101 protein-coding genes and 3 pseudogenes (2 of these 104 cut by a window edge) are annotated in these 112,566 nt (G+C 71.9%); 57 read left to right on the top strand and 47 right to left on the bottom strand.

The genetic code is table 11. The annotated features are described in order from the left end of the window. A protein-coding gene (locus tag ACFZDJ_RS09175) for an ATP-binding protein (RefSeq protein ID WP_391057316.1) crosses the window boundary here: on the top strand, positions 1-78 show its final stretch. 516 nt of this gene lie to the left of the window's left edge; the window shows 78 of its 594 coding nt (coding positions 517-594); its start codon lies beyond the left edge, outside the window; it ends in the stop codon at positions 76-78. 24 nt (positions 79-102) lie between these two features. Here ACFZDJ_RS09175 and ACFZDJ_RS09170 read toward each other — a convergent pair whose 3' ends face one another. Continuing rightward, complete coding sequence (locus tag ACFZDJ_RS09170; protein WP_390932980.1) at positions 103-666, bottom strand: ABATE domain-containing protein; 564 nt, start codon at positions 664-666, stop codon at positions 103-105. A gap of 131 nt (positions 667-797) precedes the next feature. On the opposite strand from ACFZDJ_RS09170, the gene ACFZDJ_RS09165 reads away from it, so the two are divergent. From ACFZDJ_RS09165 to ACFZDJ_RS09155, 3 genes are all read left to right on the top strand, one after another. After that, positions 798-983: a hypothetical protein gene (locus tag ACFZDJ_RS09165; RefSeq protein ID WP_384908653.1), complete on the top strand. Its 186-nt coding sequence runs from the start codon at positions 798-800 to the stop codon at positions 981-983. Between the two features lie 193 nt (positions 984-1,176). Next, positions 1,177-1,728 carry a hypothetical protein gene (locus ACFZDJ_RS09160; protein WP_391057313.1) on the top strand — a complete coding sequence of 184 codons (552 nt, stop codon included), beginning with the start codon at positions 1,177-1,179 and terminating at the stop codon, positions 1,726-1,728. Positions 1,729-1,963: 235 nt separating this feature from the next. Continuing rightward, positions 1,964-3,058, top strand: coding sequence for a glycosyl hydrolase family 18 protein (locus ACFZDJ_RS09155; RefSeq protein ID WP_391057311.1), 1,095 nt, complete (start codon positions 1,964-1,966; stop codon positions 3,056-3,058). Between the two features lie 119 nt (positions 3,059-3,177). Here ACFZDJ_RS09155 and ACFZDJ_RS09150 read toward each other — a convergent pair whose 3' ends face one another. Next, on the bottom strand, positions 3,178-3,537 hold the full coding sequence (locus ACFZDJ_RS09150) for a hypothetical protein (RefSeq protein WP_390932977.1): 360 nt from the start codon (positions 3,535-3,537) through the stop codon (positions 3,178-3,180). A 104-nt stretch (positions 3,538-3,641) separates the two neighbouring features. Between ACFZDJ_RS09150 and ACFZDJ_RS09145 the strand changes: the two genes are divergently transcribed. Both ACFZDJ_RS09145 and ACFZDJ_RS09140 read left to right on the top strand, forming a co-directional pair. Continuing rightward, entirely contained in the window at positions 3,642-4,109 is a 468-nt protein-coding gene (locus tag ACFZDJ_RS09145; RefSeq protein ID WP_391057309.1) for a DUF5990 family protein, read from the top strand. Positions 4,110-4,183: 74 nt separating this feature from the next. After that, on the top strand, positions 4,184-5,710 hold the full coding sequence (locus ACFZDJ_RS09140) for an LCP family protein (protein WP_391057307.1): 1,527 nt from the start codon (positions 4,184-4,186) through the stop codon (positions 5,708-5,710). Here ACFZDJ_RS09140 and ACFZDJ_RS09135 read toward each other — a convergent pair. The 6 genes from ACFZDJ_RS09135 to ACFZDJ_RS09110 all read right to left on the bottom strand — a co-directional run bounded on the left by ACFZDJ_RS09135 (position 5,701) and on the right by ACFZDJ_RS09110 (position 12,245). Continuing rightward, the gene (locus ACFZDJ_RS09135; RefSeq protein WP_391057304.1) at positions 5,701-5,937 is read right to left on the bottom strand and encodes a hypothetical protein; all 237 of its coding nucleotides are present in this window, start codon (positions 5,935-5,937) and stop codon (positions 5,701-5,703) included. The two genes, ACFZDJ_RS09140 and ACFZDJ_RS09135, sit on opposite strands and share 10 nt — an antisense overlap. Before the next feature lie 147 nt (positions 5,938-6,084). Beyond that, a complete protein-coding gene (mgtA, locus tag ACFZDJ_RS09130; RefSeq protein ID WP_391057302.1) occupies positions 6,085-8,769 on the bottom strand; it encodes a magnesium-translocating P-type ATPase in 2,685 nt (894 codons plus the stop codon). Beyond that, positions 8,762-9,124 carry an ArsR/SmtB family transcription factor gene (locus ACFZDJ_RS09125; RefSeq protein ID WP_384908640.1) on the bottom strand — a complete coding sequence of 121 codons (363 nt, stop codon included), beginning with the start codon at positions 9,122-9,124 and terminating at the stop codon, positions 8,762-8,764. Before ACFZDJ_RS09125 ends, mgtA begins: the two co-directional genes overlap by 8 nt. A 56-nt stretch (positions 9,125-9,180) precedes the next feature. Beyond that, on the bottom strand, positions 9,181-9,747 hold the full coding sequence (locus ACFZDJ_RS09120) for a hypothetical protein (protein ID WP_391057300.1): 567 nt from the start codon (positions 9,745-9,747) through the stop codon (positions 9,181-9,183). Between the two features lie 32 nt (positions 9,748-9,779). Then, a complete protein-coding gene (locus ACFZDJ_RS09115; protein ID WP_391057297.1) occupies positions 9,780-10,421 on the bottom strand; it encodes a hypothetical protein in 642 nt (213 codons plus the stop codon). A gap of 72 nt (positions 10,422-10,493) precedes the next feature. Then, entirely contained in the window at positions 10,494-12,245 is a 1,752-nt protein-coding gene (locus ACFZDJ_RS09110; RefSeq protein ID WP_391057294.1) for an LCP family protein, read from the bottom strand. A gap of 280 nt (positions 12,246-12,525) precedes the next feature. Between ACFZDJ_RS09110 and ACFZDJ_RS09105 the strand changes: the two genes are divergently transcribed. Together ACFZDJ_RS09105 and ACFZDJ_RS09100 are read left to right on the top strand one after the other, a co-directional pair. Continuing rightward, on the top strand, positions 12,526-13,590 hold the full coding sequence (locus ACFZDJ_RS09105) for a permease (RefSeq protein ID WP_391057291.1): 1,065 nt from the start codon (positions 12,526-12,528) through the stop codon (positions 13,588-13,590). Beyond that, a complete protein-coding gene (locus ACFZDJ_RS09100; protein ID WP_391057288.1) occupies positions 13,587-14,354 on the top strand; it encodes a TIGR03943 family putative permease subunit in 768 nt (255 codons plus the stop codon). Before ACFZDJ_RS09105 ends, ACFZDJ_RS09100 begins: the two co-directional genes overlap by 4 nt. Positions 14,355-14,367: 13 nt before the next feature. Here ACFZDJ_RS09100 and ACFZDJ_RS09095 read toward each other — a convergent pair whose 3' ends face one another. From ACFZDJ_RS09095 to ACFZDJ_RS09085, 3 genes are all read right to left on the bottom strand, one after another. After that, positions 14,368-15,024, bottom strand: coding sequence for a response regulator transcription factor (locus tag ACFZDJ_RS09095; RefSeq protein WP_099942444.1), 657 nt, complete (start codon positions 15,022-15,024; stop codon positions 14,368-14,370). Continuing rightward, complete coding sequence (locus ACFZDJ_RS09090; RefSeq protein WP_390932968.1) at positions 15,021-16,346, bottom strand: histidine kinase; 1,326 nt, start codon at positions 16,344-16,346, stop codon at positions 15,021-15,023. Before ACFZDJ_RS09090 ends, ACFZDJ_RS09095 begins: the two co-directional genes overlap by 4 nt. A 127-nt stretch (positions 16,347-16,473) precedes the next feature. Continuing rightward, complete coding sequence (locus tag ACFZDJ_RS09085) at positions 16,474-18,699, bottom strand: MMPL family transporter (RefSeq protein WP_391057285.1); 2,226 nt, start codon at positions 18,697-18,699, stop codon at positions 16,474-16,476. 264 nt (positions 18,700-18,963) lie between these two features. Between ACFZDJ_RS09085 and ACFZDJ_RS09080 the strand changes: the two genes are divergently transcribed. Further along, complete coding sequence (locus ACFZDJ_RS09080) at positions 18,964-19,983, top strand: NAD-dependent epimerase/dehydratase family protein (RefSeq protein ID WP_391057282.1); 1,020 nt, start codon at positions 18,964-18,966, stop codon at positions 19,981-19,983. A gap of 43 nt (positions 19,984-20,026) precedes the next feature. On the opposite strand, the gene ACFZDJ_RS09075 is transcribed toward ACFZDJ_RS09080, so the two are convergent. Further along, positions 20,027-21,157 carry an ATP-binding protein gene (locus ACFZDJ_RS09075; protein ID WP_391057850.1) on the bottom strand — a complete coding sequence of 377 codons (1,131 nt, stop codon included), beginning with the start codon at positions 21,155-21,157 and terminating at the stop codon, positions 20,027-20,029. Positions 21,158-21,231: 74 nt separating this feature from the next. Then, positions 21,232-22,002: a response regulator transcription factor gene (locus ACFZDJ_RS09070; protein WP_101399360.1), complete on the bottom strand. Its 771-nt coding sequence runs from the start codon at positions 22,000-22,002 to the stop codon at positions 21,232-21,234. A gap of 103 nt (positions 22,003-22,105) precedes the next feature. On the opposite strand from ACFZDJ_RS09070, the gene ACFZDJ_RS09065 reads away from it, so the two are divergent. From ACFZDJ_RS09065 to ACFZDJ_RS09055, 3 genes are read left to right on the top strand one after another with little or no spacing between them, the layout of a single operon-like run. Continuing rightward, on the top strand, positions 22,106-22,927 hold the full coding sequence (locus ACFZDJ_RS09065) for a glycosyltransferase (RefSeq protein WP_390932965.1): 822 nt from the start codon (positions 22,106-22,108) through the stop codon (positions 22,925-22,927). Next, positions 22,924-23,544 carry a DUF2064 domain-containing protein gene (locus tag ACFZDJ_RS09060; RefSeq protein ID WP_390932964.1) on the top strand — a complete coding sequence of 207 codons (621 nt, stop codon included), beginning with the start codon at positions 22,924-22,926 and terminating at the stop codon, positions 23,542-23,544. The genes ACFZDJ_RS09065 and ACFZDJ_RS09060 overlap by 4 nt, the downstream gene beginning before the upstream one ends. Beyond that, complete coding sequence (locus ACFZDJ_RS09055; RefSeq protein ID WP_391057279.1) at positions 23,541-24,383, top strand: methyltransferase domain-containing protein; 843 nt, start codon at positions 23,541-23,543, stop codon at positions 24,381-24,383. The genes ACFZDJ_RS09060 and ACFZDJ_RS09055 overlap by 4 nt, the downstream gene beginning before the upstream one ends. Before the next feature lie 382 nt (positions 24,384-24,765). Here the strand turns inward: ACFZDJ_RS09055 and ACFZDJ_RS09050 are convergent, their stop codons facing one another. Beyond that, entirely contained in the window at positions 24,766-26,004 is a 1,239-nt protein-coding gene (locus ACFZDJ_RS09050; protein WP_391057276.1) for a molybdopterin-dependent oxidoreductase, read from the bottom strand. A gap of 113 nt (positions 26,005-26,117) precedes the next feature. Here ACFZDJ_RS09050 and ACFZDJ_RS09045 point away from each other — a divergent pair, with 113 nt between their 5' ends. Together ACFZDJ_RS09045 and ACFZDJ_RS09040 are read left to right on the top strand one after the other, a co-directional pair. Then, positions 26,118-27,557: a hypothetical protein gene (locus tag ACFZDJ_RS09045; protein WP_391057273.1), complete on the top strand. Its 1,440-nt coding sequence runs from the start codon at positions 26,118-26,120 to the stop codon at positions 27,555-27,557. A gap of 195 nt (positions 27,558-27,752) precedes the next feature. Continuing rightward, on the top strand, positions 27,753-28,172 hold the full coding sequence (locus ACFZDJ_RS09040) for a hypothetical protein (protein ID WP_391057270.1): 420 nt from the start codon (positions 27,753-27,755) through the stop codon (positions 28,170-28,172). A gap of 25 nt (positions 28,173-28,197) precedes the next feature. On the opposite strand, the gene ACFZDJ_RS09035 is transcribed toward ACFZDJ_RS09040, so the two are convergent. Further along, entirely contained in the window at positions 28,198-28,989 is a 792-nt protein-coding gene (locus tag ACFZDJ_RS09035; RefSeq protein WP_391057264.1) for a L,D-transpeptidase family protein, read from the bottom strand. Positions 28,990-29,390: 401 nt separating this feature from the next. Here ACFZDJ_RS09035 and ACFZDJ_RS09030 point away from each other — a divergent pair, with 401 nt between their 5' ends. Then, on the top strand, positions 29,391-30,281 hold the full coding sequence (locus ACFZDJ_RS09030) for a Cof-type HAD-IIB family hydrolase (protein WP_390932954.1): 891 nt from the start codon (positions 29,391-29,393) through the stop codon (positions 30,279-30,281). A 10-nt stretch (positions 30,282-30,291) separates the two neighbouring features. Here ACFZDJ_RS09030 and ACFZDJ_RS09025 read toward each other — a convergent pair whose 3' ends face one another. Beyond that, entirely contained in the window at positions 30,292-30,585 is a 294-nt protein-coding gene (locus ACFZDJ_RS09025; RefSeq protein ID WP_390932952.1) for a hypothetical protein, read from the bottom strand. Positions 30,586-30,687: 102 nt separating this feature from the next. Between ACFZDJ_RS09025 and ACFZDJ_RS09020 the strand changes: the two genes are divergently transcribed. Both ACFZDJ_RS09020 and ACFZDJ_RS09015 read left to right on the top strand, forming a co-directional pair. Beyond that, positions 30,688-31,260, top strand: a complete 573-nt coding sequence (locus ACFZDJ_RS09020) for a SigE family RNA polymerase sigma factor (protein WP_391057261.1) — start codon at positions 30,688-30,690, stop codon at positions 31,258-31,260. Next, a complete protein-coding gene (locus tag ACFZDJ_RS09015) occupies positions 31,257-31,763 on the top strand; it encodes a hypothetical protein (protein ID WP_391057259.1) in 507 nt (168 codons plus the stop codon). The genes ACFZDJ_RS09020 and ACFZDJ_RS09015 overlap by 4 nt, the downstream gene beginning before the upstream one ends. Positions 31,764-31,835: 72 nt before the next feature. Here ACFZDJ_RS09015 and ACFZDJ_RS09010 read toward each other — a convergent pair. Next, positions 31,836-32,831 (bottom strand): annotated as a pseudogene (locus tag ACFZDJ_RS09010) (cation:dicarboxylate symporter family transporter); the annotation flags it as partial. Positions 32,832-33,033: 202 nt separating this feature from the next. Between ACFZDJ_RS09010 and ACFZDJ_RS09005 the strand changes: the two are divergent. Then, on the top strand, positions 33,034-33,570 hold the full coding sequence (locus ACFZDJ_RS09005) for a universal stress protein (protein WP_390932946.1): 537 nt from the start codon (positions 33,034-33,036) through the stop codon (positions 33,568-33,570). Positions 33,571-33,584: 14 nt separating this feature from the next. On the opposite strand, the gene ACFZDJ_RS09000 is transcribed toward ACFZDJ_RS09005, so the two are convergent. Then, positions 33,585-35,120 carry a protein kinase gene (locus tag ACFZDJ_RS09000; protein ID WP_391057256.1) on the bottom strand — a complete coding sequence of 512 codons (1,536 nt, stop codon included), beginning with the start codon at positions 35,118-35,120 and terminating at the stop codon, positions 33,585-33,587. A 107-nt stretch (positions 35,121-35,227) separates the two neighbouring features. Further along, positions 35,228-36,610 (bottom strand): hypothetical protein, encoded by a 1,383-nt coding sequence (locus ACFZDJ_RS08995; protein WP_391057847.1) that lies wholly within the window; start codon positions 36,608-36,610, stop codon positions 35,228-35,230. A 115-nt stretch (positions 36,611-36,725) separates the two neighbouring features. Here ACFZDJ_RS08995 and ACFZDJ_RS08990 point away from each other — a divergent pair, with 115 nt between their 5' ends. From ACFZDJ_RS08990 to ACFZDJ_RS08970, 5 genes are all read left to right on the top strand, one after another. After that, on the top strand, positions 36,726-38,918 hold the full coding sequence (locus tag ACFZDJ_RS08990; protein WP_391057254.1) for a hypothetical protein: 2,193 nt from the start codon (positions 36,726-36,728) through the stop codon (positions 38,916-38,918). Further along, a complete protein-coding gene (locus ACFZDJ_RS08985; RefSeq protein WP_391057251.1) occupies positions 38,915-41,353 on the top strand; it encodes a WD40 repeat domain-containing protein in 2,439 nt (812 codons plus the stop codon). Before ACFZDJ_RS08990 ends, ACFZDJ_RS08985 begins: the two co-directional genes overlap by 4 nt. A 359-nt stretch (positions 41,354-41,712) precedes the next feature. Continuing rightward, on the top strand, positions 41,713-42,420 hold the full coding sequence (locus tag ACFZDJ_RS08980; protein WP_390932938.1) for an RES domain-containing protein: 708 nt from the start codon (positions 41,713-41,715) through the stop codon (positions 42,418-42,420). Between the two features lie 357 nt (positions 42,421-42,777). Beyond that, complete coding sequence (locus tag ACFZDJ_RS08975; RefSeq protein ID WP_390932936.1) at positions 42,778-43,197, top strand: XRE family transcriptional regulator; 420 nt, start codon at positions 42,778-42,780, stop codon at positions 43,195-43,197. Positions 43,198-43,252: 55 nt separating this feature from the next. Continuing rightward, positions 43,253-43,648 carry a helix-turn-helix transcriptional regulator gene (locus ACFZDJ_RS08970; RefSeq protein ID WP_101399329.1) on the top strand — a complete coding sequence of 132 codons (396 nt, stop codon included), beginning with the start codon at positions 43,253-43,255 and terminating at the stop codon, positions 43,646-43,648. A 75-nt stretch (positions 43,649-43,723) separates the two neighbouring features. On the opposite strand, the gene ACFZDJ_RS08965 is transcribed toward ACFZDJ_RS08970, so the two are convergent. From ACFZDJ_RS08965 to ACFZDJ_RS08955, 3 genes are all read right to left on the bottom strand, one after another. After that, a complete protein-coding gene (locus tag ACFZDJ_RS08965; protein WP_391057248.1) occupies positions 43,724-44,893 on the bottom strand; it encodes an NAD-dependent formate dehydrogenase in 1,170 nt (389 codons plus the stop codon). A gap of 133 nt (positions 44,894-45,026) precedes the next feature. Then, a complete protein-coding gene (locus ACFZDJ_RS08960; protein WP_391057245.1) occupies positions 45,027-45,959 on the bottom strand; it encodes a LysR substrate-binding domain-containing protein in 933 nt (310 codons plus the stop codon). A 63-nt stretch (positions 45,960-46,022) separates the two neighbouring features. Then, a complete protein-coding gene (locus ACFZDJ_RS08955; protein ID WP_391057243.1) occupies positions 46,023-46,499 on the bottom strand; it encodes a molybdopterin-dependent oxidoreductase in 477 nt (158 codons plus the stop codon). 175 nt (positions 46,500-46,674) lie between these two features. Between ACFZDJ_RS08955 and modA the strand changes: the two genes are divergently transcribed. The 3 genes from modA to ACFZDJ_RS08940 are packed head-to-tail and all read left to right on the top strand — an operon-like array spanning position 46,675 to position 49,456. After that, a complete protein-coding gene (modA, locus tag ACFZDJ_RS08950; protein WP_391057240.1) occupies positions 46,675-47,511 on the top strand; it encodes a molybdate ABC transporter substrate-binding protein in 837 nt (278 codons plus the stop codon). Beyond that, the gene (gene modB, locus ACFZDJ_RS08945; protein ID WP_391057238.1) at positions 47,508-48,374 is read left to right on the top strand and encodes a molybdate ABC transporter permease subunit; all 867 of its coding nucleotides are present in this window, start codon (positions 47,508-47,510) and stop codon (positions 48,372-48,374) included. Before modA ends, modB begins: the two co-directional genes overlap by 4 nt. Then, the gene (locus ACFZDJ_RS08940) at positions 48,371-49,456 is read left to right on the top strand and encodes an ATP-binding cassette domain-containing protein (protein WP_391057235.1); all 1,086 of its coding nucleotides are present in this window, start codon (positions 48,371-48,373) and stop codon (positions 49,454-49,456) included. Before modB ends, ACFZDJ_RS08940 begins: the two co-directional genes overlap by 4 nt. 73 nt (positions 49,457-49,529) lie before the next feature. Here the strand turns inward: ACFZDJ_RS08940 and ACFZDJ_RS08935 are convergent, their stop codons facing one another. After that, the gene (locus ACFZDJ_RS08935) at positions 49,530-50,540 is read right to left on the bottom strand and encodes an FkbM family methyltransferase (RefSeq protein ID WP_075031697.1); all 1,011 of its coding nucleotides are present in this window, start codon (positions 50,538-50,540) and stop codon (positions 49,530-49,532) included. A 69-nt stretch (positions 50,541-50,609) separates the two neighbouring features. Here ACFZDJ_RS08935 and ACFZDJ_RS08930 point away from each other — a divergent pair, with 69 nt between their 5' ends. From ACFZDJ_RS08930 to ACFZDJ_RS08920, 3 genes are all read left to right on the top strand, one after another. Continuing rightward, positions 50,610-51,071, top strand: a complete 462-nt coding sequence (locus ACFZDJ_RS08930) for a cupin domain-containing protein (RefSeq protein ID WP_384908575.1) — start codon at positions 50,610-50,612, stop codon at positions 51,069-51,071. A gap of 200 nt (positions 51,072-51,271) precedes the next feature. Further along, positions 51,272-51,694 carry an ATP-binding protein gene (locus ACFZDJ_RS08925; RefSeq protein ID WP_391057232.1) on the top strand — a complete coding sequence of 141 codons (423 nt, stop codon included), beginning with the start codon at positions 51,272-51,274 and terminating at the stop codon, positions 51,692-51,694. Positions 51,695-51,846: 152 nt separating this feature from the next. Beyond that, on the top strand, positions 51,847-52,722 hold the full coding sequence (locus ACFZDJ_RS08920; protein ID WP_391057230.1) for a hypothetical protein: 876 nt from the start codon (positions 51,847-51,849) through the stop codon (positions 52,720-52,722). A 35-nt stretch (positions 52,723-52,757) separates the two neighbouring features. On the opposite strand, the gene ACFZDJ_RS08915 is transcribed toward ACFZDJ_RS08920, so the two are convergent. Then, positions 52,758-53,036, bottom strand: coding sequence for an SCO5918 family protein (locus ACFZDJ_RS08915; protein WP_168493771.1), 279 nt, complete (start codon positions 53,034-53,036; stop codon positions 52,758-52,760). A 245-nt stretch (positions 53,037-53,281) separates the two neighbouring features. After that, a complete protein-coding gene (locus ACFZDJ_RS08910) occupies positions 53,282-53,485 on the bottom strand; it encodes a cold-shock protein (RefSeq protein WP_010986199.1) in 204 nt (67 codons plus the stop codon). A gap of 433 nt (positions 53,486-53,918) precedes the next feature. Between ACFZDJ_RS08910 and ACFZDJ_RS08905 the strand changes: the two genes are divergently transcribed. After that, entirely contained in the window at positions 53,919-54,908 is a 990-nt protein-coding gene (locus ACFZDJ_RS08905) for a hypothetical protein (protein ID WP_391057227.1), read from the top strand. A 31-nt stretch (positions 54,909-54,939) separates the two neighbouring features. On the opposite strand, the pseudogene ACFZDJ_RS08900 reads toward ACFZDJ_RS08905, so the two are convergent. From ACFZDJ_RS08900 to ACFZDJ_RS08890, 3 genes and pseudogenes are all read right to left on the bottom strand, one after another. Further along, positions 54,940-55,044: pseudogene (locus tag ACFZDJ_RS08900) on the bottom strand (ribosomal protein L7/L12); the annotation flags it as partial. A gap of 30 nt (positions 55,045-55,074) precedes the next feature. After that, complete coding sequence (locus tag ACFZDJ_RS08895) at positions 55,075-55,854, bottom strand: L,D-transpeptidase (protein ID WP_391057224.1); 780 nt, start codon at positions 55,852-55,854, stop codon at positions 55,075-55,077. Continuing rightward, on the bottom strand, positions 55,844-56,455 hold the full coding sequence (locus ACFZDJ_RS08890) for a SigE family RNA polymerase sigma factor (protein WP_390932915.1): 612 nt from the start codon (positions 56,453-56,455) through the stop codon (positions 55,844-55,846). The genes ACFZDJ_RS08895 and ACFZDJ_RS08890 overlap by 11 nt, the downstream gene beginning before the upstream one ends. A gap of 134 nt (positions 56,456-56,589) precedes the next feature. On the opposite strand from ACFZDJ_RS08890, the gene ACFZDJ_RS08885 reads away from it, so the two are divergent. From ACFZDJ_RS08885 to ACFZDJ_RS08855, 7 genes are all read left to right on the top strand, one after another. Further along, positions 56,590-57,528: an Ig-like domain-containing protein gene (locus ACFZDJ_RS08885; protein ID WP_391057221.1), complete on the top strand. Its 939-nt coding sequence runs from the start codon at positions 56,590-56,592 to the stop codon at positions 57,526-57,528. 89 nt (positions 57,529-57,617) lie between these two features. Further along, positions 57,618-58,256 carry a SigE family RNA polymerase sigma factor gene (locus ACFZDJ_RS08880; RefSeq protein ID WP_391057218.1) on the top strand — a complete coding sequence of 213 codons (639 nt, stop codon included), beginning with the start codon at positions 57,618-57,620 and terminating at the stop codon, positions 58,254-58,256. After that, positions 58,253-58,954 (top strand): hypothetical protein, encoded by a 702-nt coding sequence (locus ACFZDJ_RS08875; protein ID WP_391057215.1) that lies wholly within the window; start codon positions 58,253-58,255, stop codon positions 58,952-58,954. Before ACFZDJ_RS08880 ends, ACFZDJ_RS08875 begins: the two co-directional genes overlap by 4 nt. Positions 58,955-59,082: 128 nt before the next feature. Next, positions 59,083-60,822 (top strand): transglycosylase domain-containing protein, encoded by a 1,740-nt coding sequence (locus ACFZDJ_RS08870; protein WP_391057844.1) that lies wholly within the window; start codon positions 59,083-59,085, stop codon positions 60,820-60,822. After that, positions 60,819-61,040, top strand: a complete 222-nt coding sequence (locus tag ACFZDJ_RS08865) for a hypothetical protein (protein WP_384908560.1) — start codon at positions 60,819-60,821, stop codon at positions 61,038-61,040. Before ACFZDJ_RS08870 ends, ACFZDJ_RS08865 begins: the two co-directional genes overlap by 4 nt. Positions 61,041-61,131: 91 nt before the next feature. After that, positions 61,132-62,970: an alkyl sulfatase dimerization domain-containing protein gene (locus ACFZDJ_RS08860; RefSeq protein ID WP_390932907.1), complete on the top strand. Its 1,839-nt coding sequence runs from the start codon at positions 61,132-61,134 to the stop codon at positions 62,968-62,970. A gap of 128 nt (positions 62,971-63,098) precedes the next feature. Beyond that, positions 63,099-63,623 carry a GNAT family N-acetyltransferase gene (locus ACFZDJ_RS08855; protein WP_391057842.1) on the top strand — a complete coding sequence of 175 codons (525 nt, stop codon included), beginning with the start codon at positions 63,099-63,101 and terminating at the stop codon, positions 63,621-63,623. Between the two features lie 136 nt (positions 63,624-63,759). Here ACFZDJ_RS08855 and ACFZDJ_RS08850 read toward each other — a convergent pair whose 3' ends face one another. Beyond that, the gene (locus ACFZDJ_RS08850; RefSeq protein WP_384908556.1) at positions 63,760-65,103 is read right to left on the bottom strand and encodes a helix-turn-helix domain-containing protein; all 1,344 of its coding nucleotides are present in this window, start codon (positions 65,101-65,103) and stop codon (positions 63,760-63,762) included. Between the two features lie 152 nt (positions 65,104-65,255). On the opposite strand from ACFZDJ_RS08850, the gene ACFZDJ_RS08845 reads away from it, so the two are divergent. Continuing rightward, entirely contained in the window at positions 65,256-65,417 is a 162-nt protein-coding gene (locus ACFZDJ_RS08845) for a hypothetical protein (protein ID WP_168493755.1), read from the top strand. 55 nt (positions 65,418-65,472) lie between these two features. Further along, on the top strand, positions 65,473-66,726 hold the full coding sequence (locus ACFZDJ_RS08840; RefSeq protein ID WP_390932904.1) for an amidohydrolase: 1,254 nt from the start codon (positions 65,473-65,475) through the stop codon (positions 66,724-66,726). On the opposite strand, the gene ACFZDJ_RS08835 is transcribed toward ACFZDJ_RS08840, so the two are convergent. Genes ACFZDJ_RS08835 through ACFZDJ_RS08825 form a run of 3 tightly spaced genes read right to left on the bottom strand, consistent with a single transcriptional unit; the run spans position 66,704 to position 71,194 of the window. Further along, positions 66,704-68,155, bottom strand: a complete 1,452-nt coding sequence (locus ACFZDJ_RS08835) for an extracellular solute-binding protein (RefSeq protein ID WP_391057212.1) — start codon at positions 68,153-68,155, stop codon at positions 66,704-66,706. The two genes, ACFZDJ_RS08840 and ACFZDJ_RS08835, sit on opposite strands and share 23 nt — an antisense overlap. Beyond that, positions 68,155-70,824, bottom strand: coding sequence for a caspase family protein (locus ACFZDJ_RS08830; protein WP_391057209.1), 2,670 nt, complete (start codon positions 70,822-70,824; stop codon positions 68,155-68,157). The genes ACFZDJ_RS08835 and ACFZDJ_RS08830 overlap by 1 nt, the downstream gene beginning before the upstream one ends. Positions 70,825-70,828: 4 nt before the next feature. Then, positions 70,829-71,194: a hypothetical protein gene (locus ACFZDJ_RS08825; RefSeq protein WP_384908548.1), complete on the bottom strand. Its 366-nt coding sequence runs from the start codon at positions 71,192-71,194 to the stop codon at positions 70,829-70,831. Between the two features lie 263 nt (positions 71,195-71,457). On the opposite strand from ACFZDJ_RS08825, the gene ACFZDJ_RS08820 reads away from it, so the two are divergent. The 3 genes from ACFZDJ_RS08820 to ACFZDJ_RS08810 all read left to right on the top strand — a co-directional run bounded on the left by ACFZDJ_RS08820 (position 71,458) and on the right by ACFZDJ_RS08810 (position 75,622). Next, positions 71,458-73,440 carry an Ig-like domain repeat protein gene (locus ACFZDJ_RS08820; protein ID WP_391057206.1) on the top strand — a complete coding sequence of 661 codons (1,983 nt, stop codon included), beginning with the start codon at positions 71,458-71,460 and terminating at the stop codon, positions 73,438-73,440. A 197-nt stretch (positions 73,441-73,637) separates the two neighbouring features. Next, positions 73,638-74,339 carry a response regulator gene (locus ACFZDJ_RS08815; RefSeq protein WP_390932895.1) on the top strand — a complete coding sequence of 234 codons (702 nt, stop codon included), beginning with the start codon at positions 73,638-73,640 and terminating at the stop codon, positions 74,337-74,339. Beyond that, complete coding sequence (locus tag ACFZDJ_RS08810) at positions 74,327-75,622, top strand: ATP-binding protein (RefSeq protein ID WP_391057204.1); 1,296 nt, start codon at positions 74,327-74,329, stop codon at positions 75,620-75,622. Before ACFZDJ_RS08815 ends, ACFZDJ_RS08810 begins: the two co-directional genes overlap by 13 nt. A gap of 9 nt (positions 75,623-75,631) precedes the next feature. Here ACFZDJ_RS08810 and ACFZDJ_RS08805 read toward each other — a convergent pair whose 3' ends face one another. The 3 genes from ACFZDJ_RS08805 to ACFZDJ_RS08795 all read right to left on the bottom strand — a co-directional run bounded on the left by ACFZDJ_RS08805 (position 75,632) and on the right by ACFZDJ_RS08795 (position 78,690). Continuing rightward, positions 75,632-76,699 (bottom strand): hypothetical protein, encoded by a 1,068-nt coding sequence (locus ACFZDJ_RS08805; protein WP_391057201.1) that lies wholly within the window; start codon positions 76,697-76,699, stop codon positions 75,632-75,634. Between the two features lie 87 nt (positions 76,700-76,786). Then, positions 76,787-77,941 carry a SpoIIE family protein phosphatase gene (locus ACFZDJ_RS08800; protein WP_390933096.1) on the bottom strand — a complete coding sequence of 385 codons (1,155 nt, stop codon included), beginning with the start codon at positions 77,939-77,941 and terminating at the stop codon, positions 76,787-76,789. Positions 77,942-78,054: 113 nt separating this feature from the next. Further along, positions 78,055-78,690, bottom strand: coding sequence for an NAD(P)-dependent oxidoreductase (locus ACFZDJ_RS08795; protein WP_168509735.1), 636 nt, complete (start codon positions 78,688-78,690; stop codon positions 78,055-78,057). A 103-nt stretch (positions 78,691-78,793) separates the two neighbouring features. Between ACFZDJ_RS08795 and ACFZDJ_RS08790 the strand changes: the two genes are divergently transcribed. Together ACFZDJ_RS08790 and ACFZDJ_RS08785 are read left to right on the top strand one after the other, a co-directional pair. Then, entirely contained in the window at positions 78,794-79,303 is a 510-nt protein-coding gene (locus ACFZDJ_RS08790; protein WP_382180416.1) for a hypothetical protein, read from the top strand. A 241-nt stretch (positions 79,304-79,544) separates the two neighbouring features. Beyond that, positions 79,545-80,444, top strand: a complete 900-nt coding sequence (locus ACFZDJ_RS08785; RefSeq protein WP_390932886.1) for a hypothetical protein — start codon at positions 79,545-79,547, stop codon at positions 80,442-80,444. Here ACFZDJ_RS08785 and ACFZDJ_RS08780 read toward each other — a convergent pair. Further along, a complete protein-coding gene (locus ACFZDJ_RS08780; protein ID WP_168509733.1) occupies positions 80,359-81,702 on the bottom strand; it encodes a PLP-dependent aminotransferase family protein in 1,344 nt (447 codons plus the stop codon). The genes ACFZDJ_RS08785 and ACFZDJ_RS08780 overlap by 86 nt on opposite strands. Positions 81,703-81,873: 171 nt before the next feature. Between ACFZDJ_RS08780 and ACFZDJ_RS08775 the strand changes: the two genes are divergently transcribed. The 3 genes from ACFZDJ_RS08775 (at position 81,874) to ACFZDJ_RS08765 (ending at position 85,720) form a co-directional block, all read left to right on the top strand. Then, positions 81,874-82,659 carry an alpha/beta fold hydrolase gene (locus ACFZDJ_RS08775; protein ID WP_385386023.1) on the top strand — a complete coding sequence of 262 codons (786 nt, stop codon included), beginning with the start codon at positions 81,874-81,876 and terminating at the stop codon, positions 82,657-82,659. A gap of 71 nt (positions 82,660-82,730) precedes the next feature. After that, positions 82,731-83,738, top strand: coding sequence for an endonuclease/exonuclease/phosphatase family protein (locus ACFZDJ_RS08770; RefSeq protein ID WP_391057198.1), 1,008 nt, complete (start codon positions 82,731-82,733; stop codon positions 83,736-83,738). A 38-nt stretch (positions 83,739-83,776) separates the two neighbouring features. After that, complete coding sequence (locus ACFZDJ_RS08765; RefSeq protein WP_390932881.1) at positions 83,777-85,720, top strand: FUSC family protein; 1,944 nt, start codon at positions 83,777-83,779, stop codon at positions 85,718-85,720. A gap of 132 nt (positions 85,721-85,852) precedes the next feature. On the opposite strand, the gene snpA is transcribed toward ACFZDJ_RS08765, so the two are convergent. Beyond that, on the bottom strand, positions 85,853-86,533 hold the full coding sequence (snpA, locus tag ACFZDJ_RS08760) for a snapalysin (RefSeq protein WP_391057195.1): 681 nt from the start codon (positions 86,531-86,533) through the stop codon (positions 85,853-85,855). A gap of 199 nt (positions 86,534-86,732) precedes the next feature. Here snpA and ACFZDJ_RS08755 point away from each other — a divergent pair, with 199 nt between their 5' ends. After that, positions 86,733-87,674 carry a LysR substrate-binding domain-containing protein gene (locus tag ACFZDJ_RS08755; RefSeq protein WP_390932877.1) on the top strand — a complete coding sequence of 314 codons (942 nt, stop codon included), beginning with the start codon at positions 86,733-86,735 and terminating at the stop codon, positions 87,672-87,674. Positions 87,675-87,710: 36 nt separating this feature from the next. Here ACFZDJ_RS08755 and ACFZDJ_RS08750 read toward each other — a convergent pair whose 3' ends face one another. Further along, positions 87,711-89,804, bottom strand: coding sequence for an alkaline phosphatase PhoX (locus ACFZDJ_RS08750; RefSeq protein WP_391057192.1), 2,094 nt, complete (start codon positions 89,802-89,804; stop codon positions 87,711-87,713). A gap of 242 nt (positions 89,805-90,046) precedes the next feature. Here ACFZDJ_RS08750 and ACFZDJ_RS08745 point away from each other — a divergent pair, with 242 nt between their 5' ends. The 3 genes from ACFZDJ_RS08745 to ACFZDJ_RS08735 all read left to right on the top strand — a co-directional run bounded on the left by ACFZDJ_RS08745 (position 90,047) and on the right by ACFZDJ_RS08735 (position 94,341). Next, positions 90,047-91,807, top strand: coding sequence for a VWA domain-containing protein (locus ACFZDJ_RS08745; RefSeq protein ID WP_391057189.1), 1,761 nt, complete (start codon positions 90,047-90,049; stop codon positions 91,805-91,807). 190 nt (positions 91,808-91,997) lie between these two features. Next, complete coding sequence (gene metG, locus ACFZDJ_RS08740) at positions 91,998-93,722, top strand: methionine--tRNA ligase (RefSeq protein ID WP_101399289.1); 1,725 nt, start codon at positions 91,998-92,000, stop codon at positions 93,720-93,722. A 142-nt stretch (positions 93,723-93,864) separates the two neighbouring features. Further along, a complete protein-coding gene (locus ACFZDJ_RS08735) occupies positions 93,865-94,341 on the top strand; it encodes a hypothetical protein (protein ID WP_391057184.1) in 477 nt (158 codons plus the stop codon). Positions 94,342-94,407: 66 nt separating this feature from the next. Here ACFZDJ_RS08735 and ACFZDJ_RS08730 read toward each other — a convergent pair whose 3' ends face one another. Then, positions 94,408-95,754 carry a polysaccharide lyase family 1 protein gene (locus ACFZDJ_RS08730; protein ID WP_391057181.1) on the bottom strand — a complete coding sequence of 449 codons (1,347 nt, stop codon included), beginning with the start codon at positions 95,752-95,754 and terminating at the stop codon, positions 94,408-94,410. Positions 95,755-96,022: 268 nt separating this feature from the next. On the opposite strand from ACFZDJ_RS08730, the gene ACFZDJ_RS08725 reads away from it, so the two are divergent. Next, complete coding sequence (locus tag ACFZDJ_RS08725; protein ID WP_391057178.1) at positions 96,023-96,583, top strand: hypothetical protein; 561 nt, start codon at positions 96,023-96,025, stop codon at positions 96,581-96,583. A gap of 3 nt (positions 96,584-96,586) precedes the next feature. Here the strand turns inward: ACFZDJ_RS08725 and ACFZDJ_RS08720 are convergent, their stop codons facing one another. Together ACFZDJ_RS08720 and ACFZDJ_RS08715 are read right to left on the bottom strand one after the other, a co-directional pair. Next, the gene (locus tag ACFZDJ_RS08720) at positions 96,587-97,267 is read right to left on the bottom strand and encodes a hypothetical protein (RefSeq protein WP_391057175.1); all 681 of its coding nucleotides are present in this window, start codon (positions 97,265-97,267) and stop codon (positions 96,587-96,589) included. A gap of 134 nt (positions 97,268-97,401) precedes the next feature. After that, positions 97,402-98,235: a helix-turn-helix domain-containing protein gene (locus ACFZDJ_RS08715; RefSeq protein WP_390932860.1), complete on the bottom strand. Its 834-nt coding sequence runs from the start codon at positions 98,233-98,235 to the stop codon at positions 97,402-97,404. A gap of 169 nt (positions 98,236-98,404) precedes the next feature. On the opposite strand from ACFZDJ_RS08715, the gene ACFZDJ_RS08710 reads away from it, so the two are divergent. Next, a complete protein-coding gene (locus ACFZDJ_RS08710) occupies positions 98,405-99,130 on the top strand; it encodes an alpha/beta fold hydrolase (protein ID WP_391057172.1) in 726 nt (241 codons plus the stop codon). Positions 99,131-99,211: 81 nt separating this feature from the next. Here ACFZDJ_RS08710 and ACFZDJ_RS08705 read toward each other — a convergent pair whose 3' ends face one another. Beyond that, the gene (locus ACFZDJ_RS08705) at positions 99,212-100,144 is read right to left on the bottom strand and encodes an intradiol ring-cleavage dioxygenase (protein ID WP_391057169.1); all 933 of its coding nucleotides are present in this window, start codon (positions 100,142-100,144) and stop codon (positions 99,212-99,214) included. 172 nt (positions 100,145-100,316) lie between these two features. Further along, positions 100,317-102,080 carry an aspartate--tRNA ligase gene (gene aspS, locus ACFZDJ_RS08700; RefSeq protein ID WP_390932854.1) on the bottom strand — a complete coding sequence of 588 codons (1,764 nt, stop codon included), beginning with the start codon at positions 102,078-102,080 and terminating at the stop codon, positions 100,317-100,319. A gap of 173 nt (positions 102,081-102,253) precedes the next feature. Between aspS and ACFZDJ_RS08695 the strand changes: the two genes are divergently transcribed. Beyond that, the gene (locus ACFZDJ_RS08695; protein ID WP_391057166.1) at positions 102,254-104,575 is read left to right on the top strand and encodes a SpoIIE family protein phosphatase; all 2,322 of its coding nucleotides are present in this window, start codon (positions 102,254-102,256) and stop codon (positions 104,573-104,575) included. On the opposite strand, the pseudogene ACFZDJ_RS08690 reads toward ACFZDJ_RS08695, so the two are convergent. The 3 genes and pseudogenes from ACFZDJ_RS08690 to ACFZDJ_RS08680 all read right to left on the bottom strand — a co-directional run. Continuing rightward, positions 104,539-105,591 (bottom strand): annotated as a pseudogene (locus ACFZDJ_RS08690) (AI-2E family transporter); the annotation flags it as partial. The gene ACFZDJ_RS08695 and the pseudogene ACFZDJ_RS08690 overlap by 37 nt on opposite strands. Positions 105,592-105,737: 146 nt before the next feature. Next, on the bottom strand, positions 105,738-106,709 hold the full coding sequence (locus tag ACFZDJ_RS08685) for a pirin family protein (RefSeq protein WP_390932848.1): 972 nt from the start codon (positions 106,707-106,709) through the stop codon (positions 105,738-105,740). A gap of 117 nt (positions 106,710-106,826) precedes the next feature. Then, entirely contained in the window at positions 106,827-107,291 is a 465-nt protein-coding gene (locus ACFZDJ_RS08680; protein ID WP_054234175.1) for an SseB family protein, read from the bottom strand. A gap of 143 nt (positions 107,292-107,434) precedes the next feature. On the opposite strand from ACFZDJ_RS08680, the gene ACFZDJ_RS08675 reads away from it, so the two are divergent. The 3 genes from ACFZDJ_RS08675 (at position 107,435) to ACFZDJ_RS08665 (ending at position 111,295) form a co-directional block, all read left to right on the top strand. Then, positions 107,435-109,261 (top strand): acyl-CoA dehydrogenase, encoded by a 1,827-nt coding sequence (locus ACFZDJ_RS08675; protein ID WP_168493702.1) that lies wholly within the window; start codon positions 107,435-107,437, stop codon positions 109,259-109,261. 351 nt (positions 109,262-109,612) lie between these two features. Continuing rightward, a complete protein-coding gene (locus ACFZDJ_RS08670; protein ID WP_390932845.1) occupies positions 109,613-110,983 on the top strand; it encodes a M18 family aminopeptidase in 1,371 nt (456 codons plus the stop codon). Between the two features lie 78 nt (positions 110,984-111,061). Beyond that, positions 111,062-111,295 carry a hypothetical protein gene (locus tag ACFZDJ_RS08665; RefSeq protein WP_095853611.1) on the top strand — a complete coding sequence of 78 codons (234 nt, stop codon included), beginning with the start codon at positions 111,062-111,064 and terminating at the stop codon, positions 111,293-111,295. Positions 111,296-111,350: 55 nt separating this feature from the next. Here the strand turns inward: ACFZDJ_RS08665 and ACFZDJ_RS08660 are convergent, their stop codons facing one another. Further along, a protein-coding gene (locus ACFZDJ_RS08660) for a thioredoxin-like domain-containing protein (protein ID WP_390932843.1) crosses the window boundary here: on the bottom strand, positions 111,351-112,566 show its 3' portion. Its footprint extends 626 nt past the window's final position; the window shows 1,216 of its 1,842 coding nt (coding positions 627-1,842); the start codon falls outside the window, past its right edge; its stop codon occupies positions 111,351-111,353.

The raw sequence follows: 112,566 nt of genomic DNA, 5'->3' as shown, positions 1-112,566 counted from the left end.
ACGGCCACCGGCAAGACCATGTGGTTCCAACTGCCGGCGAACGCATCCTCGCCGCAGGAGTCACCCGCCTGCGACTGAGCCGGTGCGCGCGCCGACCGTCGATCAGGCGGTCGCGACCGCCCGCGTCTCCCTCTTACGGGCACGGTAGGCCGCGGCCTTGATCCTGTTGCCGCAGGACTCCATGCCGCACCACTGCCGGCGCATGCCTCGCGAGCGGTCGACATAGACGCGGGTGCACTCCGGGTTGCCGCACTCCTTGAGCAGCGGCACATCCGGTCCGGCCAGCAGTTCGACGGCGAGCCGCGCCACGGTCGACAGCGCTTCCTCCGGGGTCGCCGCCGTCCACCGGCCCGCCGGGGTGAGCTGGGGTGTCGCCGCGGGCTTCCGGGCCGCGGCGTTCAGCACGGCCAGGGCCTCGTCGTCGTAGGCGTCGCCCAGCCGGCGGGCGGTGACCAGCGCGTAGACGGCCTCCCGCACCGCCGTCGCCCGCCCGACGTCGGAGTCCTGGCTCCCGGCGACGGAGTCGACGACTCCGGACTCCAGGTACCAGGCGTCGAGGCGGTCCGGCGAGGCGAGCATCTCGAACCGTAGCGAGCGGCGGGCGCGGAGTGTCGCGGCGAAGTCGAGTGCCGGGTTCCCGCAGACGAAGACGTGATCCAGATCCACATCACCATCTTGACAGGTGATGCGCGAGGCCGGAACATCTGGACACCATCACCAGTTGAACAGGTGACTGGTCGATGTCACCGACTGCGGTGCTCACACCGAAGTGCTCATACCGAAGCGAGGTACGCGAGATGACACAGGCGGAGCGGACGGAGAAGGCCCCCGACGCCGCGGAGGCGGCACGCCGGGCGCGGTTCGGCGCGCTGCCGGAGCGCATTCGGGTCGAGGACACGGTCGAGGAGCGGCCCGCCACGGTGCCCGACCCCGCGCGGGACGCGTACAGCGCGGACGACTGGCTCGTCCGCAACTGCCTGTGAACAGAAAGGAGTCCGGGATGACGACGAGAACACCACAGGTCCTCAGAGCCCTCACAGCGATCGTGGGGGTGCTCGTGATCGGCTTCGGCTGTTTCACACAGGTCTTCTGACAGCGCAAGGTTCCCCGTGCTCCCCCGGGCGCCGCGTGGCCGGTGATCCGTTACGCTGACCGCCGCTGACCTCGGGGGGAGACATGTTCGGCAAGAGGCTGCTGGTGGCCGGAGCGACCGCGGTTCTCATAGCCGGGCTGGGCGCGTGCGGCGGCGGTGGCGGGGGCGGCTCGCGCGGCGTGGACCCGGGAGCCGTGACCGACGTCGGCCAGAGCGGTGGGGGCACCGTCCAGAAGGCCCCGCCGAGCCCGGACACCATCTCCGGGCTCAGGGACTCGGTCCGCCACCTCGCCGCGAAGACCACCAGGGCCACCCGCCCGCACCTGGCCAGGAAGTGCACGTCCGCCACCAGGCAGGTCAGGCACACCCAGCGCACGGGCACGGGCACGCACCGGACGACCCGCACCTGGTACACCACGGAGCGGTACCAGAGCTGCAAGAAGGTCCGCAGCGGCACCGAGACGTACACACGAACCGTTCGGCCGCAGCGGTGGTGCGTGAGCCTGGACAACGTCGACGGCGACACCGCCAGGGACGACGTCTGGTACCAGGTCACCCCGGCCACCTACGGCAAAGCCCGCCACGCGGACGAGCACGCCCGCATGGAGTTCACGCCGACCCGCACCGGCTGCTGAACCACCCTCACCGCGCGACTCTCCCGGGGAACAGCCCGGTTCCGAGAGCGGCTGCGCCATGTTTTGAACAGTTAACTGTAAAGAACCTTGACAGACAATTGGTCTAGTCCAACCATGGTCCCTGTTCGCCCTTGGTCATGGAGAGCTCTCCGGCGTGTACCGACCGGTGGACATCGCACGAACCTTTCCGGATTCCCGCTGTCCCACCTGCTCTTCCTTCACCATGGGAGCCTCAATGAGACGATCTGGGCCACTTCGCGCGCTGCTGTCCGGCGCCACCGCGACCGCTCTCGCAGCCGGGCTGGTCGCGCTCGGCGGAGGCGGGGCGCTCGCCGCGGAGCGGGCGCCCGCGCATGTCGCGCGGCACATGCCCGCGCATGTGGCGGCGCCGTACTTCGAGGCCTGGACGGGCGAGAGCCCCGCCGCGCTCGCCGCCGAGTCGGGCAACAAGTACCTCACGATGGCCTTTCTCCAGACGGCCGCGGCGGGCTCGTGCACCGCGTACTGGAACGGCGCGGCCACCCAGCCGATCGCCAAGGCGACCTTCGGCGGGGACATCGCCACGATCCAGGCGCGCGGCGGCAACGTCATCCCGTCCTTCGGCGGCTACAGCGCCGACACCACCAACACCGAACTGGCCGACAGCTGCACCGATGTCGACGCCATCGCCTCGGTCTACGAAAGCCTCGTCAAGACCTACGGCGTCACCCGGATCGACCTCGACATCGAGGCCGACTCCATCAACAACACCGCCGGGATCGACCGCCGCAACAAGGCCATCACCAAGGTGGAGCGCTGGGCCGAACGGACCGGCCGCAGCGTGCAGTTCTCCTACACGCTGCCGACCACCGCCACCGGCCTCGCGCCCAACGGCGTGGCGCTGCTGAAGAACGCCGTCGACAACGGCGCGCGCGTGGACGTCGTCAACATCATGACGTTCGACTACTGGGACGGCGCCACCCACGACATGGCGGCCGACACCAAGACCGCCGCCTCCGGGCTGCACGGCCAACTCGCCGCGCTCTACCCGAAGAAGAGCCCGGCGAAGCTCTGGCACATGATCGGCGTCACCGAGATGCCCGGCATCGACGACTTCGGCCCGGAGGAGACCTTCACCACGCAGGACGCGGTGAAGGTGGAGAACTGGGCGGTCGCCAAGGGCATCGACACGCTCTCCTTCTGGGCGCTCCAGCGCGACAACGGCGGTTGCGTGGGCACGGCCGGCGCCAACTCCTGTTCCGGCATCGCCCAGGACACCTGGTCCTTCAGCCACATCTTCGAGCCGTTCACGCGCGGCATCGGCGTCGGCGTCGGCGTCGGCATCGGCTAGGGGCCCGTCCTCCATGGCGTCACGCGCCGCGCGAAACCCCCAGGTCGGGGACCTGGGGGTACGTCGATTCGCGGCCACTGGGCTGACGGTGCGCCAGAACCGCGCAGCGCGCGGAGACCTCAGTGATTGATCTTTGCGCAGGTGAGCGTCGTCTTCCCGTGGGCCGTCCTGACGACGAACTTGCTTCCGCTCAGACCGTCGACGTCGAACCTTCCCGTGTGGTCCGTCGAGACGGTGCCCGTGCTGGAGCCCGAGAAGGTCACCTTGGCGCCACCGGGGAATCCCACACCCCACAGGTGGTACTTGCCGTTCGACTCTCTTTCGACGTTGCAGGTCGCGCGGGGCGCGGCGCCGGGCGTGGTGGCGGGCGCCGCGTGGGCGGCGACCACATCGGCCGCACAGGACACCGGTGGGGAGGCCTCGCTCCGCCACGCCGTGCGCGCATCACCCCATCTGGGCAGTACGCCCCGCTCGTTCACCGGGGCGCCCCGTGAGACGCGAGGCCGTTTTTCATCGTATTGTCCCCTTTGTCGCATGGCAGCTCGTGGAGAACCGTCGCCGCAATGGCGGGATGATGGTCGGCATGCTCATCCGTATCGACGCCGTCGACCTGCCCGGCCGCACCTGTCCGGCCCCCGCCGGCAGCGGCGCGCCGACGTACGACAACATCCACGTGGCCGTACAACGCCGGGACCGTCCGGCCGAACTCCTCGAACCGCAGCCCGGTGACGCCGCGTTCGCGACCTGGACGCTGGAGTGCACCGCGCTCGCCTCACCGGCCGGCACGGACGTCAAAGGGCCCTACGTGCAGGACCGTCTGGGCCGCCGGTTCGTCTACCTGTCATGGGGCACGGTCGACGAGTCGGGCGTCTTCAGCATGTTCCGGCGCGCCAAGCTCATGCTCGACGTCATCCCCGCCGAGGTGCTCGCCGCCGCCGCGCGTGAGGGCCTGCTGGTCGGACGCCTCGGCCTGACCGACGCGCACGGCAACCCCCTGTGCGCGCGGGTCGAACCTCCGCACATCACATGGACCGCCGAGCCCGCCTCGTAGCCACCCAGCGCCCGCCACTATTGCCACATTGCGCAACTTTACAACCATCGGGCGGCGCCGAGCGTCCCCTACGTATGAGTCGGACGGATGAGAGTTCACGTGTGACGACCAGCGACCAGGCACGGCGGCCGCGCCGCAGAAGGAGCCCCCTGCGGATCGCCCTCGTCGTGGCCCTGACCGTGCTCCTGCTCGGCACGGCCGGACTCGGCTGGATCTATCTGAAGCTGAACGGCAACATCGACACCTTCGGCGCCGACGGCCTCTCCAAGGACCGGCCGGCCGGTTCGACGAAGGGCGAGAACGTCCTCGTCATCGGCTCGGACGCGCGCACGGACGGAAACAGCGCGCTGGGCGGTGGCGACAAGGGCGACATCGGCCGCTCCGACACGGCGTTCCTGTTGCACGTCTACGCCGACCACCGGCACGCCGTCGCCGTCTCGATCCCCCGCGACACACTGGTCACCCTCCCCCCGTGCAAGCTCCCGGACGGGACGTGGACCAGGACACGGCCGAACACGATGTTCAACGAGGCGTACTCCGTGGGGCAGACGGCCAAGGGCAATCCGGCCTGCACCCAGAACACGGTCGAGAAGCTGACCGGCCTGCGCGTCGACCACACCGTCGTCATCGACTTCAAGGGCTTCGCGGCCCTGACGCGGGTCGTCGGCGGGGTGAAGGCGTGCCTCCCGCAGGACGTGTACGAGAAGGATCTCAACCCCCACCGCGCCACCCGGGGCGGGCTGCTCTTCAGAAAGGGTGAGCAGAACCTCTCCGGGCAGCGGGCGCTGGACTACGTCCGTATCCGGCACGGCATCGGCGACGGCTCCGACATCGGCCGCATCAAACGCCAGCAGGCCTTCGTGGCCAGCCTGGTGAAGAAGGTGAAGAGCGACGGGCTCACCCCGACCCGACTGCTGCCGCTCGCCGACGCCGCGACGAAGTCGCTGACCGTCGACCCGGGTCTGGGAACGGCGAAGCGGTTGATCGGGTTCGCGATGTCGCTGAAGAACATCGATCTCCACGACACGAAGTTCGCCACCATCCCGTGGCGTTACCAGGGGGAGCGGGTCGCGATCGTCCAGCCGGACGCCGATCAGCTGTGGGCCGCGCTCAAGGCCGACCGCACCCTCGACGGCACCGACGCCGGCGAAAAGAAGGGCGAGCGGGGCGGGCGGACCGCCACGGCCACCGCGCCCGGTACCGCCGCGGAGGTCTCGGGGGACGGTATCGACGTCGCCGTCTACAACGGCACCACCACGCGCGGCCTGGCCTCGCGCGCCGCGACGGCCCTCACCGAGCACGGCTTCACCGTCACCCGTACCGCGAACGCGGTCGACCGGGACCGCGCCGGCACGGTGATCGAGTACGGCGCGGGCCTGCGGACCCGGGCCCAGACGGTCGCCCGGCTCTTTCCGGGCGCCGAGCTGAAGTCCGTGCCGGGCGCGGGCGTCGACGTGGTCCTGGGCCGGGCCTACGTCACCACGGGCAGCACGTCGGCCCCGGCCTCACCCACGTCCACGCCCACCGCCCTGCCCACTTCGGTGGCGCGTGACGCGCGCTCCGCCGACGACGACGTGTGCTCCAACCTGTCCTACGGATAGACCGCGTCTGCCGGAGGCGAAGTGGTCCCAGGCGGCGTGGTCCCAGGCGGCGTGGTGGCCGACGAAGCGGTGGCGGACAAAGAGGTGGCGGGCGAAGGAGTGGCACGCGGAGGGGGGTCGTGCGAAGGGGTGGCCTGCGGGGTGTTGGCCGCCCGCACGATGACGTAGAGGGCCAGGGCGAGGACCAGCAGAGTGAGCCACCGCCACCGCGTCCAGGATGCGGCCATGTCCCGCCTTCTCCCTTCCGCCCGTTCACCGGTGCGCCGAGGCGAATCGCTGGAGGGAAGAGTAAGCCCGCGTCACCCTCCGTCGTGGATGCGCTCGCCGCGCGGACCTTGATCACTGTGCGAGATCCCGTGGTCGTACACGTACGCCTACGCGTATGCGCACTCGTCTTCGCCCTGGTCCTCGGAGCGACGGCGTTCGTAGCGTGACCGCGTGGCCACCAGTCCCACCGCGTACAGGCCGAGGACGGCGGCGAGCAGCAGGTAGTACAGGGCGGGCAGCGCGGTCATGCCCAGCGGCGGGCCGAGCGGGGAGAGCGGCAGCGCGAGGCCGACGGCAGTGAGGGCGGCCGCGCCCCAGCCGACGGGACCCGGTTTCCGCCGGCCCTCGACGCCCCGGCGGCCGAGCCGCAGCAGGAGCATCACCAGGGCCTGGGTGAGCAGGTTCTCGGTGAACCAGCCGGAGTGGAACACGGACTCGTCGTTCGCCGTCCCGGGCCCGTGCACGGCGAGTGCGAGAACGCCGAAGGTCGCGAGGTCGGCGACGGCGTTCAGCAGGCCGAAGCCGGTGATGAAGCCCAGCAGATCGCGCGAGCGCAGCACGGTGGGGCGCTTCAGGGTGCCCGGCGCGGGGCGGTCGTAGGCGAAGGCGAGCTGGGCCGCGTCGAAGCACATGTTCTGCACGAGGACCTGTGTCGGCAGCATCGGCAGGAAGGGCAGCAGGATGCCCGCCGCGAGCATCGCGATCACGTTGCCGAGGTTGGAGGAGAGGGTGACCCGCAGATAGGTTCCGATGTTGCCGCTGGAGTAGCGGCCCGCGGTGATCGCGTGGGAGATCGCGGTGAGGTCCTTGTCGGCCAGCACCACGTCGGCGCTCTCCCGGGCCAGGTCCGTGGCGTCGCGCGGGCAGATGCCGACGTCCGCGGCGTGCAGTGCGGGCAGGTCGTTGACACCGTCGCCGAGGTAGCCGGTGGCGTGTCCGCGGGCGCGCAGGGCGACGGTGATACGCGCCTTGTGCTCGGGCGTGCAGCGGGCGAAGACGGTGGTGCGACGGGCGAGCTCGCCGAGTTCGGTGTCCGTGAGACCGTCGAGGTCGGCGGCGGTGCGTACCTCCCCGGGGTCGAGGCCCAGGTCGCGACAGGCGCGGGCGGCCGTGCCCGGGTGGTCCCCGGTCAGCACCCGTACGGCGACGCCCCGGTCGGCGAGCACCCGCAGTGCGTCGGCCGCGCTGGGCACCAGCGCGTCCCGCAGCGTGACGAACCCCTCGAAGGTGAGGCCGCGTTCGTCGGCCGGGGTGTAGTCGCGGTGGCGGGCGGGGCGGACGGCGGTGGCGACCGCCAGGACGCGCAGCCCGTCGTCCGTCAGCTCGTGGGCGCGGGCGAGCAGCCGTGCACGGGTCTCCGGCTCCAGCGCACAGCGCTCCAGTACGGCTTCGACGGCGCCCTTGACCAGCAGGGTGTGGAAGCCGACGGCGCCGGGGGTGCGTACGACGGCGGTGGCGAGGCGGCGTACGGGATCGAAGGGCAGCGCCGCGATCCCGTCGTACGCCGTCAGGTCGTCCTCGTCGGCCGTGTGCAGGAGCGCCTCGTCGAGGGCGTCGGGTGCGGGCAGGTCGGCGAGTTGCAGCGTCCACCAGGCGGCCGCGGCAGCCCGGCGCAGTACCTCGGGCGCGTCCTCGCCGTCCGCGTCCAGCGCGCGGTCGACGACCGGCCGGTCCTGGGTGAGGGTGCCGGTCTTGTCCACGCAGAGCACGTCGATGGCGCCGAGGTCGTGGAGCGCGGGCAGCCGCTTCACGATCACTCCGTGCGTACGGGCCAGCAGCGACGCCCCGCGGGCCAGGCAGGTCGTGACGATGACCGGCAGCATCTCCGGGGTCATCCCGACCGCCACCGCGACGGCGAACGGCAGGGTCTCCAGGCCCCGCCCGCGCAGGGCCGCGCCCGCCATCAGGACCAGCGGCGGGGTGAGCAGCATGAACCGGATGAGTATCCAGGAGATGCCGTGCACGGACCGGTCGAAGGCGCTCGCCTCCCGCCGCCCCGGGTCCCGGTACCCCTCGGCGAACCGCGTGTGCGCACCGGTCGCCACGACCACGGCGGTGCCACTGCCAGAGGCGACACTGCTGCCCTGGAAGCACAGCTGCGACTGCTCGAACAGCTCGCCCGCCGTGGCGCCCGGCGCGTCGACCGGGTACTTGGCGACCGGCACCGACTCTCCGGTGAGCGCGGCCTGGTACACGGTCAGCCCGCCGGCCCGCAGCAGCCGTACGTCGGCGGGGACCAGGTCGCCCGGACCGAGCCGGATCACATCCCCCGGCACCAGCTGGTCGACCGGCAGGTCATGGTCGGTGGGTACCGCGTCCGCGTCGGTCCTGCGCAGCACGGTGGCGGTGCTGGCGACCAGGTCACGCAGCGCCGCCATCGAACGGTCGGCCCGGTGCTCACCGGACGACCGCAGCACACAACTGACCACCACCAGTACGGTGATCACGCTCGCGGTGCCCCAGGAGGCCACGAGCGCCGAGACCAGGCCGAGGCAGAGCAGTACGGCGGTGAACGGATCCCGCAGACTGCGCAGGAACCGCCCGAACCAGGGAACGGGGCGCCGGGCGGGCAGGATGTTCTCCCCGAACCGGGCGAGGCGTTCGTCGGCCTGCGTCTGCGTCAGTCCCCGCGGACCGCTGTCCAGCCGCCGGAGCAGCTGAAGCGCGGTCGGTTCGCCGTGTTCCTCCCCGCCCGAAGTGGCTTGAAAGACCTGGGGTTCCTCTGCCGTCGGGCCGTCCGCGGAGGTGGGGCGCTCGGCGCCCCCTCCCGCCGTCGCGGACGTCTCAGCCACCGATCCCGCGCAGCCTGCGTACGGGTGCCGATGCCTCCTCGGCACGTGCGGCCAGCTGTCCGACCATCACGCGCACCACGGTCACGACATCGGGATCGTCGACGTAGTAGACCTGCCGGCGGCCTTCGCGCCGGGAGCGGACGAGACCCGCGAGCTTCAGCTTCGACAGGTGCTGGCTGACGGCGGGCAGGGCGCCGCCGACACGCTCCGCGAGGTGGGTCACGTCGCTCTCGCCCTGCGCGAGGGCCCACATGATGTGCAGCCGGTGCGAGGAGGCCAGCAGTCCGAACGCGGCGGCCGCGTCCGCCAGCACCTCAACGGGCGGATCATCGAAGCCACCCGCGTATGCCGTCACAGTCTCTTCTCCTGTCCCGCCCCGGGCCTTCGTGCCCGCGTCCGCGCCGACCCAGTTTAGGCGTCCGCCACCAGGTGGCTCCGCAGGTAGGGCAACAAGCCCCGCTCCAGCAGGGCCTGCCGCCATCTCTCCCGGGCCCGGTCCACGTCGGTTCCACCGGCGGGCTCCCGGCGGCCGTCGGACGTGCCCTCGCGCTGACCCTCGCGCTGACGCAGGGCCGTGCGCAACAGGGCCCAGAGACCGACGCACGCGGTGAGCGCCGCGGTGAGTGCGAGCACCCAGCCCGCCGTGACGACCGACGTGGCGAACCCGGCGGCCACCTCGACGAGACGCGCTCCGTACCCGATCAGCAGGAGCACCGCCGCCGCGACGGCGGCCACCACGGGGGTGAGCACGGCGAGAACGGGCCACAGCCCGCCTTCGGCGGCCTCACGGGCGTCACGGGTCTCACGGGCGGCGAGGTAGTCGCGGTACTCGTCGGCCGCCGCGGAGGCGATCTCCTCCGTGGCTTCCAGCGCCAGGTCCCGCAGCCGTCTCGCGGCCCTTCCGGTGGGGTCGCGGCGCAGTGCGGAACGGATGTCGACGACGTCGAGTGCGCACTGCAGCACTCGTTCGAATTCCACTCGATCCTCTTGCCGGAGGCCGGACACGTACGTCACACGTGGTCCCTGGTGTCGGCCTCGTCGAGGCGGGCGAGGAGGAACGGCATCATCCCGCGCTCCCGCAGGGCGAGTTGCCACGCTTCGCGCGCCCGCTTCACCTCCGCGTCCTCGCCGGCGGGCGCCCCGTCGTCCACCGCGGAGCGGTTGTGGGCCGCCGCGACCAGCAGACAGGCCAGATCGGCGACCGCGCCGCCGACGGCCACAGCCGCCGCGACGAACCCGGCCGTGAGCAGTCCCGCGCCGATGTAGGGGCGCCCGCCGAAGGCGCGCAGGGCGAGCCCGGACACCAGGAACACCGCCGCGGCGACGGCCGACAGACTCGGCACGAACACCGCCAGCACGGGGAGCAGCCCGCCCCCGCCGGTGTTGCCGTTGCCGTTGCTGTCGCGCTCACCGGTCTGCTCGGCTGCCAAGGCCTTGCTCTCGGTGTACGCGCGGTACTCGACGGCCGCCACGGCGGCGATGGCGGTGCGCTCCCGCAGCGCGCGGGTCCGCAACTGTTCCCGGTTGAGCGTCCCGGCGGACCGCTCCAGCGCATCGCTGATCCGCCGGGAGTTCAGGGCCTGGTCCAGGACCCGTTCGAAAGTCACGCTGATGTAGCCGATGTCCGCCCCTGAGGGCTCAGGTTCCGCCATGTCTCCCCCGTCGCCGCGCGCCAGTGTGATGGTTCCCGGATTGCGCAATCCCCAAAGGTTTCGAGCGCCGGCTCACGGTGCCGAGTCCTTGATGCCGGCGGCTGCTCGGTAGGCCTGGGTGGGGGTCATGGCGACGCCGTTGAGACTGACGGTCCTGTACGGGCTGACCTTGGCGCAGGTTTTGGACTGGTCGGCGGTCTCGGCGTGGGCGTTGGAGGTGGCGGCCTTGGTGTCGGCGGGTGCGGGAGTGGTGGCGGGGTAGGCGGTGCCGCTGGTCCAGTCGGTGCCGATGACCAGGGTCAGGCCGGTGCTGCCGGTGGCGTCGCTCTGCTTGAGGTGGGAGGACGGCAGGCCCAGGGCCTTGGCGGCGCTCTGGGCCTCGGCCTTGTGCCCGCTGCCGTAGGTGAGGGTGGTCGTGGACGTGGTGCCGGCGGCGTTGCCGGTGGTGGTGCCGGAGCTGAAGCCCTTGTCGATCAGGGCGGTGGCGACGGCGGAGGCCCGGCCGGCGACGGTGGTGCCGTTCTCCACGGTGACCGCGATCTGCGCGGCGGGGACCGCGGAGGCGGTGGCGGTGGCTTTGGCTGTCGCGGAGGCCGCGGCGGTCTTCTCGCCCGACGAGCTGGTCAGGGACTGGTCGTTCGCGATGGTGGCGAACAGACTCTGGGCCGTGGCGGCGGGCACGAGCCGGTTGCTGTCATTGGGGTCGGGCGCCGTCTGCATGGTGGTGAAGGTGATGCGCTTCGCCGGGACCTTGTCCACGTCGGCGGCGAGCCCGATCAGCTTCCTGATGGTGCCCAGGCCGGTGTCGACGGTGAGGGCCTTGGTGGCGGCGTCGGCCAGGCGGTAGACGGCGGTGGGGTCGGTGAGGGTGCCGGCGCTCTTGAACTTGCGGATCATCGAGCTGAGGAAGAGGTGCTGGGAGTAGGTGCGCCCCAGGTCGCTGCCGTCGCCGAAGCCGTGCCGGGAGCGGACGAACTCCAGGGCCGCGACGCCCTTGAGGGTGTGCGTGCCCTGAGCGAGTTTCAGGTGCGAGTAGGTGTCGTAGACGTCCTTGTCGACGCAGGCCGACACCCCGCCCACCGCGTCGGACATCTTCACCACGCCGGAGAAGTCGAGCTTGACGAAGTGGTCGATGGGGATGCCGGTGAGCCGGTGGACGGTGGCCACCTGGCAGGCGGGCCCGTACTGCAGGGCGCTGTTGACCATGCCGGTGTAGCCGTTCGTGGAGATGCCGGTCTCGGTGTCCTTGCAGGCGGGGACCGTGGTCACGGTGTCGCGGGGGATGCTCATCACGGTGGCGTTGGAACGGTCGGCGGAGATGTGCATCACCATCTCCACGTCCGCGTTGGACCCGGACTGCACGCCAGTCTGCGAACAGCCGCCGCCCAGTTTGCAGTCGCTCGCGTTGGTACGCCCGTCGCTGCCCATCACCAGGAGGTTGATCGGGGTCCTGCCGAAGGAGTCGGCCTTCTCCTTGCCCGCGCTGTCGCCCGTGCCGTCGGTCAGCGGGACGCTGTGGAGATTGCCGTTCAGATGCTCGTAGAACCACCACCCCACGCCCGCCGTGGCCAGGACCAGCACCGACAGCGATATCGCGGCCGTCCGCAGGATCCGCCTGCCCCGGCGTACGGGCCTGCCCCGGCGCCCCGCGCCGACCTTGGGACGCGCCCGGGACCCCGTCCGGGAGGGCGCGGAACGGGAGGGCGCGGAACCGGATGCAGGGGAACCGGAGGTAGCGGAACCAGAGGTGTGGCGCTGCCGGGGCACCCCGCGTGCGTGGCTGCGTGTGGCGTTGCCGGTGGGGGCGTCCCCAAGGTCAGTCATGTTCGCACTCCCACGAAACGGTCGGGCCGTTCAGGCATACGTCAGGCGTTGCGGGGCGCCTCACTTGCATGGTTGCGCAATATAACAACCCGGCCCGAGACCCAGCACGGCTCCCGCCCACCACCCCTTGAGAGGGCTCCGGACGCGGGGGCGTTCCGACGTCCGGAGTCGCCGGTCGCCGCAGTGGTCCGGCTCATGACCGAGATGTGGTGAAGTCGTGGTGAGCGCTGGGGCCCGGGCCCGCTATGTTCGGTGCGATCATCCGAGATTCGGAGCTGGCGTGCAGAAGACAGACGAACGGGCCGTGGGGGCGGATGAACCGTCCACAAAGGCGGCGGAGGCGGCCGTCGCGGCTCCCGCGGCGGAAGCGGGTGCCACAGGTTCCCGGCGCGACTGGCCCCGCCACTGGCCCCTTCTGCTCGGAGCGTGCGCGCTGTCCGGGCCCACGCTCTACGTCCTCGGCCGGTGGATGGAGCAACCGGCCATGCAGGCCTGGCGGACCGTCGCTCTCGCCGTGACCGTGCAGGCACTGCCCTTCCTGCTGCTCGGCACGGCGCTGTCCGGCGCGATCAACGCGTTCGTGCCGGCCCGGGTGTTCACCCGGGTGCTGCCCCGGCGGCCCGTGCTCGCCGTCCCGGTCGCCGGAGTCGCCGGGGTCGTGCTGCCCGGCTGCGAATGCGCGTCGGTGCCGGTCGCGAGCAGCCTGATCGGCCGGGGTGTCACCCCGGCCGCCGCGTTCGCGTTCCTGCTCTCGGCGCCCGCCATCAACCCGGTCGTACTGACCGCCACCGCCATCGCCTTCCCCGGCCACCCCGAGATGGTGCTGGCCCGGCTGCTCGCCTCGCTCGCCACCGCCGCCGTGATGGGCTGGCTGTGGCTCTTCCTGGGCCGCGACACATGGCTCAAGCCTGTCGTACGGCACACCGGTCACCAGCCCGAGCAGAGCCGCCTGCGGGAGTTCCGGCGCGGCTTCCAGCACGACTTCCTGCACGCGGGCGGCTTCCTGGTCCTCGGGGCCATGGCGGCGGCCACGTTCAACGTGGCGGTCCCGCGCACCGTGCTCGACGCGTTCTCCGGCTCGCCCTGGCTGTCGGTGCTGTTCCTGGCCGCGCTCGCCATCCTGCTCGCGGTGTGCTCCGAGGCCGACGCGTTCGTCGCGGCCTCGCTCACCGGCTTCTCGCCCGTCGCCCGGCTGGCGTTCATGGTCGTCGGGCCGATGGTCGACCTGAAACTGATCGCCCTTCAGGCGGGCACCTTCGGCCGGGCCTTCGCCGTCCGTTTCTCCACGGCCACGACGGTCGTCGCGATCCTGTGCAGCGCGCTCATCGGAGGAGTACTGCTGTGAAACGCCCCTTCCAGGTGACCCTGCTCGTCCTCAGCGGCCTCGGCCTGCTGCACGCCTCGCTCTTCACCGACCTGAGCCTCAGGTTCGTGAAGGAGGGGATGCGTCCCATGCTGGTCGCGTCGGGGGTGCTGCTGCTCGTGCTGGGCGTGGCGGAGGCGTGGTCGAACCAGAAGCCGGGCAGCGCCGACGCCGCCGACAGTCACGACCAAGACCACGACCAAGACCACGACCAAGACCACGGCCACGGCCACGACCACTCCACCGTGCCCCGTATCGCCTGGCTGCTGTTCCTCCCCGCGCTGAGTCTGCTCTTCTACGCCCCGCCCGCCCTCGGCGCCTACACCGCCGCGCGCGAGGCGCCCAAGGCCGTCACGGAGCAGCGGTACTTCGATCCGCTGCCCGCGACCTCGCCCGTCCTGCTGACGCTCACCCAGTTCACCAGCCGGGTGCAGCAGGACCACAAGCGGGACATCGGCGGCCGTAGCATCCGGATGACCGGTTTCGTCACGCCCGACAAGGGGGGCGACGGCTGGTACCTGACCAGGATCATCTTCACCTGCTGCGCGGCGGACGCCCAGTCCGTGAAGGTGCGGATCCACGGGGCGGCGGCCCTGCCCGCCGACACCTGGGTGACCGTCACGGGAACGTGGCACCCCGGCGGAACGCTGGGCACGAGTTCCGCCCCGGCCGCGCTGGACGCCCGTACCGTCAAGAAGGTCGCCAAGCCGGTGAACGCGTACACGGACGCTCTTCCGTTGTTCTAGATCAGCCGTTGTTCTAGGCCGGCCGTACCAGACCCACGTCATACGCGAAGATCACCGCCTGCACCCGGTCCCGTACACCGATCTTGGCGAGGACGCGGCTGACGTGGGACTTGACGGTGGACTCCGCGAGGGAGAGGCGGTCGGCGATCTCGGCGTTGCTCCAGCCGGAGGCGATGGCGGTGAGGACCTCGCGTTCGCGGTCGGTGAGGGCGTCGAGCCGGCGCTCCTGCTCGGGGGTGTGCCCCGGGCGTCGCTCGGTGTAGGCGTCGATGAGTTTGCGGGTCAGGCCTGGGGCGATCACGGCGTCCCCGGCGGCCACCGCACGGATTCCGGCGACGAGTTCGTCGGGCAGCGCGTCCTTGAGGAGGAAGCCGCTGGCCCCGGCGCGCAGCGCGGCGTAGGCGTACTCGTCGAGGTCGAAGGTGGTCAGGACGAGGACCCGGGAGCGGCCGCCGGACTCCACGATGCGGCGGGTGGCCTCGATGCCGTCCATGCCGGGCATCCGGACGTCCATCAGGACGACGTCGGGGCGCAGTTCGGCGGTCGAACGGACCGCCTCGGCGCCGTGGGTGGCCTCGCCGACCACGGTCAGGTCGGAGTGCTGTTCCAGGAGCATGCTGAAGCCGAGGCGTTGCAGGGCCTGGTCGTCGACGATGAGCACGGTGGTCATGCCGGATGGTTCTCCGTGGGAGCGGTGGTGGGGATCAGGACGGCACGGACGGTCCAGCCGCCACGGGTGTTCGGGCCAGCGGTGACGGTTCCCTGGTAGAGGGCGGCCCGCTCGCGCATGCCGACCAGACCGCGCGCGTCGTCCCGGGCGCCGTCGACGCGCGGGGCGCGGGGCGGGCCGGTGTCGTCGACGGTGAGGCGGACGCGGTCGCGGTCCGCTGCGACGCCGACATGCGCGGTGGTGTCGGACGCGGCGTGCTTGAGGGTGTTGGTCAGCGCCTCCTGGACGATGCGGTAGACGGCGAGTTGGATACCGGGGGCGAGGCCCGTCAGGTCGCCCTCGGTGTCCAGGGTGACGGTGAGGCCGGCGGCCCGGACCCGTTCCAGGAGGGCTGCGAGGTCGGCGAGGCCCGGTTGAGGGGCGAGCGGGGTGCCGCCCGGTTCGTCGCTCCCGTCCCCTTCCTCACCGATGACGGAGAGCAGGCGGCGGAGTTCACCGAGGGCGCCGCGTCCGCTGTCGGCGATGATCCGCAGGGTGTCGGCACCGCGCTTGGGGGACTTCTCGGCGAGCCCGGCGGCGCCACCGGCCAGGCCGACGATGACGGCGAGGGTGTGGCCGAGGATGTCGTGCATCTCCCGGGCGACGCGGGCGCGTTCGGCGGCGGCGGCCAGTCGGGCCCGCTGGTCGCGCTCCACCTCCAGGCGGAAGGCGCGTTCGTGCAGGGCCCCGACGTACGCGTTCACGACCCGGCCGACCAGGCCCGCCGCGGCGACGGCCGCCACGAGGGCCGCCTGCACGATCGCCAGCACCGCGGTCTCCAGGAACGAGCTGTTCGGCTGGCCGGCGGCGCGGGCCACGACCCCTACGGACGTCTGCGCGACGGCGATCGCCATACAGACCACCAACTGGGCGGGCCCGACCTTGCGGCCCACGTTGAGCAGCGCGACGATCCGCGCGGCCTCGGAGCCCGTGCTGACGTCCAGGGCGAGGCCCACCGCGCCGACGGCGGAGGTGAGGGCGAAGACCAGGACGGGCCGCTGCTGCCGCCACAGCAGGGGAAGGCAGTATCCGGCGATCAGCGCCAGTACCACGGGGACGCCGCGTCCGATGCCGTCCGCCGCGTCCCGCAGGGCCGGGACGCCCAGCGCCGCGCACAGGAGCGGCGCCGTCACCCGCTTGACCCACGGATGGGCCAGGTCGGCCCGTCTCACCCGGGTGAGCCACTGCAGGACCGCGACGTCCGAGCGGTGCTGCGCCCCGCCCAGCAGTTTCTCGGGCGTGACGGGGCGGGAAGTCGGCCCGGGCGCGGTCGGTGCGGTCACGTCGTACGCCCTCTCGGTACGGGAAGCCGTCCGCCCGCCCCCCGGGGGAGTGGGGACCGGCGAACGAGGCGCGATGGTCACGGCCGGTGCGGCCGTACGTCCTGCCGCGGATCGTACGGCCGACAGGTCAGCCCCTCGCGGTGGGAAGGGGCTCGGAGTCCCGTGTGCCCTCGGTGTCCTGCGTCTTCGCCAGCAGATGGCGCAGTTTCTCGCCCTCGACGTCCACGTCGGGCAGGACGCGGTCCAGCCATCGCGGCAGCGACCAGGCGCGGCGGCCGAGCAGCGCCATGACGGCGGGCACGATCGTCATCCGGACGACGAAGGCGTCGAGGAGCACGGCGACGGCGAGACCGAGGCCGATCGACTTGATCAGCGCGGTGTCGCTGAGCAGGAACCCGGCGAACACGGAGATCATGATGATCGCCGCGGCGGTGACCACGCGGGCGCCGTGCCGGAAGCCCGCGACCACCGCCTCGGTGGGCTCGGCGCCATGGACGTACTCCTCGCGCATCCGGGTGACGAGGAAGACCTGGTAGTCCATGGCGAGCCCGAACACCACACCGACCAGGAAGATCGGCAGCAGGCTCACGATCGGCGCGGTCTGGTCGACGCCGAGGGCGCCCGCGAACCAGCCCCACTGGAAGACGGCGACCACGACGCCGAGGGTCGCCAGGACGCTGAGCAGGAACCCGGCGGCGGCCTTGAGCGGGACCAGGACCGAGCGGAACACCAGGAGCAGCAGCACCAGGGCCAGGCCGACGACCACGGCGAGGTAGGGCACGAGGGCGTCGCCGAGCTTGGCGGAGATGTCGATGTTGAGCGCGGTGGTGCCGGTGACCATCAGTTCGGCGCCGGTGTCCGCGTGCAGGGCGGTGCCGCGGTCGCGGATGGCGGAGACCAGGTCGACGGTGTGCTGGCTGCTGGGGGAGCTCTTCGGGACGGCGCGGATCAGGGCGACGTCACCGGCCTGGTTGAAGGTCGCGGGGCTGACCGAGGCGACGTCGGGCATCGCGTCGAGCAGGGTGATGGCGTCCTGGGCGGCACCCTTGGCGTCGTCGCTCGTACGGGCGTCGACGACCACGGTCAGCGGCCCGTTGTAGCCGGCCCCGAACCCCTTGGTGATGGTGTCGTAGGCGAGGCGCTGGGTGGAGCCTGGGGCGGCCGAACTGTCGCTGGGCATGGCCAGTTGCAGCGACAGGGCGGGAATGGCCAGGGCGAACAGGGCGGCCACCGCGACGGCGAGGACCTTGACCGGGTTGCGGGTGACGAACCGCGACCAGCGCACGCCCGCGGGTTCGCCCTCGCCGCGCTCCTCGATCGCCCGCATCCGGCGGGTCTTGAGCTTCCCCTTCATGATCCGGGGACCGGCGAAGCCCAGCAGGGCGGGCAGCAGGGTGAGCGCGATGAGCACGGCGATCGCGACCGCGCCCGCGGCCCCGAGACCGATGTCGGTGAGCAGGCCGACACCGATGATGCTGAGCCCCGCGAGCGCGATGACCACGGTCAGACCGGCGAACACCACCGCGGAGCCGGCCGTGCCGAGCGCGCGTCCGGCGGCCTCCTCGGGTTCGTGCCCCTCCCTGATCTCGCCGCGGTAGCGGGAGACGATGAACAGCGCGTAGTCGATGGCCACCGCGAGGCCGAGCATCAGCGCCAGCGTCGAGGTGGAGGAACTCAGGTCCACGAACGCGCTGGTGAGGGTGATCGCGGACACCGCCACCACGATGCCGAAGACCGCGGTCAGCAGGGGCAGTCCGGCCGCGAGCAGCGAGCCGAAGGTGATGACCAGCGCGACGGCGGCGACCGCGAGGCCGATCAGCTCACCGGCGCTCTGCTCGGACTTCACCTGGACGGCGTTGCCCCCCATGCTCACCGCGAGACCCGCCTTGTCGCCCCGGTCGGCCACGGACTTCAGGTCCGCGCGGGCCCGGTCGGTGACGTCGGCCTGGGCGACCTTGTACGTGACCTGGGCGTAGGCGACGGAGCCGTCCTTGCTGACGGTGCCGCCGGTGAACGGGTCGGCGACGTCCGCGACCTGGGAGGCCTTCCTGAGGTCGGCGACGAGAGCCTCGACCTCGGCCTTGTCGGCGCCGGACGTCAGTTTCCGCCCGTCCGGGGCCTCGAACACGACACGGGCGGTGGCTCCGGCGGCCGAGGCCCCCGGGAACTCCTTCCCCAGCAGGTCCAGCGCCTTCTGGGACTGGGTTCCGGGAATGGTGAAGGAGTCCGACGTACCGGCCGACACGCTGGCGGCACCGATGCCGACGGCCGCCAGGACGGCTATCCACAGCATGAGGACAAGTCGTCGCCGCCGGAACGCGAACCGGCCGAGACGATAGAGGAACGTGGCCACGAATGACTCCCGGAGAGGGGAAAAGAGGCCTTCGTGGCCTCCTTGCGCCAGGCTAGGAACGCCCGGTCGCCACTCGGCGGCACTCCGGAGGTGAATACGGCCCGGCGGTTAGTACTTCCGTGCCATACGGATGTCATCCGGCCGGTGTACGGGACGCGGCTGCGGCCCGCGTGGGCCCCGGGCCTCTCGGCGGGTCTTACGGACCCGTGACGTGACGGGCGCGGTGCTGCCGTACGCCACGGTCGCGGTCCTAGCGTTCGGCGTATGCGAGTACTGGTCACCGGCGGTGCCGGGTTCATCGGGTCCCATGTCGTCGAGGCACTGAGCGCGCGAGGGCACGAGGCGGTCGCGTTCGACCTGCGCGACGGCCTGGACGTACGGGACGCCGAGGCGGTCGGCGCGGCGCTGGCGGGCATGGACGCCGTGTGCCATCAGGCGGCGATGGTGGGGCTGGGGAAGGGGTTCGACGACGCGGTCGAGTACGTGTCGCGCAACGACCTCGGCACGGCGGTGCTGCTCGCCGCGATGGCCGACGCGGGGGTGCGCCGCCTCGTGCTCGCCGGGTCGATGGTCGTGTACGGCGAGGGCGCGTACGGCTGTGAGTGGCACGGGCCGGTACGCCCCGGGCCCCGGACCGTCGCCGATCTGGACGCGGGACGGTTCGAGCCCCGCTGCCCGCGGTGCGGCGAGGAACTGACACCCGGCCTGGTGCGCGAGGACGCTCCGGCCGACCCCCGGAACGTGTACGCGACGACCAAGCTGGCCCAGGAGCATCTGGCGGCGGCCTGGGCCCGGTCGACGGACGGTTCGGCGGTGTCGCTGCGCTACCACAACGTGTACGGGCCGAGGATGCCGCGTGACACCCCGTACGCGGGAGTCGCCTCGTTCTTCCGGTCCGCGCTGGCCCGGGGCGAGGCGCCGCGTGTCTTCGAGGACGGCGGGCAGCGACGGGACTTCGTGCACGTACGGGATGTGGCCGCGGCCAATGTGGCGGCCCTGGAGGCGGGTTCGCGCGCCGGGGCCCTCACGGCCTACAACACCGGAAGCGGCGAGCCGCACACGGTCGGCGAGATGGCCCGTGCCCTGGCCACCGCCCACGGCGGGCCCGAGCCCGTGGTGACCGGCGAGTACCGCCTCGGCGACGTACGCCACATCACGGCCGACTCCGCACGGCTGCGCGCCGAACTGGGCTGGAAGCCCGAGACCAACTTCGCGGAGGGGATGAGGGAGTTCGCGACGGCGAGGCTGCGCGGGGAGCAGGAGAGCAGGGGAGCGGAAGAGTAGCGGCCGGGGCCTGCGCCTCACGCTCTCTCCATGGGCACCCGCCTCACGCCCTCGCCATCGGCAGCGTGACCTCGAAGCGGCAGCCGCCGGGGACGTTGTGGACGGCGGCCTGGCCCTGGTGGGCCTCGACGATGCCCCGGACGATGGCCAGGCCCAGGCCCGCTCCGGCGGGAGGCGTGCGGGCGTGGGTGCCGCGCCAGCCGGTGTCGAAGACACGCGGGAGGTCCTCCTCCGGGATGCCGCCGCAGCCGTCGGTGACGGACAGGACGACCCCCGCGTCCGAGCGCTCGGCGGCGACCGCGACCGTGCCGTCGGCCGGAGTCCGGCGGATCGCGTTGACGAGGAGATTGCCCAGCACCCGGCTCATCTCCTTGCCGTCCACCTCGACCGGCACCGGCTCGATACGGTCCCCGACCAGGCGTACGCCGTGCTCGCGGGCGAGCGGGTCCGCGCCCGCGAGGGCGTCGCCGACGAGGTCGTAGAGGGAGATGCGGGAGGGGGACAGGGCGAGGGTCCCGGCGTGTATGCGGGAGAGTTCGAAGAGGTCGCCGACCATGTCGTTGAGGCGTTCGACCTCGGTGCGGATCTGCCGGAGGTAGCGGTCCGGGTCGGCGGCCACCCCGTCCTCCAGCGCCTCCGACATCGCCCGCAGTCCGGCGAGCGGGGTGCGCAGGTCGTGCGAGATCCAGGCGACGAGTTCACGGCGGGAGGTCTCCAGCGCGCGTTCACGGTCGCGGGACTCGGCGAGCTTTGCGCTGGTCGCCTGCAACTCCCGGCTCAGCGCCGCGAGTTCGGCGGTCGCGGGACCCTCGGGGGCCGCGAAGTCGCCGCCGTCGCCGAAGGAGCGCGCGGCCAGGGTGAGGGCCCTGCTGCGGGCCACCACCCAACGCCCCAGCAACAGCGCCGTCGCCAGGGACACCACCGCCGCCATGGCCACCACGGTCGTGACCACGCCCAGGTCGTGCGCGGACAGGAACATCGCCCAGGCGACGGCCAGCGTCCCCGCGAGCATCGCGGTGACCGCCACGGCGGCGACGACGGCGAGGGACACGGTCAGCGACCGGCGCCGGATCAGCCACAGCGCCCCCGCGCCGAGCAGCCCGGCCGCTGCGGCGCCGAGGAAGGCGTACAGGGCGATGAGCAGCATGTCGCGCGTGGAGTGCACGGTTTGCATGGCCTGCACGGCGTGTGTGGCCTGCACGGGGTGTGCGGCTTGCACGGCGTGTGTGAGGGGCATGGCTCGCATGGTCAGACCGCTTCCTCTCGGGGAGTCGGGGCCTCGCCGGGCGTGGGCTCCTCGAAGCGGTAACCGACCCCCCACACCGTCTGGATCAGCCGCGGTCTGCCCGGATCGTCCTCGACCTTGCCCCGCAGCCGGCGCACGTGGACCGTGACCGTCGACAGGTCACCGAAGTCCCAGCCCCACACCTCGCGCATCAGGTCCTCGCGGCTGTACGCCCGGCCGGGATTGCGGAGGAAGAACGCGAGCAGATCGAACTCGCGGATGGTGAGGGCGAGATCCTCGCCGTTCCTGGTGGCGCGGCGGGCGTCGGGGTCGACGGCGAGACCGGCAAGCCGGAGAGGGCGAGCGCCTGCGGCGGGGCGGCTGCGGCGCAGTACCGACTCCACCCTCAGGACCAGTTCGCGAGGACTGAAGGGCTTGGTGACGTAGTCGTCGGCGCCCACCTCCAGGCCGAGGATCCGGTCGTCCTCGTCACCGCGGGCGGTGAGCATGATGACCGGAACGGGCCCGTGGCCGCGCATCCTGCGGCACACCTCCAGGCCGTCCATCCCCGGCAGCATCAGGTCCAGCACCACCAGGTCGGGCCAGTGCGCGGCGGCACGGGCGAGCGCGGCGGGCCCGTCCGCGGCACGGTCCACGACGTACCCGGCGCGGTCGAGGTAGCCGGAGACCACCTCGGCGACGGTGGGATCGTCGTCGACGACGAGGACGCGGGCGCTCCGCCCGGGCCCGCCGGGGGCAGGTCCGGTACCTGCGGATTCGTACGGCTGCTGCATGAATCCAGCGTCCCACCGGCCGCACCCGGGTGCCGCGATCCCGCCGCGACGTCCGTGTTTCGTAAGGACCTGAAGTCCGAAATCTCCCTTTCGCGTTCGTAGGGTGAAAGCCGTGACGACCTCTCCCCAACCCGACCCCGACAAGCCCCCGGACACGGACCCGGCGCCCGTCGACGTGGTCCTCCCCTCTCCGGTCGACGTGGTCCTCCCCTGCCTGAACGAGGCCGAGGCCCTCCCCTGGGTCCTCGCCCGCGTCCCCGCCGGCTGGCGCGCGCTGGTCGTGGACAACGGCTCCACGGACGGCTCGGCGGAACTGGCCCGCGGCCTCGGCGCGACCGTCGTGCGCGAGACGCGCCGCGGGTTCGGCGCCGCCTGCCACGCCGGTCTGCGAGCCGCCACCGCGGACATCGTGTGCTTCTGCGACTGCGACGCCTCGCTGGACCCGGCCCGGCTCCTGCCCTTCGTCCGCGAGGTACAGGACGGCGAGGCCGACCTCGTGCTCGGGCGGCGCCGCCCACAGGGCCCCGGCGCCTGGCCCGCGCACGCGCGGGCGGGCAACCTCGCCCTCGCCCGGATGCTCCGCCGCCGCACCGGACTGCGCCTGCACGACCTCGGCCCCCTGCGTGCCGCCCGCCGCGAACCGCTGCTCGCCCTCGGCCTCACCGACCGCCGCAGCGGCTACCCGCTCCAGATGGTCGTGCGCGCCGCCGACGCCGGCTGGCGCGTCACCGAGCACGACGTGCCCTATCTGCCGCGCACCGGCGCCTCCAAGGTCACCGGCACCTGGCGCGGCACCTGGCAGGCGGTACGGGACATGCGCCGCGTCCTGGCCGAGCCGCCCGCGCCGCCGCGCCACGCCCACGCCGCCCTCGCCCCTTCCCTCACCTCCACGGATTCCCGTTCCCAGGGAGGAACCAGCCAGTGACGACGCTCCTCGTCATCGCCAAGGAACCACGGCCGGGACGGGTCAAGACCCGGCTCACCCCGCCGTTCACACCCCGGGAGGCGGCGCTGCTCGCCGAGGCGTCCCTCGTGGACACCCTGCGCACGGTGGCGGCGACCCCGGCACGGCGCCGGGTGCTCGTGCTCGACGGAGCGGCCGGCGACTGGCTGCCGGCCGGCTTCGACGTCGTACCGCAGTGCGCGGGCGGCCTCGACGAACGGCTGGCCGCCGCCTTCGCGGGCTGCGACGGGCCCGCGCTGCTCATCGGCATGGACACACCGCAGGTGACACCCGAACTCCTCACCGTGGACTTCGCCGGCTGCGACGCGTACTTCGGCCCGGCCGAGGACGGCGGCTTCTGGGCCCTCGGGCTCGCCGCCCCCGACCCGGAGCTGCTGCGGGGCGTGCCGATGTCGACGCCCACGACGGGGGCGGTGCAGCGGGAGCGGCTCGTCGCCGCCGGCCTGCGCGTGCGCGACCTGCCCCGTCTCCGGGACGTCGACACGGCCGCCGACGCGGAGGCGGTCGCCGCCGTCGCGCCGCCCGGCAGCCGCTTCGCCGCCGAGCTCGGGCGTCTGCGAACGGCCACCGGACGATGAGCACCGCGCACGGGACGACGACACCGCCGGGGGTGCCCGGCCCGCGCCCCTGGTCCGCCGACCCCTACTCGGACGCCCTGGTCACCGGCCGGGGCCCGCTCTTCCTCCGGCGCACCGACGGCTGGCTGCTGCCCCTGGAGGTGGAGCGCTGGTGCGCACAAGCCGACGCGGTGGACCTGACGGTGCTCGCGCGCTGCGAGGGGACCGTGCTCGACGTGGGCTGCGGGCCGGGGCGGCTCGTCGCCGAACTCGCCGCCCGGGGCCGGCCCGCGCTCGGCATCGACGTCAGCGAGGCGGCCGTCGCGCACACCGCCCGGCTCGGCGGCCAGGCCCTGCGGCGCTCCGTCTTCGAGCCGCTCCCCGGTGAGGGCCGCTGGGACACCGCGCTCCTCCTCGACGGCAATGTCGGCATCGGCGGCGACCCGGCCGCCCTGCTCCGCCGGATGGCCCAACTCCTCACCCCCGGCGGGCTGTTGATCGTCGAGACGCTCGCGGACGTGGACGTCGACGAACGGGTCAGCGTCCGCATCGTACGGGTCACCGACCCCCGGGGCACGGACGGGCCGGCCTTCCCGTGGGCCCGCCTCGGCACCCCGGCGCTGCTCCGCCACGCGGCTCGCGCGGGCTGGCACCGCGAGGGTCAGTGGTCGGCCGGGGGCCGCTCGTTCGTCGCCCTGCGCAACCGCGACGGATGCGATGGCCCGGACGACCGCGATGACCGGGACGACCGCAACAGCCGCAGTACGAGCAGCGCCGCCGAGCCCCCGAACAGCACCGCCGTGATCAGCAGCCAGCGGGCCAGGAAGTCGTCGCCCGAGAGCCCGGTGGCCAACCGGTAGTGCTCCGCCATCTGCCCGCTGATCAGCGGAAACCACATCAGCAGCAGAAGCGCCGAGAACGCGGCCGGGAACCGGACGTAGACCGTCCACTCCCGGCGGCCTACCGCGCCAAGACCCCTCGCCACGGCCCGGTCCGCCCCCGCGTACAACGGAACGAGCACCAGGTCGTGGAGGACCGCCGCGCCCACGAACCACAGCGCCACCCCGAACCAGTCCCCCGCGAGCAGCCGCACCCCGGCGTACCCGGCGAGCGCGAACGAACAGGCCAGCAGCAGGATCTGCAGCGGACTGCCCAGGACAGGCTTCCCGAACGGCCGTCGCACCACAGGCCGTCGCACCACAGGCCGTCGCATCACAGGCCGTCGCATCACAGGCCGTCGCATCACAGTTCTCCGAACGTCATCCGGGCCACCCACTTGGTGTTGAGCACGCCGGGCGCCGCGGGGACGATGATCCGCGCGGGATAGCCGTGGTCGGGGGTCAGGTCCTCGCCGTTGGCGAACAGGGCCAGCAGGGAGCGCGGGTCGCGCACCTGGTTGTCGCGCAGGGCCGCGTGCCGGAACGCCCCGTGCCGCTGCAACGACTCCACCAGCACATCGGGCGCCGCGCCCTCCTCGTATCCGACGAGCCGCGCCAGGTCCCGCAGCCGCACCCCCCGCCACCACTGGTCGGAGGTCGACCAGCCCTCCACGCAGGCGATGGGCAACGCGGCGCTGTGGAGCGGGAGTTCCAGCAGCTCGCTCCGGCTCAGCCGGACCGTGCGCCCGCGCCCCTCGACGACCAGCCGCCATGCCTCCCCGGACGTCTCGCGCATGTCGATGCCGACCGCCTCGGCCGTCTTGTTGATCTGGAAGCCGCCGGGTCCGCTGCCCGGTTCGGGGCCGCCGTGCGGCACGAGTACGGCCGTCTCCCGCAGCGGCTCGTCGAAGTTGCGGCCCGCCGTCGTGGCGAACAGCAGCAGCGATCCGCCGCCGACGACCCCGAGGGCGCCGCGCCGCGAGACGGTGGGCGGGGTGGGGTCCGGTGAGACCAACTCCTCTTCTTCCGGGGTGCGTTCGTCCCGGAGGTGGCGCAGATTGCGCAGCGCCATGGGCACCCGCAGCACGGCGTGTGCCACGAACGCGGCGAAGAACACCCAGGCCCCGTAGAAGTGCAGCGGATAGAAGGAGCCGGGGAAGATGTAGTCGAGCTGGATGTTCAGCACGCCGGTGGTGAACTCGAACAGGGCACCCCCGACCAGCAGGAGCAGCGAGATCCGCTCCAGCGCGTGCGCGAGCGACCGGGCGGGCGGCAGCGCGAACAACTTCGGCACGACCGACCACAGCTTCGCCAGCAGTACGGGGATCAGCGTGATCCCGAGGGTGACGTGGACGCCCTGGGTGAGGCGGTACAGCCAGGACGGGTTCGTCGGCCAGGAGAAGAGGTAGAAGCCGAGCAGACCCTTGTCCGGGGTCATGTCGTTCACCGGCGACAGGTTCGGGTTGTAGGCGGCGTACGACACGAGACCCGTCACGAACAGCACGGTGATGCCGCCGAGCAGGACGACGCCGAGCACCGAGGTGAACCAGGGGCCGCGCAAGGGGCTGCGCCAGAACGCGGGGGAGGAGGGAGACCGTGGCATGCTCCGACCGTAGGACCGCGACACCCCCCGAACGGGTCCGCGAACCATGACGAAACTCTGACATCCACTACTGCGGCGGCTCCGGCGGCCGGTCCGCGGCCTAGCGTGCGGATGTGAACCGCGATCTTCCCCAGGGCCTCCCCCCGGACGGTCCCCGCGATCTCCCCGGCGCTCCTCACCCCGACCGGCGTCACGATCGACGGCTCGACCGGCGCCGGGATCCGCTCCTCGACCTGGCCGCCGTCCTGGCCGCCGCCCTGCTCGTCACGGGCGCCGCGCTGGTCGGCACGTCGATCGAACGCCGCCACCACACGCTCTTCGTACGCTGGCCTCCCCTGTTCGCCCAGTGGGAGCCGCACCTCGGCCCCGGCACCCCGGCCGCGCTCGCCGTGGCCGTCGCCGTCGTCGTCTACGGGCCGCTCCTCGCCACGCGTCTGCCGTGGCGATCGCTGCTGTGGGCGTCCTGGGGCACCGCCACCGCCTGGACGTTCTCCCTCGCGCTGGTCGACGGGTGGCAGCGGGGGATCGCCGGGCGGCTGACGGCCACGAACGAGTACCTCACGGTCATCGACCGCTTCCACGACATCCCCGCCACCCTGCGGGACTTCACCCACCACATCGTGAGTCACTCCCCCGCTCCCTGGCCCGCGCACATCGCCGGCCACCCGCCGGGGGCCACCGTCACCTTCGTGCTCCTCGACCGGGCCGGGCTGGCCGGCGGCGGCTGGGCGGGCGTGTGGTGCATCGTGACCGGGGCGGCGGCGCCTGCCGCGGTCCTGGTCGCCGTACGGGCGCTGGCCGCGGAGCAGCTCGCGCGCCGCGCCGCCCCCTTCCTGGTCCTCGCCCCGGCCGCCGTGTGGGTGGGCGCCTCCGCGGACGGCTACTTCGCCGCGGTCGCCGCCTGGGCCGTCGCCCTCCTCGCCCTCGCGGTCACCGGACCCCGGCCCCGGGCGACGGGCCTCGCCGCCGGGCTCCTCCTCGGCCTCACCGCGTACCTCTCCTACGGCCTGACGCTGTTCGCCGTGATCGCCGCCGCCGTCCTGCTGCTCGGCTCCCGCCGACTCCGCCCCCTCCCGTACGTCCTCGCCGGACTGGCCGTCGTCCCCCTCCTGTTCACGCTGCTGGGCTTCAACTGGTGGGAGGCGTACCGCCTGTTGGTCACCCGCTACTACGAAGGGGTCGGCGGCGTACGGCCGTACGGCTACTGGGTCTGGGCGAACCTCGCCTGTACGGCGCTGATCGTGGGCCCGGCGACGGTGGCGGGCCTGCGCCGAACGGTCGCGACGGCCGTACGCGAAGGTCCCCGCGCCCTCCGCCGCCCCCACGTCCTCTCCCCCGAGTCCCGCCTCGCCCTCCTCGCTCTCGCGGCCCTGCTCGCCCTCCTGGCCGCCGACCTCTCCGGCATGAGCAAGGCGGAGACGGAACGGATCTGGCTGCCGTTCGCGATGTGGCTCCTGCCTACCTGCGCGTTCCTGCCCCGCCCCCGCGCCTGGCTCACCGCCCAGGCCACCCTGGCCCTGCTCCTCAACCACCTCCTGCTGACCGGCTGGTGACACCGGGAGCGGAGACCGTGATCAATTCAGCCGGATGGCGGCGGGCCGGGGCGGTCGCGGCACACCGGGGGAAGGTGCTGTTCAGCGCCCTACCGGGGAGGGAGCGGGGCGCGCGGCGGGGGCGTGGGGCGGGTTGCGGCGGGGGGTCGTGGATCTCACGGTGGGCCCAAGAAGCAGCCGACGAAAGGACCACGCATGCATTTCCTCATATCCCGATCCCGCCCAGTCCTCCAGCCACCCCTGGCCGGCGCCGCGCTGGTCCGCGGCCCTGTCGGCACGGCCGCGGCCGCCGTGGACGTAGGCCAGGAGGCCTCCGCCGAGCGGGACGTGGTGGTGAAACGGCTCGACGCCCTCGACAGGGCCGACCACGACGCCGTGTTCCACCCGCTGCTGGACGCACTGTCCGCCGTCGCCGAACGGGGCGGCCGTCTCGACGCGGCCGAGGCCGCCGGTTACGCGCGCGCCCTGGAGACGGCGAACGCGTCCCTGGAGCGGCGGCTGAAGGAGCGGGCCTCCGCCACCGCGTCCGCCACCACCGCCACCTCCGCCGCCCCCGGCGCCACCGCCACCTCCGGCGCCACCGCCGCGGGAAGTCCGGCGCCGTCCTCGCGCTGACAAGCACCCCGGGGACAAAGGGACGTCAGCGGGCGAGGGACTTGGCGTCGCCCATGACGATCGCCGGATGCTGGGCGGGATCCAGCGTGCGCAGCAGTTCCTTCATGTGCTCCTGAGCCAGACTCACGCAGCCGTGCGTGGGGCCCCCGTGGTCGACGTGCAGCCAGATGCCGCCGCCCTTGCCCGCGCCGAGCGGGCGGGTCCAGTCGAGGGGTGAAGTGCCGGGCTCGTGGTTGTAGTTGATCGCGACGACGTAGTCGAAGGAGCCGGCCAGCGACTCCCCCTCGAAGCCCGTGCCGGCGATGGTGAACCCGACCGACCGGTCGTAGGGCAGCTTGGCACCGGGGTCGGGCCGGAGTCCGCCCGCGTCGGTGAGGGTGAACACGCCGACGGGCGAGCGGAGATCACCGGCGTGATGGTCGTCCGTCCAGCCCTTGAGGGCGTTGTGGGCCGGCCAGGTCGCTCCCGGCTCCCAGCCCGCGCTCGTACGCCGGTACAGCACCACCTGTGACACCGGGGAGTCCTCGCCCCGGCCGGTGACCAGGACGACCTGCCGCGCGTTCCCGGGTATCCCGGCCAGCGTCGTGGGGCCGACACCCGGCAGCCGCGCCGGTGGGACCGGCTCGGCGGACTCCGCGCTGTCCGGTGCGGGCCGCCCGGGCCTGGCCTGCGTCGTACCGGGAGCGCCGACGGACCGTTCGGCGTCGGCGCCTGTGCATCCGGCGAGCGTGACGGACAGGACCAGAGCCCCGGCGGCGATCAACGGCGTACGGAGACGCTGTCGGGGGGAGGCCGGGCGACGGATGGAGGAAGCCATGATCGTCAGCCTGGGGGTGACTTGTGAGGAAGTGGTCAGCTCCGCTCGGCGGACCGTCTCAGCTGCGGTGACTGAACCCTGCGTGAGCCTGAAGCGGACACGTATACGCCCGGAATGCGCCTTTCGGTAAGGCGAGAACCCTTGCTCATATCCCCCGGGTAGGGTGACGGAAATGGAGATCCGCCACGCGACGGCCGGCGCCGCTCTGCCCGACATGATCCCGGTCCGCAAGCCGTGACCGACGAGATCGTGCCGGCCACCACGGGCTCGACCCCGAACGCGTGCTGCTCGGCGGAGCCATCGGGGGCCACCCTTCCCTGCCGGTACCCGTACGGGACGCCGTGAACACGCCGGCTCCACCGCCGCCCGTCGCCCCCGCAACCCTCGCCACAGGAAAGAACATGCCCCTTTCTCACGCCGCAACCGCCACCGCCACGACCACCCCCCTGACCGTCACCGCGCCCCAGCCCCCGGAGGGAGCCGCCGACATCCGGCTCATCGTCACCGACATGGACGGCACGCTCCTGGACGACGCCAAGCGCATACCCGACGGCTTGTGGTCGCTCCTGGCCGAGCTGCGCCGACGGGACGTGCTCTTCTGTCCGGCGAGCGGCCGTCAGTACGCCACCCTGGCCAAGGAGTTCGCCGACGCGGGGCAGGGCATGGTGTTCATCGCCGAGAACGGCACCTACGTCGTACGGGACGGCGTGGAACTCAGCTCCGACCCGCTGGACCCGTCCGTCGCCGCGCGGATCGTCACCACGACACGGGGGCTGCGGGCCGAGGGCGTGGACGTGGGCGCGGTGGTCTGCGGCAAGCGGTCCGCGTACGTCGAACGGACCGACGAAGCGTTCCTGGCCGAGGCAGGGCAGTACTACACCCGGCTCCAGCCCGTCCCCGACGCGACCGCCGTCGACGACGAGATCCTCAAGGTCGCCCTCTTCGACTTCGGACCGGTGGAGCGGACCACCGCCCCGGCCCTGAGCCCCTTCACCTCGACCCACCAGGTGGTCGTCTCCGGCGAACACTGGGTCGACATCATGAACGTCACCGCCGACAAGGGCGCGGCCGTACGCCGTCTCCAGGACGACCTGGGCATCACACCCGCCCAGACGATGGTGTTCGGCGACTACCTCAACGACCTCGAAATGCTCGACACCGCCGAGTGGTCCTTCGCCATGGCCAACGCCCACCCCGCCATCATCGACCGGGCCCGCCACCTCGCCCCGTCCAACAACGAGAACGGCGTCCTGCGCACGATCACCCGCCTGCTCCACCTGCCCCCCATGTGACCGCGGCCGATCAGCCCTCCACCACCCGCCGCGCACCGACCTCGCTGGGGTACTCGCGGACGGTGAACGCGGCGAGGACCCAGCCGACGGCGTACGCGAGCAGGGCGGGCAGGACGGGCGCCGCGATCAGGAAGAGGATGCGGCCGACGAGGGCCGGCCCCGTGGAACGGCGGGTCTGGTCACGCTTGCGGCCGCGGGCCTCGCTGGGGGTCGGCGGGTCCAGGAGGTCCCTGCGGTGGCCGCGGCGCAGTCGTACGAAATCGTGCCCGGTCTCCGTGAAGACATGGCCTGTGCCGTGCAGCACCCCGCCGACGACACCGGCCGCTGTGACCCAGCTCTCATCTCCCCCGTGCAGCAGATGAAGGGGCTTCCCCGTCGAGGAGGGGTGACAGGAAGGGAGGAGCGCGTGGATCTGGCAACCGAGTGGAAGCTGGGCGCCGAGCGCGGCGGGACCGAGTCGCTGGACATGGACTTTCCCGCTTTCGTCGCCGCCCGGTCCGCCGCCCTGTTCCGTGGCGCCCTCGTCTTGACGGGACACCGCGAAGCCGCCGAGGACCTGCTCCAGGAAACCCTGGAACGGACCTGCCGCAAGTGGCGCACGATCGCCGCCAAGGACGCCCCCGACGCCTATGTGCGGCGGATCATGGTGAACCTGGCGAACGACCGCTGGCGAAGATTCCGCCGCACGACCCCGCATCCCGACAGCGGCGGCGACCGGGCCGCTCCGGGGGACGAGTACGGACAGATAGACAGCAGGGACCAGCTCGTTCGCGCTCTTCAGCAGCTGCCGATGCGTATGCGCACGGTCGTGGTCCTGCGGTACTTCCACGATCTGTCGGATGCGGAGATCGCGGCCGATCTGAAGATCTCGGCGAGTACCGTACGGTCCCAGCTCGCTCGTGGGATCGAGAAGCTGAGAAGCCAGTTCCCCGCGCTCTCCGGCCCTTCACCGCAGCGGCCCACGGAAGGAAACCGATGACTTCACACGATGCACGGCCTTCCGGCCGCACCGGATACACATCCTTCGAAGAGGAACTGGTGAACGCCATGAACGAATTCGCGAACTCCGCCGACGCGCCGTCCGTCGACACCGTCGGCATCGTGCGCAAGACCCGCCGCAAGCGCGTCACGGCCATCGCGGGTCTCGCCGCCGCCCTGATCGTGGCCGGCGGCGGCACCGCCCTGGCCACCGTCGTCACCAACGGTTCCCACGCCGCGAAGCCCGCCGCCGCGACCACCGCGACCGGCCACGACGCCACCAACGTGCTGCTGAAGGGCAGCACGTTCCCGCTGGAGTTCGCGGGCCTCGACCTGGACTTCGCCAAGCAACTGCTGCTGAAGGGCCGGCTCGAGCTCGGCACGGTCAGCAAGGTGGACTGCGGCAAGAACGGCAAGCCGGGCTCGGTCCACTCGGTCGACCCGCACAGCCCGAAGACCGTGTCCATCGGCGCCACCATCAACCTGACCCTCTGCGCCGGCTGATCCGGGACACCCCGGCCACCCCGGCCACCCCGCCCCAGTCGTCGCGAGCTCCGACGACTGGGGCGGACGGAGTCAGCCCACCTCGGTGGCCGCCCGCTTCGGTACGTCCTCGTCGGACCCGTCGGACCCGTCGGACCCGTCGGACCCGCCGAACTCATCGGACCCGTCCGCCTGCTCGGGTACGAACGCGATCTCGCCGTCCAGCACCTTCTTCACCCGCTCCGTGTCGAGCGCACCCTCCCAGCGGGACACGACGAAGACGGCGACGCAGTTGCCGAGCAGGTTCGTCGCGACGCGCATCGAGTCCATGATGCGGTCCACGCCCAGCAGGAGGGCGACCGCCCCGACGGGGATGACCCCGAGGGCGGAGGCCGTCGCGGAGAGGGCGAGGAAGGCCGAACCCGGCACACCCGCCATGCCCTTGCTGGTCAGCATGAGGACCAGGACGACGGTGATCTGCTGGCCCAGACTCAGATCCACCCCCACCGCCTGCGCGATGAACAACGTACCGATGGACAGATAGATCGAGGCGCCGTCGAGGTTGAAGGAGTAGCCGGTGGGCAGGACCAGGCCCACGGCGTCGTCGCGGCAGCCCGCCTGGCGCAGCTTCTGCATCATGCGGGGCATGACCGTCTCACTGGAGGCAGTACCGAGCGCGAGCAGCATCTCCTCGCGGGTGTAACGGACGAACTTCCACAGGCTGAGCCCGGTGACCGCCTTCAGGGCGACGGCGAGCAGCGCGAGGAACAACAGCGCGGCCGCGTAACAGACGCCGATGAGCTTGCCGTAGGTGGACATGACGCCGACCCCGTACTGGCCCACCAGATGGGCCGTCGCGCCGAAGACGGCGAGCGGGGCGAGCTTCATGATGAAGCCGACGACCGCGAAGACGACCTCCTGCGCCTGTTCGACGGCGGGCAGGATCGCGGGCACCTTGCCGTGGCCGAGATGCAGCACGGCCGCGCCCACCAGGCAGGCGAGGACGAGGACTTGGAGCAGGGAGTTCTCGGCGAACGCGCCGACCGCGCTGTCGGGCAACGCGTGCAGGATGAACTCGCCGGTCGAGGGAGCAACTGCTTCAAAGGCATCGCTCAAAGGCATCACTCAGAGGCGTCGCTTCGAAGCGGCCAAGGACAGAGGTGTGTGCCGAAGTGTCATGAACGGTCGGGACCTCGTCAGGTGAACGCCAACACCCTGGTCCGCCGCCCTCCCCCCGCGTTCGATGGAACGCGGATACCCGTGTCGACGTACGCCGAGGGGTGAGCGAGCGATGGGCGAGGGAAAGCGGCGGCGGGTCGTCGTGGGGGTGAGCGGTTCGCCGGGGAGTCTGGCGGCGCTGCACCGGGGCGCGTTCGAGGCGCACCGCACCGGCGCCGTGCTGCTGGCCGTGGGTGCCTGGGAACCGCCGCACGGCGCGCTCGCCCACCCGAGTTCGATGCTCACGCCGCCGATGACCGAGTTCCGGCAGATGGCGGACGACCGGCTGCTCACCGCGCTCGGCACGGCCTTCGGCGCCGACGGGCCCGGGGTGCCGTGCCGGGGGCTGGTCGTGTGGGACCGGCCGGGGCGCGCCCTGGTGCGGACCGCCGACCGGATCGGCGACCTCCTGGTGATCGGCGGCGGGCGGCGCGGCCGGATGCGCCGGGCGCTGTTCCCGTCCGTCGCGCGCTACTGCCTCGCACACGCCGCCTGCCCGGTGCTGGCCGTACCCCGCTCACCCCTGCACCGCGAACTCGCCTCCGTACGCCGCCGGGTCAGCCTGCGCCTGCCGCTCGACGCCAGCGAACTGACGGACGGCAGGTCCTGAACCGCTGTCCCGACTCAGCCGACCCAAAAGCCCGCCGAGACCGTGTCGAAGACCGGGCGGGAGGTGTCCCACTTGAGGTCCGGGGCCGAGAGGTAGATGTCGTACTCCCGGCCGCCCTCCTGCCCGAAGCCCAGGTCGATCGCGCGGAACGCCCGGACCCTGCCCTCGAAGGTGAACTCCCACACGGCCGCGGGCTTCTCCTGGAACGTGGTGCGCTGCATACGCAGTTTCCGGTACGAGGAGGGGTAGTTGAGCTTGGTGTTCGCCTCGATGTTCGTGAAGTGCGACTCGGGGTTCGCACCCGCCGGCTCGACCATGCCGATCGTGAGGCCGACGAGACCCGTCTCGTCGGCGTAGGTGACCTGTTCGGCCGACGCCTTGCCGCGCTTCCAGCCGTCCGGGACCGGGAAGGAGACGCCCAGCTTCTTCTCCGTGACCAGGTGGTAGCCCGCGGGAACGGCCGGGGGCGCGGAAGTGGCGGCGGACGCGGCGGCTTTGTGGTGGTTGCCGCTCTTGCCGTCCCGGGTCAGGGACCACCCGCCCGCCACCGTCGCGGCCGCCAGCACCACGGCCAGCGCGCTCCAGACGGCCATACGGCGCCCACGGGCCCGGGGCGGTGCGTCTTCCCGCGCCGGTGCGACCGTCGTGGCGGTCGGCGGAGTCTGTGCCGGTGTCCGTGTCGATATCGGCGCCGTTGTCGGTACCGGGCGCGTGGGCGTCAGCTGCGTCGGTACCCCCGACACGACTTCCCTCAGGACCCGCTCCACCTCCTCCGCCGACGGCCGCTCCTCCGGCTCCTTCGCGAGCAGCGCCTCGATGAGGGGTTCCAGCGGACCGGCCTGCTTCATGGGGTCGACCGGGTCGACGGCGATGGCGTACGCCGTCTCCACGGCCGTGGCCTTGCGGAACGGGGGCCGCCCCTCGACGGACTGGTAGAGGGTCGCCCCGAGCGCCCACAGGTCCGCGGCGGGTCCGGGCTTCTTGCCCCGCATCCGTTCGGGCGCGATGTAGTCGATCGAGCCGATGATCTCGCCGGTCTTGGTCAGCGTCGAGGTGCCGGTCGCCATGGCGATGCCGAAGTCGGTGAGGACGACGCGGCCGTCGGCGCCGAGCAGGACGTTGCCCGGCTTGACGTCACGGTGCAGCACCCCGGCGGCGTGCGCGGCCCGCAGCGCGGCGACCATGCCGAGGCCGATCCGGGCGGCATGGGTGGGCGGCACCGCGCCGCCGTCCGTGAGCAGTGCGGCGAGGGTGGTGGAGGGCACGTACTCCATGACGATGCAGGGCAGCCCCTCGTCGTCCACCACGTCGTGCACGACGACCACGTGGGGATGGGCGATACGGGCGGCGCTGCGCGCCTCGCGGCGGGTGCGTTCGTGGAGGGTGGCGAGCTCGTCGTCGGTCAGGTGCCGCTGGACATGCAGCCGCTTGACCGCGACCTCGCGGTTGAGGACCTCGTCCTCGGCACGCCACACCGTGCCCATGCCGCCACGGCCGATCTGTTCGATCAGCCGGTAGCGCCCGGCGACCAGCCGCCCCTCGTCCGCCACCGCGTGCCCCTTGCCGTTCTTTCCGGACCGCTCGCTCCGGGCCGGTTCGAACCATTTCGCGTTCGATTCGTGTCGACACCATAGTCGGCGCAGGTTGCGGGCGAATCTCAGCCGTCGTCCCCGCGCTCGTCCGGGGCCGCGAGGACGAGTTGGGTCAGCGGGGTGGGGTCGCCCGTGTCCAGGGTGACCCGGTAGAGGCCGGGCGCGGGCACGGTGACGCGGGCCGCGAGGTGGTCGTCGTCGCCGTACAGCCGGGCGGGCCGGGCGAAGGCCCCGCCCACCTCCTCGACCACGCAGTCCAGCCCCGCGGGACTGTCGGCGCCGCGCACCCGGACCGTCCAGGGCGTGCCCGGGGCGACGAGGTCCGGGACCTCGATGCCGACCCGCGTCCCGGCCTGCGGAGGACCGAGGTGCTCGTCCTCCTCCAGGAACGAGGTCACCGCCTCCAACGCCGCCTCCCCCTGGGCCAGCGCACCGTGCTGCAGCGCGAGGGGCACGATGGCGCGGTTCAAAGGGGATGTCGCGGACTCCTTGTGTACGGTGCCGTCGCCGCCCACGTCGAAACGGCGCGGGGCGCCGCTCTCGTCGCGCATCAGCTCGCCGTCGCTGTGCTCGCGGTAGCAGTGCTCGGAGGCGGTCACCACGCCCTGACGGAGGGTCAGGGACTGGAGTGTGGGCTGGCTGATGCCCACCAGCGCCCGGTGCCCGGGCAGCGCCCGCCCGCGCAGGGTGTCGTGCAGGGTCTGGGAGTCGACGGCCAGATCCTTGTCGCCGCCCAGGTCGGCGATGTCCGTGGGGCTGAGCCGGCGGATGTTCAGGCCCTCGTCGAGACAGGGGAACGCCGGGAGCAGGTCGTGCAGGCCCGGCATGGTGTACGCGAGTCTCCTGAGCCTGCCGTGCGGCAGCGGAACCGGCGCGCCCTGCCCGGTGTTGAGGATCGCGGCGGCGGCCACCGCCCCCTGAAAGGGCGTACCGAGGGTGAGCACCCCGCGGGTGTCCGCCGCGAGGTCGGCGTCGGGGCCGTCGGTGAGAGCGGCGAGGGTGAGCAGTCCGCCCATGGAGTGCGCGACGAAGACGAGCCGCCCCTCCCGTTCGTCGACCCGGTGCTTGCGGGCCAGCGCGTGTGCGGGGTGGAGCCGCCACCGCTCCAGATGGGCGCGTGCCGCCTCGGCGAGGAACCGGGCGTTCGTGGCGACCGACAGCCGCCAGTCGTAGGCGAAGGGCAGCACGGCCTGAGGGTCGGCCACGCTCCGGGTGACCGTCGCGACCAGGTCGCCGTAGGGCTCGATGCCGCGCAGGAACGGGCTCCAGGCGGGGGTGCTCAGCAGGCGCCGGGCCCGGATGCGGCCGAGGCGGCCCTCGCGTTCGTCGGGCGTGAGGCGCAGGGCGCGTAAGCCCCGGGGCGCCGTCCAGGCCTTCAGCAGCCATCCGGCGTTCGCGAGGCCCCAGACGACGTCGCCCGACTCGGTGTCGTACAACTCGCTCCCCATGATGCCGGGAACGACGACGACGGCGTCCTGCGTCGTGTTCGGGGAGAGGCCGGGGAGGCTGTAGGGCCGCTCGTCCAGGCGGCGGCCTGCGGTATTGGGCTGCGACGACTCGGTCATGGCGGGAAGAATAGAGACCATGCGAGGGCGGGCGGGCGGGCTTGTCAGGATCGGGGAGCCGGGGGACGCCGGCGATACGGGGCGGGCCACGGCGGGCCGCGCGTCGGTGAACGCCGTGACCGCCGCGGCCGAGGACTCCGCGCGGCGCACCCTGTTGACCCTCGCCGTCCGCGACTACGACGACGGGGACACGGAGTTCGCCGCCGGCATCGACGAACAGCTGTCCGTCGTGGCCGACTGGTGGTGCGCCCCGGGAGCACCGGAGCCCTTCACGCACGTCCCCGCGCCGGAGCTGCGCGAGCGCTACGACGTGGAGCGCTTCCTGCACGAGAGCAAGGTGCGCGAGATGCGCGGCCGCGCCCTGGTCGTCTTCATCACCGGCCACGGCCAACTGGGCGCCTCCCGCACCCACTTCCTCCAGCTGCCGAGGACCGAACCCCGGCGCCAGCTGGCCACGGCCATCCGCACCAGCGAGATCGTCGCCGCCGCCCTCGACTCCCGAGCCGAACACGTCCTGGTCGTCATCAACACCTGCTACGCGGCCGGGATCGCCGAGGAGCTGGAGAAGCTGCACCAGGAGATCCTGCCGAGCCGGCGCACCGGCGGCAGCCTGGACGTCGTCGCCACCTGCGCCCACGACCAGCTGGTCCAGGTACGGCGGTTCCCCTCGGTGATGCGCCGTGTGCTGGAGCGGCTGCGCACCACCGCCCAGATCACCACACCCTGGCTGAGCGTCGCCCATCTGATGACGGAGTTCGAGAGCGAACTCGGCACCGACACCGAGCGGCGCAAGCACCGGCTCAAGCGGGTCCTGGACGGCGGCGGCCAGACCGCCCTGACGCCCTGTCTGCCGAACCCCGGCTACCGGCCCGTACGAGAACTGGTGGGGCCCGCGCGCCGCCAGGTCGCCACCCCGGCCGACGAGGTCGACCACTGGCTCGACCGCGCCAGCGGCCGCCCCCAGGAGACCGACCCCGGCTGGTACTTCAGCGGTCGCGAGGGGCTGGGCCGCGCCATCACCGCGTTCCTCGGCCGTCCCCGCGGTGTCCTGCTGCTGACCGGGACCGCCGGCAGCGGCAAGTCGGCCGTGCTGGCGCGGGCCGTGACGTTCAGCGACCCGCTGTTCCGCGACGACCCGCGCTACGGCCCCGCGCTGCGCTCGGCCGCACCCGAGACCGTCCCGCCCGAGAACTCCGTCACCGCCGCCGTACTGGCCCGCCACCGCACCGCCTGCGACGTGCTCGGCGACCTGCTGCGCGCCCTGGAACTGCGACCGCGCCAGGCGGGGCCGAGCGACGACCCGGTGGAACTGCGCCGCGCCCAGCTGATGGCCCACCTGGACGAGCCGGGCGACCCGGTCACGCTCGTCCTCGACGGCCTGGACGAGTCCGTCGAACCCTTCCGCGTGGTCAGGGACGTACTCGCCCCGCTCACCGCCCACTGCGGCGCCGCCCCCGCCCTGCCCGGCCAGCGCCGTCCGGAGCGGCAGCGGTCCCTGCGGCTGCTGATCGGCGTACGCAGCAGCCGTCCCCGTACGGACCGCGCCGCCCCCGCCGGGCCCGCGGGGCGGGAGGCGGGGCTGCTCGGCGCGCTCCGGGAGGTCTTCCCCACGGCGTCCGTGCTGCGCACCGACGAGACGGACAGCGAGAGCGACATCGCCGACTACGTCCAGGCGCTGGTCGGCGACGAGACGTCCGGCGTCGACAGCACCCGGCAGGCGGCCGAGACCGTCGCCAAGCGGGTCTGGCCCTCGTTCCTGGACGCCCGGCTGGCCGGCGAGCAGCTGCACCACGCATCCGACCCCGGCGCGCTGGCGGACAACCCCGACTGGCTCGAACTGCTGCAGGCGGGCACCATCGGTCTGCTCCGGCGCGATCTGGCGCTCGTCGAGGACGAGGGGCTGCCCCCGGAGGTCGCCCTCGCGCTGCTGCGGGCCGCCGCGTTCGCGCTGGGCGCGGGCATCCCCTGGTCGGACGTGTGGCCTGCCGTCGCCGGGGCGCTGCTCGGCCGGCCCCTCGAGGAGCCGGACCGGATGATCGAGAACCTGCTGAAGAGCAGGCTCGCCGGATATCTGGCCCACGACGACGAGGACGACCGGCTGGTGTACCGGCCGGCCCACGAAGCCCTGGCCGAACTCCTGCGGGATCCCCGCCAGGACCTGCTGGCCGGCGTCGGGGGCGACGCCGTATGAGCGACGCGGACACCCCGTACCGCGCGCCCCGTCCGGGCCGCTCCGACCCGGGCGACTCGAGGGCGTGGGCCGACGACTCGAAGGCGTGGGCCGATACGAAGGACGCGCACCGGCTCATCGCCGAGGCGCTGTCCCGGCTCGTCGCCGCGGACCCGACGATCCCGCCCCACCCGTATCTCAGCCGCCACCTGGCCCAGCACGCGGCCCGGGGCGAGGTCCTCGACGACGCCCATGTGCCGCTGGCCGTCCTGCCCTGGGAGTCCAGCGCGAACGTGCGCACACTGCTGCGGCAGAGCGGCGCCGTGAGCGCCGCGCGGCGGCAGGAGTGGCTGGAGGCTTGGGCCCGCATCGAGCCGTTCATCGGCGGCGCCGGTCCGGACTCCCGGCTGACGAGCCTGCACCTGGCCCAGCACGCGGCGACCCGCCCCCGCACCCCGCTCGACACGTCCGCCGCGCGGGTGTCCGGTTCGCGCATCACCCCGCTGTGGAGCGACTGGACGGCGCAGGACAACGTACTGGCCGTCTCCGAGACCCGCCTCGAATCGCTGACCCGCACCACGACCGCCGACAGCCGCTCGCTGCTGGTCAGCGGCGACAGCCACGGCACGATCCGCATGTGGGAGCCGCACGGCGTACCGGCGATGGCGCCGCTGCACACGTACGGCGGCGCGGTCCAGCATCTGCTGCCGCTCCCGGGCGACCTGCTGCTGTCCGCGGGCACCGACGGTTCGGTGCGCGTCTGGCACCTCACCCGGGGCCAGCTGCTCGCCGAACCCGTCCACCGCCCCGGCACCTGGGTCAGCGCCCTCACGCTCTTCGCGGCGAAGGACGCCCCGGAGGTCGTCCTCGTCGCCCACAGCGACGGCGCTCTCGGCGCGCTGGATCCCGTCACCTTCCTGCCCGTCGACACCCCGCTGCCCGCCCTCGATCCCGCTCCGGCCCTGCTGAGCGGGGTCGGTCTGGGCGGGGCGGAGGGGATGGTGCTGGCGGTGGCCCAGGGCCGGCGGGTGCGCGTCTGGGATCCGCGGCGGGGCGACGGGTACACGCACGAGCACGAGCACGAGGGGGCGGTGCGGGCCCTGGTGGACCTCCCGGCGCCGGGACGGTACGCGCTCTGCGACGACTCGGGGTACATCGGTTTCCGGGACGCCTCGACGGGACGGGAGACGGCCGTCGCGACGGCTCCGCCCGCGGGGCCCGCCATCACTCTGACCGCCCTGACCGTGGCGGGCCGGGCGGCGGTGGCCTCCGGGGGCAGCGACCACACCCTGCGGGTCTGGGACGCGCGGACGGGCGCGGCGATCGGCGGCGCCCTGGAGGGGCACACCGCCCCTCCGGTGGCTCTGACCACGCTGCCGGGCACCTCGCGGGAACTCCCCGTCCTGGCCGCGCAGGAGCTCCTCGTCTCGGCCGGCGCGGACCACACCCTGCGGCGCTGGAAGCCGGGCGGCCCGGGCGTCGGCGCCGGGCGCGCCGTCCGACGGCCCGTCACCGCGGCGGCGCTGTCGGGTCCGGGGTCCACCGCCGGGGCGCCGCTGATCGCCGTGGCCGACGAGTCCGGTACGGCGCTGTGGGACACCGGGACCGGCCGCTCGGCCGCCCTCCCTGCGGGCCACGCCACGGTGACCGCCTTCGCCTCGGCGCTCGTCCGGGGCGAGCCCCTGCTGGTGACCGCGCACAGCGACGCCGGGGTCCAGCTGTGGTCCCTTGACCGGGGAGCCCACGCCGCTCCCGCACGGCTGGCCGGACTCCTCGGCCACAGCCTGCCGGTACGGTCGATGGCCGCCTTCCCGCACGAAGGACGGACCCTGCTGGTCACCGGGGGCGCCGACGGCACCGTACGTCTCTGGGACCTCGACCGGGCGTGTGTGCTGGCCTGCCGGGAGGACCATCTCCTCAGCGTCCGGGACGTCGCCGTGCTCGACACGGCACAGGGTCCGCTGATCGTCTCCGCGGGCACCGACGGGACCGTACGGCTCTGGGATCCGGCCACGCTGCGGCCCGCGGGGGCGCCGCTCCACTGCGAGCAGCGGGTCGTCAACGCCGTCGCCGCCGTGCCCGTCGACGAGCCCGGCCGTGCCGTCCTCGTCGCGTCCGGCGGGGAGGACGGCACGATCCGGCTCTGGGATCCCGGCACCGGGCGGCCGGTCGGGCGGCGGCTGGACATCGGCGACGGGCCGGTGGCCGCGCTGGCGTTCTTCCGGACCGCGACCGGCCGCCCCTGCCTCGCGGCGACGGGCCCCGGCGGAACCATCCACCTGTGGGACATCGACACCGGCTCGCACCTGCTGCGGATCGTGACGGGCAGCCCGCTCGGCACCCTCGACGCGCTCGACGCCCGGCAGCGGGGCGGCCCGCATCCCGAGCACCCCGTCCTCCTCGCGGCGGGAGTCGCGGGCGCATGCGTGTTCGATGTTCGAGTGGAGGGGCGCTGATCCGGCGCCCACCGGGCCGCCGAATGTGCGCGTGCGCCTCCCGTATGCCCCAGCGCCCCCCTCTCGCGCCCCCGCCACGGCGTGGAAGCGGGCATCCTGGGGCGCGCGCCACGGGAGAATGATCGCCCGCATGTTCCAGCAGAACATGCGGGCGAGGGGAACGTACGGCTACGGGAACGTACGGGCACGGAGACCTGCGGGACACAGGGATCACGCGCCTGGTGCGGACCGCGCGGCACCTTCCGTACGGCACGCGGGCCGCGCGGGCCACCCGGGCCCGGTGCCCCTCGGCCCGCCGGGCGGCGCCCCGGCAGTGCGGCAGCGGCCGCGGACCATCGGCTCAGCAGCGAGGAAGCAGGATGAACAACAGCCCTTCGGCGGTGACCACAGCCCACTTACCGTCCCTCGTCCCCGCTCCGGAACGCGGAGTGTGGCGGCTGGGCAAAAGGGACCACCCCAAGGAGTACAACCGGCTCGAACCCGAGACCAGTCAGGGCTCCAGCGCGGGCCGCTTCAGCCTCGCCACCTACGGAATGCTGTACTGCGCCAGCGATCCGGCCGGCTGTTACGCCGAGGCGCTCGCGCCCTTCCGCGTCCATCCCAAGCTGCGCGGACTCATCGGCCACGAGTGGGACGAGCGGCCCAGCCACATGAGGCTCGGCCACCTGGCCTCGGGCTGGCGCGAGGACCACATCCTGGTCCGGCTCGAACCCGCCAAGGACGCCCAGTTCCTCGACGTCGACGCCGAGGCCACCCGGGCCGTCCTCGCGCGCGAACTCCGGGGCGAGCTGACGGCGTGGAACATCGAGCCCCCGCTCACCGACCCGCACATCCACGGGCGCGACCGCAGGCTCGCCCGGCAGATCGCGGCCTGGACGGTCGCCCAGCGCAACGACGCCGGCCATCGGCTGGCCCAGGGCATCGCCTACCGCTCCGGATACGGCGGGCGCACCTGCTGGGCCATCTTCCACGACGTCGATCTCGTCGAGGCCGAGCGGCGCCCCATCCAGCCGGAGTCCCCCGAACTGCGCGCGGTCGCGGCGGAGTACGGCCTGCGTGTCTTCTAAACGGGGCTCTCGGATCTCCTGAACGGGGCTCGCGGATCTCCTGAACGGAGCCTTCGGGTCCGCCGAACGGCGCCCGCCCCCCGGGCGTTCGGCCGCACCCGCGTCGCCCGATCGAGCGGTGCTCCGTCCCGCACCCATCGACGGCACCGGAGAAAACCCCTGGTCAAACCCCTCGCGCCATTTTCGAGGTGGGATTTCACAGGGGATTGAAGGGGGGAAAGCGGTGGAGTGAGAGACCCTCGGACGGGTAGACTTCCCTCAACACAACTGAGGAGACGCCATGTTGACACCCCGTCTGTCACCCCTCGCGCCATCCCGCGTCTTACCCGTTTCATGACCGCCACGAAGCGAGGAATCATGCAGCCACTGCGAGAGTCCGCGGCCAAGACGGTCACCACGAGCGTCAACGACACGGTCACCGAGACCACCGCGCACGCCAACACGGTCCAGAAGTCGATCGCCGACATAGCGCGCTTCCTCCAGGACAACTTCGGGCAGAAACTCACCGCGTTCATCGCCGGTATCGAGGACCCGAAGCAGGTCGGCAAGTGGTCCAGCGCCCAGAACAGCCCGAGAATCGACTCCGAGCTGCGCCTGCGGGCGGCCTACCAGGTCTTCCAGATCATCGAGCTCCAGGAGAACTGCCACACGGCACGCGCCTGGATGATCGGCATGAATCCGCAGCTGGAGGACGACTCACCGCTGCAGGCCATCGCCGAGGACCGGCACAAGGACGTCATGGCGGCGGCCCGCTCGTATGTCAAGGGCGATCTCTGACGCACCCCACGGGCTTGCTTGCATATGCAAGGATCTCGCGCCTATCTTGGCGCGCATGCAGTCCTACACCATCGGTCAGGCGGCCCGGCTGCTCGGCGTGAGCCCGGACACCGCACGACGGTGGGCGGACGCCGGGCGGGTGGCGACGCACCGGGACGAGGGCGGGCGGCGGCTGATCGACGGGCGGGATCTGGCCGCGTTCTCCGTCGAGCTCGCCAAGGGCGGCAGCGGTGAGGAGGACGCCTCCTACACCTCTGTGCGCAACGCGTTCCCGGGCATCGTCACCGCCGTGAAGCTCGGCGACGTGGCCGCCCAGGTGGAGATCCAGGCCGGACCACACCGGCTGGTCTCCCTGCTGACCCGGGAGGCCGTCGAGGAACTCGGCCTAGAGGTCGGCATGGAGGCCACCGCCCGCGTGAAGTCGACGAACGTGCACATCGACCGGGTCTAGGTCCTGTCCGGCGGATCAGGTCGCAGGCGGATCAGGCCCTCGGGCGGCGGCCTCGACGGCCGTCGGTCTACCCGTTCATCGGGTGACGGAGTACGAGTGCGCCCCCGTCCCCGCCAGCGCACCCCCGTCGACGATCAGGTACTCGTCGCGGATCGGGGTCCCGTCGAGCCACGACTCCAGGATCTCCCGGGTGCCCGCCGCGTAACGGGCCTGCGCGGACAGCGACGAACCCGAGATGTGCGGGGTCATGCCGTGGTGCGGCATGGTGCGCCAGGGGTGGTCGGCCGGGGCGGGCTGCGGATACCAGACGTCACCCGCGTACCCCGCCAACTGCCCGCTGCGCAGGGCCCGTTCGACGGCGTCCCGGTCCACGATCCGGGCCCGCGCCGTGTTGATGAGATAGGCGCCGCGCTTCATCGTGGCGAGCAGCTCGTCGCCGAACAGACCCTCCGTCTCCGGGTGCAGCGGCGCGTTGATGGTGACGACGTCGCAGTGCGGCGCCATCTCGGCGGCCGTGGCGTGGAAGGTCAGCCCGAGCTCCCGCTCCACCTCCGCCGGCAGCCGGTGCCGGTCCGTGTAGTGCAGCTTCACGTCGAAGGGCGCGAGTCGGCGCAGCACCGCGAGCCCGATGCGTCCGGCGGCGACCGTACCGACGTGCATACCCTCCAGGTCGTACGAACGGGCCACGCAGTCCGCGATGTTCCAGCCGCCGTCCAGGACGACCTGGTGGGAGGGGAGGTAGTTGCGGACGAGGGAGAGCGTCATCATCACCACGTGTTCGGCGACGCTGATGCTGTTGCAGTACGTCACCTCGGCGACCGTGACACCGTGCGCGATGGCCGCGTCGAGGTCGACGTGGTCGGAGCCGATGCCCGCCGTGATCGCCAGCTTCAGGTTCTTCGCGGCGGCGATCCGCCCGGGGGTCAGATAGGCGGGCCAGAACGGCTGCGAGATGACGACCTCCGCGTCCGGCAGCTCGCGGTCGAAGACCGAGCCAACGCCGCCGCGCACCTCCTTGTCGGAGGTGACCACCAGGGTGTGGCCGCGCTCCTCCAGGAAGCGGCGCAGACCGAGTTCACCGCTCACGCTGCCGAGGAGATGGCCGGGGGTGAAGTCGGTCGCCTTCGGGGTGGGTGTGGTCCGGCCGCCGGGGTAGTGGTCGATGACGGGGAGATCGTCCCGGGCGTACGTCGTGGGGTATCCGTCGGTCGGGTCGTCGTACAGCACGCAGAGCACCTTGGCCATGACGCGGCTCTCCTCAACTCCGTTGATCGTGGGCTCCGTTGAACGGACGGTGCTGTCACGATCCTCGGAGCCGATCGCGCTGGTCAAAGCGAACGTCGCTATGCCCGGATAGACGGCGGCTATCAACAGGCCCTCAACCGCGCCCCCCCAGATAGGTGTGGAGCAGAGCGTCCAGCGCGTCCCTCACCCCCGCCTCGCGCGCCACCTTCAACAGCGCCTCCGCCAGGACGGACAAAGGATCGTCCCGCGCCACGACCAGCCCCACCCTCGGTCCGTGCGCCGGCCCCTCCAGTGGCACCACCCGCATCCCCTCCGGCACCCCGAACATGTGCAGCCAGGCATGGGAGATCACGCTGGACCAGCGGCCACTGGGCAGATGCGCGTACAGCCCGGCGACACTGTCCGACTCGATCGCCGGGGTCGCCTTCGCGCCGTCCGCCGCGAAGCACGCGTCGATGATCCGCCGGTTGCGCATCCGGGGACTCAGCAGGCACAGCGGCAGGGCGGCCGCGTGCGCCCAGCGGGCGGTCGTCGCCGCGCCGAGCGGACCGGTCACCGGGGTGAGGAGCACATACCGCTCCTCGTACAGCGGGAAGCGGCGTACGTGACGGAGCTCTGCGTCGTCGAGATACGTCATCGCCGCGTCGAGCTCGAACTCGGCGAGCCCGTGGGTGATCTCGGCCGACGACAGGGACTCCAGGCGGACGCGGGCCCCCGGGTGGCGTTCGCAGAACGGGGTGGTGAGGAGGGAGGCGGCCGGCAGTGCGGTGGGGACGATACCCAGACGCAGGGTGCCGGAGAGGCCGCCGCGCAGCGCCGACAACTCCTGGTGCAGGGCGTCGCGCTCGGCGAGGATGCGGTGCGCCCAGGCGAGTACCACCTCCCCCTCCGGGGTCAGCCCCTCGTACCGTCTGCCCCGGCGCACGATCGGCACGTCCAGCTCGTGTTCGAGACGGCGGATCGCGGCGGACAGCGAGGGCTGCGAGACGAAGCAGGCGGCCGCCGCACGGGCGAAGTGCCGCTCCCTGGCCAGCGCGACCAGGTACTCCAGCTGACGCAGCAGCATCCACGACCTCCCCGGCGGGTCAGGCTCGCAGACGCGGGCGCGTGGCGTCCATGCCCTGCCCGTCTACGTCCACGAGGGGTAGCGCCCGTCCACGCGGATCGCGTTGATGCCGCTGATGTGCCGGGCACCGCAGCGGTCCTGGGGCAGTACGAGCTGGGGGCCCGCCCGGTCCAGCGGGGTGCCGTCGATGCCGACCGCGAGGAGGACCGGGGCGTGCCCGAAGTCCGGGTCGATCTCGGCCCAGGTGAGGAGCGCGTGATGGCCGTCCGCCCCGGCCACCGCGATGAGGAAGCGCAGCCGGTCCTTGCGACGGGCGGGGTCGAATCCCGGTCCGGCGTCGCGCAGGACGTCGTGCAGCAGGGGCCCCTCGAAGCGGTGGTGCTGTACGCCGCTGGTGGCGCACTCGAAGCTGACCCGGGCCCGGTGCTGGGGCCAGGCCAACAGGTCGGGCACGGTCAGCCGGACCGGGCGGGCGAGGTCGCCGGTCAGGGCGACCGACGCGAGCGAATGAGCGGGCGACTGCGTCAGTGACTGGCCCACTGGGCACCACCTCCCGAATGTCCGTACCCAGGAGGCGGTCCCGTACAAACGCACATGCGTACACCCAGGCAACGATCGTGCAGCTCATGCGATGTGACAGGAGACTTCCGGCTTGCATCTGCGGAAGTATGATCGGCGTAAGCATGCCTGAGGCTTCCGAGGGAGTAGACCCGTGATGACCCGATCCACGCGCCGGACCCGCACCCGCACTCTGCGCGTGGCCGGCGTCGGCGCCGCCGCGCTGCTGGCCCTGAGCGCCTGCTCGTCCTCCGACTCCGGCTCCTCCTCCACCTCCTCCCCGAAGTCGGGCACCTCGGCCTCCTCCTCGCCGAAGCTCTCCGGCACGGTGACCGTGTTCGCCGCCGCTTCGCTCAAGGAGAGCTTCACGACCCTGGGCAAGGAGTTCGAGAAGGCCAACCCGGGCACGAAGGTCACCTTCAACTTCGCCGGCAGCGACGCGCTCGCCGCCAGCATCACCGGGGGCGCCCCCGCCGACGTGTTCGCCGCCGCCAGCCCCAAGACGATGGCGATCGTGACGGACAAGAAGGACGCCGCGACCACGCCCGCGACCTTCGTGCGCAACCAGTTGGAGATCGCGACCCTGCCCGGCAACCCCGGCAAGGTCGCCTCCCTGAAGGACCTCACGAAGTCCGGCCTCAAGGTCGTACTCTGCGACAAGACGGTGCCGTGCGGTGCCGCCGCGCAGAAGGCGCTGGACGCGAGCAAGCTGAAGCTCACCCCGGCCTCCTACGAACAGGACGTCAAGAGCGCCCTGACGAAGGTGGAGCTGAAGGAGGCCGACGCCGCCGTCGTCTACAAGACCGACGTGAAGGCGGCGGGTGACAAGGTGGAGGGCGTGGCGTTCCCCGAGTCGGCCAAGGCCATCAACGAGTACCCGATCGCCCTGCTCAAGGACGCGCCCAACGCGGAGGCGGCGAAGGCGTTCATCGCCCTCGTGCAGTCCACCGAGGGCCAGAAGGTGCTCACCGCCGCGGGATTCCTGCAGCCGTGACCGAGCTGGACGTCTGCGACGCCACGGCCGACACCCTCACCGGTGGGCCGCGGCGCCGGCGCGTCCGGAAGGTCGGCCGGCCGACCGGGGTCCCGCTCCCCCTCCTCCTCCCCGCCCTGGTCGGCCTGGCCTTCCTCCTGCTCCCCCTGATCGCCCTGCTCGTACGAGCCCCCTGGCGGGACCTCCCGAACCAGCTGACCAGTACGGAGGTCTGGCAGGCGCTCCAGCTGTCCCTGGTCTGCGCCACGGCGGCGACCGGGGTGAGCCTGGTGCTGGGCGTGCCACTGGCCTGGCTCCTCGCCCGTACGGACTTCCCCGGGCGGGGCTTCGTGCGGGCCCTGGTGACGCTGCCCCTCGTGCTGCCTCCGGTGGTGGGCGGTGTGGCGCTGCTGCTGGCGCTCGGGCGCAACGGGGTCGTCGGGCAGTGGCTGGACTCGTGGTTCGGGATCACGCTGCCGTTCACCACGGCGGGCGTCGTGGTCGCGGAGGCGTTCGTGGCGATGCCGTTCCTGGTCATCAGCGTGGAGGGCACGCTACGAGCGGCCGATCCGCGCTACGAGGAAGCCGCCGCGACACTCGGCGCCTCCCGGTTCACCGCGTTCCGCCGGGTCACCCTGCCGTTGATCGCGCCCGGGATCGCCGCCGGTGCCGTACTGGCGTGGGCGCGGGCCCTGGGCGAGTTCGGGGCGACGATCACCTTCGCCGGCAACTTCCCCGGCCGCACCCAGACCATGCCGCTCGCCGTCTACCTGGCCCTCCAGAACGACCCGGCCGCCGCGATCGCCCTGAGCCTGGTCCTGCTGGCGGTGTCGATCGCGGTCCTGGCGGGCCTCAGGGACCGCTGGACGGCGGCGCCGTCATGACGGACCCGACGCTCCCCCCGGGAAAGGCCCCCGCCTCCGACAAGGGCCTCGACGCCCATCTGGTCGTCCACCGCGACGCCTTCCGTCTCGACATCGCCCTGGCCGCCGCGCCCGGTGACGTCGTCGCGCTGCTCGGGCCGAACGGGGCGGGCAAGAGCACCGCGCTGCGGGCGCTGGCGGGGCTCACACCGTTGTCCGACGGCGGCCGGATCCGGCTGGACGGCGCGGATCTGGGGCGTACGCCGCCCGAGGCCCGTCCGGTCGGCGTCGTCTTCCAGGACTATCTGCTCTTCCCGCACCTGTCCGCCCTGGACAACGTGGCGTTCGGGCCGCGCTGCCAGGGCGTACCGAAAGCGGCGGCGCGGGAGCGGGCCGCCGAGTGGCTGGACAGAATGGGGCTGGCCGGGCACGCGGCAGCCAAGCCGCGCCGGCTGTCCGGCGGACAGGCACAGCGCGTCGCGCTCGCCCGCGCACTGGCCACCCACCCCCGGCTGCTCCTGCTGGACGAGCCGCTCGCCGCGCTCGACGCCCGCACCCGCCTCGACGTGCGCTCCCAGCTCCGGCGCCACCTCAGCGACTTCGAGGCCGTCGCCGTACTCGTGACGCACGACCCGCTGGACGCGATGGTGCTCGCCGACCGGCTGGTGGTCGTCGAGCACGGCCGGGTGGTCCAGGAGGGGACACCGTCGGACATCGCCCGCCATCCGCGCACGGACTACATCGCCCAGCTCGTCGGCCTCAACCTCTACCGGGGCGCGGCCGAGGGCCACACCGTACGACTGGACGAGGGGCCGGCGATCACCACGACCGAGGATCTGGCCGGTCCCGTCTTCGTGGCGTTCCCGCCCAGCGCCGTCACGCTGTACCGCGTCCGTCCGACCGGCTCCAGCGCGCGCAACGTGTGGCGGTGCGAGGTCGCGGGCCTGGAGACGCACGGCGACCAGATCCGCGCGGACCTCACCGGAGAGCTCGCGCTCGCCGCGGACCTGACGACGGTCGCCGCGGCCGAGCTCGACCTGCACACCGGGGCGCCGGTCTGGGCGACGGTGAAGGCCGCCCAGACGCACGCGTATCCGGCCTGACGAGGAGTGACCAGGAGGGGTCGATCCTCCTGGTCACTCCTTCTGGTCACTCCTTCTGGTCAAATCCTTCGGGTCACTCCGCCTTGGGTACCGCGTCCGCGCGGACCATCACGCAGTCGAACTCGACGACCCGGCCGGTGCTCTCCTCACGCGTCACCGGGTACATCCCCGAGATCTCGAACCCGCTGCCCTCGTACGTGGCGATCGACTCGCTCATCCGGGGGCTGCCCTCGTAGAGCCGCAGGGCCGCGACCTCCGACTGCATGCCCACGAAGTCCGCGATCCGCTCCCCGGCCCCCGCGAACACCTCCAGGTCGTAGCCCTGAGTGTCCATCTTCAGATACGGCCGGGGGTCGGCGATGCCGTCGAGCGCCTTCTCCAGCATCCCGTCGAGGCGCCGGATCTCGATCTCCTCGGTGTTGGTCTTCGCGAACCGGAGGTAGCGGTCCTTGCCGTAGTCGCTGGGCGGGAGAAGGGAGTTCATGGTGTTCCAGCCCACGTGGATGGACTGGGCGGAGTCCTCACGGCCGAGCCCGACGTTGTACACCCACCAGTCGTCGTCCTTCTTGGCGGCGCGCTCCAGCTTCTCGAAGGCGTCCTTGGTGGGTTCGAAGGAGACGATCCGGCCGGTGTAGCCGAGCTTGCGCAGCCGCCGCCCGTACTGGCCGGAGTTGGCGCCCACGTCGAAGACGCAGTTGACCTGGTACTTCTCCAACAGGGCAGTAACGTGCTGGGTACACAGATACTCTGCGGCGGCAAGCTGGAAACGGCGTTCGTCGGCCGCCGAGGCCGTCTCGTCGACCAGCAGCCGCCCACCGGACTCACCGAAGGAGACACTGCCCCACACATCACCCGGCGACGAAGGTTCGCGGGCGACCACCCACATGTCCGCCTTCGCCTCCGCGCCCACCGGTGTGACCACGTACTGTCCGCTGCCGCGGGCGATCAGATCGGCGGCGCGCCCCAAGGGGACGCGAGTGCGTTTGCCGCGCCGGTAGACCACCGCCGCACCCGAACCGAGATCAAGAACCCGCACCCCGATCCGGGGCAGCAGACCGAGCATTCTTCTGTAAAGGGTCGGCATCCCCACACCCTTTCAGACTCCTGTGAGACACGGGAGTGGTCGGAGAACTTTCGAGCGGAAGGACGGCGAGTGAACACGAGCACCGATCCGGAGAAGCCGGCGACGGCCGCCGCACTGGGTATGCGAAGGCATCCCGAGGGCGGCTGGTTCGTGGAGACGTGGCGGGCGGCGCGGGACTTCCACCCCGACGGCTACCCGGGTCCCCGGGCCGCCGCCACCGCCATCTACTTCCTCCTGTCCCCCGGGGAGACCAGCGCCTGGCACACGGTCCGCTCCGACGAACTGTGGCTGTGGCACCGCGGCGGCCCCCTCGACCTCCTCCTCGGCGGCGACGGCGAAGCCCCGGACGGAGAGCCGAAGGTCCTACGTCTGGGCCCCGCCCTGGAAAACGGCGAACGCCCGCAGGCCCTGGTCCCCGGCCACGTCTGGCAGTCCGCCCGCCCGGCCGGCGACCAAGAGGTCCTGGTCAGCTGCGTGGTGGCCCCCGGCTTCGACTACGCGGACTTCCGTCTCCTCGGCAACGGGCCGTGAACCGACGGCAACCCTGCCGTGAACCACCAGCAACTCTGTACATCCTTGGCGGCTTTGTGACCTCCGCCCCTGGTTGCCGATCGCCGGGGGCGGGCATCACCCGAGGGCAGGACCGGCCGCGCACCGTTTCGCGCGGGTCCCGGCCGGCGGGGGTCCGGTCGCCGGGTACCGGTTGTCCTGGGAGGGGAAGTGAGGTTGTCATGCGTGCGCAGCAGCGCGCCGTCCGACTGACCGCCCGCGTGGAGTACACACTGCCGCGCGCGGCCGTTTCGGCAGGCAGGGCCCGCAGGTTGACCTCGGCGTTCCTGACCCGTCCACGTCCGCGGACGGCGGCGCCGACCGCCGACCAGGTCGACGACGCCACGCTCATCGCTTCGGAGCTCGTCGCCAACGCCGTCCGGCACGGCCGTACCGGCTGCCGACTGCGGCTCCAGCTGGGACACGGCGGCGAGGTGATCGTCGAGGTCCATGACGACAGCCCCGGCCGCCCCCGGGTCGGCCTGGTGGACACCGACGCCGAAAGCGGCCGCGGCCTCGCGATGGTCCAGCAGCTCGCCCACCGCTTCGAGGTCGTCAACACGGGCGTCGGCGGCAAGACGGTCCGGGCGATCCTGGCGGTGTAGCCCCGCCCGCCTCACCCGGGAGAGTGACCCGGGGCGGACCGTCCAGAGGAATCGACCGGTGAAGAGCCCGCCCACAGGTAGAGACAAGCATGCGCTTCTCTCCTGACGAGCCCCACGGGCCCCACGTGCCCCGTGAGCCCCGTGAGCCCCACGTGCCGCAACCGCCGCGCGAGCCGCGCACGCCGCGCACGCCGCGCACGCCGCGCACGCCGCGCAAGAAGGTCTGGGTGACGGCGGTCGCGGCCACGACGGCGCTGGCGGGCGCCCTGACCGCCCTCCTGCTCCTGCTCTCCAGCAACGGAGGCACGTCCCCGCACCCGGTCTCGGCGGACGAGGCCCAGCGCATGGCACTGGCCCGGTTCCGCGCCTACGAGGCGAGTCCTTCGGAGGTGACGGTCCGGCTGCCCGCGGCGGAGACAGGAGACGGGACGATCACGGTGCGTGCGGTGGTCGACCACCATGTGCGCCGGGCCGTGGGCGCGTACGAGATCGTCGACGACACCCGGACCGTGCAGGGCCTGCTCGCCTGGGACCTGGAGGGCCTCGCCGTGGCCCGTCCGCCGGCTGCCGCGCCCGGCGCCGAGCCCGGCCGGACGACGGCCAGGCCCCCCGCCCCGGACATCGTGACGACCGCCGCGGGGGCCGTCCGCAGGGCCGGCACCCTCAAGCGCGAGGAGTGGACCCGCCGCCCCTACTCCACGGCGCCCCTGGACCGAGCCCTGCGCCTGGTGCTGTCCGTGGCCGCGGACCGGCCCGACAACGCGGAACTCCTCGCCCGTTCGGGTCCGTTGTGGCTACGCGACGAACGCCTGGACGGCCACGGTTACGGTGTCTTCTCCGGCCCGCGCCCTGGCCCGAGCGCCTCCGCGAGCCCCGCCGACGACTCCGCCCTCACCTACTGGATCGACACCGACGGCAATCTCCGCCGCGTCACGGCCCGGATGTCGCCGGGCCACTACGCGACGGTGGACTTCGTGGCGACGAGGGTGCGGACGGACGTCCCCGGCGCCCCGTGGACGAAGGGCTGAGGAGAAAAAGCGGGGATGCTGGGCCGGACGGGGTGTTACGCGGTCTCGGCCCAGCTGGGGACGGCGGAGCGGGCCGGGGTGACGGTCGGGCGGCAGACGAAGCCCAGACGGGTGAGCGCGCGGGCGACCTCGACCTCGGTGAAGTCGCGGCGGTCCTGCTTGGTGATGACCTCCCCGACCTGCTTGACGGGGTAGGTGTGCGGGCCGATGACCACGGACGCGCTGGTGACGGGTTCGGGCTCGCGGCCCGCCATCGAGTGCTCGACCTCACTCTTGATGAGGTCGAAGGGGAAACGGGCGATCACACAACGCATGGTGTCTCCGCGGGATGAAGTTTCACGGCGCCGGAAGGTGGGCACGGCAGACCGGAAAGTGGGCACAGCGGCCAGAAAATTCGCCGGAAATTCAATCCGGAACGACCGGGAACGGCCGGTGCTGAACCTGGGCCGACCCGACCGGAAGAAAAAAGCAGGTGGCCGGGGCCCGCACCTCATGGTGCAGGTCCCGGCCACCTGTAAGCGTCGGCCGACTCAGAAGTCAGGCGTCAGCAGGTCCCGGACTAGGCGGGGACGATGTTCTCCGCCTGCGGGCCCTTCTGGCCCTGCGTGACGTCGAAGGTCACCTTCTGGCCTTCCTGGAGCTCACGGAAGCCCTGGGTGGCGATGTTCGAGTAGTGGGCGAAGACGTCGGCGCCGCCGCCGTCCTGCTCGATGAAGCCGAAGCCCTTTTCCGCGTTGAACCACTTCACGGTGCCAGTAGCCATGTCAAATCTCCTTCGGGGCAAAGCTCGAGGACCCACACTGTGCGGGTCCGCGTCGCCGCAATGATTGCCCCATCCGGAAAAACTTCCGGATAATTCAGAAGCGACCGACCGGTACGGACCGGAAAGTACGCTCCAAGACTTTGGGAACCACAACTGCAACTGATATCGACACTAGCACGTGCAGCTCCCGGAGGGCGGCGCACTATCTCACCCCACCTCGGGGAATAAAAAAACCGCCCGGACGGCGGCTCATTTTCTACCACGGCCATGACAGATATGTGCCCGCAGGACCTCGCCGGGGCGGTCCTGCGGGCAGTGGCGGGGTGATCGGCCGGGCCGCTCACCCGGACGGCCCGGTACGGCTGGTGGGCCGCCGGGCCCGGTGGTGGCGTGGGAGGGACACTCGCGCGTCCGCCCCCAGGAGGCCTCCGCCATGCAGGTTCCGAACGGTCCCACCGGTCCGTACCGTCTCCTCGTCCGCGCCCTGACCGCGGGCCTCCTGGTGTCGGCGTCCGCGTGCTCGTTGCACGGCGTCTTGAGGCCCGCGGAAGCGCCGTCCGTCGAGCCGCCCGCCGGCTCCGCCACCCCCTCCCTCACCGACGCCCAGGCCTCGGCCGCGCTGATCACCCAGGGCGAGCTGGGCGATCGCTGGTCCGCGACGCAGGGCGGGGCGACCTGGCGGGACGGGCTCCTCAAAACCAGGACGGACACGCCGGACTGTCAGCGACTGCTCGACGGTCTGTACGCCGAGGACCTGCTGGGCGAGCCGACGGGAGCCCGGGCCGTCGTGGGCCTCGACGAGAGCGGCAACGCGGCGCAGCTGCGCTACCAGGTCGCCGCGTACGCCGCTCCTTCGGAGGTGGACGCCAAGCTGGCCTGGCTGCGGACGCTGCCCGCGAAGTGCGCGCAGTTCACGTCCACGGACGTGCGGGGTGGGCGGCTCAACGTGAGGGTCGTGCCGACGGTGTTGCCCGGGGTGGGCGATGCGCGGGAGGGGCTACGGCTGACGATGAGCGGTGCGTCGTCCGGCGACAGTGGTGACGGTTCCGGCGTGGCGCCGATGCTGACGCTGGACTTCGCCGCCGTGCGGGTCGGGGACCGGGCGGTCTCCCTCACCAACGGCGGGCTCGGCGGGGCGGCGCAGGACTCCACCCAGCAGGCCGTCCAGGTCGGTACGCAGCGGCTCCAGGACGTCCTGGCGGGCCGACCCCCCGCCACCCCGTCGACCGTCCCCACCACCCCGTCGACCGTCCCCACCACCGCGCCGACCGTCCCCACCACCGCGCCGGTCGGCCCCACCACCCCGTCGGCCGCCCCCCTCACCGACACGCCCACCGAACCCCTCACCGAGAGCCCCGCGGACACCGACGACACCACCGCCGCCGACACCGACGACACCACCGACGCCGCCCAGGAGGGCTGACACCCGAGGACCGGAAGGCTCGCGGCGGCGGTCAGACCAGCCGGTCGACCGCGTCCTTCGCCTCCTTGAGGCCCGCGCCCGTGACCTCCCGGAACGCCTTGATCGCCTGGATCTTCTTGCCGTCGCGCGCGAGCGCGGCAAAGCCGGATATTCCCATGGAGTCCCCCTAGGGAAGACCCGCCGTCACCGACGGCGCTGTGGGTACTGACGGCACGGGCGTGGCGGCGGTCCGACCGGGATAGGGCGCGGCGCCGCCGGTGCCGCCCGGCAGGACCGTGCCCTCGGTCGCCGACGGCGACAGGTCCGTCGCCGGGGTCGGGGTGGTCGCGCCCCTGATCTCGACCACCGCGCCCAGCGCCAACTCCTTGTACAGCCACACCGCGTCCGCGCGGCGCAGGCCGATCCAGCCGGTCGTGACGTCGTAGGTCCCGGGGGCCTTCTCGTCGCTCGTGAGGGTTCCGACGAAGTTCGTCGTCCCGTCGGCGGCACGCAGACCGATCACCCAGGCCACTTTCTCCATGTACTTGCCCGCGAACAAGGACAGCGCCCTGACGCTGTCCTTCGTGACGACCGTCATCCGTCCCGTGGCCGTTGGGTAGCGGACGGAACCGGAGGAGATCGGCAGGTCGCGGCCCGCGACCGTCAGCATGCGCCGCGAGAGGTCGACGGTGGCGTCGGGCGCGGCCGGGGAGGGGGTGCTGGGCGGGGCGGTGGGGCTCGCGGCCGGGGAGGGGCGGTCCTCGCGGTCGCCGCCGGTCAGGTTCAGGGCCACGACCAGGGCCAGGCTCGCGGCGGCGCAGGCACCGGCCACGGTCACGGCGGTCCATCGAAAACGCCGGCGCCTGCGGCGTACGGCCCGCAGCCGGATCTCGGCACCGGACACCGACGGGAGAGTCTCGGCGTCCTGGGCCAACTCGCGCAGGCCGGAGGCGAGTTCATCGGACACGGTCGTCCTCCCTCTTCCCCTCGTCCGTCGGATCCAGCGAGCGCGCGGAGCGCGGCGAGTCCGCGGAGCCCGCGGACGGCTTCCCTCTGTCCGCGCTCTTCTTGCCCCTCTCGGCGGTCTCCCACTCGTCCGCCGTCGCCAGCGTCTGCGCCAGCGCCGCCCGGCCGCGGGACAGCCGGGCCTTGACCGTGCCCACGGGGGCACCGGTTTCGGAGGCTACCTGCTCGACACTGAGGTCGCACAGATGGTGCAGGACCAGCGCCATCCGCTGTGCCTCGGGCAGCGTGCGCAACGCGGTGACCAGCGCGGTGCGCTCGGGGCCGGGGCCCGGCGTGTGCTCGGGCGGCGGGGTGCGGCGGACGAGTTCCAGCCAGCGGCGCGCGCGGCGCCAGCGGCTCACCGCGAGCCGCATCGCCACGGTCCGTATCCACGCCTCCGGCGCCCCTTCGGCGAGGAAATCCCGCCGTCGGTCCCAGGCACGGACGAACGCCTCCTGGACGACGTCCTGCGCCTCGCCGTGGTCCCCGGTGAACGCGTACAGCTGACCGGTCAGCCGGGGGAACGCGGCGGCGTAGAACGCGTCGAACTCTTCCTCGGTCATGCCCCCCGTCTCTTCCTCGGTCGTGCCCCCGCCGAAGACTTCGGAATTTCCCCTGCCCCGTGCAACCCGGCGGTCCGTGCCGTGCGTACAGGTCCCGTACGCCGCACATCGAAACACACCGCAGGGGGATCGGGATGACCAGGAGAGCCAGGAGCCGTCGTATCGCGGCCGGTTGGACGGCGGCCGCCCTGTGCGCGCTCGCGCTCGCGGGCTGCTCGAAGGGGGCGGTGACGGGGAGCGCGGGCACCGAGGTGGACACGGCGGCGAAGCCGAACACGGCGGCTGGTCAGAAGCCGGCCACCCAGCCCGTCAAGGCCAAACCCCTCGCGAAGCTGACCGGCGCGCACATCAACATCGCCGACGGTCAGACCGTGGGCGTCGGCATGCCGATATCCGTCACCTTCGACCACGCGATACCCACCGGTGAACGAGCCGAGGTGGAGCGGCAGTTGAAGGTAGACGCCGATGTCGAGGGCTCCTGGAGCTGGGTGAAGGACCGCGATCTGCTGGAAGGGCAGCGGGTGGACTTCCGGCCCCGCGCGTACTGGAGCCCGGGCACCGAGGTCACCGTCCGGGCGGGCTCGGGCATCACCCGGCGCTTCACCGTGGGCCGTTCGCTCGTCGCCACGGTCGACGTGCGCACGCACATGATGAGGGTCGTCGAGGACGGGCAGACCCGGAATGTGCCCATCACCGCGGGCGCCCCGGGCATGGACACCTGGAACGGCACGATGGTCGTCTCCGACAAGGCGACCAAGGTCTTCATGAACTCGCAGACCGTCGGCTACGGCGACGCCTACGCGGGCTATTACTACTACGCCGTCCACCTCACCACCTCCGGGACCTACCTCCACCAGAACCCGAAGGCCAATACGTACGCCGGGCACCAGAACGTCACCCACGGCTGCGTCGGACTCGCGACGGACGGCACCGCCAAGAAGTTCTACGACGAGGTCATCCCCGGTGACGTCGTCACCGTCGTCGGCTCCAAGGACACGGTGGCCGTGGGCAACGGCTACGGCGACTGGAACGCGGACTGGGCCCAGTGGCGGGCCGGCAGCGCACTGAAGTGAGCGTGCGGGCGGGGGAGCCGGGTGTTCAGGTCCCGGCTCCCCCGCTCGCCCCCACCCCCCACGTACCCGACTCCGAGGGACCGCAGGCCGTGCCTCACACCTCCTCCCACACCTCCTCCGACGCCGCTTCCCACGCCACCTCGCATGCCGCCTCCGAAACCCCCGGCGCGCCTGCCGGGACCGGTGAGTTCGCCCCGTACGCCACCGCGGCCTGGCCCCGGCTGGTCCGCACCGCGCATCTGCTCACCGGCGACCTCCACGAGGCCGAGGATCTCGTCCGGACCACGCTGGCCCGGGTCCGTGCCCGCTGGCGGCGCATCCCGCGCGATGACGTCGCCTTCTACGTACGGCGCTGCCTGGTCAGAACCCACCTCGGCCGCACGCGGAGGGGACGCGCCGCCCGTCTGCTGACGCCGTTCCTGTCCGAGCGGGCGCGCCGGGCCGTACCGGTTCGCACGGAGGCCGTCGCCCGGCGGGACGCGCTCGGCCGGGCGCTGGCCGCGCTGCCCGCGCGGCGGCGGGCCGTGGTGGTGCTGCGCCACTGGGAGGGACTGGGCGAGGCCGAGATCGCGCAGCTGCTCGGCTGCTCGGCCGGCACGGTCAAGGCGCACGCCCGGCGCGGTCTGGCGGCCCTGCGCGCCCATCCCTCCCTCGCCGCCCGCCTCGCCGCTCCCTCCGTCGCCCCGTCCCCCGCCCGCCGACACCCCGTCTCCGGAGCCCGCTCATGAAACGTCACCGCACGTTCCCGCGCCCGTCGGCCGAGTCCGAGCCGCTGCGCGAGGTGTTCGCCGAAGCCGCCTACGACGTCACCCCCTCGGCCGTGCCGCTGGCCGCCATCGAGCGCGCGGGCCGGCGGCGCAGGCGGCGGCGTACGGCCGCGGTGGCGGGGTCCGCGTGCGCGCTGCTGGTGGTCCCGCTGGCCGTGGTCGCCCTGCGCGAGGCCGTGTCCCCGGAATCGGGCGACGGGCGGGTGGCGTCCCCCTCCGCTCTGCCCATGGCCACGGTGCGGGTCGTGACCGCCGGTGAACGGGTCGAGGTCGCGCACGGCATCAAGATCTGGCTCACCGAGGACGGCGCGCACTGGTCCTCGCCCGCCGACTCCGGGCCGCTGTTCAGCAGTGTGAAGGACGGCGCCGACGAGCCCGGCGTCACCGTCCAGCAGGAGGGCGCGGGGGACTGGGGGTACTTCCTCTCCGGCGTCTACCGCGGCAAGCGCGAGGCGGCGCGGGTCGAGATCGAGACCACCGCGGGCCAGGTCGCCGGCACGGCCCTCACCCTCGCGGGCGGCCCGCACTGGGGAGTCTGGTACGCGATGGTGAGCGCACCGAAGCCGGTCGCCCCCGGCAGGCCCGTCGATGTGACCAGGAGAGTCACGGTGTACGACGCGGCGGGCGGGGTGACAGCGAGCACGGGGGCCGGCCGGTGAACGACATGGACACGGACCGCGGCACCGACGTCGCTGTGACCGCCGATGACCACGGCAGCGGCGGCAGCCCCGGCAGCAGCCGCGGGCCCGGCAGCGGGCGACACAGCGCCGGTGGGCGCGGCCGGCTCATGGCGGGCCTGCGCCGCAGGCTCGTCAAGCGGCGGATCCGTATCCGTCGCACCCGCGGGCGCCGACTGCGCCGCGCGATCGTCGTGCTGCTCGCGCTCCTCGCGAACCTCGTCGGCGCGGCCGTGGTGGCGTACCACCTGACGAAGATCCCCGAGCCGCACCCGGAGACGGCCATGCAGAGCACGGTCTTCGTCGACGACCACGGCGACTACCTGGGCCGGCGCGGCCCCGTGGACCGGCAGGAGATCCCGCTCTCGCAGGTCCCCCGGTATGTGCAGGAGGCGGTGATCGCGGCGGAGAACCGGTCCTTCCGCACGGACACCGGGATCTCCCCGAGGGCGATCGCCCGGGCCGCCTGGTCGACGGTGAGCGGCGGCGGCCGGCAGGGCGGCTCCACGATCACCCAGCAGTACGTGAAGAACGCCCTGCTCAGCCCGCAGCAGTCACTGTCCCGCAAGGCGCGCGAGGCCTTGATCTCGATCAAGCTGGACCGCACCCGTTCGAAGGACGAGATCCTGCGGGGCTACCTCAACACGGTGTACTTCGGCCGGGGCGCGGCCGGCATCCAGTCCGCCGCCCGGAACTACTTCGGCGTCGACGCCAAGGACCTCACGGTGAGCCAGGGGGCGGCGCTCGCGTCCGTCATCAACATTCCCTCGTACTACGAGAAGGCCGGTTCCGACCCGGAGGTGACGGCCAAGCTGGTGGACCGCTGGGAGTGGGTGCTGGACGCGATGGCGCACAGCGGCGCGATCACGTCCGCGCAGCGGGCCGCGGCCCGTTTCCCGGCCTTCCGTTTCTATCCGCCGGGCGACACGGACGGCCAGCGCCAGTACCTCATCGACGCGGCCGCCTCGGAGGCCGCCGACCGGCTCGGCATCACCGAGGACCAGCTCGCCCGCGGCGGCTACACGGTCCGTACGACCTTCGACCTGACGGCACAGGACGCGACGGCGGAGCTGGCGGCCGACGGCACCGACAAGAAGACCGGCGAGAAGAGCGGGGAGAAGGCGGCCGAGGAGAAGGCAGGCGGAGGGAAGCGGGCCGAGGTGAAACCGACCGGGGACGTCCGGGTCCACACGGCCGTGGTCGCGCTGGTCCCCGGCGACGGCGCGGTCCGCGTGCTGTACGGCGGCGCGGACTACGCCGGTCAGCCCTTCAACGACGCGCGGGACGGAGCGGTGGAGGCGGGCACCGCGCTCCAGCCGTTCTCCGGCATGAAGCTGCTCGCCCCCCTCACGGACCTCACCCGCACCGCGGCCCCGACCCCGCTCCGGCTCGCCTCCGCGTACGCCACGGCGGCGGCGCACGGTGTCTACGCCACGCCGTACACGGTCGCGAAGATCACCCGCGCGGGCCGCACGCTCTACGAGGCCCACCCCCGCACCCGTACGGCCATGACACGCGCCGACGCGGGGATGATCACCAAGTTCCTGTACGGCCGGTTGGACGCTCCTGTGGCCACCCAGACCGGCGCCGCGGGCCTGCGCACGCTCTGGCGGACGACCTACGACGAACATCTCACCCTCACCGTCGCTCTCTTCGCGGAACACCCGGCCAAGGGCAAGAAGGCGGCCCTGCCCGCACCCCTCCCGTACACGGCGGGGAGCCGTTCGCTGTCCGTCTCCGAGGGCGTCTGGTCCAAGATCGTCGGCACCGTCGAAGGCCACGATCCGGCTGCGGAACCAAATCCGGGGCTTCCAACCGGCCAAACAAAGCCCATACTGGCTACACGATGACGAAACCCTCCGCGCCCCGGCGCCACCTGCCCACCAGCCCCTTCGCCGCCCCGGTCATCCCCGTGGCCAAGGAATTCAGCCTCGGAGACCGGGTCACTCACGACCAGTTCGGCCTGGGCACGATCATCGGCGTCGAAGAGGGCATCGCCATGCTCGTCGACTTCGGTTCCCGCCAGGCCCGCATCCTCAGCCCCTACAGCCGGATGGACCGGCTCTGACGCACGTCACGAGCCCACACCTCGCGACCGCGCACGTCACGAACGGCCCACTCCACTAGCCGCTCACCGCTCGTCGGCAGAGGCTGGACGTATGACCGTCCCGGCGCGTGATGACCTTCCCTTCGACGATCTCACGGACTTCGAGAACGCCGATCGGGGGTTCATCGCGGCGTTGGACCCGCCCGTGATCACCGACAGCGAGGCACAGATCGTCTACGACGGGAACGCGTACGCGTTCCTGGACGAGGACTGCCCCGACACCGCGCACCCCAGCCTGTGGCGGCAGTCGCAGCTGTGCGCGCGCCACGGCCTGTACGAGGTCACCGAGGGCGTGTACCAGGTGCGCGGCCTCGATCTCTCGAACATGACCCTCGTCGAGGGCAAGCACGGTGTGATCGTGATCGACCCGCTGATCTCGGCGGAGTGCGCCGCGGCCGCCCTCGGGCTCTACCACGAGCACCGGGGTGCACGGCCCGTGACCGGGCTCGTCTACACCCACTCCCACGTCGACCACTTCGGCGGCGCCCGCGGGGTGGTGGCGCACGGCAGCGAGAGCGGCCTGCCCGTCCTCGCGCCCGAGGGATTCCTTGAGCACGCGGTCAGCGAGAGCGTCTTCGCCGGCAACGCGATGCTGCGCCGGTCGGCGTTCATGTACGGCTCCCGGCTGCCGAGGGCCCCGCGCGGCCAGATCGGTACCGGGCTCGGCACCATCACCTCCACCGGCACCGTCACGCTCATCGCCCCGAACGTGGACATCACCCGGACGGGGCAGGAGGAGACCGTCGACGGCGTGCGGTTCGTCTTCCAGCTCACGCCCGGGACCGAGGCGCCCGCCGAGATGAACTTCCTGCTCCCCGAGCAGCGCGCCCTGTGCGTGGCCGAGAACGCCAGCCACACCCTGCACAACGTGCTCACCCTGCGCGGGGCCCCGGTCCGCGACGCGCATGTGTGGGCCCGCTATCTCGACGAGACGATCGACGTGTTCGGTGACACCTACGACGTGGCGTTCGCCTCCCACCACTGGCCGATCTGGGGCCGGGCGAACATCGTGAGGTTCCTCGGCGAACAGCGGGACCTGTACGCCTACCTGCACGACCAGACCCTCCGCATGCTCAACCGGGGCCTGACCGGCACCGAGATCGCCGAGGAACTGCTGCTGCCGCCCGCCCTGGAGAGGGCCTGGCACGCCCGCGGCTACTACGGCTCGGTCAGCCACAACGTCAAGGCCGTCTACCAGCGGTACATGGGCTGGTACGACGGCAACCCCGCCCACCTCTGGGAGCATCCGCCGGTCGAACTCGGGCGGCGGTACGTGGAGTTGGCGGGCGGTCAGACGGAGACCCTGGTCAAGGCGCGGGCGTACATCGACGCCGGCGACCTGCGGTTCGCCGCCACCCTCCTCAACCACCTGGTGTTCGCCGACCCGTCGAACAACGCCGCGAAGGACACCCTCGCGGGCGTCTACGAACGGCTCGGGTACGGCGCGGAGAACGGGACCTGGCGCAACGCCTACCTCACGGCCGCCCTGGAACTGCGCGCGGGCACCGCCGACATCCCCATCGACACCACGAGCCCCGAACTGACGTCCGCGCTCACCGTGAGCATGCTCCTCGACTCGCTCGCCGTGCGGATCGAGGGCCCCCGCGCCTGGAACGAACACCTCACCCTCGACCTCGTCGTCATCGACGAGCAGCGCCGCCACCGGGTCAACCTCCACAACGGCGCCCTCACCCACCGCGCCATGCCGGTCCACCACACCCCGAAGCCCCACGCGGACCTGACCCTGACCCTCACCCGCCCGGAGCTGCTCGGGGTCGTGACGGGCCGGGGCCTCGCGGGCATCGAGTCGGACGGCGACACCACCGTGCTGGCCCGGCTGCTCTCGTACGTCTCCGAGCCGGACAAGGCGTTCCCGATCGTGACGCCGTGATGGCCCCGGGAGGGCGTACGGGGAAAACCGTTCGACAGGCCCGGCTCCCCCCGATGAGGATCCGCGCTGTGACAGACAACGCTGCAAGAGACAAGTCGGTGCGGTTCGTCGAGCTGTCGAGCACGGCCATGACAGCCCTGCTGGACTCCGACCTCGACCGGGCCGGTGCCGAGGTGGGGGCCGCACTCACCGAGTACTTCCTCAGCGACAGCGCGCGCTGGCTCTGGCGCTACCGGCTGAACCAGCTGGCCTCGCGCCCCGAGTGCGCGGGGTGGCTGGCCAAGGTCGTGGTCGCCGAGCCGGAGGGTGCGGTCGTCGGCTACGCCGGGTTCCACGGGCCGCCGGACGAGGCGGGCATGGTGGAGATCGGCTACTCCGTGGACCCCGGCCATCGCCGCCGGGGCTACGCGCGGGCGATCCTGGCCGCGTTGATGCGCCGGGCCGCCGCCGATGCCCGGGTCCGGACCGTACGTGTGACGATCAGCCCGGACAACACCGCGTCCCTGGCCACGATCGCCGGGTTCGGCTTCACGGAGGTCGGCGAGCAGTGGGACGAGGAGGACGGCCTCGAAACCATCTTCGAGATCCCCGCCTCCGAGATATCCGCCTCCGAGGCACCTGCCGGGGGGTCCGCCCACCACCGCCGCGCGTAGGGGTTCTCCGGCTTCCTCTGAACGGCCTCGTCCTCGAGTGCCGGACGGGTCGAGGCTTTTAGGGGCGCGGGGAACTGCGCGAGCAGCCCCCACCGGCCCGCGGCCGAGGAACCGCCCGCAGTCGCAGGACCGGCCGTTACAGCGGGGGCTGGGCCGGGGCCGGGCCCAGGGTGGTGGTGCCGGGGGCCGTGCGGTGGCCGAGGCCCGTGCGGTAGGCGTCGAGGGCCGCTTCCACCCGGCCCGTACGGCGCAACAGGTCCCCGAGGAGCCGGCACAGGTCGGCGAGATCCCCCGCCGCCCCCGCCCGCTCAAGAAGACTCAGCGCCCGCACGTAGTGCTCCTCGGCGGACTCCGTGTCCCGGGCGTCCTCGGCGATGATGCCGAGCAGTCGGTGCGCGCCGGCCGAGTGCACGGCACCGCGCTCGGGACTGAGGTCACCGAGTACCTCGTGGAGGAGGATGGCGGCCTCGGCCGACTTCCCGCGCCGGTGCAGTACGTCCGCGAGCTCCACGTTGACCTGGCTCGTGTACAGGGCGGCGCGCTTCGCGGAGAGCATCGCCTGCGCCTCCCGCAACTCGCCCTCCGCCCGTTCCAGTTCCCCGTTCTGGGCGTACAGGTAGCCGCGCATCCAGTGGCAGTTGGCGAGCTCGGTACGGATCTGGAGCTGCCGGTAGAGCTCGGAGGCCTTGGCGAGGGAGGCGTCGGCCTCGGCGACCCGGCCCTCGGCGATCATCGTGCGGGCGACGGAGCGGTGCATCCGGGCGACAAGGGCCGGATCAGCCACCTGGGGCGCCAGGGCGAGCGCGAACTCCGCGGCCTGGGCGGCCCGCGCATGGGCGCCCATGTCCATGTACGGGGCGATGACGCCCGTGTAGAGGAGCAGCAGCGCGTCCGGATCGTGCATCCCGGTGCGGTTGAGCTCGTCGAGAGTGGACTCGAACAGATAGCAGGCGTAGCGGAGTTCACCGGCGAGGTAGTGGGACACGGCCCGGCCGCGCAGGGCGGGCACCCGGTTCGGGAGGGGCGCGTCGCCGAGGCGCTGTTCCGAGGCCTCGAAACGTTCCCGCGCGGTCTGCAGGTCCCCGGTCTCCAGGGCGCATTCGCCGAGCCCGAGCAGCGCCGCGGCCTGCTCGGCGACGAGCCCGTGCGCGTCCGCCTCCGCGAGGAGCGCGGCGTACTGCTCCGCCGCGACCTCCGCCTCGCCGGTGGCGAGCGTGCGCTGGGCGTCGGTGAGCCGCAGCCGCAGATCGGTGGCGAGGCGGGCGGGACGCCCGGTCGCGATCTCCTCGTACGCCACCCCGAGCCGCTCGGCGATGTGCCGCAGCGCGGACTCGGAGGCCCGCACCCGCCCGGCCTCCAGGGTGGAGATGTACGCGGGCGTGTACGCCGGTTCCGCCAACTGCTTCTGCGTCAGTCCGCGTTCCGTACGCAACTGCTGAACTCTGCGCCCGATGACCTCCGGGCCGTCACGCTCCGCCATGGATTAAGCATGCCATTAACCCGACTTACACTCGGCCAACTTTTGACTATGGTCCAACTCCTCTTGCGCCCCTTGCCCTTTGATGCTTCGAGCCCCTACGTTAAGCGGCGGATTAAGCCTGCTTAATACGCCGCTGTTGTTGCGAGGTCGCCATGCTCCGACGTATTTCCGCGCGCTACTTCAGAGGTTTCGGTGCCGCCGTCGTCGCCGTCGCCGCCCTGGTCCTGGCAGCGAACGCCGGCCCCGCCCGGGCGGCCGAAGCCACTACCCCGCACTTCCAGAACCACACCGGCCACGCGGTGGCCCTGCGGTAAGACCGGCCGCCGACGGGAACTCCCCCGTCCCGTCGGCGGCCCTTACGCTGGCCCCGTGATCTCGTCTGCCGCACGTATCGCACTGGACCTCACCGCCGAGCTCCCGGTTCCCGGCCTGGAGGACTTCTACCGGGACCTGCACCGGCACCCGGAGCTGTCGATGCGGGAACACCGGACGGCCGCCGCGCTCGCCGACCGGCTGCGCGCGTCCGGGTTCGAGACGGTCACCGGCGTCGGCGGCACCGGAGTCGTCGGCGTCCTGCGGAACGGGCCCGGGCCGACCGTGCTGCTGCGCGCCGACATGGACGCGCTGCCGGTGCAGGAGGAGACCGGACTGCCGTACGCCTCCCAGGCGCCCGGCGTGATGCACGCCTGCGGGCACGATCTGCACGTCACCTGGCTGGCGGGCGCGGCCCGGGCGCTCGCCGCCGGACGCGACACCTGGTCCGGCACGCTCCTCGTGCTCGGGCAGCCCGCCGAGGAAACCGGCGAGGGCGCGTCGGGGATGGTCGCGGACGGACTGTACGAGAGGTTCCCGCGGCCGGACGTCCTGCTCGCCCAGCACGCGGCCCCCGGACCCACCGGGCTCTACGCCCACTCGCCCGGACTGATCATGTCCGCCTCCACCGACGTGGACATCGTCGTGCACGGGCGGGGCGGGCACGGTTCGCGTCCGGAGTCGACCGTCGATCCGGTCGTCACCGCCGCGTACCTCGTGACCCGGCTCCAGACCGTCGTCAGCCGGGAGCTCGCGGCGCGCGAGTCGGCCGTGCTGAGCGTGGGGCGGATCGAGGCGGGCACCCGGCACAACATCATCCCCGCCGAGGCCCGGATCGCCCTCAACATCCGTACGCAGTCGGACGAGGTCCGTGAGCGGATGATCGCGGCGATCCGGCGGATCGCGGCGGGCGAGTGCCTGGCCGCCGGCTGCCCGCGCGAGCCCGACGTCGTCGTCGGCAACAGCTTCCCGGTCACCGTCAACGACCCGGAGACCGACCGCCGGGTCGCGGCCGTGCACGGCGAGGTCTTCGGCGCCGGGACGATCCTCGACCCGGGCCCGGCGATGGGCAGCGAGGACTTCCCCCGGCTCGCGGACGGGAAGATCCCGTACTCCTACTGGTTCGTGACCAGCACCCCGGCCGAGGTGTGGGACGCGGCCCCGGGCGACGACCTCATGGAGAGGTTCGCGGCCGTGCCCAGCAATCACAGCCCGCACTTCGCGCCCGACCTGGCGACGGTCGCGCCGGGCGTGCGGACGCTGGTGTCGGGCGCGCTCGCGTATCTCGTCAGCCCGGAAGTGCCTTCCTGAGCTCCCTGTCCAGTTCGGCGGCCAACTCCGCGTCGCCCGGCGGGTCGTCGCTGAACAGCCTGCCCAGCTCGGTGGCGAACGTCTGGGTGAACGCGCCGTACAGGGGGGTGCGGGGGCGCGGGACGGCGCGCCGGAGCGCGGGGAGCAGGATCGCACGGGCGTACGCGGGGCGCCCGTGGTCGTCGCGCGGCATGCGGTCGGCGCTCTCGCCGGAGGGCGAGGCCGAGGGGGAGGCTGCTCCTGGTGTCCTCGCCACGCCGCAGGTCACGTCGTCGGCCGTGTACGCGGACTCGCGGGTGGCCGCGAACCCCGCGTCGAGCAGACAGCGTTCGCTCTCCTTGTTGGTGAGGAACCGTATCAACTCCTGTGCCTTGCCCGCCTGTTGGGACGCTTCGGCCAGCGCCAGGTTCTGGCCGCCGAGCACCGCCCGGCCGGGCAGCGGAGCGACGCCGAGCTGCGCCTCGCTCAGGGACTGGTGCAGGGTGCGGTAGGCGTAGGGCCAGTGCCGCAGGAACGCCGTGCGCCCGTCCGCGAAGTCGGTGAGCGACTCGCCCTCGTCCGAGCGGACCGCGTCCCCGAGCGTGTAGGCGCCCTGGGTGCGGGCGCGCAGCTCCGCGAGGCCGTCCGTCAGTTGCTGGACGGTGGCGGTGTAACGGCCGTCCTCGTCGGTGAGGCCGGCGCCGTCCATGGCGGACAGGAACGCCTCGATCCCGTTGACCGTGCGGCCCTCGTACGGGCCGAGCTGGGTGGTCCAGCCCTTCTCGTAGCCCTTCGGCCGCGACCGGCCCGGCGCCTCGACGGCGTCGGTGAGGTCCCGCAGCTGCCGCCAGGCGATCCCCTTGCTCAGGTCGGTGTCCTGGACGTGTGCCTGCTTGAGGTAGTCCCGGCGGTAGTAGAGCAGCCCGACGTCGCTGTTGAAGGGGACGGCGTAGAGCTTGTCGCCCCAACGGGCCGTGCTCGCCACCGACTTGATGACGTCCGCGCCGACCAGGGCGCCCGGCAGCGGGCGGATGAGGTGCGCGGCGGCGAACTCCGGCACCCAGGTGACGTCCAGGTTGACGACGTCGTACTGGGCGCTGCCGGACTGGAGCGCGCCGAGCAGCTGGCTGCGCTGCTGGTCGGCGGAGCCCGGGAGTTCGACCAGGCGGGCGTGGACGTCGCTGTGTTCCCTGTCCTGCTGGGCGTTCCACGCGTCGATGAGCTGCTGACGGATGCCACCCTTGCCGGTCACGTCCCGCCCGCTGGCCACGACGATGTCCCCAAAGGCGCCGGGGGAGACCGTGGCGCCGGGTCCGGACGGGCCGCCGCCGGTGCAGGCGGTCAGCAGGAGAGCGAGGGCCAGCCCGTATCCGTAGACCCGCCCGTGGAGCCGTCCGTATACCCGTCCGCGAACCCATTCGTGGCCCCGCCCGTATGTCCGCCGCCGCATCACTCGTCCCCCGTTCCGGTGCGCGCGACCTCGTCCCGCAGGCCCGCCACGAGGTCGCCCTTGGTGTCCAGGCAGCGCCCGCCGCTCGCGTCGGAGATCCGCTGGTCGGGCCTGCCCTTGGCACAGCCGCCGCTGTCGAGGGCCGCCATGACCACCGGGACGCCCTTGGTCCGGGCCGAGGTGAGCAGTTCGTCCACGTGGCCTTTCGCCGTGAGGTGGTTGTCGTCCTCGTCGTCCGTGAGGAAGACGATCAGCTCGGGGCGGTCGTCGTCCTTGCCCTTCTGGGCCATGGTGTCCAGCGCCGCCTTCAGCGCGCCGTACGGGTCGGCCTCCGCGTCCTTGACCGCGGCCCGGTCGAGGGCCCGCTCGGCGTCGCGGCGCTTGTGGGGTCCGAAGGACAGCAGTTCGGCGTACGGGCTCCGGCCCGGGGAGGCCACGGACCAGACGCCGTACTCGTCCTGTGCTCCGAGTCCGCCGAGGGACTGCTTGAGGATGCCGGGGGCACCGCCGGGCCCCTGCCACAGGCCGGCCATCGAGCCGGAGCTGTCCAGCAGGAAGAGCACCCGGCCGGGGCCCTTGGCGTTGCGGTACTGGTTCAGGGCCGTGTCCATCGCCTCGGCGACCGCGGCCCCGGCGGGCCGGCCGGGGTCGGAGATCAGACCGTTGGCCGAGTCGTGGGCCGCGAGGAAGGCGCGGGCGCCGGAAGGGGCGCGGAAGCCGTCCTGCCCGAAGACCGCGAGACCGGTGCCCGTGAGCCAGTCGTGGAAGCGGCGTACCGCGTCGTCCCGGGCCGCCTCGTCACTGTCGCCGCCCGTCCAGCGGACGCGGACGAAGGTGGGGGTGAGGCCCGGGACGTCGTCGGGGTACTCGGCCATCCGCGGGGTGCGCGTCGTCCGGTCGCAGCCGACCCCGCTCACCATCAGGAACTCCGGCACGAGGGCGGCGGTGCTCCGGTCGGTGTCCGCGTTGTCGGGCAGGGCGCACAGCAGGTCACCGGCGGTGGCCGCGGGCGGTCCGGTCTGGGCCACGCTCCCCTCCGCCCGGCCCACGTCGGCCTTGGCCGGGCCGTAGAGACCGACCGTGGCCAGCAGCGCGGAGTCGGTGTACTCCGGGTCCGGGCGCCGTATGGAGGCGGTCTTGTCGCGGCGCGCCAGCTTCGCCCGCAGGCCCGCGAGCGAGTCGCCGGTCCGGTCGCGCACCGAGTCCTCGGCGATGCCCTGCGGCAGCGACAGCACCATCGGGGAGTACACGAACGGCGCCGCGTCCGGCTCCAGCGTCACATAGGTCCGCGCCACCCCGGAGGCGCGCGCCCTGGCCGCGGTCGCGAGCGTGCCCGGGATCCAGATGTCCGGCTGGGGCCCGATGTCGCGCTGCGGGTCGGTGTCGTCGCTCACCGGCCGTTGCCAGGGGTCCGACTGGTCGCGCAGGCCCGCCACCACGGCCGCCGAGCCCGCGCCGTACACCGTGATCCCACTGCGCCGGCAGCCGCCGCCCGTGGTGTTCGCCGCCGAGGTGAGATAGGCGTCGGCCGCCTTGCGCACGGTGGATTCGAGATCGGGGTCCGTGAGCAGCCGCAGCTCCACGGGCGGCCCGCAGGCGGACCGGTCGGAGGCCGCGTTGTCGACGACGAAGTAGCCGACGAGACCGAGGGCGGCGGCGAGGACGAGGAGGACGACGGTGACACGGCGGGCCAGGGGCCTGCCGGGGGGCCGGTTCGAGGCGGGAGCCGAGGGCCGGAGCGCGCCCACGGCCCCGGACCGTAACCGGGCCGCCGCCGCACGCACCCGGGCCACGGAAGCGCGCTGCCGACGGCGACCGGACGTGGGGCGGCTCACCGCCCCCGCTCCGACGGCCGCCGCCCTGGAGCCGACGGGTCTGCCGGCCCCCGCCCTCATCCCCAGCACCACGTCCACCGGAGGGTTCTCCGTGCGGCTCTGCGGTTCCCAGGGTTCTCCGCGTTCGGTCCGGTGGTGGGTGGACATGTAGGCCCTGAGCGCCTCCGCGAGGGCCAGGAAGTGAACCTCGTCGCCCCGCCCCTCGCCCTCCTGCCCCTCGATGCCCGACGTCAGCAGTTCCACCAGCCGGGCGGTGAACGGGGTGGGGGTGTCGGCGTCGCCCGCGTCGATGCGGTTGTTGGCCTGCACGCTCATCAGCACCGAGACGCGCCGTCGGACGTCCGGGCGCTCCACGGCCTCCCACACCCGGGCGGCGTTGCCCGCGTTGCAGCAGTCGAGGACGACCACGATCCGCTCCGCGTGGCTGTTGGCGAGGATGCGCAGCACGTTGGTGAACCGGGCCGCGCCCTCGAACCCCGCCGTCTCGCCCCGGACGACCTCCGCGTCGCGCATCTGCAGCCACAGTTCGTCGCCCGCGCTGGGTACGGCGCCGTGTCCGGCGAAGTAGAGCAGGAGCAGCCCCTCGGCGGAGTCGGCGGCCGCGCGCAGGGAGTGGCGGAAGTCGGCCAGCCGCGGCGAGCGCGCGACGGTGATCTCCAGGGGCCGCAGCACTCCGCCCCGCTCCAGGGCCCGTACGAGCACGGCGAGGTTGTGGGCGACGGCGGGCAGCTGGCCCGGAACGCCGTCGCGGTGCTTCGGCCGCGTGAACTCGTACTCGGACACACCGACCAGCAGCGCCCGGTTCACCTTTCCCCGCGGGTCGAAGCGGTCCACCCGGCTACCTCTCGTCGGGGCCCAGGGGATCGACACGGGCCTCCGGCGGATCGCCGTTCTCCACGGAGCCGCGGTTGTCGCTCCAGGCCCGCACCGCGCTCTTGACCTGTGCGAGCAGCTCTTTGAAGAGCGTCTCCGCGCCCGCCCCGATCAGCACCAGCACGATGTCCATGCCGACACCCATGGGCGTGCCCTGCTCATCGGTCCCGGCGCGCTCCTCGATCCTGAGATCGCCCCGCCTGACCAGCTGCTCCAGCGGCCTCTCCCGCTCCAGCCACTTCTTCAGGGCGCCGACATCGCTGTCGCTCGCCGTCCCGTCCAGACGCACGCGGATGGCCCGGGCTGCCACACCCTCCCCCTCAGCAGTCATGACTCACCATCATGGCACCGGAGTTGGCGCCGGGGGAGGCTCTCGACAGGGGCGGAACGGCACTCCCACACGTTTCCGTGACCCCTGCGCCTCCTGTTGTCAGTGGCATGACTTAACCTTTGCCCACTCGCCACACACGGCTCACAGGTCGTACATGACGCGCAGGTCATACACCGCTCGCGGGTCGTACAAGGCCGGGACATCACTCGACCCGTGTCCGTGGCGCCCACACTTCGTACCGGGGGGTTCGAATCAGCGTGCGTATGCGCACTCTTCCCATCGCCACGGCGTTCGCGGTCGCCTTCAGCTCCGCCGCCCTGGCCATCGGCACCGCCACGACGGCGAGTGCCGACTCCAGCAGCGTCCTGCCGGTCATGGCGACCGGCGACCTGGTGGTGGACGGCGTCCACCAGCACGTCTTCGTCAGCGACCCGCGCAACGGCAAGGTCGTGGTGACGGACTACAGCGGGCGGGTCGTCACGCAGGTGACCTCCCTGGCGGGCGTCACCGGTCTGCAGTTGTCGGCCGACTCGGGCACGCTCTACGCCGCCGCACGCGACGACGACGCGATCGTCGCCATCGACACGGTGACGCTGACGGAGTCCGCGCGGTACCCGACGGGTGCCGACACCGAGCCGGAGTACCTCGCCGCCGCGGGCAACAAGATCTGGTTCGGCTACGGCACCTCGTACGCGGGCAACATCGGCTCCCTCGACCTGACCGGCACCGACCCCGTGGTCGCCCTCGGCCAGGACGACGCCTCCCACTGGCGGGACGCCCCGCGGCTGGCCGCGACACCGGGCGCGCCGAACGCGCTGGCCGCCGGCGACCCGGTCACCTCCTCGTCGCTGCTCGCCGTGTACGACGTGGCGGGCGGTACGGCGACCCGCACGGCGTTCATCGACCACAACCACGGTCAGACCGAGGACCTCGCGTTCACCCCGGACGGCAGCAAGGTCATCACGGCCAACGGCGACGACCGCAACTGGGTCTGGGCGGCCTCGGACCTGTCGGCGACGGGCTCGCTGCCCACCACCCACTACGCCAACGCCGACGCGGTGGCCGACGACGGCACCGTGGCCGCGGGCTCCGACTCCTCCTACGATCCGGATGTCCACGTCTTCACGCCGGGCGCCACCAGCCCCGTACGGCAGTACGACTTCCCGAACACGGGCCACAGCAGCGGCTCGGATCTGCTGGCCACCGGCGCGCTGGCCTGGGAGCCGGGCACCAGCAGCCGGCTGTTCGCGGTGACGTACAACTCCGAGGGCGTGTTCTCGCTCCGCGCCATGAACGCCCCCACCCAGTCGAAGCCGACGCTGACGGTCAGCGCCCCGGCGAGCGCGACCCGCGCCAAGTCCCTCACCGTCTCGGGCACGCTCACCGCGGCCCTGGCGCTGCCCGCCGGGACCCCGCTCACCGTCACCCGCACCGACATGGAGTCGCCGAACGGCAAGTCGCTGGGCACCAAGACCCTGGGCACCGGCGGCAAGTTCTCCTTCAAGGACACCCCGCCGGCCGGCGGCAAGGTGAAGTACACGGTGAAGTACGCGGGTGACGCCACGCACACCCCGGCGTCCGCCTCGGACACGGTGGAGGTCTCGCGCGCCACCCCGACGCTGACCCTGAACAACAATCGCAAGGTGTACGCGTACGGCACCGAAGTGAAGTTCACGGCGCACCTGGGTTCGACGTACAAGAACCGCACGGTGGAGATCTGGGCCGACCCGTTCGGCTCCGACAAGCCCAACAAGCTGGTGAAGTCCGGCAAGGTGAACTCCTCGGGCAACCTCACCGTGACGCTCGACCTCACGCGCGACGCGAAGGTCACCGCGAAGTTCGCGGGCGACTCGCGCTACAGGTCGAAGTCCGTGAGCAGCACCGTCGGCGCCAAGGTGAAGGTGTCCACGGCCATCAGCGGCCAGTACAAGAAGAAGTCGGTGTACGGCCACACGTACTACTACTTCCACAAGTCCAAGGACCCGCTGTTCACCACGACGATGACGGCGTACCCGCACCGTCAGCAGCGGCTGGAGATGGAGCTCTACTACCAGGGCACCTGGTACGACGCGGGCACCCAGTACTTCAAGCTGAGCTCCACGGGCGTGTCCAGGGTGCAGCTCGGCGGCACCCACGAGACGGGCTACCGGATGCGCGTGCGCTCCTCGTACTACAACGGCACGTCGGGCGACAACGTGAACTCGACGACGCACGGCGACTGGAAGTACTTCATCTTCACCGGCTGATACATCGGCCGGTTCAACCGGCGCCGTGACCCGGAAGCCCGCCTTCCCCCGGGAAGGCGGGCTTCCGCATGTCTCGGACAGTTGTTCCCGACCTGGCCTCACTACCTGCCGGTACGTGTCACCATACGAGCCGCTCTGTTTGAAATTGACATTTCAATCGACGTCTTCAACAAAATGTGCCAGTAAAGGAACAGGACATGACCACCCCTGTCCCCTTCGACTCCCCCGCCCGGCTCCTCGTCGTCGACGACGAGGAGCATCTGCGCGCCATGCTCACCATGGCCATGGAGTTCCTGGGATTCGACGTGACCGGCGCGGCCACCGGACGCGAGGCGCTCCAGGCCGTCGCGCGCGGCCGCCCCGACCTCGTGCTGCTCGACATCAACCTGCCCGACCTCGACGGCTTCGACATCTGCCGGACCATGCGGACGCGGGGGCACACCATGCCGGTGCTGTTCCTCACCGCGCGCGGTGACGTCGACGACCGGGTGCGCGGACTGGACCTGGGCGGCGACGACTTCGTCACCAAGCCCTTCGAACTCAAGGAGATCGCGGCCCGCGTACGGGCCCTGCTGCGGCGCACCGCCGAGCACCCCGCCGAGCGGCACACCCTGCAGGCCGGTGCCGTACGCCTGGACGTCCACACCCACGAGGTGTGGGCCGCGGGCGAACCCGTCGGCCTCACCACCACCGAGTTCGCCCTGCTGCGCTATCTGATGGAGAACCCGGGCCGGGTACTGTCCCGCGCCCAGATCCAGGAGCGGGTCTGGAACCACCGCGCCGACGGCTCCGGCATCGTCGACACCTACGTCTACTACCTGCGCCGCAAGCTCGGCGACGCCGGAGTGCCGCTCATCCGGACGGTACGCGGGGCGGGTTATCTGCTGTGCTCGGACTGAGGACCGGGACTCCGCGCGACCCGCACCGCGCGCCCCGGCGACCACCGGTCGCCGCCGGTTCGCGGGCCGTCGCCCTGTGGCTCGCCGCCACGCTGGTGACCCTGGGCACGGTCGCCGCGCTGTCCGCACAGGCACTCGGCCACCACCTCGTGCTGCGCACCGACGAGGAGATCGAGAAGTACCGCGGCGTCCAGCTGAGCGAGGCGGCCGGCCTGACGGGCCCGAACGGCCGCTCCGCCCTGGACCGGTCGTGCCTGATCCTCGTCCTGGACCGGACCGGCCGGGTGACCGAGCGCTACGCGGGCGCCCCGGGCCTGCCGTCCTTCCCCGCCCTCGCCCCGGCCCGGCTGGCCGCCCTCGCCGCGCGGGGGCACCCGGTGGGCATCGGCGGCACCTACCGGGCGCTCGTGGTGCGCCCCCGGGGCTCCGCCCCGGACCGCGACCGCACCTACGTCGTCATCGCCCGCTCGATGGCCGACGCGCACCAGGCCGTCACCCGGCTGCTGCGGGCCGAGGCCGCCGCCTCGCTGGTGCTGCTCGCCGCGGTCGCGTTCGGTGCCCGGTGGCTGGGCGTCCGTGCGGCCCGGCAACGGCTCGACTCGGAAAGGCGGTTACGGGAGTTCCTCGCCGCCGCCGGACACGAACTGCGCAATCCGCTGACCACCATCTCGGGGTACGCCCAGCTCGCCCGCGTCGGCCATCCGTCCTCCGAGCGGATGCGGGAGGAGGCGTTCGGACGGATGTCGACCGAGGTGGAGCGGATGACCTCGCTCATCGACGAACTGGTGCTGCTGTCCGAACTGGACCTCGGCCAGTCCCTGCGGGTGCGGTGCGTGGACCTGGCGGAGCTGTGCCGTGACGCCGTCACCGCCGCCCGCGACTGCCATCCCGAACATCCCGTACGGCTGCTGGTGGCGCCCGGCGAGCACACCGTCGCCGGGGATCCGCTCCGGCTCCACCAGGTGGTCGCCAACCTGCTGGCCAACGCCCGCACCCACACCCCGCCCGGCACCACGACCACGCTGGGGCTCGGCACGGAGGACGACCACCGGGTCATCGAGGTGACGGACGACGGGCCAGGGGTGCCGGACGCGCTGCGGGCCAGGATCTTCGACCGGTTCGTACGGGGCGAGGGCGCGAGCGCGGGTGATGGCGGGAGTACAGGCAGCGGGCTCGGGCTCAGCATCGTCGCGGCGATCGCGGCGGCGCACGGCGGCACGGTGACGCTCGAACCCTCCGACCGCGGCGCCTGGTTCAGGGTCAGACTGCCCACCGGGTCCTGAACCCGAGGATCACACCTGCGCCTGGAGTCTGCTGAGGTGACGCTGTACGTGGTCCAGGGCGCCCTGCCGGCGTCCGGGCACGCGCAGCCTCAACTCGGCCAGTGCGGAGCCGAGTTCGACGGCACGCGCGGAGTCGCCGATCTGCCCCCACTGGTGGTGGGCCCGGTCCACGGCCGACTCGACGGCCGGGGCATCGGCGGGCTGGCCCGCGTCCAGCCGGTGCCCGGCGATCGCCAGCCAGGTGCGGCAGCTGCCGACCGGGTCGCCCGCGAGCATCGCCAGGTCCGCGCGGACCTCCGCCCAGTGCAGGGCCTGCTCGGAGGCGACGCCCCAGGTGCGGGCCGCCTCCTGCTCCCACCGCACGGCCAGCGCCGCGGCCTCGCCGTGCCGGCCCGCCTGCGCGGCGGCGGTGATCGCGGCGTGCGGGTCGGGGACCACGGGTATCCGCGCGGGAACCGCCAGCACGATCCCCGACGGCCCGCTCTCGGCCTCGACCCGAGCCAGCGACTGCTGGTGAAGCAGCGGGAGTTCCGGCCGCCGGCCGCTGCGCAGGATCGTGGCGAGTGCCTTCATGTACGCCGGTGACGCCACCGTGCGCCGGGGCGGCGGCGGGGCGACGCGCCCGTACAGGCCGACCCCCCTGCCCGCGGTGAGGGGGCTCGTCGCGAGGTGCTCCCAGGTCTCCGCGTCGGCGTGCAGGTCGACCAGGAGCTCGGTGGTGCCCGGCGCGCGCAGCCGGAGCTCCTCGGCGATCCAGTGCCAGGGGAAGGCCGTGTAGCGGACCGTCGACGGGGTGGTGCGGGCCAGTGCGAGGTGCGGCAGGCGCTGGCGGCGGTCCAGCTGGAGCTGGCCCGTCACGAACATCGTCAGCGGGCCGGGGGTCGCGCTGGCCGCGCGCAGCCGGGTCAGCACGGCCTGCGGCTCCAACGGGTCGGCCAGTTCCACCACGTTCGCGGTGTCCGTGCCGGACAGCACCGCGGGGGACACCGCCGCGAGCACGGGGAGCACGGACGCCGCGTCCACCAGACACCCCTTGCCCACCGGTGAGGCCGCGAGGAGCAGCACGGTTCCGGGCATGGTTCCCTCCCTCCCCATCGATCACGTACGCCAGCACCGTAACCGCTGCGCCTGCAGAGGGAGGACGTCAGCCGGGCAAACGCCCGCCTATGGCTGGGTTGTGCCCCCGCCCCTGCCCTCCGGGACCACGTTCGGCGACACCACCGGCCTGGGGTCCCCCCGTCGTCGTACCGCGAAGATCGTGGTGTCGTCGGCCAGATGCCCGCCGCAGTGCCGCAGTGTGCCGTCGCGGACGAGTTCGACCAGGTGCTGCGGCTCGACGGTGCGCGGGTCCTCGGTCAGGGCGTGGGTCACCCGGTCGAGGAGCGGGAAGAACGCGCCGTCGGCGTCGCGGGCCTCGGTCACCCCGTCCGTGACGAGGAGCAGGGTCTCGCCGGGGACCAGTACGGCGGTCAGGACGAGCGGCTGGTCGGAGGTCAGCTCGGCGAGGCCCAGCGGGAGTCCGTGGCCCGGCGGCAGGGTGCGTACGCCGTCGGGCGCGACCACGAGGGGCGGCTCGTGGCCGAAGTTGACGAACTCGACGGTGTCCCGGGCGTCGTCGGGGAAGCCCACCAGGACGGCGGTGGCGAAGCGCTCGTGATCGTCGCGGCCGACCGCCTTGCGGTAGCCGACGTGCCGGAGCATCCGCACCTCCAGGTGGTCGGCGACGGTCCTCAGGCGGTGTTCGTGGTACGCCGCCTCGCGGAACGTGCCGAGCAGCGCGGCCGCCGCCTCCACCGCGCCCAGCCCCTTGCCCTGTACGTCGCCGAGGAGCAGTCGGGTGCCGCGGGGGCCCGGCTGGATGTCGAAGAAGTCCCCGCCGACCCGGGCCTCGCTGTCGGCGGCGAGGTACACGGCCGCGTGGTCGAGTCCGCCCCAGCCCGGCGGCATCGGGCGCAGCACCGTGCGCCGGGTGGTCTCGGCGACGTCCATCATGTGCAGCATGCGCCGCTCGCCGCGGACCCGCACCGCACAGGCCAGGACCGCGAGGACGCCGCCCACGCTGACGAGGATGAAGTCGGGAAGGCCGGTCTGGTACTGGTGCTCCCAGGACGCGTCCACCTCGACGTAGGTGACGACCGCGAGGCAAGCGAAGACCGCCGTGGTCCACACCCCGCAGATCGCCGCCGCGATGCTGGGGACGACGACGATCCAGGTGATGATCCGGAACTCGCCGGAGGTGTTCCAGTCGGCCAGCCCGATGGCGATGAGCAGGAGCAGCGGCGGCACCCAGGCGACGCTGTGGCCGCGCAGCCGCAGCATCTTCTGCCGCTGGAGGGAGTCGTCGCGCTGCTCCGGGGGCACCGGGCCGAGCAGCGGCGACAGGTCTCGGATGCGTCTCAGGGCGCCCACGTCGCCGTACCGTCCGTTCCTCGTCAGTACGCCACCGACATCCGGGCGCGCGGGTGGGCGGGCGTCTCCAGCTCGTCGACGAGGGCGATGGCGTAGTCCTCGGCGCTGATCCTGCTGTTGCCGTGGTCGTCGGTGAGCAGCCGGTCGCCGCCCAGACGGAAGACGCCGGTACGGGCGCCGGGGGCGATGTCGGCGGCGGGCGAGATGTACGTCCAGTCGAGGTCGTCGACCGTGCGGTAGAAGTCGAGGGCGTCGCGGTGGGCGAGCGCCTCCGGCACAACGGCCTCCGGGAAGCCGGGCTGGTCCACGACCGCCTGTCCGGGAGCGACCTCCAGACTGCCCGCCCCGCCCACGATCACCAGCCGCCGCACCCCGGCCGCCCGGGCGGCCTCCACCAGCGCCGTGTTCAGCGCCAGAAACGGCCCCCGGGGATCCGTCCCGTCTCTCGGCGGCACGCAGGCCGAGACCACCACGTCCGCGCCCGCCACCAGCTCGGTCACCTTCGCCGTGTCCGAGGCGTCCGCGGCGGTCGCCGTGACCCCGGGGACCGGCGACTGCCCGGAGCGGCTCACCGCCAGGACCTGGTGCCCGCGCGCCGATGCCTCCGTTGCGATACGGCTGCCGATCATTCCTGTGGCGCCGAAAAGTACGACCTTCATGGAATTCAGCGAAACACGAGGCCAAAACCCCCGCATCCCGACTTGCCAGCCACCCGGCCGGGGTGTGACCTGGAAGGCGGGGCGAGGAGAGAGGAGTGCTCCCATGACTCACGCGGCACCAGTCTCGAAGGCGTCAGGGGCACGACACGGAGCGGTGACAGGGCGTACGGCGGGAACGGCGGGAATCGCGGGTTCGACCTGGGCGGCGCGGACGCACCGCGCACCCGATGTCTTCGACGCGCGCACCCACGCCGTGGCGAAGTGGGCGGTGCCCGTCGTCGGCGGGCTGATCTACGGGTACTGGGCGGCGGCCAACGTGCGCGACGCCGGACCGATCACGGGCTGGAACGTCCTGTTCGGATTCGTCTGCGCGATCGTGTTCGCGGCCGCCTACATCGGCGTGCGCATGCTGGCGCCGGTGCTGAGGCGTGAAGAGCACGCGCTGGCGTGGGCCGTGTTCGCGGGCGTCACGTTCGGGTTCCTCTTCAGCCTGACCGGTGAGTCCGTGCTGCGGTCCACGTCCGTGGCGCTGGGGGTCGCGGTGTTCGTGTTCGCGGGGAGCTTCTACCGCTACTACACGCACGAGGACGCGGCGGGCCATCCGGTGAACTGACGCGGCGGCACGCTGACACAACGGCACGACATGGTGCACGAGGCCCCGGCAGGCTGCCGGGGCCTCGTGCACCTCCCTCACTCACCTACCCCCTGGGACCAAGTCCCAGGAGTCCTGGGAAGAGCCGCTACAACCAGGTAACACCCGTTCGGGTGAGCTCTCCACCGGAGCGGCTTGTCGTTTGCACCCATATGGAGTCACACCGCTCGCGCCCGCCGCCCACGGGACCTTGCCTGGTGAGGTGTCCCCTCGTGTGCGCAGCACCCTGTCGGCCGTCCTGATCGCCCTCGCCTGCCTGTTCGCGCCGCTCGGCGCGCTGTCGAGCTGGGCGGCGTACGGGATCGGCGACGACGAGCGCTACGCGGCCGCGATGGAGCCGCTCGCCGCCGACACGGACGTACGGGAGGCGATCGCCGAGGCCGTCACGACCGGGATCCTGCGCGAAGTCCATGTGCGGGCACCGCTCCAGGGGCCGGTGAACCACTTCGTACGGGACGCGGTGCGTTCGTTCACGCTGACACCGGCGTTCCACACGGCGTGGCAGGCGGCGAACCGAGCCGCGCACGAGGCGGTGATGCGGGCGCTGCGCAGTGACCGGGAGGAGGCCGTGACGATCGACCTCGCCCCGGTCGCCGAACAGGTCAGAAGTCAACTCGCCGACGCCCACGTGCCGTTGACGAACCACATCCCCCTCGAGCACACCGAGATCACGGTGTTGCCCTCGGAGGATCTGGCCGAGCTCCGGAAGGGGTTCCACGTGCTTGAAGTCGCCGGATTCTGGCTGCCCGTCACAGCGGCCGCTCTCGCCGTGACGGGCATCCTCGTCGCGGTGTGCCGCAGACAGGCGGTGCTGGCCACCGGGCTCGGCACGGCGCTGGGCGCCGCGCTGCTCGGCGCCGCGGTGGCCGTCGGCCGCCGGCTCACCCTCGCCGACCTGCCGCCCGACGTGTCCCCCACGGCGGTGGGCGCGGTCTACGACGCCCTCACCGACACCTTGCGCCTGGTCTCCTGGGCGCTGCTCGTCCTCGGCGTCACGGTGGCGCTGACCGCCCTGCTCACGGCCGCGTACGCGCGACGTCGGCGAGTGTCCCGAGCGCCCGGGCCAGCTCCGACGGAGCCACCGACCCGAGTCCGAGCCTGACGGCGTCCGCCCCGGCCGCCGAGGCGGCCGGGGCGGCGGCGAAGGCCGAGCCCGGGGTCACCGCGATCCCGCGCGCCGCTGCCGCCGCCGTGAACGTGTCCGCCCGCCACGGCGCGGGCAGCTCCCACCAGACCTGGTACGCCCGCGGATCGGCCCGCACACGGAACCCGGCGAGGTGCTCGGCGACCAGCCCCTGCCGCAGCGCCGCGTCCGCCCGCTTGGCGGTGACCAGCCGGGAGACCGTGCCGTCGCCCAGCCAGCGCACCGCGGCCTCCAGCGCGAACCGTCCCGCGCTCCAGGCACCGGAGCGCAGCGCCGCCGCCACGTCCTCGACCCGGTCCTCGGGCACGACGAGAAAGCCGACGGTGAGGCCGGGCGCGACCCGCTTGGAGAGGCTGTCGACGAGGTAGGTGCGCTCGGGGGCGTGGGCGGCGAGGGGGTCGTGGCCGGTGTGGAGGAAGGACCAGATGCGGTCCTCGACGAGCGGGAGGTCCAGGTCGCGTGCGGTGCCGGCCAGTTGCCGGCGACGCGCGTCCCCCATCGTCGCACCGGTCGGATTGTGCAGGGTGGGCTGGACGTACACGGCGGACAGGGGCGCCGAGCGGTGGGCCGCGGTGACCGCCTCGGGCCGCAGCCCTTCGTCGTCCATGGCCAGCGGTACGAGAGTGATGCCGAGCCGCGTGGCGATCTCCTTGACCAGCGGGTACGTCAGTGCCTCGACGCCGACGCGGCCGCCCGGCCGGACGAGGGAGGCGAACGCGGCGGCGATGGCCTGGCGGGCGTTGCCCGCGAAGACCAGCCGGGACGGGGCCGGGCGCCAGTCCGGGGTGGCGAGGAGGGCGGCGGCGGCCTCGCGGGCGGCGGGCGTACCGGTGGCGGGAGCGGTGCGCAGGGACTCGGTGAGGACGTCGGGGCGCAGCAGCGGGGCGAGAGCGGCGGTGAGCAGCTCCGACTGGCCCGCTATGGAGGGGTAGTTGAGCTCCAGATTGACGAGCGGGGCCGGGGATTCGGGGGAGGGCTCGGTGAGGGCGCGTCCCGAGGGGACCTGGGCGGCCCGGACGAAGGTGCCGCGCCCGACCTCGCCGACCACCAGTCCGCGCCGCACCAGTTCGGCGTAGACGCGTCCGGCCGTCGAGCCGGCGATCCCGCGCCGTCGGGCGAACGCCCGCTGCGGGGGCAGTCGTTCGCCGGGTTTGAGCCGCCCGGCGGCGATGTCGTCGGCGAGCCGGTCGGCGATGCGCCGGTAGTCGTCCGCCACGTGAAGTTCCCCCTGTTCGCGTTCTGGATCGCAGCACCGGATCGCACTGCCTGAACCGCACTGCCTGAACCGCACTGCCTGAACCGCACTGCCCGGATTGCACTGCCCGGATTGCACCGAGGGCAAAGATCTTATTGCACCGAGCAGTTGACCGGACCTAGGGTCGTGACCATGGCACCCTTCCTCGCGTACGAGGACAAAGGGGGCGCCGCCGATGTCGCGGCGCTCCCTCTCGTCCTGATCCACGGCCACCCTTTCGACCACACGATGTGGGCCCCCCAGATCGCCGCGTTCTCGTCGCGACGGCGCGTGATCGCCCCGGACCTGCGCGGCTACGGCGCGTCTGCGGTGGTCCCCGGCGTCACCCCCCTCGCCACCTTCGCCGAGGACATCGCGGCGCTGCTGGACGACCTCGGGGTGGACCGGTTCATCCTCGCCGGACTCTCCATGGGCGGCCAGATCGCGATGGAGTGCTACCGGCTGTTCCCGGAGCGGATCCGGGGGCTGGTGCTGGCCGACACGTTCCCGTCGGCCGAGACCCCGGAGGGCAGGAAGGCGCGCGCCGCGATGGCGGACCGGCTGCTGCGCGAGGGCATGGCCGGCTACGCGGACGAGGTGCTGTACAAGATGGTCGCGCCGTACGCGGACGCGCGGGTCGCGGCCCACGTGCGCCGCATGATGACCGCCACGCCGCCCGAGGGCGCGGCAGCGGCCCTGCGGGGACGGGCCGAGCGCCCCGACTACCGCGACCTGCTGACCCGCGTCACCGTCCCGGCCCTCGTCGTCGTGGGCGCCGACGACGAGTACACCCCGGTGCCGGACGCGGAGGCGATGCACGCGGCGCTGCCGCACTCGACGCTCAGCGTGATCGCCTCGGCGGCCCATCTGCCGAACCTGGAGCGACCGGAGGAGTTCAACGGGGCGCTGGCGGACTTCCTGGACGGACTCGACGCCTGAGCAGACGCCCCGCCCGCCGGTGAGGGAGGATTCGGGCACCCCACGCGAACGAGCGGAAGGCGGGCCCGGACTTGGAGACTGCGGTGACTGCCCCGGCGGGGTCCGAGGACCGGCCGACGCGGTCCGGGGGCCGACGGGCCGGGGCCTGGGCGGGCGGGCTGCTGCTGGCCGCGGTGAGCGTGGTGGTCGGGTGCCGGGTCGCGGACAGCGACGGCATCACCCCCGTGCCCCAACTGCTCGCCTTTCTGCCGTGGCTCCTCGCGCCCACCGGCCTCGGACTCCTGCTCGCCCTGTTCGCCCGCCGGCGGGTCGCCATGGTGTGGGGTGTGCTGGTGCTGGGCGCGCTCGCCTGGTACATCGAGCCCTACGGCAAGACCAGTGAGCCGACCGGCAGCCCGGTCGCCGAGCTGCGGGTGATGACGTCGAACGTGCAGTTCGGACGCGGTGCCCGCGCGCTCGTCGCCGCCGTCGAACGGCAGCGGCCCGACATCGTGTTCGTGGAGGAGTGCGAGTACACGTGCTCCGCCACGCTCAAGAAGGCCTTCCAGCGCCCAGGGGGTGGCTATCCGTACCGCGTGTCCGTCGAGGGCGCCGGGTCCGACGGATCCGTGATCATCAGCCGGTTCCCGCTCGCGGTGGCGGACGGCGTACGCGGGACGATGGGGATGCCGGGGGCCGTGGCCGACGTACAGGGGCACGCCGTACGGCTCCAGCTCGCGCACCCCATGCCGCCACTGCCGGGGCAGGTCGGACTGTGGCGGCACGAGCTCGGCGAACTGCGCGACTACGCCGCCGGGGACAAGGACAGCTCCACCATCCTCGCCGGGGACTTCAACGCCTCCCAGGACCACGCCGCGTTCCGTCGCATCCTCGACACCGGACTGCGCGACAGCGCCCGCCTGGCCGGCTCCCCGCGCACCCCCAGCTGGCCCGCCCGCACCGCCCCCACCCTCGGCGCCCAGATCGACCACGTCCTCGTCTCCCGTGACTTCTCCGCGAACACGGCCACCTTCCTCGGCATCGCCGGCAGCGACCACCGCGCGCTCCTCGTCGATATCACCCTTCACCAGCGCAAATGAGCCCGAGAGCGGTGGCGCGATGCGGTCATAATGAGGCCATGCCCCGCCAGTTGCCCAGTGTTCTCACCCCTCCCGACTGGCTGGTCAGGAACCTCCGGCCGCAGCAGGCCCCCATCCCCTGGGCCGCCGCCTCGCGCGCCGCGATCGCACTGGCCCTGCCGCTGGCGATCGGCCTCGCGGCGGGCGAACCCGCGTACGGCGCCCTCGCCTCCATGGGCGCCCTGTCCGGCGTCATCGGCGACACCGCCGACGCCTACCGCATGCGCATCCTCAACATCGCGGTCCCCCAGCTCTTCGGCGCGATCGGCGTCACCATCGGCTCGCTCGTCTTCGGCCACGGCTGGGCCGCCGTCGCCGCGGTCACCGGCGTCGCGCTCGTCTCCGGGATGATCTCGACGATCGGCGCCGTGGCCTCCGTGTCCAGCCTGCTGCTCCTCCTCAACTGCTCCATCGGCGCCGGGCTTCCACTGCCGGGATCCTGGTGGCTCGCACCCGTGCTGATGTCCGGCGGCGGCCTCCTCGTGCTGGCCCTCGCCCTGCTCGCCTGGCCGCTGCGCTCGGGCGTCCCCGAACGGGGCGCCGTCGCCCACACCTACCGGACCGTCGCCGACCTGCTCGCCGCGACCGGCACCGAGCGGTACGTCGACGTCCGCTTCGCCGTCACCCAGTCCCTCAACCAGTCCTACGACCTCGCCCTCGCCCGGCGCGCCTTCCACCACGGCCGCAGCCCCGAAGTCGTCCGGCTGCTCGCCCAGCTCAACGCCATCACGCCCGTCATCGAAGCCGCCCCGGCCGTCCACCAGTTCAACGAGCCGCTGCCCCCCGAGGTCCCGGACGCCCTGCGCCACCTCGCCGACGCCATCGAGACCGGCTACACCGGCCCCATAGGGCTCGGCCTGCCGGTCCCCACCAACGAGACCGCGCGCGCCGTCGACCACGCCCTGCGGCACGCCGCCGCCGTCGTCAGCGACCGGGACGCCGACAAGGCGTCCCTCCACAACGTCGACGACCGCCTCGGCAGGCCCGCCGCCCTGCGCGTCCGCGCCACCCGCGCCGCCCGCAACGTCCTGCTGTCCGCCGCCTCCTGGCGCTACGGCCTGCGCCTCGCCCTGTGCATCGGCCTCGCCCAGGCCCTGGTCTCCCTCGTCCCGGTGCCACGCTCGTACTGGGTCGCCCTCACCATCACCTTCGTCATGAAGCCCGACTTCGGCTCGGTCTTCTCCCGGGCGCTGCTGCGCGCGCTCGGCACGGTCGCCGGGCTCGTCGTCGCGGCCGTCGTCCTCGCCCTGGTGCCGCTCGGCTGGTGGGACGTGCCGGTCATGTTCGTCCTCGGCCCGCTCATCCCGGTCCTCGGCCCACGCGGCTACGGCTACCAGACCGCCGCCGTCACCCCGGTGATCCTCCTCCTCTCCGACGTCCTCAACCACCTGGGCACCGCCCTGCTCGTGCCACGCCTCGTCGACTCCCTCATCGGCTGCGCGATCGCCCTCGTCGCCGGCTATCTGCTGTGGCCGGAGAGCTGGCACACCCGGGTCGGAGACCGCCTCGCGGACGCGGTCGCGGACACCGCCCGCTATGTGGAGTACGCCTTCGGGACGGACGTCGACCCCGCCGCCCGTGCCCGGATGCGGCGCCGCCTCTACCGCGACCTGTCCGCCATCCGTACGGAGTTCCAGCGCGCCCTGAGCGAACCGCCGCCGAACGGCCGGCGCGCCGCCGCCTGGCTGCCGCTCGTCGTCGCGACCGAGCGGATCGTGGACGCGACCACCGCCGCCGGGGTACGGCTCCGGCACGGAGCCCAGCGCCCCTCACCGGCCGAGATCTCCCACGTCGCGCTGCAACTGCGGGAGCTGTCGGACGGGCTGCGCGAGACCGACACCCTCATCGCGGTCCGCACGGATCTCACGGGGCCGGCCGGCAGTGTGCTGGAGCCGCTGCGCCAGGAGGTCGCGGCGGCCCGCGCCATCGCGTCGCCACGCTGACCGGTCCGGAAACCGGGGGTGCGGGCCGCCCGTGCAGGGGACGGCCCGCACCTGTGGGGGGTGGGGAACGGCAGTATGCGGTATACGGGTTCGGCGGCCGCTCGGTGCCCGGGCCCAGTCGGCCGACAGGGCCTAGCGGGCGTCGGTCTTGCTCAGCGCCTTGTCCAGTGCCTGCGCGAGACCGTTGGCCCAGAGCTGGTTGACGCGCGAGCGCTCGGTCGCGTTGGGGATCGCGTTGGTGCAGGACGGGCCGGGGCCACCGCCCGACATCAGCTCGCTGCACGGACCGGAGTAGTGGTCGGGCAGACCGAGCACATGGCCGGTCTCGTGCGCGGTGATGCGGATCGGGTCGTACTGCTCGCTCTGCGCGTAGTCGAGGAAGACGTACCCGCTGCCGTGACCGTCCGTGGAGGCGTAGGAGCCACGCGAGTCGTTGCCCTCGCGGTAGGTGAAGTCGGCGCTCGACGCCGAACCCGACTGGAGCTTGACGTTCGAGACCGCGCTGTTCCATATCTGGGCGCTGCGGGCTATCTCCGCGCTGAAGGACGGCGCGCGGGAGGCGTTGTAGACGACCGTGACGGCGGCGGCGCTGCTCGGGTGCGCGGCGCGCTTCTCGGCGACGGACCTGATGACCGCCTGGAAGAACGCCTGGTTCGCCTTGGCCTCCGCGGCCGATCCGGAGTAACCGGCGTACGCGGCCGACGCGGAGGCGGGAGCGGGGGCGGGGGCCGCCGTGGCCGGGACCGCGCCGAACGTGGCGGCCGTGAGGCCCAACCCGACCGCGACCGAGAGCATGGGCAGGGAGAGTCGCATGATGACTCCTTGTGTGGGGGGTGAAGTCGTCATCGGCGAGTGTCGATGCCTGTGCGTCCGCTGTGATGATGGCAATCGGCGATAGGACAGCCCTATCGGGGCGAGCTGTCCCGACCGTCCCGGAGCGCCCAACTCGCCTGCCTTGCAAGGGGTTTGTGCGTCTGGTGCAACCCACGTCCGCGACTTAGGCTCCGACGGCATGGAGCTTGAGGTCCGGCATCTCCGCGCGTTGTGCGCCATCGCCGACACCGGCAGCCTGCACCGCGCCGCGCGCCTGCTCGGCGTTGCCCAGCCCTCGTTGAGCACCCAGCTGCGGCGGATCGAACAGGAGCTGGGCGGGGAGCTGTTCACCCGCGAACGTACCGGCTGCCGACCCACCCCGCTCGGCCGGGTCGTGCTCGGCCGGGCCCGCCCGCTGGTGGCCGAAATGCGGTCCCTGGTCGCGGAGGCCCGCGCCGCCGCCGCGGACGACCCCCAGCTGCGCATCGGCTCCACCGCGAGCCGTGCCCTCGCGGGCTGGCTGCGCCGGCTGCGCGAACGCCGCAAGGAACCGCTCCTCCAGATGGACGTGTCCGCGAACGCCCTGCTCAACCTGGTCGCCGAGGGCCGGCTCGACGTGGCCTTCGTGCACGAGGTCGAGGGCTGCCCGCTGCGCATCCCCAGCGGGCTGCGGCTGCGCGTCCTGGTCGAGCGCGAGCCCCAGTTCGTGTCCCTGCCGAACGACCACCCGGCCGCCGCGCGCTCCGTCGTACGCCTCTCCGACCTGGCGGAGGACCGCTGGATGATCGACCCGACGGTCGACGGCGAGTGGGACGCGGTGCACCGGATGCTGCGCTCGGCCGGGCTCAACCCCCGTGTCCTGCACGGCGATTACCACACGACGGCATCCCTGGTGGCGACCGGTGAGGTCGTCACGGTCTGCCAGCCGACCCGCCAGTCGGGCCCCGAGACGGTGGTCCGCAGGCTGTACGGCGACCCCCTTGGCGTACGTCTGCTGCTCGCGGCCCGCACCGAGGCCGAGCTGGACGGCGTCTATCCGGACCTGGCGGAGGCGTACCGGGAGACGGCACAGCAGTCCCCGGCGTACCGGGAGTGGCTGGAACGCAGCGGCGTGGACAACCCCGTCCCAGCCCTCCCCTAAGACCCGTACGCGACGCCCGCGACGACTCCCGCGACCTCAGACCCCGATGTCGCAGCCGTCCGTGCGCCACACCGAGACGACCGCCGGGCGCACGATCCTCCCGGGTCCGTCGGGCCAGTTGCTCGCCGGCTTCTCCACCGACGCGCCGTCGATCTCGCCCGGGTGCTGGACCGCGACGAGCACCCGCCGGTCCTGGATGATCGGCCCGCAGGTCTCCGCGCCGGTCGGCACCGTCAGGAACTGCTTCAGCTCACCGCGCCGCTCGCCCTTCGTCGCCACGCCCAGCAGGCCGTCGTGCGAGCCGAGCTGGTTGCCGTCCGTGGAGATCCACAGGTTGCCGTGCGGGTCGAAGGCCACGTTGTCCGGGCAGGAGATCGGGCTGACCTTGTCCTTCGGGAAGCCCGCGAAGTAGGTGGCGGGGTCGGCCGGGTCGCCCGCGACCAGGAACAGCGACCAGCCGAAGGTGGTCGCCTCGGCGCGGCCTCGCCGCTCGGTGAGCTCCAGGATGTGCCCGTGCTTGTTGGCGTTGCGCGGATTGGCCTCGTCGGCGCCCGCGGACCCGGCCTTTCCACGGTTGGTGTTGTTGGTCAGAACGACATAGACCTTGCCGGTGTGCGGGGAGGGCTGGATGTCCTCGGGCCGGTCCATCTTGGTCGCGCCGACCTTGTCACCGGCGAGCCGCGTGAAGACGAGGACCTCCTCGGCCGTCATCCCGTCCACGTGCGAGACGGCCCCGCGGGCGGTCGCGGTGACCAGCGGAATCCACTCACCGCTGCCGTCGAACTCCCCGTCCGCCGGAAGCTTCCCGCTGCCGTCGATGTCGGCGGCGGGGGAGTCGCCGGTCAGCCGGGCCACGTAGAGCGTCCCCTCGTCGAGGAGGGAGAGGTTGTGCTCCCGGACGGAGCGCGAGGAACCGTGCCGCATCCGCTTGCTGCCGACGAACTTGTAGAAGTAGTCGAAACGCTCGTCGTCGCCGGTGTAGACGACGGGCCGCCCGTCGTCCGTCAGCCGCACGGTCGCGGCCTCGTGCTTGAAGCGGCCCAGCGCGGTGTGCTTGCGGGGCGTGGAGGCAGGGTCGTACGGGTCGAACTCGACGACGTATCCGAAGCGGTGCGACTCGTTGGGCTCCTGCGCCACGTCGAACCGCTTGTCGAACCGCTCCCACTTGCGCTCGGTCGCGCCCGTACCGAGCCCGTACCGCTTGTCGGTGTCACGGCTCGCGTTGGCGAAGTACTGGTTGAAGTTCTCCTCGCCGTGCAGCGTGGTGCCCCAGGGGGTGGTGCCGCCGGAGCAGTTGTTGAGCGTGCCGAGCACCTTGCGCCCGGTCGGGTCCGCGGAGGTCTTGAGCAGGTCGGACCCGGCGGCGGGGCCGGTGAGCCGGAACTCGGTGGTGGCGGTGACGCGACGGTTGAGGGCGTGCCGGGTGACGGCGGTGAGCCTGCCGGTCCTGCGGTCCTCCTCGACCACGACGGCGGACAGACCGTGGGCGGCCCACGCCACCTCGACCTGCTCGCGGGTGGGGTTCGCGGGGTCGTACCCGCGGAACATCAGCACCTCGTCGGTGTACTCGTGGTTCGCCACGAGGAGCTGCCGCCCGCGCTCACCGGGCAGCGGGAGGAGGGCGAGGAAGTCGTTGTTGTAACCGAACTGGCCGGCCTGGGCCTTGGCGGTCTGGTGCTCCGGGTCGAAGGCGGGAGCGCCGCGCAGGATGGGCTCACCCCAACGGATGACGACATTCTGGCCATATCCGCCAGGGACGGTGACGGCGTCGGCGGTGTTGGGGGCAACGGGGCTGAACCGCAGCCCGCGTGCGGCCTTTTCGACGCTATGTCCGTTACGGCCCGCGACACCCCCTTCCGCGGCCTGCGCGGCCTCCGCGGCCTCAGCGGCCTCGGCGCCGGTACCGACGACCGCCGCACCCGTCGCCGCGGCGACCGTGACGACGGCCGCGGCCCGCATCATCGAACGGCGGCCGATCGCACCGGCGATGACATCACCGACATACGCGTTGTCGCTGGTGTTGGGCACCTCGTGGAAGCAGGCGTCACCACAGCGGAACCGACAGGTCAGGGCGGATCGCCCGCCGGGATGCGAGCCGGGTGTTCCGATCAACGGCAGCAGTCTGCGCACTTTACTCTCCCCTTGCGAACCCTTGGTGTGAGCGTGACGCTAGGGGGGTGCGGGTGCAAGCACCCTGCGGCCGGGTGAACAGAGTGTGAACCTCCCGCTCCCGCAGGGGTCTTGATAACGCTCTTGACACCGCTACCTGTCGGTACCCGACCCTGCCCAAGATCGCCGGAGACGGCCGCTAACCTTACGTGTCCGTCCTGGCCAGGGATTGACGGCTTCAACTCATGCGAAGGGTTGCGCACATGGGCATTCTCACTCTCCTGCGGAACGCGTTCGGCCGCTCACGCAAGGGGCGTGACGCCGACGCGGAGACCTCGCCGACGGAGGCTACGGCCCCCACGGTCCCGGCCCCGGCCACCGAGCAGGAGCCCACGCCGGCTCCTGCCCAGGAGGCCGAGCCGAAGATCCCCGCACCTTCGTCGGAGCCGGAGCCGACGTCGGCGCCGAAGCCGGAACCCAAGTCGTCCGTGGTGGACGAGCTGGTGTCGGCGGCCTTCGACAACGTCACGGTCCCCAAGCCGGCGGAGCCGGTACTGGAGGAGAAGACGACCGAGGAGACGAAGGCGACGGAGGAGGAGAAGGCCGAGAAGGAGCCGACTTCCGCTTCCGCTCCCGTCTCCACCTCCGCTTCGATTCCGGCCCCGGCCCCGGACCCCGAGCCGGTGACCGCGGCCGAGGTCGAGGTCGAGGTCGAGGTCGAGGTCGAGGTCGAGACCGAGGTCACGGTGGAGCCGGTGGCCGAGACCGAGGTCGAGGCAGAGGCTGAGGCAGAGGCTGAGGTCGAGACAGAGGCAGAGGTCGAGGCAGAGGCAGAGGTCGAGGCAGAGGCAGAGGCTGAGGCCGAGCCTGAGGCCGTGGTGGAGGCGCCCGCGCCCGAGCCGGAACCCGTGATCGAATCCGAGCCGGTCGCCGAGACCCCCGAGGCGTCCGCCCCGGAGCCCGAACCCGAGGCCGAAGAGGCTCCTGCGCCCGCCGCCGAGGAGACCTCGGAACCGGTCGCCGAAGAGACCCCGGAACCGATCACCGCGAAGGCCCCCGAACCCGAGGCCGAAGAAGCCCCCGCGCCCGCCGCCGAGGTGCCCTCCGAGCCGGTCGCCGAGGAAATCCCCGCCCCGGTCACCGCTGAGGTCGCCCCCGCGGAACCGGTCACCGAACCGGTCGCGGCCTCGACGGACGAGCCGACGGCCGAGCCGGCGGACGACTCCGCGAACGAGCCCGTCGCCGCCGACGGCGATCAGCCCCCGGCAGGGCCACCCGCACCCGACGACGAGAGCGTCACGGGTGGTGCGGGCGGGGAAGAAGACCCGGCCGAAGGCGAAGCCGAGGCCGCCACGACCCACACCCCCGCCACCCCCCTCACCCACGTGAAGACCCACGCCCCCGACCTCGCCACCGCCTACCAGGAAGCGGGAACGGCCCTCGCGAAGAGGGACCTCACCGGTACCCGCGCCAAGGTCTACCTCGTCCTCGACCGCTCCGCGTCCATGCGCGCGTACTACAAGGACGGCTCCGCCCAGGCCCTCGGCGAGCAGGCCCTCGCCCTCGCCGCCCACCTCGACCCCGAGGCCAAGGTCCAGGTCGTCTTCTTCTCCACAGAACTGGACGGCACCGGCGAGCTCACCCTCCCCGAGCACGAGAACAAGATCGACGACCTCCATGCCGGCCTCGGCCGCATGGGCCGTACGAGCTACCACATCGCGGTGGAAGAAGTCGTCACGCACCACCAGAAGTCCGGCACCACGGACCCGGCCCTGGTGATCTTCCAGACGGACGGCGCCCCGGACGCCAAGACCCCCGCCACCCAGTCCCTCACGGACGCGGCGAAGGACCACCCCACGGTGTTCTTCTCGTTCGTCGCGTTCGGTGAGCACGACAACAAGGCCTTCGACTACCTCCGCAAGCTGAAGACCGACAACACGGCCTTCTTCCACGCGGGCCCGACCCCGCGCGAGCTGACCGACGCGGAGGTCTACGAGGGCGTACTGGAGAACTGGCGCCCGTAGGACCTCGTAGGACCCCGTAGGCCCAACAGGAACCACACGCGGCCGCCCGTTTCCCACCCCTTGAAAAGGGAAACGGGCGGCCCACCCATGTCGGCTACGATTTCAAGGTTCGCAAGACGACCGACGGTACGACCAGAACCGGCGATCGTCACCCCACGTAACGACACGTAACGACTTGGGAGCAGCCGCGATGGCTCGACACCTCATCACCAGCGCCCTTCCGTACATCAACGGGATCAAGCACCTGGGCAACATGGTGGGGTCCATGCTCCCGGCGGACGTGTACTCCCGGTACCTCCGCCAGCGCGGCCACGACGTCCTCTACATCTGCGCGACGGACGAGCACGGCACCCCGGCCGAGCTGGCGGCCAAGGAGCAGGGCCTCCCGGTCGACGAGTTCTGCGCACAGGCGCACGACGCGCAGAAGGCGGTGTACGACGGCTTCGAGCTGGCCTTCGACTACTTCGGCCGCAGCTCCAGCCCGCAGAACCGCGAGATCACCCAGCACTTCGCGCGCCGCCTGAACGAGAACGGCTTCATCGAGGAGCGCGCGATCCGCCAGGTGTACTCCCCGGCGGACGGCCGCTTCCTCCCGGACCGCTACGTGGAGGGCACCTGCCCCCACTGCGGCTACGACAAGGCCCGCGGCGACCAGTGCGAGAACTGCACCCGCGTCCTGGACCCGACCGACCTGATCAACCCGCGCAGCGCCATCTCCGGCTCGACGGACCTGGAGGTCCGCGAGACCAAGCACCTCTTCCTCCTCCAGTCGAAGCTCCAGAGCGAGGTCTCGGAGTGGGTGGCGCGCCACGAGCACGAGTGGCCGCAGCTCGCCTCCTCCATCGCCCGCAAGTGGCTGACGGAGGGCCTGCACGACCGGGCGATCACCCGTGACCTGGACTGGGGCGTCCCGGTCCCGGCCGACACCTGGCCGGAGCTGGCGGCGGAGGGCAAGGTCTTCTACGTCTGGTTCGACGCGCCGATCGAGTACATCGGGGCGACGAAGGAGTGGTCGGACCAGGACCCGGAGAACCGCGACTGGAAGTCGTGGTGGTACGAGGCGGACTCCGGCGAGAACCCGGTCCGCTACACGGAGTTCATGGCCAAGGACAACGTCCCCTTCCACACCGTCATGTTCCCGGCCACCGAGCTGGGCGTGCGTGAGCCGTGGAAGAAGGTCGACTACGTCAAGGCCTTCAACTGGCTGACGTACTACGGCGGAAAGTTCTCCACGTCCCAGAAGCGCGGTGTCTTCACCGACCACGCGCTGGACATCCTGCCCGCGGACTACTGGCGCTACTTCCTGATCGCCAACGCCCCCGAGTCGGACGACTCGTCCTTCACCTGGGAGCACTTCACCGCCACGGTGAACAAGGACCTGGCCGACACCCTCGGCAACTTCGTCAACCGCGTCCTGTCCTTCTCCAAGAAGCGCTTCGGCGAGGAGGTCCCGGCGGGCGCCGAGGCGGGCGAGGCGGAGGCGAAGCTCGGCGAGGAGATCGCGGGCCTGCTGGCCGAGTACGAGACCCAGATGGAGGCCCTCCAGTTCCGCAAGGCCGCGGCGGCGCTGCGCGCCCTGTGGTCGGCGGGCAACTCCTACCTGGAGGAGAAGGCCCCCTGGCTGGAGATCAAGACCGACCCCGAGGGCGCGGCCCTGACCCTGCGCACGGCGATGAACCTGATCCACCTCTACTCGGTGGTCTCGGAGCCCTTCATCCCCGCGTCCTCCCGTGCGATGCGCTCGGCGTTCGCGCTGACGGACGACACGGCGGTGTGGGTCTCGGCGGACGAGGCGAGGTCTCTGTCGGCCGTCCCCGCGGGCACCCCCTTCACGGTTCCCCCGGTCCTCTTCGCCAAGATCACGGACGAGGACCTGGAGTCGTACAAGGAGCGCTTCGGCGGCGCACCGGAGTAGTGACGACGTAGAGCGGGGCCCGGCACCCAAGAGGTGCCGGGCCCCGTTCCGTTCCTGTCGTCCGTATCCCCCTCCGTCTCACTCCTCGGCCGGAAACCGACCCCGCTGGTGACATGTTCTTGACCACCCGTATGGTTTCGCCATGGCAGTCCCTCCGGTCATCCCGATCGCCTACGAGCCGAAGTCCCGCACCGAGAGCATCGGTCGCTACGCGGACGGCCAGTTCCTGGCGTCGATCACCTACGCCTTCCCCGAGGGCTACCGTCCCGACGATGGCTGGGAACAGCGCAAACGCCTCTACACGGTGCTGCACACCTTCGACGCCGAGGGCCGCTACCGCGACTCGGAGATCTGGTGCGCGGGCACCTGGGCCGAACAGCAACTGGCCCCGGACGGACCGGACTCGGTGCTCTCCCGGGCCAGGACCCATCTGGCGAAACTCCTGCGGAGCCTGCCCCGCCGCTCCTACACGAACATCGCGGTCCGTCCCTTCCAACGCACCGTCGACGGCGTGCTGTTCGGCCTGGTGATCAGGGAGGACGAGGAGGAGACCTGGGCAGAGCTCTACCCGGACCGCCTCGCGTTCGCCGAGCCGTGGAACGGCCAGTACGACACCTGAGGCGCGCGGCGGCATCCGAGGACTGGGCACCCGGGGCTTTCCGACCCCGGGCGCCCTTGGCGTGCCCTACGAGGTCAGGACCGCACCGGTGGTGGTGGCCAGCTCCGTCGGGAGGTTCTTCGCGGAGGTCTGGAGACCGGCGGTCAGGGTCGGCGTCCAGTTCACCGTCGTCTTCAACTTCTTCGAGTTCGCGGCGTTGTACGCGGCGACGAGGTCGGTCGAGGTGCCGTTGACGAGGTTGCCGCCGCCGGCGACCGAGCCGGTGCCGTCGCCGCTGAGCAGCTTGGAGATCTTCCCGCCCGTCGGGACCTTCCAGTAGTTGTCCTCGGCGACGACCTGGGCCTTGGCGCGGGAGTTGATGCTGTAGAGGGGCGCGTACCCGTTGACGGTCGTGGTGTCGAAGTAGTTGTTGTAAATGTGCACCTGCCCGATCCGGGTCAGGGGAGCCCTCTGAACGATCCCCTTCCACACGTTGTGGTGAATGGAGACGCGCAGCTTGCCGACGCTGTCGGTGTCGCTGCTGCCGATCAGCATGGTCTTGTCGTGGTTGGTGAACTGGTTGCGCTCGACGGTCACCAGGTCCGAGCCCTTGGTGATGTCGAGGTCACCGTCGTGGATCTGGTACTCGCGGCCGTAGTACTTCGGGTTGGCGCTGTCGAAGTGCGACGCGTCGGTGAAGGTGTTGTGGTCGGCCCACACGTGCGTCGCGCCGCGCAGGGTGACGGCGTCGTACGCGGAGTTCCAGTTGCCGCTGTCGCCGTCGGTCGGGTCCCACTGCGGGAAGCAGTCCTCGGTGGCACTGAAGGTCAGGTTGCGGATGATGACGTTGTCGACGCTCTGCACCTGCAGACTGCCACCGGTGATCCCGGCCTTGGTGCCCGGCACACCCACGATGGTGGTGTTGGCGGGCACCTTGAAGACGATGTTCTTCGCCTGCTTCTGCTGCGCGGCGTCGCGGGCCTTCTCCTGCGTGCCGGAGGGCAGCTTGGAGGTGCCGTAGGCGGCCGGATCGTAGGCCTTCAGATAGGCGGCCAGCGAATATCCCGTACCGGCGGAGTAGTCGGCGCAGGTCAGCTTCTTGCCCGAGTCGTCGGTGTTGGCGGCGATGACACCCTTGACCTGAATGATCTTGGGCGTGGAGTTGTCGGCCTTGCCCAGCGCCTTCACGAGCTGGGCGCGGGTGCTGACGGTGTAGACGTGCGAGGAGTCGGCCTGCGAGCCGCCGGTCGTCCCGGACCCGGATGCCGCCCAGCCGTCCTTGGCGGGCAGCACCTGGTGCGCGAGGTCGACCGTACCCGCGTTCGCGTTCATCACGAACGCGACGGCGCCGAGGCCCGCGGCCGTGACGGCGGCGGCAGAGACGATGACGGCGCGACGCTTGCGGAGGGACCTGCGGTGCGAGGGGGATGCCACGGAGGAGTCCTTACGTGATGGTGGAGCACGTGTTGTGGTGCACGAAGCCCCGCTGAACGGTGCTTCTGACTCATCAGTGACCGCGGAGTCCGGAAAGGTTGCCGACCTTTTCAACTCGTCGGACGGGACGCCGGAAACATCAGCGGCACCGGCAAGTGCATCTGGTGCGAACTGACCGCTGCGGCGTGAACGTTTCCTCGACCCCCGAAAGAGTGGTCCCATCCCGTCGGCCAGACACCCGGCCCAAGATCCCTCTAGGTTCCGCCACATGGTCACATCAACCCACGAGGTCTCGCACCGGATCTTCGCCGAGCACCCGGAGGCCCTCACGCCCGTCTACGAGGCGCTCGGCGTCCCGCCGCCGACGAAGGCGGACATCAGGGAAATCACCCCCGACGCGACGGAGATCCGACCGCTGGAACGCCGGGTCGACACCGTGCTGAAGGACACTCTGGCGTACTGGTTCGAGACAATGGAAATCGCCCTGGCGAACACTCCGGCCAGGGCAAAGTGGAGGGAGCTGCACATGTCGGTCGGCAGTTACTACCCGGGCCAGGGAACCCTCATCGAGGAGAAGTACCTGGAGGGCAAGGCCGAAGGCGAGGCCAGAGGCGAGGCCAAGGACCGTGCCGGCCTTATCCTGCGCGTGCTGGAGAAGCATGGTGTCGACGTCCCCGAGGACGTCCGGGACCGCGTCATCTCATGCACCGACCTCGACACCCTCATGCTCTGGTTCGACCGGTCCCTGACCGCCACCACGGCCGAGGACCTGTTCACCGAAAACGAAGACGGTCAGGCAGAAGGCAGCCAGAACCAGACCTCCGCCTGACCTTCAGAAGCGCCCGCCGAAGTCCCCCAGCCCTCCCAGCCCGCCGAATCCGCCGGGCCCGCCCATCGGGCCGCCCCCGTGCGGGCGGCGGAGGCCGTCGAGGAGGGCGTCGGCCAGGATCACCCCGCCGGCTCCGGCCGCGCCGGCGACCAGGGCCGTCTTCCACCAGGGGGCGCTGTACCAACCGCCCGGCATCCGCCGGCCGCCCACGACCCCGCCGGGGTAGTAGTACGGCGTCGCGTCACCGGGGCGGGGCGAGGCGGCGTACGTCCGGCCGTCGATCGTGACGCGGCCGTCCCGGGCGGTGACCGAGCCCGTGCCCAGGTCGGGGAGGGCGGGGCCAGGGTCGAGGCCCAGTGAGGTGCGGGCGGCGCGGATGTAGTGGAGGCCCTCCAGAGCCGTCTGCGAGGCCATCGCGTACTGCGCGCCGGAGCGAGCCGTGACCAACTGACCCTGCGCGGCCCGGTGGCGCTCGGCGGCGTCGGTCAGGGCCTGCGCCGCCGCCACGTCGCCCCGCGCGTCGAGCGTGGACAGGCTCCCGCCGAGTCGCTCCACCCAGCGGTGGGCCTCCGCCTCCGCGTCCAGGTCGGACACCGCGCCGTACGGCTGCGACGACCGTCGCTGGAAGGCGACCGCGGCCACCGCTCCGCCGATCAGCAACAGTGCGACCAGTACGACTCCCATGGCTTCCTCCGGCGCTTGCGGTGTTCCGGTACGGCGCGAGGTGCCCTCACCCGCCTCCTCCCATCACACGCCCCACCACTGTGCACCCCCGCCGAACCGCCTGTGCGTCCACGGTGAACCGCCCCGGCCGTCGTTCAGGAGACAGCCGGTGTCTGGAGGGCGGAGGCGAGGAGCAGCAGTTTGTCCGCGCTGTCGGTGCCGGGGTCCGGGTGGTAGACGACGAGCGTCTGGCCCGCCGTTCCGTCGATGCCCAGCCGCTCCCGATTCAACCGCAGGCCACCGACCTGGGGATGGTCGATGTGCTTGGGTGCGCCTTCGCACGCCTCCACGTCGTGACGGGCCCAGAGCCGGCTGAAACGGGGGCTGGCCAGGCAGAGTTCGCCGACGAGCTCGATGAATCGGGGATCGTCGGTATCCGTGCCGACGGACTCGCGGAAGCCGGCGACCATGCCCACGGCGGCGTTCTCCCAGTCCGGGTGGAGCGCCTGCTCGGCGGGGTCGAGGAACAGGGTCCGCAGGCGGTTGGCTCCCGCCACGAGGCGCGGTGACAGAGCGGTCGCCAAGGCGTTGGCGGCGAGGACGTCGAAGTAGCGGCCCTCGACCAAGGCGGGCAGCGGGAGCGTGGCGACGAGCTTGGCGATGCCCGGAGGAACGGTCTCCTTCCGGCGTCGGCGCCGGTGCCGTCGGGGTTTGTCGGCGCCGAGGCGCAGCAGGTACGCCGTCGCGGCGTCGTCGAGCCGCAGCACGCGAGCGAGGGACTCGAGGACCTGCACGGAGGGGTTGCGGTCGCGGCCCTGTTCCAGGCGCAGGTAGTAGTCGGCACTGATGCCTGCGAGCATCGCGACCTCCTCCCTGCGCAGACCCGGCACGCGCCGTACCCCCGAAACGGGGATACCGACCTGTTCGGGAGTGACGAGCTCACGGCGGGCGCGCACGTAATCGCCCAACAGGTTGGGTGCGTCGGTCATCTCTCCACTGTAATTTGCGCGATCGCGCGCGTGCCTGGTCCTGTCACCCCCAGGATCGCGGGGGCCCTGGCTCGGTCAAAACCTCGGCGGCAGCCTTCAACACGATCGAGCCCGATCACACCGCCACCGACCTCACCGCCGGTATCGACGGCGCGCAAGGAGCGAAACCATGTCAACGTATCTCCTGGTACACGGTGCCTGGCACAGCGGAGAGTGCTGGGAGCGGGTGGTCCCGTTGCTGGCGTCGGCCGGGCATCGGGTGGTAGCGCCGTCCCTGACCGGCTACGGCGACAAGTCGCATCTGCTCGGCCCCGAAGTAGGGCTCGACACGCACGTCGACGACGTCGTCGGGCTGATCGTCGAGGAAGACCTCGGCGAGGTGGTCCTCGTGGGACACAGCTACGCCGGGCTGGTCATCTCGTCCGCGGCCAACCAGGTCCCGGACCGGATCGCGCGGCTGGTCTACCTCGACGCGATGGTCCCGGTGGACGGCGAGAGCGCGGCCGATGTTCTCCCCCTGACCCAGGTCCTGATCGACCTGGCCGTAAAGTCCGACAGCGGCTGGCGGGTTCCGCCACTGCCCGAGATGCCGCCGCCCTCGGGCCTGTTCGGGGTCACCGACCCGGCGGACATCGCCTGGCTGCGCACGATGCTCTCCGATCAGCCGGTGCGCTGCCTCCGACAACCGGTCCGGCTGGACAACCCGGCCGTGAACACGATCCCGCGGACGCACATCCACTGCACGGTGGGCAAGCCGGAGGGCTTCGACCGGCGGCCCGTCCCCGATGTACAGCCCAACGGCACCCCGGCACAGGTGTGGGAGCTGGCGACCGGCCACGACTGCATGGTCACCATGCCGGTCGAACTCGCCGAACTACTGCTCAAGCTCGGCTGACCCGCTCCTTCTACGCCTACGGCCCAAAGGGCCCGGAACCAGTGGAGTTCCGGGCCGGCCCTGGTCGAGCGAGCGGGTGGGTCAGCTCGCCGAGGGCGACGCCGACGTGCTCGGCTGCGTGTCCGTGCTGTCGTGCGTCTCGTCCGGGGCCACGCCCATCGTCAGGTGCGCGCGGACTCCCTTCGCGATGTTCTTCTTGTCGTACTTGAGGTACAGGAGGCCGCCTGTGTGGCCGTTCTGGGGGTAGATCGTGTCCTCGGTGAGCGTGGTGCGCGTGGTGGTGTTGGTGGAGTACGGGGAGACCTTCGCCGACGCCAGCACCGACTTCTCGTCGAAGAAGAACTGGCCCGTGTGACAGGTGTGCCCGCCCTCGTAGCCCGCGTCGGTCCAGGTGCCGTCCACGTGCACCTTCGTGTGGATGTGCACGGCGCGGCCCTGGTACCAGCCCGGGAAGATCGTCTTGAAGGTCACATAGCCGCGCTTGTCCGTCTTCCAGGTGCCCCGGAGGTAGCGCTCGTCGTCGGTCGGCTCCGAGTGGCCGCCCCCCGTGCCGCCGGAGGGCCCGCCGGACGGGGGCTCACCCGTGGGCGTGCCCGAGGGGGCGTCGGTCGGGGCGCCTGAGGGCGGGGTGCCGCCCCCACCGCCACCGCCACCGCCGCCGCCCATCGCCTCGTAGCCGGAGTAGACGCCCAGCGCGGTGCAGTGCCAGATGTCGACCGCCGCGTTCTTCACGGGCTTACAGGTGTCAGCGTCGATCACTTTGAGTTCGAGGGTCATCGGAATGCCCTCCTTGCCCTCGGTGATGTCCTGACGGATCTTGTCCGCGTCGATGTAGTAAGGGCCCTCGGTGGTCTCCGAGGTGAGGGTGTAGCACGTCTCCGACGCCGTGGCGGAAGAGGAAGCAGAGGCGTCCGTCGTGGTCTCGCCCGCGAACGCGTTCACGGCGAGTCCGCCGCCCACGCCCACGGCCGCGACAGCCGCGCCACCTGCGACGACGACTTTACGTCGCGTCATGTTCCGCTTGTGCGCCGGTTCTTGTTTCTCAGCCATGTGCAGGGACGCTAGGGACGCCGCCTGTCAGCAACATGGGTGCGGGCTGTGGTTTTGCGTGGACACGCAAAAAGTGGCTCGGAACCGGCGACGGTTCCGAGCCACTGAGGGGTACCTGGAAATGCCCCTGCGAGGACTACTTCGGCTGCGGCTTGCGCACCGAGAGGTGCAGCTCCCGCAGACGGGTCTCGTCCAGCTCCGTCGGCGCGCCCATCATCAGGTCCTGCGCGTTGCCGTTGAGCGGGAACGCGATCGTCTCGCGGATGTTCGGCTCGTCCGCGAGGAGCATGACGATGCGGTCGACGCCCGGGGCGATACCGCCGTGCGGCGGGGCGCCGAAGCGGAAGGCGCGCAGCATGCCGGCGAACTGCTCCTCGACGGTGTCGCGGTCGTAGCCCGCGATCTCGAAGGCCTTGAGCATGATCTCGGGCTCGTGGTTGCGGATCGCGCCGGAGGACAGCTCGACGCCGTTGCAGACGATGTCGTACTGCCAGCCCAGGATGTCCAGCGGGTCCTGGGACTCCAGGGCCTCCAGACCGCCCTGGGGCATCGAGAACGGGTTGTGCGAGAAGTCGATCTTCCCGGTGTCCTCGTCCTTCTCGTACATCGGGAAGTCGACGATCCAGCAGAACCGGAAGACGTTCTCCTCGAAGTTGCCCGAGCGCTTCGCGGCCTCGACCCGCACCGCACCCATGATCTTCGAGACCTCGTCGAACTCGCCCGCGCCGAAGAACACCGCGTGGCCGGGGGCCAGGGAGAGGCGCTTGGTCAGCTCGGCGACGTTGTCCTCGGTGAGGAACTTGGCGATCGGGCCCGTCAGCGAGCCTTCCTCACCCACCCGGACCCAGGCCAGGCCCTTCGCGCCCTGCTCGACCGCGTAGTCGCCGAGGCCGTCGAAGAACTTCCGGGTCTGACCGGCGACGTCCGGCACCGGCAGGGCACGTACGTGCTTGCCGGCGAAGGCCTTGAACTCCGAGCCCTCGAAGATGTCGGTGATGTCGACCAGCTCCAGCTGGGCGCGCAGGTCGGGCTTGTCGGAGCCGTACTTCAGCATCGCCTCGCGGAACGGGATGCGCGGGAAGGGGGAGGTGACATGACGGCCACCGCCGAACTCCTCGAACAGCTCCGTCATCAGCTTCTCGATGGGCTGGAAGACGTCCTCCTGCTCGACGAACGACATCTCCACGTCGAGCTGGTAGAACTCGCCCGGCGAGCGGTCCGCGCGCGCGTCCTCGTCGCGGAAGCAGGGCGCGATCTGGAAGTAGCGGTCGAAGCCGGAGATCATCAGCAGCTGCTTGAACTGCTGAGGGGCCTGCGGCAGGGCGTAGAACTTGCCCGGGTTCAGGCGGGAGGGGACCACGAAGTCGCGCGCGCCCTCGGGGGAGGTGGCGCTGAGGATCGGGGTCGCCATCTCGTTGAAGCCCAGCGCCGTCATCTTGTGACGGATCGCGGAGATCACGGCCGTACGCAGCAGGATGTTGCGGTGCATACGCTCGCGGCGCAGGTCGAGGAAGCGGTACTCCAGGCGCCGCTCCTCGTTGACGCCGTCCTCGGCGTTGATCGTGAACGGCAGCGGGGCGGCGGCGCCGAGCAGCTCGACCTCGCTCACCTCGACCTCGATCTCGCCGGTGGGCAGGTCCGGGTTGACGTTCTCCGCGCCACGCGAGACGACCTTGCCGTCGACGCGGACCGTCGACTCCTTGGAGACCTTGTCGAGGGCCTCGTAGGCGGGCGTGCCGGGGCGGGCAACGAGCTGCGTGATGCCGTAGTGATCGCGCAGATCGATGAAGAGGATGCCGCCCAGGTCTCGGCGATTGTGCAGCCAGCCGCTCAGCCGGACGTCGCTGCCGACGTCAGAGGCGCGGAGCTCGCCGCAGGTGTGGGACCTGTACCGATGCATCGTCGTTCATCCAGTCTTCGCGGATCGGGGTCTGTTTCACATGAGCTTGGGTCTGTTTCACGTGAAACTTCCGGGCCGACGCCCGGATCCCCCAAGGGTACCGGCCGCCCAAAGATCACCACCCCGAATACTCTCGGTGGCACCTTCCGATCACCTCTTCATACAGTGGGTCAATGCGCACTGGTGAGCCCCTGCCCGCTGTGGGGGACGTACTGGCCGCCCTTGCGACCGGCGTGTGGCGCTGGGACAACGCACACGGGCAGGTCACCGTCGACGCCGAGGCCGCCCGGCTCCTCGGGTTGCCCGCGGAAAGGGCGACCGTCACCGAGGTGGCCATGCGCTCCCGGTTCCACCCGGCCGACTGGAACGAGGTCGTCAGCGTCGTACAGCTCGCCGTCGCCGAGGACACGCTCGCCGAGGTCCGGCTGCGGATCATGGACGAGCACGGGCGGGTGATCCGTACCGTGCGCAGCCGCTCCAAGCCGACCGTCGACCCCGAGAGCGGGGAGTTCCTGCTGTTCGGCACGCTCCAGGAGGTCACCGAGCCCTCGGGGGCCACCGCCGCGCGCACCCCGCTCACCGGCGACTGGCGCCGCTCGCGCGAGGCGTTCCTGCTGGACGCCGGGCGGGCGCTGGCCGAGGCGCGGTCCACGGCCGAGGTACTGCGGGTCGCGGCGGGCCTGTCGATGCCGGGGTTCACACCGGACGGGCTGGCCGTCTTCGGCGTGGACGGGGACCGGCTCACCGTCATCGGCCACCACGGGCAGAAGCCGGGGGACGAAGACCCCTTCACGCATATGTCCCTGTCCACCGACTACCCGGCCGCGGAGGTCGTCCGCACAGGCCGGGCCGTCTACCTTTCCTCCCCGGAGGACTACAAGGAGCGCTATCCCGTCTCCTGGCCGCTCGCCCAGCACTTCGGGCGGGAGTCCTGGGCCTTTCTGCCGCTGACCGTCGCCGGGCGCACGATGGGCGCGTGGATGGCGGCCTTCACCTACCCCGTCAGTTTCACGCCCGACGAGCGCTCGGTGCTGACGACCGTGGCCCGGATGCTCGCTCAGGCCCTCTCCCGGGCCGTGGCCGCCGAGACGGAGCGGGAGCTCACCGACGGCCTGCAGCGCTCGATGATGCCCACCCTCGGCCCGCAGATGCCGGGCATGGAGGTCGCCGCGCGCTATGTCCCCACCGGCGGCGGCCTCCAGGTCGGCGGCGACTGGTACGACGTGATCCCGCTGCCGACCGGCCGCTTCGCCCTGGTCATCGGTGACGTCCAGGGCCACGACGTGCGCGCCGCCGGGCTGATGGGCCAGCTCCGTATCGCCCTGCGCGCGTACGCCTCCGAGGGCCACCGGCCCGACGCGGTCCTCTCCCGGGCCTCGCGGTTCCTGTGCGGGATCACGGACTCGGTGACGTACGGCTCCACCGGCGAGAGCGGCGGCAACACCGCGGACCCGCGCTTCGCGACCTGCCTGTACGTCGAGGTGGACCCGGCGACCGGCATCCTGGACTTCGCCCGCGCGGGGCACCCGGACCCCGCGATACGCATGGCGGACGGGACGGTGCTGATCCGGCCCACGTCGGGCGGACTACCGCTCGGCATCGACCCGGACGCCGACTACCCCACGACCCGGCTCGCCCTGGAGCCCGACGAGACCATGCTGCTCTGCACCGACGGGCTGATCGAGACCGGCGGCCACGACCTCGACACCGGGTGGCGCCGTATCCGCCACATCCTGGAGTCCCACGACGGCGACATGGAGGAGCTCGCCGACGCGCTGGTCCAGGGCGTGCACGGCCCCTCCTCGCACCACACCCCCGGGCCGCTGGCCGACCGGCGCGAGGACGACATAGCGGTGCTGCTGCTGAGCCGACAGGGCAAGGGGTACGGCGACACGGTCGAGGCCCCGCTCTCCCCCTCGGTGCGCCGCACCGCGCTGACCGTGGCGCAGGCCGAGCCCGAGCGGATCGCGGGGGCCCGCCAGCAGCTGCGCGAGATGCTGCACGACTGGGCCTCCGCCGACCAGCGCGACTCGGCGGTCCTCCTCGTCTCCGAGATGCTGACCAACGTCCTCGTCCACACCGACGCCGACGCGCTGCTCGTCGCCGAGGTGACCGGCGGTACGGACGACCGCCGGATGCGGATCGAGGTCACCGACGCCAGCGACGACCTGCCGCACCGCCGCCACCCCGGCGAACTGGCGTCCTCCGGACGTGGGCTGGTGCTCGTGGAATTCCTCGCCGACTCCTGGGGCGTCGACCCACGGGGCGAGGGCAAGAGCATCTGGTTCGAGTTCTACGAGGCGTCCGGTGGGGACGGGGAGGCCGGTGGGGACGGGGAGGCCGGTGGAGACGGAGAGGCCGGTGGAGACGGGGAAGCCGGTGGAGACGGGGAAGCCGGTGGAGACGGGGAAGCCGGTGGAGACGGGGAAGCCGGTGGGGACGGGGAAGCCGGTGGGGACGAGGCGTCCGGTGGAGACGGGGATGCCGACTCGTAGTGGGTCCGTAGCTCCGCGAGGACCCCGAAGCCGGCGGCCGTCAGCGGTACGGCGAGCAGCATGCCCAGGATGCCCGCGACGGACGCGCCCGCCGTGATCGTCAGCATCACCACCGCCGGGTGCATCTGCACGGTCCGGCTCTGGATCATCGGCTGCAGCACATGCCCTTCGAGGACCTGCACGGCGAGAACGACCCCGAGCGCCCACAGCGCGATCACGAACCCCCGGTCGGCGAGCGCGACCAGCACGGCCACCGCGCCGGAGAGGAACGCGCCGAGGTAGGGGATGAACGCCCCCACGAAGACCAGCGCACCGAGCCCGGCCGCGCCCGGGACGCGCAGGATCAGCAGCCCGATCGTGATGCACAGGGCATCGATGAGGGCGATCACCGTGGTCCCGCGCATGAAGCCCTGGACGGCGCCGAAGGCACGGCGGGCCATGGCCTCCACCATGTCCGCGGTGCCGCGCGGCGCCAGCGAGCGCAGCAGCCCGGCGGCGCGGTGGGAGTCGCGGAGGAAGAAGAAGACGAGCAGCAGGGCCAGTACGGCCATGGCGATGGACTCGCCCACCACACTCACGCCACTGATGACATTGGACGCGGCCGTCCCGCCGAACTTGGTCAGCAGGTCCTTGGCGTTGGCGGCGAGGTCGTCGAGGGAGGTGCCCGCCGCGCCGAAGTGCTCGGCGACGGACCGCGCGGCCAGCCTGAGGGAAGCGATGATCTGGTCCCCGGTGTCGATGAGCGCGGCGACCACGATGTAGACGGCGCCGCCGACGACCACGACCACCGCGACACAGGTGAGCCCCGCGGCCAGCGACCGGTTGACCCCGACGTTCACCAGTCGCCGGTACATCGGCCCGAGCAGCGCGGTGCCGAGCAGCGCGAGCAGCACGGGCACGATCGCCGTACGGAACTCCCCGCACAGCCGGATCCCGACCCACGCCACACCGGCGACGAGCAGGATCACGGCGCACCAGGCGGCCAGCCGCCGGGCACCCTCGGGGAGTAGCTGCACGCCTCCACCCGACCACGCGCGGGCCGGGCCGTCCCGCCGGGACGGCCCGGCCGGGTGACACGGCGTCCGTGCGAAGGCCACGTCCGACGGGCGAAAGGCCCCGTCCGGCGTACGGACGGGGCCTTTCGTGGTCGGGCGGAAGGGGGTTATATCCCGCCCTCGGACATTCCGTGCACCGCCGGGACGGTGCCCAGGCGGCCCTTCTGGAAGTCCTCGAAGGCCTGCTGCAGCTCCTCGCGGGTGTTCATCACGAAGGGGCCGTAGTGGGCCATGGGCTCGCGGATCGGCTGTCCGCCGAGGAGGACGACCTCGAGGTCCGGCGTGTTCGCGTCCTGCTTCTCGTCCGCGCGGACGGTCAGCGATCCGCCCGCGCCGAAGACGGCGGTCTGGCCGGTGTGGATCGGGCGACGGCCCGTACCGACGCTGCCGCGCCCGGCGAGGACGTACGCGAGACCGTTGAAGTCCTCGCGCCACGGGAGGGTCATCTCGGCACCGGGCGCCAGGGTCGCGTGGACCATGGTGATCGGCGTGTGCGTGATGCCGGGGCCCTCGTGGCCGTCGAGCTCACCGGCGATGACGCGCAGCAGCGCGCCGCCGTCGGGGGTGCTCAGCAGCTGGACCGAACCGCCGCGGATGTCCTGGTACCGGGGGGCCATCATCTTGTCCTTGGCCGGGAGGTTCACCCACAGCTGGAGACCGTGGAAGAGGCCGCCGGACATGACGAGCGACTCCGGCGGGGCCTCGATGTGCAGGAGGCCGGCGCCCGCGGTCATCCACTGGGTGTCACCGTTGGTGATGGTGCCGCCACCACCGTTGGAGTCCTGGTGGTCGAAGACGCCGTCGATGATGTAGGTCACGGTCTCGAAGCCGCGGTGGGGGTGCCAGGGGGTGCCCTTGGGCTCGCCCGGCGCGTACTCCACCTCGCCCATCTGGTCCATCATGATGAACGGGTCGAGGTGGCGGTAGTTGATCCCGGCGAACGCACGGCGGACCGGGAAGCCCTCGCCCTCGAAGCCGCTGGGCGCGGTCGTCACGGTGAGCACGGGACGGTCCACGGCGTCGGCCGACGCGACCACACGGGGAAGGGTCAGCGGGTTCTCGACGGTCACTGCAGGCATGTCGGTACCTCCTTGTGCTTCGAGTTTAGTTGATTGTTGAACTTTCTGCCACCCACAACGACGGACGCCCGGAGGGCATTCCCTCCGGGCGTCCGGACTGTCGTAGGGGAGTGAGCGCTACCCGTACATACGGCGCATGGCGAAGTCCACCATCTGCTCCACGGCCTTCGCGTCGAAGACCATACGGTGCTCCCCCTCCATGTCGAGGACGAAGCCATAGCCGGTGGGGAGCAGGTCGATCACCTCGGCGCCGGTGATCACGAAGTACTTGGACTCCTTGCCGGCGTACCGGCGCAGCTCCTTGAGCGAGGTGAACATCGGGATGACCGGCTGCTGGGTGTTGTGCAGCGCCAGGAATCCGGGGTTGTCGCCGCGCGGGCAGTAGACCTTCGACGTCGCGAAGACCTGCTGGAAGTCCTCCGCGGACATCGACCCCGTGGTGAACGCCCGCACCGCGTCCGCCAGCGAGGGCGGGGACGGCTCGGGGTAGAGCGGCGGCTGCTGGCCGTAACCGCCGGGCATCTGCTGCTGCGGCGGGGCGTACTGCTGCTGGGCGCCCGCATTCTGGTCGTAGCCGTACATGCGTCAAAGAGTAGTCGGCCACATATGGGCCACCAGGGGTTGATTCTTATTACCGACGGGTAGCATCATCGTAGCTACTTGCCGGTACGTGTAACGAGGCTGCGAGTACCTCCGCCTCCCCAATCTCTTACGGAGCCGTCGCCATGGGGCACTACAAGTCGAATCTCCGCGACATCGAGTTCAACCTCTTCGAGGTGCTCGGGCGCGACAAGGTGTACGGCACCGGACCGTTCGCGGAGATGGACGTCGACACCGCCAAGAGCGTTCTCGACGAGCTGACCCGTCTCTCGGAGAACGAGCTGGCGGAGTCCTTCGCGGACGCCGACCGCAACCCGCCGGTCTTCGACCCGGAGACCAACACGGCTCCCGTGCCGGCATCCTTCAAGAAGTCGTACAAGGCCTTCATGGACTCCGAGTACTGGCGTCTGGGCCTGCCCGAGGAGCTCGGCGGCACCACCTCGCCCCGCTCCCTGATCTGGGCGTACGCGGAGCTGATCCTCGGCGCGAACCCGGCGGTCTGGATGTACTCCTCCGGCCCCGCCTTCGCGGGCATCCTCTTCGAGGAGGGCACCGAGGTCCAGAAGCACATCGCGAAGATCGCCGTCGAGAAGCAGTGGGGCTCCACCATGGTGCTCACCGAGCCGGACGCCGGCTCGGACGTGGGCGCGGGCCGCACCAAGGCGGTCCAGCAGGAGGACGGCTCCTGGCACATCGAGGGCGTGAAGCGCTTCATCACCTCGGGTGAGCACGACATGGAGGAGAACATCCTCCACTACGTCCTCGCCCGCCCCGAGGGCGCCGGCCCCGGCACCAAGGGCCTGTCCCTCTTCCTCGTCCCGAAGTACGAGTTCGACTTCGAGACCGGCGAGCTGGGCGAGCGCAACGGCGCGTACGCGACGAACGTCGAGCACAAGATGGGCCTCAAGGCGTCCAACACCTGCGAGATGACCTTCGGCGACCGCCACCCCGCCAAGGGCTGGCTGATCGGCGACAAGCACGACGGCATCCGCCAGATGTTCCGGATCATCGAGTTCGCCCGCATGATGGTCGGCACGAAGGCGATCTCCACGCTCTCGACCGGCTACCTGAACGCGCTGGAGTACGCCAAGGAGCGCGTCCAGGGCCCCGACCTCGCGAACTTCATGGACAAGACCGCGCCCAAGGTCACCATCACGCACCACCCCGACGTGCGCCGCTCGCTGATGACGCAGAAGGCGTACGCCGAGGGCATGCGCGCCCTGGTGCTGCACACCGCCGCGATCCAGGACGAGATCCAGGTCAAGGAGGCCGCCGGCGAGGACACCGCCGCCCTGGAGGCTCTCAACGACCTGCTCCTGCCGATCGTGAAGGGCTACGGCTCCGAGAAGGGCTACGAGCAGCTCGCCCAGTCGCTGCAGACCTTCGGCGGCTCCGGCTTCCTGCAGGAGTACCCGATCGAGCAGTACATCCGCGACGCCAAGATCGACACCCTGTACGAGGGCACGACCGCGATCCAGGGCCAGGACTTCTTCTTCCGGAAGATCGTCCGCAACCAGGGCGCGGCGCTGAACTCCCTCGCCGAGGACATCAAGAAGTTCCTGGCGCTCGGCACGGGCGGCGAGGACCTGTCCGCGGCCCGCGAGCAGCTCGCCAAGGCGGCCGTCGAGCTGGAGGCCATCGTCGGCCTCATGCTCACGGACCTGGCGGCCACCGAGCAGGACGTCAAGAACATCTACAAGGTCGGCCTCAACACCACCCGCCTGCTGCTGGCCTCCGGCGACGTGGTCGTCGGCTACCTGCTGCTGCGCGGTGCCGCCGTGGCCGCCGAGAAGCTGGAGACGGCCTCGGCGAAGGACAAGCCCTTCTACACCGGCAAGATCGCCGCGGCGAAGTTCTTCGCCGCCAACGTCCTGCCCGGCGTCACCGGCGCCCGCAAGCTCGCCGAGGTCGTGGACCTGGACCTGATGGAGCTGGACGAGGCGGCGTTCTGATCCCCGCGGCCTGAGGGCATCGCCGACGGCGGCCCGTTCCCGGAGCGAATCTCCGGGGGCGGGCCGCCGCCGTATGCGGCCACAGGGGGCACTCGGCAGCCCGCTCCTCGCGTGAAATTCCCGCAGGGACCCGCACGGATTTCCCGCAGGGACCCGCCAGGGACCCGCACGGATTTCCCGCATGGACCCGCAGGGACCCGCACGGATTTCCCGGGTGGATTCGAGGACCACGGGCACGGAGATCGGACCGGAACCAGCCCCTCCAGTCAGATGTCCGTCCTTCACATCCCCCTTACGAAGGGCCGTCCCCATCGCCGGGAGGGGCCCCTCGGGCGTCGTTAAGGTGAACCCATGAGCACAAGCGCCCGCTTCGACCGCGGCCACACCGACGACCTCATGACCTTTCTGGCGGCGAGCCCGACGCCGTACCACGCCGTGGCGAACGCCGCCGAGCGGCTGGAGAAGGCCGGATTCCGTCAGGTCGCCGAGACCGATGCCTGGGAGGGGACGAGCGGCGGCAAGTACGTGCTGCGCGGCGGCGCGATCGTCGCCTGGTACGTGCCCGAGGGTGCCCAGCCGCACACCCCGTTCCGCATCGTGGGCGCGCACACCGACTCCCCCAATCTGCGGGTGAAGCCGCAGCCGGACAGCGGGGCGCACGGCTGGCGCCAGGTCGCCGTGGAGATCTACGGCGGCCCGCTGCTGAACTCCTGGCTGGACCGGGACCTGGGGCTGGCGGGACGGCTGACGCTGAAGGACGGCTCCTCGCGTCTGGTGAACATCGACCGACCCCTGCTGCGCGTGCCCCAGCTCGCCATCCACCTCGACCGTTCCGTCTCCACCGACGGCCTCAAGCTCGACAAGCAGCGTCATCTGCAGCCCGTCTGGGGTCTGGGCGACCCCGGCGAGGGTGATCTGATCGCCTTCCTGGAGGAGGAGTCGGGCCTGTCGGCGGGCGAGGTCACCGGCTGGGACCTGATGACCCACTCCGTCGAGCGGCCCTCGTACCTGGGCCGCGACAAGGAGCTGGTGGCCGGACCGCGCATGGACAACCTGCTGTCCCTGCACGCGGGTACGGCGGCGCTGATCGCGGCGGCGACGGGCGAGGGCTCTCCTTCCGGCTCCGGCGCCCCCTCCGGTTCAGATTCCGGTACGGGTTCGGGTTCCGGTTCGGGTTCCGGTTCGGGGCTCTCCCACATCCCCGTCCTCGCGGCCTTCGACCACGAGGAGAACGGCTCGCAGAGCGACACCGGCGCCGACGGTCCGCTGCTCGGCGGCGTGCTCGAACGCTCGGTGTTCGCGCGCGGCGGCTCGTACGAGGACCGGGCGCGCGCCTTCGCGGGCACGATCTGTCTCTCCTCCGACACCGGCCACGCCGTCCACCCCAACTACCCGGAGCGGCACGACCCGACGCACCACCCGCGCGCGGGCGGCGGCCCCATCCTCAAGGTGAACGTCAACAACCGCTACGCCACGGACGGTTCGGGCCGTGCGGTCTTCGCCGCCGCCTGTGCGAAGGCCGGCGTGCCCTTCCAGTCCTTCGTCTCCAACAACTCGATGCCCTGCGGCACCACCATCGGCCCGATCACCGCGGCCCGCCACGGCATCAGGACCGTCGACATCGGCGTGGCCATCCTCTCGATGCACAGCGCCCGCGAACTCTGCGGCGCCGACGACCCGTTCCTGCTGGCCAACGCGCTGGTGGCGTTCCTGGAGGGTTAGTTCCGCATGCCCGGCGCGCTGCCGGGTACCCGGACCGGGCCTGAGAGAAGCCGAGTTGGTTACAAGGAGGCGACACCCATGAGTCTGGGCGGATGCATCATCCTGATCGCAGCGGGGGCGGTCCTCACATTCGCGACCGACTGGCACATGAAGGGGGTCAACCTCGACCTGGTCGGCCTCATCTTCATGATCGTCGGACTGATCGGGGTCGTGACGTTCAGCAGTATCGCCAGGAGGCGCCGGGTGGTCATGCCGCCCAGCACCCCGGTGATCGAGGAGGAGCGGCACCACCGGGGCGGCTACGGCGTGTAGGCACACGTCTGAACAGGCATTGCCCGCAGGCAGGTCACAGCTGTGGAGGTACGGGTCAGTCGGCCATGCCCGCCAGCACCAGCGGCAGCCGGTCCGCGCCGCCCTCGGTGAGGCGGACCGGCACGCCCCAGTCCTGCTGGTGGACATGGCAGGCCGGGTACTCGTTCGCCGGGTCGTCGTCGCAGGACGCGGCCATCGCGGAGACGTGCAGGACACCCTCCGTGACGGCCGGGTTCAGCTCCAGCGCGCGGAAGAGATCGGTTCCGGCGCCCTCACCCGTGAGCAGCAGCTCGGGTGGGGTCGAGGAGACGAGCAGCCGGGTGGACGGCCCATAGCGTGTGTCCAGCTTCTGGCCCGTCGGGGCCTGGAAGACGACGTCCAGCCGGAGCCCTCCCGGCGTGACTTCGGTTGCGGCGCGCTGGGTGCGGTGGGCGACCGACTCCACCCGCACGGCCTCCTCGGGGAGCCGCAGCCGAGTCAGCCGGTGTCGCGCCGACTCCACGACCACGATGTCGTCCCCGACGAGAACCGCGTCGCTGGGCTCCCTCAAGTCGGTCGCCAGCGTGGTCACTTCGCCCGTCGCGGGGTCGTAGCGGCGCAGCGCGTGGTTGTACGTGTCGCTGACCGCGACCGAGCCGTCGGGGAGGGCCGTGACGCCCAACGGGTGCTGGAGCAGAGCCTGTTCGGCGGCCCCGTCCCGGTGCCCGAAGTCGAACAGACCGGTGCCGACGGCGGTGTGCACGGCCCCGTCGAGATCCACCCAACGCAGGGCGCTCGTCTCGGAGTCGGCGAGCCAGAGCCGGTCGGCGGTGGCGGCGAGCCCGGACGGCTGCGCGAACCAGGCCTCGGCCCCCGGCCCGTCCACGAGCCCCTCGTTCGTCGTACCGGCGGCGACCCCGACGGTGCCGCCCTCCGGGTCGTACGCCCACAGCTGGTGCACTCCGGCCATGGCGATCCAGATCTTCCCGCCGAACAGAGCCACGTCCCACGGCGAGGACAGGTCCACCTCGCGCGCCGGGCCGGACGCCGGCGAGCCCTGCCACCACTGGCGCCCCGTCCCCGCGAGGGTGGTGACCTCGCCGGTCGCGAGGTCGAGGCGGCGCAGCGCGTGGTTCACGGTGTCCGCGACGACGACCGAGCCGTCGTCGAGCAGCGCCAGCCCCTGTGGCTCGCTGAACGCGGCCTCCTCGGCCGACCCGTCCAGGAACCCCCGCACCCCGGAGCCGATCCGCCGTACGACGCTCTCCCCGTCGCCCTCCAGCTCGACGAGC

Origin of the sequence: Streptomyces sp. NPDC007896 (assembly GCF_042959425.1) — a bacterium.
Lineage (GTDB): Bacteria > Actinomycetota > Actinomycetes > Streptomycetales > Streptomycetaceae > Streptomyces.
The sequence above is the reverse complement of the archived record's forward strand: the minus strand, read 5'-3'. Positions and strand labels throughout refer to the sequence as shown.

Bases quoted from the DNA above. Each gene is read 5' to 3' on its own strand.
- ACFZDJ_RS09165 (WP_384908653.1), top strand. From the start codon at position 798: ATGACACAGGCGGAGCGGACGGAGAAGGCCCCCGACGCCGCGGAGGCG.
- ACFZDJ_RS09160 (WP_391057313.1), top strand. From the start codon at position 1,177: ATGTTCGGCAAGAGGCTGCTGGTGGCCGGAGCGACCGCGGTTCTCATA.
- ACFZDJ_RS09155 (WP_391057311.1), top strand. From the start codon at position 1,964: ATGAGACGATCTGGGCCACTTCGCGCGCTGCTGTCCGGCGCCACCGCG.
- ACFZDJ_RS09145 (WP_391057309.1), top strand. From the start codon at position 3,642: ATGCTCATCCGTATCGACGCCGTCGACCTGCCCGGCCGCACCTGTCCG.
- ACFZDJ_RS09140 (WP_391057307.1), top strand. From the start codon at position 4,184: ATGAGTCGGACGGATGAGAGTTCACGTGTGACGACCAGCGACCAGGCA.
- ACFZDJ_RS09135 (WP_391057304.1), bottom strand. From the start codon at position 5,937: ATGGCCGCATCCTGGACGCGGTGGCGGTGGCTCACTCTGCTGGTCCTC.
- ACFZDJ_RS09115 (WP_391057297.1), bottom strand. From the start codon at position 10,421: ATGGCGGAACCTGAGCCCTCAGGGGCGGACATCGGCTACATCAGCGTG.
- ACFZDJ_RS09110 (WP_391057294.1), bottom strand. From the start codon at position 12,245: ATGACTGACCTTGGGGACGCCCCCACCGGCAACGCCACACGCAGCCAC.
- ACFZDJ_RS09095 (WP_099942444.1), bottom strand. From the start codon at position 15,024: ATGACCACCGTGCTCATCGTCGACGACCAGGCCCTGCAACGCCTCGGC.
- ACFZDJ_RS09080 (WP_391057282.1), top strand. From the start codon at position 18,964: ATGCGAGTACTGGTCACCGGCGGTGCCGGGTTCATCGGGTCCCATGTC.
- ACFZDJ_RS09075 (WP_391057850.1), bottom strand. From the start codon at position 21,157: ATGCAAACCGTGCACTCCACGCGCGACATGCTGCTCATCGCCCTGTAC.
- ACFZDJ_RS09070 (WP_101399360.1), bottom strand. From the start codon at position 22,002: ATGCAGCAGCCGTACGAATCCGCAGGTACCGGACCTGCCCCCGGCGGG.
- ACFZDJ_RS09055 (WP_391057279.1), top strand. From the start codon at position 23,541: ATGAGCACCGCGCACGGGACGACGACACCGCCGGGGGTGCCCGGCCCG.
- ACFZDJ_RS09050 (WP_391057276.1), bottom strand. From the start codon at position 26,004: ATGCCACGGTCTCCCTCCTCCCCCGCGTTCTGGCGCAGCCCCTTGCGC.
- ACFZDJ_RS09040 (WP_391057270.1), top strand. From the start codon at position 27,753: ATGCATTTCCTCATATCCCGATCCCGCCCAGTCCTCCAGCCACCCCTG.
- ACFZDJ_RS09035 (WP_391057264.1), bottom strand. From the start codon at position 28,989: ATGGCTTCCTCCATCCGTCGCCCGGCCTCCCCCCGACAGCGTCTCCGT.
- ACFZDJ_RS09030 (WP_390932954.1), top strand. From the start codon at position 29,391: ATGCCCCTTTCTCACGCCGCAACCGCCACCGCCACGACCACCCCCCTG.
- ACFZDJ_RS09015 (WP_391057259.1), top strand. From the start codon at position 31,257: ATGACTTCACACGATGCACGGCCTTCCGGCCGCACCGGATACACATCC.
- ACFZDJ_RS09005 (WP_390932946.1), top strand. From the start codon at position 33,034: ATGGGCGAGGGAAAGCGGCGGCGGGTCGTCGTGGGGGTGAGCGGTTCG.
- ACFZDJ_RS08995 (WP_391057847.1), bottom strand. From the start codon at position 36,610: ATGGGGAGCGAGTTGTACGACACCGAGTCGGGCGACGTCGTCTGGGGC.
- ACFZDJ_RS08990 (WP_391057254.1), top strand. From the start codon at position 36,726: ATGGCGGGAAGAATAGAGACCATGCGAGGGCGGGCGGGCGGGCTTGTC.
- ACFZDJ_RS08985 (WP_391057251.1), top strand. From the start codon at position 38,915: ATGAGCGACGCGGACACCCCGTACCGCGCGCCCCGTCCGGGCCGCTCC.
- ACFZDJ_RS08980 (WP_390932938.1), top strand. From the start codon at position 41,713: ATGAACAACAGCCCTTCGGCGGTGACCACAGCCCACTTACCGTCCCTC.
- ACFZDJ_RS08975 (WP_390932936.1), top strand. From the start codon at position 42,778: ATGCAGCCACTGCGAGAGTCCGCGGCCAAGACGGTCACCACGAGCGTC.
- ACFZDJ_RS08970 (WP_101399329.1), top strand. From the start codon at position 43,253: ATGCAGTCCTACACCATCGGTCAGGCGGCCCGGCTGCTCGGCGTGAGC.
- ACFZDJ_RS08965 (WP_391057248.1), bottom strand. From the start codon at position 44,893: ATGGCCAAGGTGCTCTGCGTGCTGTACGACGACCCGACCGACGGATAC.
- ACFZDJ_RS08960 (WP_391057245.1), bottom strand. From the start codon at position 45,959: ATGCTGCTGCGTCAGCTGGAGTACCTGGTCGCGCTGGCCAGGGAGCGG.
- modA (WP_391057240.1), top strand. From the start codon at position 46,675: ATGACCCGATCCACGCGCCGGACCCGCACCCGCACTCTGCGCGTGGCC.
- ACFZDJ_RS08940 (WP_391057235.1), top strand. From the start codon at position 48,371: ATGACGGACCCGACGCTCCCCCCGGGAAAGGCCCCCGCCTCCGACAAG.
- ACFZDJ_RS08935 (WP_075031697.1), bottom strand. From the start codon at position 50,540: ATGCCGACCCTTTACAGAAGAATGCTCGGTCTGCTGCCCCGGATCGGG.
- ACFZDJ_RS08925 (WP_391057232.1), top strand. From the start codon at position 51,272: ATGCGTGCGCAGCAGCGCGCCGTCCGACTGACCGCCCGCGTGGAGTAC.
- ACFZDJ_RS08915 (WP_168493771.1), bottom strand. From the start codon at position 53,036: ATGCGTTGTGTGATCGCCCGTTTCCCCTTCGACCTCATCAAGAGTGAG.
- ACFZDJ_RS08910 (WP_010986199.1), bottom strand. From the start codon at position 53,485: ATGGCTACTGGCACCGTGAAGTGGTTCAACGCGGAAAAGGGCTTCGGC.
- ACFZDJ_RS08905 (WP_391057227.1), top strand. From the start codon at position 53,919: ATGCAGGTTCCGAACGGTCCCACCGGTCCGTACCGTCTCCTCGTCCGC.
- ACFZDJ_RS08890 (WP_390932915.1), bottom strand. From the start codon at position 56,455: ATGACCGAGGAAGAGTTCGACGCGTTCTACGCCGCCGCGTTCCCCCGG.
- ACFZDJ_RS08885 (WP_391057221.1), top strand. From the start codon at position 56,590: ATGACCAGGAGAGCCAGGAGCCGTCGTATCGCGGCCGGTTGGACGGCG.
- ACFZDJ_RS08875 (WP_391057215.1), top strand. From the start codon at position 58,253: ATGAAACGTCACCGCACGTTCCCGCGCCCGTCGGCCGAGTCCGAGCCG.
- ACFZDJ_RS08870 (WP_391057844.1), top strand. From the start codon at position 59,083: ATGGCGGGCCTGCGCCGCAGGCTCGTCAAGCGGCGGATCCGTATCCGT.
- ACFZDJ_RS08865 (WP_384908560.1), top strand. From the start codon at position 60,819: ATGACGAAACCCTCCGCGCCCCGGCGCCACCTGCCCACCAGCCCCTTC.
- ACFZDJ_RS08860 (WP_390932907.1), top strand. From the start codon at position 61,132: ATGACCGTCCCGGCGCGTGATGACCTTCCCTTCGACGATCTCACGGAC.
- ACFZDJ_RS08855 (WP_391057842.1), top strand. From the start codon at position 63,099: ATGACAGCCCTGCTGGACTCCGACCTCGACCGGGCCGGTGCCGAGGTG.
- ACFZDJ_RS08850 (WP_384908556.1), bottom strand. From the start codon at position 65,103: ATGGCGGAGCGTGACGGCCCGGAGGTCATCGGGCGCAGAGTTCAGCAG.
- ACFZDJ_RS08845 (WP_168493755.1), top strand. From the start codon at position 65,256: ATGCTCCGACGTATTTCCGCGCGCTACTTCAGAGGTTTCGGTGCCGCC.
- ACFZDJ_RS08835 (WP_391057212.1), bottom strand. From the start codon at position 68,155: ATGCGGCGGCGGACATACGGGCGGGGCCACGAATGGGTTCGCGGACGG.
- ACFZDJ_RS08825 (WP_384908548.1), bottom strand. From the start codon at position 71,194: ATGACTGCTGAGGGGGAGGGTGTGGCAGCCCGGGCCATCCGCGTGCGT.
- ACFZDJ_RS08820 (WP_391057206.1), top strand. From the start codon at position 71,458: ATGCGCACTCTTCCCATCGCCACGGCGTTCGCGGTCGCCTTCAGCTCC.
- ACFZDJ_RS08815 (WP_390932895.1), top strand. From the start codon at position 73,638: ATGACCACCCCTGTCCCCTTCGACTCCCCCGCCCGGCTCCTCGTCGTC.
- ACFZDJ_RS08805 (WP_391057201.1), bottom strand. From the start codon at position 76,699: ATGCCCGGAACCGTGCTGCTCCTCGCGGCCTCACCGGTGGGCAAGGGG.
- ACFZDJ_RS08800 (WP_390933096.1), bottom strand. From the start codon at position 77,941: ATGCTGCGGCTGCGCGGCCACAGCGTCGCCTGGGTGCCGCCGCTGCTC.
- ACFZDJ_RS08795 (WP_168509735.1), bottom strand. From the start codon at position 78,690: ATGAAGGTCGTACTTTTCGGCGCCACAGGAATGATCGGCAGCCGTATC.
- ACFZDJ_RS08790 (WP_382180416.1), top strand. From the start codon at position 78,794: ATGACTCACGCGGCACCAGTCTCGAAGGCGTCAGGGGCACGACACGGA.
- ACFZDJ_RS08775 (WP_385386023.1), top strand. From the start codon at position 81,874: ATGGCACCCTTCCTCGCGTACGAGGACAAAGGGGGCGCCGCCGATGTC.
- ACFZDJ_RS08765 (WP_390932881.1), top strand. From the start codon at position 83,777: ATGCCCCGCCAGTTGCCCAGTGTTCTCACCCCTCCCGACTGGCTGGTC.
- snpA (WP_391057195.1), bottom strand. From the start codon at position 86,533: ATGCGACTCTCCCTGCCCATGCTCTCGGTCGCGGTCGGGTTGGGCCTC.
- ACFZDJ_RS08755 (WP_390932877.1), top strand. From the start codon at position 86,733: ATGGAGCTTGAGGTCCGGCATCTCCGCGCGTTGTGCGCCATCGCCGAC.
- ACFZDJ_RS08745 (WP_391057189.1), top strand. From the start codon at position 90,047: ATGGGCATTCTCACTCTCCTGCGGAACGCGTTCGGCCGCTCACGCAAG.
- metG (WP_101399289.1), top strand. From the start codon at position 91,998: ATGGCTCGACACCTCATCACCAGCGCCCTTCCGTACATCAACGGGATC.
- ACFZDJ_RS08735 (WP_391057184.1), top strand. From the start codon at position 93,865: ATGGCAGTCCCTCCGGTCATCCCGATCGCCTACGAGCCGAAGTCCCGC.
- ACFZDJ_RS08725 (WP_391057178.1), top strand. From the start codon at position 96,023: ATGGTCACATCAACCCACGAGGTCTCGCACCGGATCTTCGCCGAGCAC.
- ACFZDJ_RS08720 (WP_391057175.1), bottom strand. From the start codon at position 97,267: ATGGGAGTCGTACTGGTCGCACTGTTGCTGATCGGCGGAGCGGTGGCC.
- ACFZDJ_RS08715 (WP_390932860.1), bottom strand. From the start codon at position 98,235: ATGACCGACGCACCCAACCTGTTGGGCGATTACGTGCGCGCCCGCCGT.
- ACFZDJ_RS08710 (WP_391057172.1), top strand. From the start codon at position 98,405: ATGTCAACGTATCTCCTGGTACACGGTGCCTGGCACAGCGGAGAGTGC.
- ACFZDJ_RS08705 (WP_391057169.1), bottom strand. From the start codon at position 100,144: ATGACGCGACGTAAAGTCGTCGTCGCAGGTGGCGCGGCTGTCGCGGCC.
- aspS (WP_390932854.1), bottom strand. From the start codon at position 102,080: ATGCATCGGTACAGGTCCCACACCTGCGGCGAGCTCCGCGCCTCTGAC.
- ACFZDJ_RS08695 (WP_391057166.1), top strand. From the start codon at position 102,254: ATGCGCACTGGTGAGCCCCTGCCCGCTGTGGGGGACGTACTGGCCGCC.
- ACFZDJ_RS08685 (WP_390932848.1), bottom strand. From the start codon at position 106,709: ATGCCTGCAGTGACCGTCGAGAACCCGCTGACCCTTCCCCGTGTGGTC.
- ACFZDJ_RS08680 (WP_054234175.1), bottom strand. From the start codon at position 107,291: ATGTACGGCTACGACCAGAATGCGGGCGCCCAGCAGCAGTACGCCCCG.
- ACFZDJ_RS08675 (WP_168493702.1), top strand. From the start codon at position 107,435: ATGGGGCACTACAAGTCGAATCTCCGCGACATCGAGTTCAACCTCTTC.
- ACFZDJ_RS08670 (WP_390932845.1), top strand. From the start codon at position 109,613: ATGAGCACAAGCGCCCGCTTCGACCGCGGCCACACCGACGACCTCATG.
- ACFZDJ_RS08665 (WP_095853611.1), top strand. From the start codon at position 111,062: ATGAGTCTGGGCGGATGCATCATCCTGATCGCAGCGGGGGCGGTCCTC.